Below are 94,932 nucleotides of genomic sequence, written 5' to 3'. Positions count from 1 at the left end.
AGACTTCCTGCACACCTACAACCACCACCGGTGCCACACCGCCCTCGGCGGCCAGCCACCCATCACCCGCGTCAACAACCCCGCGGGTCAATACATCTAGCGGCCAGGTCGGCGTCATCGAGGAAGAACCCTAGCCCGGGGATTGCCGCCAGGCGCACGTCCGGGTCGGGGTCGCGGGCAAGCCCGACGAACGCGGCACCCCGCTCGCGCAGGAATCCCATCGCCTGCGCGTAGCCCGTCGGCGGGTAGTAATCGATCTCGGTGCCATCGTCCTCGAAGCCCCGCTCGAGTGACTCCCGGCCGATGCTGACCAGCAGCGTGATGACCGCGGCCCGGTCAGGCGTCGCACGGTCGGCGGCCAACTCGAGCAGGAAGGGCAGGCTGGCAGCCGTGGGCGGATAGACGCTGCCCTGGTGGTGGACCGCACCGTAGAACCGGTCGAAGGCTGCGTCGCGCTCCGCGGCGTCCGGTGAGGCCAGCGCCGCCAGCAGCGCCGGTATCTCCTCGGCCGAGCCGTACGCATGCTCCATCGACGCCCAGTCGATGTCATGAAGTCCGTCGAACATGATCACAACCATGCCAGGAGGCACTGACAACGGTCCCGCCCTCGGACGGGACCGTTGGACACCACCGACGAGGGCAGACGGTTGTCGGGTGAGGCGAGGCCACAAGTCGGTCGGCTCGACGCCTGCTCGACTGGGAGTCTCTTACAGGTTGCCCGGCGTCCAAGACGTGACTGGCGGCAGCCAACGACCACGGCCCAGGCCTAGGTTGGCCTCATTGCCGGTGCGCTCCCGCGTCGTGGGAACGCCCTGGGCTGTGAGGGCGCTCCGCCAACCGCCGCTTTCCTGCGTCAGTACGTCAGTACATCAGGCTTGACCGGCGCCACCGGGGCCGTATGACGCCGTCCCGTCACGCTGCCGAGCCAGCCGAGCAGGAACGCGACCGGCAGCGACACCAGGGCGACTGTCTGGAGCGGGAACCAGTCGATGTGCCACTCGGGCACCAGTGCCATCGGGTTGCCCGAGAAGACGGGGCTGCACACCTGGAGTCCGATCGCGGAACCGAGGCCGCCGTACAGGGTCCACAGCAGCCCCCGGCGGGTGAAGCCGTTCCAGAACAACGCGTACACCAGCGCCGGGAGCAGGCAGGAGGCCGCCACGGCCAGGGAGAGCGTGGACAGGAAGCCCATGTTCCAGCCCTGGACCCGCACCGCACAGCAGATGCTCAGCACCCCGACCAGGGCGGACGCGATACGAGCCGCGGCCACCTCGCGGCCCTCGGTGGTGCGCCCGCGGCGCACGACGTTGGTGACGAGATCGTGGGCGATCGCGCCCGCCGCCGCGAGGGTCACGCTCGCGACGACCGCAAGCGTCGTGAGGAACACCGCGCAGGCGACCAGCACGACGAGCCATGCCTCGCCCGTCTTCGCCGACGATCCTCCCGCCAGATCGCCGGTGAGCATCAGCAGGCTGCTGGTGGCTCCGGGGTCGGCGGCGAGAATCTTCGGGGCACCGATCATCGCCGCGGCACCGAAGCCCATCACCGTGGTGACGAGGCAGACGGCGCCGACGATGCCGATGGTGTGGCGGACCGTACGTCGGGCGGCGGCCGGGTCGGGCGCGGTGTTGAGCTGGGTGGCGACATGTGGCAGGCACGCCACGCCCAGCACCACGGTGATCATCAGGCCGATGAAGTCCAGCGTGCTCTCGACCGGGCCGCCGGCAGCGAAGCGCAGACCCGGACGCAGATAGCCCTCGGGTCGGCCGCTGCCCTGAGCGGCGGCGTCGATGAGGGAGTCGGCGCTCCAGTGGAAGCGGTGGAGCAGCACCGCGGCCACGGCGAGCGCCATGGCAAGCAGGAACACTGCCTTGATCATCTGGAGCGCGATCATGCCTCGCATCCCGCCGAAGGCCGTGGCGCAGACGACGAGCGTGCCGATCATGACGATGACGGTCTGTTCGGCGCCCGGCCCGGAAAGGCCGAGCAGCATGGCGGTGGTCCGGCCCGCGCCGGAGAGCTGGACGATCAGATACGGGATACAGGCGCTCAGCGTGACGATGGCCGCCGCGATCCGCACGGCGGGCCCCGGGGCGCGCAGGGCGAAGGTGTCGCCGAGGGTGTAGCTGCCGCGCTCGCGCAGCGGGCCGGACAGCAGGAGCAGGACGCCGAGCGACAGCACGGTGCACAGGGCGACGAACAGGCCGTCGAAGCCGAAGACCGCGACGGTTCCCGTCGTACCGAGCACGGTCGCGGCCGAGAGATAGACGCCGGAGAGGACGATGGCGCCCTGCACGGGGCGCAGCCTGCGGCCCGCGGTGTAGAAGTCGTTGACCCGGTCGCGCTCGGGGCCGTTGAGCACACAGATGAGCAGCATCGGGACGATGAACGTCAGAAAGCCGACGAGGACCCAGGAGCGGGTGTCCGCGTCCAGGTCGAGGGAGCCGGGTGTCCCTGCGGCGAGCAGCATCTGAGGAAGCATCAGCGCTCCCCCTGCGGCTCGTACTCGGCCTCGCCGTAGGAAGCCTCGTCGTGGACGTCGCCGTAGGGGGCGCGGTCGTAGCGCGCCGCCGTCCACAGCAGGAGCGAACCCTGCGCGAGGAGTGCGACGACGCCGAGGGTGATCTGTCCGGCGACTCGCGTGGCCAGCAGGTCCTCGGCGGTGCAGGCGAGCAGGAGGTGGACCGCGAAGGTCAGTCCGTTGACGAGTGCGAAGGATCTGCCGGGCGGGTGGGGCCGGGGTCTTAGATGCGGCTGGGGGGTGTGCGGATGGACGTGCTGATGGGCCATGGAGCTCTCCTGGCGGGCAGGCAAGCGCGCATCGCCTGGCTCGGGCGATGCCTTGCGCGGGCATTGCCCCTTACGGCAGTGCCCCTGATGAGGGCTCACGAGAGCACGTACCGACCAGTCAGTCCATGAGCTTCGGGCGCGCCGTTGTCCGCTCCCAACGGCGGGGGGTGGTGACTGTGCTGATGCCCATTCAGCCACCCGCGGGAAGGGAAACCGGCCAATGCGGTGCGCCCGCCGGCAGAGCCGAGGGGTATGCGCGGCGGCCCCTGCCGGGCACGCATCGCGTGTTCGCAGCGTGCCTACGTCGCTGTCTGCGGCCTCAGCCGTCCACGTCGCGATCCCAGGCGTCCGCGCTACCGAGGACGGCCGCCGGCCCGAGCAATTGGAGTGCGTCGAACGCGAGCGTGAGCCGTACGAGGTCGCGGGGACGGGACAGTTCCAGCCCTGTGATCTGCTCGAAACGGCGCAGCCGGTTCAGCACCGTGTTGCGGTGGCACAGCATGCGCCGGGCCGCCTGGACCGCCGAGCCGCCCTTCTCGATCCACACCCCGAGCGTGTCGATCAGCGTTTGGCGGTCGGCGGGCTCCAGTTCGTACAGCGGCCGGAGCACCCGCAGTGCGAGGTCGGCGGACAGGTCGGGCCGTGCGACGAGCAGACCGTCGGGCAGACGGGCGTCGAGCCGGGCGACCTCGCCGTCTCCCCGGCAGGTGCGCAGGGCGAGTGCGGCCATGTCCCGCGCCCGGGGCAGGTTCTCCAGCCCCTGGACGACCGGGCTGACGCCGATGCGCATGCCGGGACCGGCGTCGAGGGCGGAGACAAGCGCGTCGAGCGTGCGGTCGCCGAGATGGGCGACGAGCACATCGCGCCGACCCCCGGTATGGCGCAGTACGCGCATGCCGCGGATCTCCGGGACGGCGTCGGGCGTGCGGCCGACGGGCGGCGTGGCCCGTATCTCCGCGACCGCGAAGCGTCCGTCGGGCGGCAGGTTGAGGATCGATGCCGCGTCCCGGATGAACGCAGGGTCGTTGCGGCTCTCCAGGACTGCGGCGAGGATCAGGCGTACGCGCTCGTTGTGGCGGCTGGCCACACCCTTGGCGACCTGGCGGTAGGCGTCGGCCAGCAGGACGCAGTCGCGGTCGTTGCTCTTCCACACCAGCTCGGCCACGTGCACGAGGTGACGCTGGTCGCCGAGGCCGTCCCGCTGCACTGCGCCGATGATCCCGTTCCAGACCTCCGAGCCGGCCACCCGGAAGGCGTGCAGCACCTCGTCGAGGGGGCGGCTCTCTTCGGCCCGGCGGATGCCGAGCTCACGGGTGTAGCGCTCGACGTCCGCCATCCGGCCCGGGTCGAGGGCGGCTTCCAGGGTGATGCGTACGCCCTTGTACACGGACTGCGGCAGGTCGAGGGGTGCGAGCACAGGGTCCGCGTAGTACGGCACCTCGGTGCGGATCTGGTCCACCACGGTGTCGCTGAATGCCTGGCCGCGCCCGAGCAGGCGCCGACAGGCGTGGTCGAAGAGCTGGTGCGGCGAGGGCTCGTCGGCGGGCTCCGGCAGGGGCAGCGGCGAGCCTGCGGTGGTGGCGCCGGAGGGTGGACCGACGGCGGCAACACCAGGCCGCGGACCGGCGGTGGTGGGGGCGGTGGTGACGCGGGGGCGGACCGCGCCACGGGCGGAACTGGTGTGCATGGACCCTCCAGACGGATGGGGCGTGCGAGAACACCACGGCGGGTCGCCATGTCTTGCGCTGCGCGGGTCGCAGGTGGGTGGCTCCACCGGTCGGCGATCGGCGTGTGCCGATGGAGCGCACTCCAAGGAATCCACATGCTAAGCAGTCGGTCACCCCTTGGGGCGAAACGTCCGTCAAATCGTGACGAGCCACGCGCAGCAGGAGGTACGGATTGTGCCCCCTCACAAGCGGATCACGCCCCGGCTGGGAGCTTGCAGCGGCTCGCTCCCAGTCCATGGACGCCCTGCTACCACCGTGTTCTCGTAGCGCTCCAGCCCGGCGTCGGCACACGCCCGCTCGACGATGAGCAAGGAGAACGCCCTGATGAGCCCACCAGAGACCGAGGTCGAGACCGCGGTCGATTCCGAGGCCGGGACCGAGACAGGAACCGAGGCCGGGACCCTTCGGGTCAGCGATCTGCACGTCAGCTACGGACGGTCCGTGCAGGCGCTCCACGGGGTGTCGCTGACCGTTCCGCAGGGTCGGATCGTGGCCGTACTCGGCTCCAACGGAGCGGGAAAGTCCACGCTCCTCCGTGCGGTCTCCGGGACCCTCGCCCTGCACCGCGGCACGGTCGAGCGCGGCACGGTGCACTTCGACGGCGCACGGCTGAGCGGCGACGCCGCGCGGTCCGTGGCCGCCGGCGTGGTGCAGGTGCCCGAAGGCCGGCGGATCTTCGGCGCCCTTTCGGTGGAGGACAACCTCCGGGCCGGGTTCCTCGGCTCGGCGTCCCGCTCCCGCGCCGAGCTTCGGGCGGCCCGCGAGCGCGTTTTTGCGCAGTTCCCGGTGTTGGCCGAGCGGCGACGGCAGGCCGCCGGGCTGATGTCCGGCGGTGAGCAGCAGATGCTCGCGATGGGCCGCGCGCTGATGGCGGCGCCGCGGCTGCTGCTCCTCGACGAGCCCTCGCTGGGGCTCGCACCGCTGATGGTCCAGCGCATCGCGGAGATCATCCGTGAGATCAACGCCCAGGGGACCTCGATCCTCCTCGTCGAGCAGAACGCCGCGATGGCCCTGGAGCTGTCCGACCGCGCGTCGGTGCTGGACGTCGGCCAGGTGCGGTTGGAGGGGGCGTCGGCCGACCTCGCCGCGGCGGACGAGGTGCGACGGCTGTACCTGGGCGAGACGTACGAGACCGGCTGCGGCGCGCCCGACGCGGACGGCGACGCCGCGTACGCGACCGCCGCGAGCGCTCCGTCCGTGACGGGACCGGGACTGACCGAGCTTGGCAGGTGGAACGGATGAGCATAGGCACGACGCCCACGACCTCGGAAGCCGTCACGGCCACCCGACCGGACAGCGGGCCTGACCCGGTCCCGGCCCTCGCGGTCGAGAACCTGACCGTGCGTTTCTCCGGCCTGGTCGCCCTCGACGACCTGTCCTTCACGGTCGCGCCCGGCACGATCCACGCACTCATCGGCCCCAACGGCGCGGGCAAGTCGACCTGCTTCAACGTCATCTCGGGCGTCTACCGCGCCACCGCCGGAGCCGTCCGGTACGCGGACGAGGACCTCACCCGCCTCGCACCGCACCGCATCGCTCGGCTCGGCGTGGCCCGCACCTTCCAGAACATCGTGCTCACCCACGGGACCGTCGCCGACAACCTCATGCTCGGCCGGCACCGGCTGACCCGGGCAGGCTTCGCGGCGAGCGCGCTGCGGCTGCCCCACACGGTGCGCGAGCAACGTCGCCACCGGGAACGCGCGGCCGAGATCGCCGACTTCCTGGGCCTCGGCCCGGCGTTCGACAAGCCGGTCGGCGGGCTCGCGTACGGCGACCGCAAGCGGGTGGAGATGGCGCGTGCGCTCTGCATGGAGCCCAGACTGCTGCTGCTCGACGAGCCAGTGGCCGGCATGCACACCACCGAGCGCTCGGCTATGGCCGAGACGATCGCCCGGGTGCGTGACGCCCTGAACATCTCGATCCTCATCGTCGAGCACGACATGGGGTTGATCATGCGGATCGCCGACTCGGTGACCGTGCTCGACTTCGGCCGCCTCATCGCGAACGGGCCGCCCGAGCACATCCAGAACCACCCGACGGTCATCAGCGCCTATCTCGGCACCCCGGTCCAGGCCACCGAGCCGAAACCGAATGCCGAGCCGAAACCGGAAACAGCCGCGGACACGGATACGGACGCGGATACGGACGCGGGCACCGGCACGGACACCGCCGAGGCCCCTGCCTCGGACACCGCTCCGGACACCGAGCGCGACTCGGAGGAAGCATCATGATCAAGCTCACCGAAACCGTCCTCAACGGCCTGGCGCTCGGCTCCGTCTACGCGCTGATAGCCCTGGGGTTCGTCGTGATCTTCAAGGCGTCCGGCGTCATGAACTTCGCACACGGCTCCCTGCTGCTCTTCGGCGGCTACGTCACGGCCCGCCTCCACGACGCCATCGGCTTCGTCCCCGCCGTCCTCGTCGGCGCCGCGCTCGCCGCGGTTCTCGCCGGACTTGTCCAACTGCTGGCCACCCGCGGCCTGCGCGGTACGGAGATCCACACGCTGACCATCCTCACCATCGGCGTGGACGTTCTGCTCAGCACCGAACTCAACCGGCAGGTCGGCGCCGACTACCTCACCATGGGCGACCCCTGGGGCGCCCAGGTGACCCGGCTGGGCAGCATCACCGTCGCCGACGCGCGGATCGCGAGCATCGTCGTCGCGGTCGTCGTCATCGGCTCGTTCTTCGCCGCCTTCCGCTGGTCCCGGTGGGGCCTGTCCATGCGGTCCGCCGCCGCCGACCCGGAGGCCGCGGCCCTGATGGGGATACGGCTGGACCGCGTACGGCTCATCGCCTGGTGCGTCGCCGGGGCGCTGGCCGCGCTCGCCGCCGTGTTCCTCGCCGCGTTCCCCGCGCCGGGACTCGACCGTACGACCAGTCAGATCGCCCTGAGCGCCTTCCCCGCGGCGATCCTCGGCGGCATGGACTCGGCCGTCGGCGCGCTCATCGGAAGTCTGGTGATCGGCCTGACCGCGGCCATGGCCGCCGGCTACCAGAACGAACTGAGCGTCCTCGGCGCCGGCTTCTCCGATGTGGCCCCCTACCTCGTGATGGTGCTCGTGCTTCTGGTCCGCCCCACCGGTCTCTTCGGATCGAAGGAGCTCACCCGTGTCTGACACCCGCGACACCACTGGCTCCTCTGACACCACTGACACCGTGGCGGCTCCCGCCCCCACGCCCGCCGATTCCCCGTCCGTCCAGGCCCGGTGGTCCGGCAGGCTCGCCCCCCGCGGGCGGCGCGCGGCCACTCTGACCACCGGCGTACTGGTCCTGCTCGCCCTCCCCTTCTACGTCACCTCGTTCTGGCTCCAGACGGGCCTGTTCGCGATGGCCGCCGTCATCGGCGCCATCGGGCTGAACCTGCTCTCCGGGACGACGGGACAGCTCTCCCTCGGCCACGCCTTCTTCCTCGCCGTCGGCGCGTACGGCTATGTGTGGCTGGCTGCCGAGCCGTCCGGCACCGGTTCCAGCAGCCTGTACGGCCTCGGGCTCCCGCCGGTCCTCGCCTTCGTGCTTGCGAGCGTGCTCGCCGGCGCGGCGGGCGGCCTGTTCAGCCCCATCTCGGGCCGGCTGCGCGGCATGTACCTGGGCATCGCCACCCTCGCCCTGGTCTTCCTCGGCCATCACATGATGCTCAACGCCCCGCACGTGACCGGCGGCTTCAACGGCCGTTCCGTACCACCGCTGGACATCCTCGGTTTCTCCTTCACCGACACCGCCCCCGACGGGCTCGCCGTCCTCGGCGTCCCCTTCGGCGGACTGGAGCGTCTGTGGTACGTCGGCCTGGCCCTGGTGGCCGTGGCCTGGCTCGCCGCCCGAAACATCCTGCGTGGACGGCCCGGCCGCGCCCTCGGCGCCGTACGCGACAGCGAGGTCGCCGCCGCCGTGATGGGAGTCCATCTCACCCGCTACCGCGCCTCCGCTTTCATCGTCTCCTCGATGTACGCGGGTGCCGCGGGCGCCCTGCTGGCCCTGGTGTTCAAGCGTGTCGTTCCCGATCACTTCGGCCTGCTGCTGTCCATCGACTACCTCGCGATGATCGTCATCGGCGGCCTCGGCTCGGTGGGCGGCGCGGCCTGCGGCGCGGTCTTCGTCGCCCTGATCCCCCACCTGCTCACCAAGTACGCCGGCGACCTGCCCCTGCTCACCGCTCCCGGCACCACGGGATCCGGCGTGTCCCCGGGCGACGCGGCCCGCTACCTCTACGGCACCGCGATCGTCCTCGTTCTGATCTTCGCCCCCGCCGGCCTGGCCGGACTGGCTCACAGACGGCCGCGCCGCAAGGACGACGGCTCCCCCCGCACCCGGCGTTTCCCTCTGCGCACCCGCACCGCCCCGAAGGAGCACACCCTGTGAGAAGCACCCGACTTGCCCCGGCAGCAGCCGTCATCACCGCACTCGCCCTGAGCGCCACGGGCTGCAGCACCAAGAGCGGCACCGACGCGAACGGCGCCGGCAGCGACGGCGTCAAGACCGGTTCCGGAGTGACGGAGAAGACCATCACCCTGGGCGCGCTGACCGACCTCACCGGCCCGTACGCCTCACTCGGCAAGAGCATCGTCAACGCCCAGCAGCTGTACGCCGACCAGCTCAACGCCTCCGGCGGCATCTGCGGCCGGACCGTCAGGATCACCGTCAAGGACCACGGCTACGACGTCCAGAAGGCGGTGTCCGCGTTCACCGAGACCGAGCCGAACGTGGCTGCCGTGTCCCAGATGGTCGGCTCCCCGGTGGTGTCCTCGCTGTCGCAGGAGCTCGAGTCCAAGCACCTGCTCACGTTCCCGATGGCCTGGGCCTCCACCCTGCTGGGCCGCGAATACGTCCAGGTGGTCGGCTCCACCTACGACATCGACATGATCAACGGCGTCGACCACCTCGTCCGTACGGCCAAGTTGAAAGCGCGCGACAAGATCGGCCACGTCTACTTCGAGGGTGAGTACGGCGAGAACGCGCTCGCCGGTGCCACCTACGCGGCGAAGAAGGCGAAGCTGACCGTCGTCGGGCAGAAGATCAAGCCCACCGACCAGGACTTGACCGCCCAGGTCACCGCGCTCAAGCAGGCCCGCGTCAAGGCGATCCTGATCAGCGCCGGACCGCGTCAGACGGCCGCCCTGGTCGGCACCGCCGCGGCCGCGGGCTTCAACGTCCCGGTTCTCACCAGCTCGCCGGGCTTCGCCCCGCAGCTGCTGGCGACCCCGGTCGGACCCGCCCTGGAGAAGATGCTCCAGGTGGTGAGCCCCGCCCCCGCGTTCAGCTCCGACAACTCCGCGATGCAGAAGCTCGCCAAGGACTACAAGGCGAAGTACCCGAAGGACCCGCTCGACCCGGGTGTGGTCAGCGGCTGGAACGCGATCAGCGTCCTCGGCGAGGACCTCAAGGCGGCCTGCAAGGCGAAGGACCTGACACGCGAGGGCATAGCCGCCGCCCACCGTAAGCAGTCCCGGCTCACCGTGCTCGGCGTGCCGCTGAACTTCTCGGACCGCACCAAGCCGGCGACGTACCAGAGCTTCATCCACAAGCCGGCGAAGACGGCCACCGGCGGCCTCGCGAACGTCGAACCGGCCCACGAGGTGCCCGCGGCGCGGACCTACACCCTGCCCAAGGCCTGAACGGCCCGACCCAAGAGCACGGCCACGCAATGCTGCTGGTGCCACACCGGGAGCAAGGCATGGTCGAGAAGGCTCTGCCCGGGGCGGGCTCGGAGTTCATCGCGTCTGTGCTCGGCGGCCTGCAGGTCGACCTCCGTGCGTTCCATGACGTCTTGCGGGTCGGCAAGTTCTGATGGCAAGGACCGGATCTCGATCTGTGCTCTCCGGCGGGCCTGTTCGTCGTGAACGGGCCCGCCGCGATTCCGTTGCCTCGCGCAGCGCAAGGGCGCGCGAGGCCACGGATCCACATCGTCCCGGACGACGGCCTCCCGCCGGCCGCCGGCGTCTGACCGCAACGGCGGACCGACCGCGTGAAGACCGCCCGGGTGCCCCGGGCGGTCTTCGGCATGCTCGTCTAGGGGTGCTGGGCTATCTGGGCGGCGAAGCGTTCCAGGGCGGTCATGAACGGTGCCGGCTGCGCTCGGTCCAGGGCCGCCGCCGGGGGCGAGACCGGGATGCTGCGCCGTGCCCACCTCCGGGTCCGCATCCGGACGTCTCCCCCACTTGCCTCTTGCCACGGCATCCGCCAGGCGAGCCCGTCCTGAGCCGCGCCCGCCGGACCGTTCACTGATACTGAGAAAATGGGGACGTATGGGCGAAATGCCGCGGCGAGCCAACGGGACGACCGAGCGCCGCCGAAGGCCGGGCCGCCGGAAGCCGGACCGGAGGCCCGTCAGCATTCGTCCGGCCGACGTGTGCTGTCGTTGATGAAGCCACGCAGCGTCGCCGGTCAGGTCTTCCTGCTGCAACTGGTGGTCGTCCTGCTGCTCATCGCCACGGCCGTGGTGGCGCTCGTGATCCAGGACCGCAACCGCGCGATCGAGGAGGCCGGTGATCGGTCACTCGTGGCGGCCGAGTCGTTCGCGAACGCCGCAGGCACCGCGGAGGCGATGACAAGCGATGACCCGACGGCGGCACTCCAGCCACATGCCGAGGCGGTGCGCAAGACGACCGGCGTCGACTACGTCGTGGCGCTGAGCCCCTACGGCTTCCGGTGGACCCACCCGGACCCGGACCAGATCGGGAAGCACGTCTCTACTTCCTACGGCCAGGCACTCGAAGGCGAGCCCCACCAGACCACGTTCGACAGCAGCCTCGGCAAGGCGGTCGACTCGACGGTGGCCGTCTTCGACGACAAGGGCACCGCGGTCGGGCTCGTCACCGTGGGGGTCACGGTGGACAAGGTGACCAGTGTGGTGCAACACCAACTGCCGGTGATCATCGCCGCCGGCGGTGTCGCGCTGCTGCTGGCCGCAGGTGGGTCGGCACTGGTCAGCGGGCGCTTGCGGCGCCAGACCCGGGGCCTTGGGCCAGTGGAGATGACCCGGATGTACGAGCACCACGACGCGGTGCTGCACGCGGTCCGCGAAGGCGTGATCATTCTGGACGGCGACGAAAGGCTGCTGCTGGTCAACGACGAGGCGCGCCGACTGCTCGCCCTGCCGCCGAAGGCCGAAGGCAGACCGGTCACCGGACTCGGGCTGAGCCCGGCCCTGGCCGGACTGCTGGGATCGGGCCGGGCGGCCACGGACAAGGTCTTCATGGCCGGAGACATCCTCCTGGCTGTCAACGTGCGGCCCGTGGGCCCGAAGGGCGGCAGCGTGGCCACCCTGCGGGACACCACGGAGCTGCGCGCCCTCGCGGGCCGAGCAGACGTGGCCCGCGGGCGCCTGCAACTGCTCTACGAGGCCAGCACCCGGATCGGCACCACCCTCGATATGAAGCGCACCGCCGAAGAGCTGGCCGAGGTGGCGGTCCCACGCTTCGCCGACTTCGCCACCGTCGAGCTGGTCGAGCCCGTGCTGCTCGGTGATGAACCGACGGGGTCGCATTCGGAAATGCGCCGCATCGCAACCGCGGGCATCCGGAAAGAGGCGCCGCTCCACCCTGCCGGGACGCTCATGCGGTACGCATCCGACAACCCCGTGGCCATCAGTATGACCACCGGCCGGCCGGTCCTGGTGGAGCACCTCGCCATGGCCGACGGATGGCGTGCCCAGGACCCCGAGCGGGCCCAGAAAGTCATCGCCTACGGTATCCACTCCATGATCTCGGTGCCGCTCCAAGCCCGAGGCCAATGGCTCGGGGTCGTGGAGTTCTGGCGTTCGGAGCAGGACCCCTTCGAGTCGGACGACCTGTCCCCCGCCGAGGAGCTTGCCGCCCGGGCGGCCGTGTGCATCGACAACGCGCGCCGCTACACCCGCGAGCACACCACGGCCGTCACCCTCCAGCGCAGCCTGCTGCCCGGCGCACTCCCCGAGCTGTCCGCCTTGGAGGTCGGGCACCGCTACCTGCCGGCCCAAGCGGGGGTGGGCGGCGACTGGTACGACGTCATCCCGCTGCCGGGGGCCCGGGTGGCCCTGGTGGTCGGAGACGTCGTCGGACACGGTCTGCATGCCGCCGCGACGATGGGTCGTCTGAGGACCGCGGTGCACAACTTCGCCGCCCTGGACCTACCTCCGGACGAGGTTCTCGTGCACCTGGACGGCCTGATCACTCGAATCGACGAGGACGCGACAGCCCAGGGCAAGACCGAGGCCGTCACCGGCGCCACCTGCCTGTATGCGGTCTACGATCCGGTCTCCGGGCGGTGTGTTCTCGCCCGGGCCGGTCATCCCGGTCCGGCTCTGATCTCGCCCGACGGCTCCGTGACCTTCCCCGACGTCCCCGTCGCCCCGCCACTCGGCGTGGGAGGAGGTCTGCCGGTCGAGACGGCCGAACTCCGACTCGCCGCCGACAGTCGACTGGTCCTCTACACCGACGGCCTGATCGAGGCCCGAGGCCGTGACATCGACATCGGGCTCGCCATGCTGAAGGAGGCGCTCGCCAATACGTACGGCGCCACCCCGGACGACACCTGCCGGGCGGTGCTCGAGGCCATGCTGCGCACCAGGGCGAATGACGATGTCGCCCTGCTCGTCGCACGCACCCGGCTGCTCGACCCGGAGCAGGTCGGGGAGTGGGAGGTGCCCGACGACCCCGCGGCCGTCCCCCGAATCCGCGCCGAGGCTACCCGCAGGCTGGAAACCTGGGGGGTCGGCGAGTCCGCGTTCACGACCGAGCTGATCCTCAGTGAACTGGTCACGAACGCCATCCGGTACGGAGCGAGCCCCATCAGTCTGCGGCTGCTGCGCGACCGCGACAGCCTGATCTGCGAGGTCGGCGACGGTACCAGCACCTCCCCGCACCTGCGCCGTGCAACCTTCACCGACGAGGGGGGCCGTGGTCTGTTTCTCGTCGCGCAGTTGTCCCGCCGCTGGGGAACCCGGTACACCGACCGAGGCAAGATCATCTGGGCTGAGCAGGCGCTGGACGCCGAAGCCGTCGGGGACCTGAGCGGTCTGCTGATGACGGACCTCTGAAGCGGGACGGAAACCGGGCCGTCGTCCGCCCCGGGGTGTGCGCACGCCCCGAGCGTTCAGGAGCCGTCATCGACCGTGAGGTACGGGATCTTGGCAGGGTCCTGGCCGAAAGCGGCCCCGAGATAGACGGCCGACAGTTTGGCGAGCGTCCCGTCGTCGATCAGCTGCCTGATGATCCGGTCCAGTTCGTCCTTGTCGGGTGACCCCTTCGGGTACAGGGCGCCGTAACCCTGGTCGGTCCTGTACTGCCCCACGAGGCGCACCCTGCTCTCCTTCTTCTGGGGATAAGCCAGCAGAATGGTCGTGTCATGGACGACCGCGTCGATCCGTCCCTCCTCCAGCGCCGTGACCATCTCCGGATCGTTGGCGAAGGCGGTGACGGGCCTGGCCGGCTTGAGGCGGTTCTCGACGAACTCCTCGCCCGTGGTGCCCTCGGCCACTCCGATGCGGACGTCAGGGATGTTGTCTTCGTTGATCTTCTCACCGTCCCTGATCAGCACTCCCAGGGTCGAGGAGAGGTAGGGCGGGGAGAAGTCGGCCACCTTGCTCCGTTCCGGGGTGATCGTGATCTGCGCCAGGGCCAGGTCGAAGTCCTTGGTCCGGCCGGACACGACCTCCGGGAAGGGGGCGTTCTCCACCTTCACCCGGTCGAGTCCGGACCGGTAGGCGATGTTGGCGGCCATGCAGTACTCGTAGCCGCTCTTGACGGATTTCGGGGTGTCGCCGTTCCACCAGCCGGGCGCGGGCAGCGTCGTTTTTACTGTGAGAGCGCCCGCTGTGTGCGGTGAAAGGCGAAACTCCCCGTAATGGCCCGAGACCGGGCAGTCGCCGTAGTGGGCGTTCGGTGACTCCGACCCGCCCTGGTCACAAGCCGCTGTCGCGACGATGAGCGTCACGCTGACAGCCAGAGAGACGATCGCTGCCGCGGCGCGCATCATTGCACCTCCGGTAGGGACACACTCCTTGAGTCACCATAAATCACCCGGAACCATACGACTGCCGGAACCATGCAGGAGGCTCCGAGGTGCGGGTCCGGTCACCCGCAGTCCGGCTGTGTCGCCGAGCCCGGCCACAATCAGAAGCCGTCCATCGGTCCCGGTGTCGGCGCATACCGCGGGAGGCACTCGCGGCCAGATCCTCAGCATCAGCGCGGAGAACACCCGGCACCCCACCACGAGCGACTCATCCGGCACCACCTGGACCAGCACAACCTCGGACACGCCCCCGCACCCTCGGCCTGGCAAGCTCCGCCTGCCCCACCTGGCGAAGACCATCGACGGGGCGGACGCCCCCTCTCGCAGTCGCAGCCTCAACTCGACTGGGCCCCGCGACACCTACGCCTAAACAGGTGGTGGGTCACCCCGCTCGGGCTGGGCACGACCTCCAGGTGAAACCGGTCGAGCAGCTCATCAGGGCACTCCCAGAGTTGCAGCCCGGACCTGAGCTTCACCGGCGAGACCGCCACACTCATGCTGTCGACGAGGCCGCTATCAAGGAACTGCCGGATGACAGCGACCCCGCCGCCCAGTCGAACATCGTTGCCCTACGCCGCCTCCCGCGCCCGGGCGAGGATCTTGGCCGAGCTGCCGTCGACGAAGTGGAACGTGGTGCCGGAGAGCGTGAACGACGGACGCGGGTGGTGGGTCATGACGAACACCGGAGTACGGAACGGGGGCTCCTCACCCCACCAGCCGCGCCACTCATGGTCCCGCCAGGGCCCGCACTGAGGCCCGAACCGTTGCGGCCCATGCTCTCGGCACCGATGTTGCGCGCGAAGTCCCGCATGCCTGACGAGTAAACAGGTGGATCAACTGTTGAGAGTCATGAACTTCAACGTCTCGAGTGACGGAATCGGTGCCAGTTCTGTCGCGTCATCGTGCGGCGAGGTGCCGCAGGTCATGACATCGAACGTGACGTAACCGAATCGGCAGCGGACCACGTTCTTTCTTTGAAGCGGGTCGGGGAGCAAGCTGGTCTTTTCTCAGCCTTCGGCGATGATCCGCGCGAGCAGTTCCTGGGCGCGTAAGCCTCCGGGCGGTCGCTCGTCCCGGTGTGCGCGACCGCACGGACCACTCCGACCTCGACTGCGAGCCGTGCGCCCGGGCCGGAGCCCATGCGCTGACAGCAGGATGGCCCGCCTCCCTCAGATCTCGGGTGAAAACTCTCAACACGCCTATAACACACGGCAGTTGGGCATGACCGCAAATCTTGCGAAAGCTACACGCGGCGGGACCGCGTTCCCTACCGTGAGTATCCGGCACGTCATGCTGCGTGCTCGACTTTCACGGGGGGAGAAGAGCCGGCTCATGGACCCTGTCACTTTGATCACCACCGCACTCGTGGCGGGTGGGGTCGCAGGCATCTCAGGTGCGGCATCCAGCGCGGTCCAGGACTCCTACCAGGCGCTCTGCGATGCGGTGCGCCGGAAACTCTCGGGCGGGCAGGGTGAGATGGAGGAGCAACAGGCCCGCGTGGACGTGCTGGACGCTTACCTCACCGACCCGGTCGGCCACCATGATGACCTTGTGCGCACGCTCGCCACGACGCACGCCGACCGCGACGCCGACCTGGCCGACGCCGCGCGGGCGGTTCTCGTGCTGACCCACCCCGGGACACGGAGCGACCAGCGGACCTACACCGTCGACGCACGCCACGTCCAGGGTCTCGTGGTGGGCGACGGCGGCCAACAGACCAATCACTTCTCCGGGTGACGGCACCATGAGCGGCCGGATCACCGGCGACCGGGGCCTCAGGCCGGACCCGGAAGACCAGAGGCCCCTCGATCTGCGAGGTGCCCAAGGCGTGATGATCGGCTCCGGCCGTCAGCGCAACATCTTCATCAAGTACCTCGTCGAGCTGCCGCGCAGCATCAAGGTGGTACTGCTCCTGCTGCTCTGCCTGGCCGCCATCGCCGGCGGGGGGTGGATCGCCTCCCGGTGGATCATCCCGCAGATCGCCCCCACCTACCGCACCCAGTTCCTCGTTGACACGGCGAAAGGCACGGACCCCCGCGGAGCATCCGACGTCGCCGCCTCCGTACGGACGACGGTGGGCAACTCCGGGGACGGCGACGCGCTCGCCCTGCGCACCTTCGGCGGTGCGTGCGGGGCGAGCGACAACACTCGGCGCCTGGTCGACTTCACGACTGACGACCGGCGCGAACTCGCACAGGCCACCGAGAGCATCCAGGCCGCCGGGGAACCCACCCTGGTACGCGGGATTGTGGAGGCGGTGCAGGACTTCTCCCGACCGTTCGACCTCGCCGCCACCCAGATGAACCGCGTCATCGCGATCACCCGTCACGGCGCGGACGCCTGCGACGACGACATCGCCTTCGTGGAGAACGAGATCCGGGACCGGATCCGCGCGGCAGGGCTACGCCTCGAGTTCCGGGTGGTCGGCTATCAGGTACCGAAGGCAGAGCGTGACCGGCTGCGCCGGATCGCCGCGGGCGCAGGAGCCCCGGATCCGCTGCTCGTCGACACACTTCCCGAGCTGGAGGCCGCCGTGGACTGGTATGCCAACGACGAGCCGGTCCTACGCGGGGCCCGAAAGGTCGTCGACGCACTCAATCCCGCCGTCGAACAAGTCGACGCGGCCGTGCGGGCGATCGACGAAGGCCGATTCGAAGCCGCCGAGGGCCACCTGCGCACGGCACGCGGGGCGGACCCCCGGGTCAGGGCGGTCCTCGAGGACCTGGCGGGCCGCACCAAGAACCCGACCGAACGCGACATCAACGCCCGCGCCACACAGCTACGTGACCGGCAGCGACGCGTCATCGAGGCCGCCGACGAACTCTTGGACTCCGAACGGTCCCGAACCGCCGGCGGCCCTGACCCGCGGACGGCCTACCGGAGGGCCGCCGACGCCTACAACACGGAGGCCGAAGCCTTGAACAAGACACTCGCCAAGCTGCGCGCCGAGTCCCCGGTTGCCGCATGACAGGCCAGCAACCGGCCGAGGACGCCGCGGCCGACAGGACCAGGGAACCAGCCGCTTCCGGCAGTGTCGGGACGCCCTCAGAGTCAGCCACGGCACCTCGGAGGTCCCGGCGCGGCAAGGTGATCACCGCCCTGATGACAGTGATCGTACTGCTCCTGGGCGCCGCCGCGTTCTACGTGTACCGCTCCGTACCGGACCACCGCACCGCGTTCCTCGTGGACGCGTCCGTCCCCGTGCCGGCCGCATCGACACGCCGTGGTGCCGACTTCGCCGCCGTGGCCCGTGCCGTCGGCTCGGCGGCCCAGAACGCGGGGGAAGATGACGCCCTGTCCCTGCGCAGGTTCGGCGGTGACTGCGGCAAGCCCGGGAACACGTCGCAGGTCGTCGGGAGCGGAACCAGCCAGGGACGCAAGATCGCTGACTCCGTCCGCCAGGTGACGCCCGGCGGACAGGCGACGCTGGGCAGCGGAATCGCCGCGGCGATCGACGACTTCGAAGGTCTCTACCCGTTCCGCGGGGAGAAGAGCAACCGCATCATCGTGATCACGAGCAACGGCAGGGACGCCTGCACGTCCGATCAACGCGCACTGCTCAAGGACGCCCATGACAAGGCGAAGGCCGCCGGGCTGGAGCTGGAATTCAGGTTCGTCGGCTACAAGGTACCCGCCGGCGAACGGGCCGACCTCGGCCGGCTCGCGACCGCCGTGAACGCGCCCGCGCCACGTTTTGCGGACACAGCCGACACACTCACCCCCGAGCTCCAAAAGCTGATGCCGCCAAAGGAGCACGAAGCCCGGAACGTGACGGTTCCCAGCAGCCCCGGTGCGCCGGAGACATCAGCGCGCCCCGAACACCCCTTCGTTGTAGGGCTCTTCACCGGCTGGGCGGTCAACGTGACGGGCACGCCGGTGCGCTGCGCCGCGACGACCAATGCGACCACCGACCGGGAGTGCCGGTTCAGGATGCGCGAGGGCGACAGCATCACCTTGACGGCCGCCGTCAGCGGCCCCAATCCCAACCCGTTGGGTGATCTGGCCGAGCAGAACAACCCGCATTACGAGCCACGCAAAACTCCCTACTGGTACGGATGCGACGAAGGCCCCAGGTCACGTACGTGCACGGTCACGATGACCAAAGAACGGGTTCAGACCAGCAAGCGCTGGGCGGACAGCGCCTCGTCACCCACGGGCATGGCGGCCACCCGGCTGCTGGCCTGTGTGACAACCGAGGAGACATCGGTCCTGACCCTCGCACGCACCTGCGCCGCGCTGACCGGCTCCGAGGCACCGCCCGACCCTCAGGTCACCTATGCCGACGGTTCGATTGGATGAGCGAGCCAGGACGCGAAGGCATCGTCCGTGCACCACAGGGCCCGCAGCGTCGGCGGCGTGGCGGACTCGTCCGATCGGCCGTCGTCTCCCGCGGAAGCCATCCGGGTGTGCCACAGCTCGGTCCGCCCCGCGTGGGTCACCACACCGGTGGCGTTGACCCAGCGGGTGTCGCCCGGCGGGCTCAGTACCGTCCGCCCAGGGCACTTCCAGTCCGGTCTGCAAGGGGGTCGGCGCGTCGATCGGCAGCGGACCGGCCGGTGCGGCTCCACGCGGCAGAGCGGCGGGAGACACGCTCAACGCAAGCTCGCCCCAGGCCAGGAGGGACTCCTCGGTCAGCGGGATGCTGTGCACATCGTCCGGCAGTTGGAACACCAGGCGGCTGACTCCGGCTCGCAGGGTGTCGACGGGCCAGTTCCGTGGCCCGTCTTGTCGCCGCACCTGTTCCGCGAGGTGCTGGGAGGGGAACCGTACGGCGAGACAGCAGGGTTGCTCTCCGGTGCGCCGGAGGCAGGGCCGGTGGGGCTCGCTCAGGTCGGGGACCAGGTTGCCGGCGTCGATGTCGAGCCAGAGCTGGTCCTCGCGCCGACGAATGCGCAACGGCGTCCAGATCGCCGCCCTGTTGTCGCCCATGTAAGTAATCGGAATCACCGTTCGTCATGTTTCCCCCATCAGGACCCTGATCAGAGCAACAATCCGCAACCTCCGTCACGCGGGCGGATCATGTGCCGGGCCCGGAACGGCCCTCAGTATCCCGCCCGTGCGTCTGGCCGAAGCCCGCTTTGTTCAGCTCGCTCGACCGGGCGGGAGAAGTCGGCCATGTCCGCGGACCTACTGCGGCGGCACTGCTGCTTCGGCGGAGGACCGTGGTGGGGCAGTGGCGGCCGCCGACGCAGCCGAGGGGCAGTTGGGGGTTGGGCGGCGGCTGCGTTCGAGCTCGGATCCGCAAAAGACGGCGCGCCGGTGACGCTGCCTCCGCTCGGCACGAGCCTCGCTCACTAAACTCATCCGCCATCCTGCCCGACGGCCGCGGGGGAAGCGGTCGACGGTCCGCCCGTTTCCGGAAGCCGCAGGACACCGACAGGCGGTCGAGGCCACGGTTTCCGGCGCGGTACTCGGCCCGCAGGGCTCGACGTGGGAGGTGCCCGGCATGCCCGGTTGGTACATCCACATGGAAGCGGCACGACTGGCCGCGGAGCGGCTGCAAGCCGGAGCGGTGCCGGCCGATCACGGCCTGGACCCCGCGGAGGCACGGCGGCTCGGAGCGTTGGCGCACAAATGGCGCAACTATCTGGCGCTCGGCTCGCTCGGCCCCGATCTGTTCTATTTGCTCCCCGACTTCAAGGCCCCGTACGGCGGGCCGCTGTTCAGCGTCGCCGAGTGGGTCTTCGACGTGTGGGGCACCGTGGAGGAGCAGTTCCTCGGGCCCTGGGAGAAGTGGATGGGGCCGGTCGGCGCGAACGACCGGCAACTGGCCTCGCAACTGACCGGGGGGCTCTCACAGCAGATCGCCCAGGGGCTCGACGCGCTCACCGGGACGATCGCCCGGGCGGTGATGACCCTTCCGACACGCACCGTCGACGTGTTCGGGCAGTTGACCTCGGGCCCGCCCCAGGGCCTCGCCGAGTCCGCCTTCTACTGGTCGGACATACTGCACTACCGGCGTACCTACGACGTTCCGCTGGCCCTCTACCGGCGCGGCAGGCGCGCCGAGCAGGTGGCACAGACGGATGATGAGCGAGCCGAAGCAGAGGCCGCGCAGGCTTTCGCCCTCGGCTGGGCGAGCCACTGTGCGACCGACGTCGTGGGCCACGCCTTCACAAATGCCAAGTCCGGCGGACCGTTCCGGCTGCACTGGCAGCGCCACCATCTGGTGGAGAACCACTTCGACTCGCTCGCCTACGACAGCCGCCACGGAGCCGGTACGCATCACCGGACACTGGGCACCTCCGCCCTCCACTTCCGCATCGCCTGGCGGCAGCGCAACGACCCGCCATACAACGGCCGCCGGGACGCGCCCGCCTACGACTACTTCGCCGGCTTCCCCGCCTATCCGCTGGGATCGTCCGCCGCCGACGAGCAGGCGCGACGCCGGCACTTCTCAATGGACGCGGCCGAACTGCCGCCGAATCTCTTGCGGTTGCTCAGCGAGACGCTGCGCGAGGTCTACGCCGACGCCCTCCCGGACATCACACCCGAGGTGCTCAACACCTCGGAGTCGGCGCACGTGTACAGCGACGACGGACGCCCCAACGACCGGGCGATGCAGGTGATGTGGCAAGTCGTCTACCGCTACCTCGCCCACATGGGCACGGCAGGACTGTCGCTGGCGTCGCCCGACCCACCGCCCATCGTCAACGACCACCCATTCCCGGTACCGCCCGGCAGCCTGGCCCCCGGCGGCGCCGACCGGGGCATCGACCTGTCCGACGACGAGGTGACGGTACTCGACCTGTTCCTCGCCCTGATCGCCTGGATCCTGTTCGTCGGACAGATCGTGGTCTGGCTCGTCACCGTGCTTCCCGGTCTCATCGTGGATGTGGCGACGTACCCTGCCCGCGTGGTGCTGCACTATGCCGTGGTCGCCCCACTGCACGCACTGTACGTGGCGTCCCGGCGGCTGCTCGTCATGAGCGGCTTCCTCGCACCGGAGACCTTCGAGATCGATCCCGGCCTGGTGGCACTGGGCCGCAGCAGCACGTTCTGGCGCGGCTCCCTACGCGCTGACCTTGCCGATCCCGCGGGATTCGCTCCCCTGCCCACCGGTGCCGACGAGCGCAGCGGCCGCCCCACGTCGACGTCCCGGTGGCACGCCGACCCGGCGTATCCGCGTGACACCCCGCGTGACCCGGTGCCCGTGCTGTCCCAGATCCTGTCCGCAGCCGGAGCCCCGCCGCTCGTCCCCGGCAACGGTGTGGACGACCCGTACAGCGAGTGGGTGTTCCCTTGGCGCTATCCCGAACGCGACGTCCAGGGCCACCGCCTGGGCTGGGAGGCCGACTTGGTGCACGCCGGGCCCTTCGTGACCGGGGACGACGCCACCATTCTGCTCACCCCGCGGCCCACCGACGTGGCGATCGCCCACGAGTACGAAACGGCGCCCACCCCCCACCGCACCGAAGAGATCAGCGGGAAATGGCTGCCGGAAGACCGCCACCTGGGCCACCCTGTGGACTACTCGCTGTACCTGATCTCACGCCTCGCCCGTGACGAACGGGTGCCGAGTTTCAACCTCGACTCCGACCGGGCCTACGCCTGGCAGTGCTGGGACTGGACCCGCCACCGCCCGACCGTGGACCCTGCCACCGGGACCGCGTGGTGGGACTGCCGCCCCTTCAGCACCCCGGAATACGACACAAAGCAACCCTGCACCCCGCCCGCCCAGTTCGACCCGTACAGCGTCCACGAGCATCAGCCCGGCCGGCCCGCCAAGCCGCTCGACGAACACCGCTTCCATCCGGAGCACCGGCGGCTGTCGCGCTACCTGGACCCCCAGGCGGTCCCGATCCAGTGCGACGACCATGTCAAGGGGACATGTATCCCGGACGAGCAGCGTGCACAGGCCGAGGGTCTGCCACCGGAAGGAGAAGGCTGATGGCTCAGCGGCCCCGGAAGCGGAACACGGACGCCGGGCACGACCGGCCAGCCGGCTGCGACGTGGATCCCGAGCGGGGCGCTCCGCCGGGCGGCGGGCCGGACCCCCTCGCTCCCCCCGCGACGGAGCTCCCTCCCGAGGACCCCGGCTGGCGCCCCTCAGACCTGCTCGGTGACCTCCAGCAGAAGTTCGGCGGGCAGCTACGCGAACGCGACCGCAGCCGTCTCTGGTTCCCCCACCTGATGATCCGCGGGGCACCGGGCGACACAGGGCGCCGCCCTCTTTGGCCTCCGCAGCCCTGCTGGCTGAGCCCGGACATCCATCTCTTCCCGGCCGGGTCCTCGGTCGACCTCTCGCGGGCAGTGCAGTCGCCGGTGGTGGGCCGCGAGTACACCGTGGGCGTACACGTCTGGAACCTGGGGCGCTTTCCCGCGTACGGCGTGAGTGTGCGTGCCTGGTGGGTCGAGCCCGGTTTCTTCAGCGGCACGCAGGACCCTCGCTATCGCCCTCACTTCATCGGCGGGACCTTCACCGAACTGGGTGACCGGGACTCCGGACAGGCACACCGGATCGTCACCCTGCCGCAGCCCTGGCGCGTGACGGACCAGAACGAGGCGCACGAGTGTCTGATAGCCGTCGCGGAGGCCTTCGCGGACCCTTGGACCGGTGCGTTCAGCCCCAATGGCGACCGGCACGTCGGCCAGCGGAACCTGACGCTCGTTCGGGGCGCCACGGATACCTCCTCCGTCCTGGACCGCCTGGGCGCCAAAGTGGTTCCGCTGGACCGCCTCGAGGTCCATCTCGGCAGCATGCGCCCAACACCGCTCAAGGGGGCGGTCGCCCGCGGAACGGCCCGCGACGACGATCCGGGAAGGGGCTTCGGCCCGCTGGAGCCAGGGCCGCCGCGGCGTATCGCCGAGCTGGTCCTCTCCGACGACGGCTGGCTCACCGATCGGTCCGGCGCGGGCGACGGGCGGCGGGCGGGCGGCAGCCTTCGCCGCCTGGATACCCACCGCCTTGCCGAAGCGATCGCCCGGCTGCTCGGGGCCGTAGGCACCACCGCATCCGACCTGCTGGCTTCCCCACCCCTCAACGGGGCCCGGTCCGCAGCACTTCATCTCAGCACTTCCGGCACCGGGTACACGGTCGTGCTCACTTCTTGACGACGGTCTCCTGCATCCGAGGCGTACCGGGGTGAGGGGTATTGAGACGCACACGCTCAGGACCGGATCACAGCGGGAGTATGCCTTCCTTGGTTGCCTGCACTGCTGCTGCGACGAGGAGATGAAGCGCTCCGGGCCCCCGCAGGTCCGACGAGGGGTCGCAGCCTTGGACGTCGGCGAGTGCGGCTGCATGCTCGTCGACGCCCGCCTCAAAGCGGTGACTGCCCACTGCGCCGCCGCGGACTGCTCGGTGAGTCCGTCACCAAGCGCCGCGGTTGAAGAGCTCTCTGTCCCGGCGACGGTTCTACTGCAGCCACTCTGAACCGAAAGGCGCGGCGAGGGCCAGGACCTCAACACCGACCCGCTGACCCAGGGCAAGGGCGTACAGCGCACGCTGCACCGGTGGTACGCGCGGTACTCCGCGGGTCCTGGCTGCCCCCGGAGCGGCTGCAGATCCTGCACCAGACGCCGGCTTGGCAACTTGTGCGGGTGGCCACAGCATTTAGTGGACACAGGAGCATCAGAAGGCTGGACCGGCCATCTGCGGAGAGCCGTACAGCGGGGAGCAGAGGCCCCCCGCTGTACGCGCCAGCTGCTCAGAACTTGCCACTGACGGAGATACGGGCTCCGGTGTTCTTGACGAAGTCGACGACATCGTCCGCCAGGTCGAAGGCAAACAGGACCGCCACTGTCTCGATCAGCAGGGTGCCCGCGACGGGGTTGAAGACGAATGTCTGCAGGACGTTGAATCCGGTCGGAGCGCCGAAGTTGAACGCTGTGCCCGCGAGGCTGGTGGCCGTGGTGGTCGCGCCTTGGCCGACGGCGGCACCCACGCCGGCCCCGGAGTTCCCCACCTGCCCGGCGGCCTTGGCGCCTTCGGCGAGCGCGCTTTCGACCTCCTTGCCGGTCGGCAGCCGGGGACTGATGTTGCCGGTGCCGAACCAGCCCTGGGCGAAGCCATAGCTCGCCAGCCCGAATACCAGGCCGGTGACGAACCCCGCCAGCGCCCCTTGCCAGGTCTTCTCCCAGATCTCCCCGAGCGTGCCCGTGCCCCCGGCGAATCCGGCCGCGAACCCGGTGGCGGCGCCCAACAGCGCACCGCTGACCGCTCCCGACAGCAGGAAGGCCGCGAGGGACTTGGCGCCGAACGCAGCGGCGAAACCGGCCCCTGCCAGCGCGCCGCCCAGCGCTGCGGCCCCTGCCAGCGCTGCTCCGAGCAGGATGCCCAACAGCACATCGCCGCCTGCCTGGGCTGCGGCGATGCCGCCGACTGTGCCCCCGACCGCCATCGCGGCGAACACTCCGATCATGGCGCCCAGGCTGATCAGACCGACCCCGAAAGTGACCACCGTCAGCACGACGACGGCCACGACCGCCACGATCGCCAGCGCGATGTGCCACCAGGCCCGGCCCGACGGATCCCTCAGTGTGACGGGGTCGTTGGCGGCGTAGGCGTAGCGGTTGAGGCCCACCGGATGCCACAGGTCCGCGGCAACGGTGTCAGGGACGAGGTAGCGGCCCAGAACGGGGTCGTAGGGCCGCTTCGGCGACAGGTAGAGGGCCACCTGTTCCAGCAACTCGTAGCCGTCGTAGGTGTCCCGTGGCCGGTCTCCTGGCTGGATGGCGAGGATCCGGCCGAACGGGTCGTACGCGATGCGCTGGACGACGGTGCCCGTGCCGGTGGTCATGAGGCGGACGGAGCCCCGGTGGTCGGTGTGCCACCGGCGGAGGGTTCCGCCTGGGATGAACTGTCCGATCCGGGCTCGGCCGTCGGTGACGATGCACAGCAGTTGCCCGTCGTGCAGTTCGACCAGTTCGTCGAGCAACACGATCCGCCGGGTTCGCCCGCCGGCCGTGATCTCCCGTACGGCCCGTTCGTCGAACGCCCCGTAGGACACCTGGGCGTTGGCCTGCCCGGTGATCCCGGTGAGACGGTCACGTCCGTCATAGGTGAGCGTTCCGGCGGGGCCCCCGGTCTGACGTCCGGCCGCGTCGTAGTCGTACCGCTCCGCTCCGGCCATGGTGACGCACACCGGTGGTGCGCCGCGTTCGCCGTAGCGGAAGTCGCCCACGTCGCTGCGGGAGAGGATGTTGCCCGCGGGGTCGTAATGGAAGTCGAGGGCGGGCCCGGTCCCGGGCTCGGCGCGGGTCAGCTGGTACAGGTCGTCGCGCTGGTACGTCCATGCGTCAGCCGGCGTCGGTCCGGCCACCGTCAGGACGTGCCCGGCGCGGTCGCGGGTGAGCCTCTCCTGGTCCAGAAGCAACCCGGCCGCGTCGGTCACCTCGGTCTGCGAGAGCCTGGACAGCGTGTCGTACTGCTGGGTGACATGGACTCCGCCGGTGTACACGGTCCTCAGCGGCTGGCCGGCCTCGTCGTAGTCGATCGAGTCGATCACGCCGGGAAGCGCCGTCAGCAGCCCACGCGGGCCGTATTCGTACGTCAGGACCGGGCCGGGGGTGTCGGGCACGCCGTTCGGATAGGTGAGCGATACCGTGCGGCCCAGCCGGTCGGTGCGGCGCCGGATGTCGTGGACGCTCCCGTCGGTCAGCGACACACGGCGCCGTTCGACCTCGCCGCGCACGTCGTAGTCGAAGGTGAGAGTGCCGCGAACGTCGTCGACCGCAGCGAGCCGGCCGATGCGGCGGCCCGGAGCACTGCCGCTGCCGACGTCGGCCCGGTCCAGGTAGTGGTAGGCCACGTCGGGCTGTCCGTCCTGGCTGCTGCGGACCATCCGGTTGAGTTCGTCGAACCGGTAGCCGGCGCGCTGGCCGGCGGCGTTGCGCCGCTCCACCAGGTTGCCCGTCGCGTCGTGGACGAACAGGACCGTGCCGGTCGCCGGATCGTCCACTCGGATCCGCTGCCCCAGCAGGTCGTACGTGACCGTGGTGCGCCGGCCATTGGCGTCGGTGATCTCCACTGGCTGATCGCGCAGGTCGTACCGGTAGCGCGTCACGGTCTCGGTGCCGCCGGTCCGGGACACGACCCGGCCGACCCTGCCGGCCGCGTCCAAGTGGTAACTGGTCGGTGTGCCCTCGTGGGCACCGCCGGCCAGCGTGTCCTCCTCGTCCCACATGTCGGACCGGCCAGGGACATGTACACCGAGCCGGAGGGCGCCGTCGGGCAGATTCACCCGCAGTGGTCGGCCGAGCACGTCGAAGCGGGTGGCGAGGTGGGGGCGAGTCTCGTCCGGGCCCTGCGGGTCGGGCCCCACGGGGGTACGGAACGGCAGGTACTGGCGCGCCACCAGGCCGCGGGAGTTGCGCCACACCGCGTCGGTCATCAGCCACGACCCATCGCCGTCGAGGCGTGCCTTGCCGACTTCCCGGCCGTCGGAGTCGACGAGGCGGCGGGTCGTGACCCGCTCGTCGCGGTCGGCACCGGGGTACTCGACGGTCTCGACGGCCGGCCCGGCCGGATCGAGCAGGTACCGGTAAGTGACCGTGGGCGCGTACGGCTCGTCGCCAGGGCGGTACTCGGCCGCCAGCCGGGCGAGGGCGTCGTAGTTGTTGCGGCGGACACCGCCGTTGCCGTCCGTGAGGGTGGCGGGCCGCAGAGCGTACCCGTCCAGCGTCGCCTCGATGACGTTGCCGCGGGCGTCGGTACGGCGCACCGGGAAGAGCCGGTCGGCGTCGAGGCCCAGGGTCACCGGTGTGCCGCGCGGGTCGCGGCTGACCAAGACCCCGGCAGTGGAGCGGTCGTAGCGACGGACGTACACCCACCAGCCGTCCTCGCCCGTGCGGCGGTGGTAGCCGAGCGCGGCGAGGTCGGGCGGATCAGCGCCGTACACGGCAGCCACCTGGGCATCTCGCAGCGCGAGCCGTTCCTCGGACGTGACGAGACCGAGCGTCACCGAACCCTCCGGAAGGCCGGTGAAGGGCTGACCGTCGTAGCGCAGCACTCGGGCGTCGACGACCGTACCGGTGCCGTCGGTCTGGGTGGTTCGGGCCGGCCGATCCGTGATCCACCGGCCCCGATCCGTGGCGTATGCCGTGACCGTGCGCAGTTCCTGCGTGGCCGACGGGTCGGCGGCAAGGATGCTTCGCTGCAACTGCTCGGTGATGTTGCCGAAGTCGTCCCAGCCGACGGTGGCGGTGACGGTGCTGCGCCAGGGCTCGGCGGCACCGTCGAAGTGGTCTTCCCGACGCTCTGTCAGCCGTGGCGAGGCGACGGTTGCGCCGGCCACGTTGGCGACGTGTGCCTGCCAGGTCTGGCGTACGTCGAACAGTGGGGCGTCGGAGTCCGGGTCGGCAGTGGCTGGATAGCCGGCGGAGCGGGTCACCCGGCCGCGCAGTACCTGCGTGGCCAGCCGCTCGGCCGGGGTGGGCGCGCGGTCGGTGCGTTCGGGGGTGCGACCGAGGTGGAATTCGGTGCGCTTGAGCAGGGCCTCGACCGTGTCGTCGCCCTCCTCCACCTCGTCGACCCGGGCGAAGCCGAGGAACCGGCGCAGCGCCGGATCCCAGTGCCCGTCGTGATAGGCGAACCGGCTGACGCGCTCGGCCGCCGCCGGTGCCGTCTGCCGTACGCGGCTCACCACGGGCAGGGGGAATGGCAGCGACGTCGACCAGGGCCTGCCCAGTTCAGCATCCCGCCGTGCCTCGGCCGGTGATGTGCTGTAGACGATCTCGGTGACATGGCCGAGGCCGTCGTCGACCCGGTTCAGCAGATAGGGCTTGGTACCCAGGTCCACCAGGCAGGCGGTCGGCCGGGTCCGATGCCGGGTGGTCAGCAGCAACCCGGCACAGCCGGTGCCACGCAGGTCCACCGGCTCCACCCGCTCGGCCGTCACGCCTGGCACCGGGGCGACGGTGATCTCGGCGCCGAACGCGGCACCGCCGAGGTTGGGCCAGATACGGACCGCGGCGGTGTCCACGTAGACCAGGTCGGCGCAACCGTCTCCGTCGACGTCGGCGAGCAGCAGCCGGTCAGGCCGGTATCCGGGCGGCAGCACTGGACTTCCGGTCATGGTTCGGGGCGGCCCCCAGCGGCCGTTGCCCAGATTGGGCCAGTACCGCACCCGTCCGCTGCGCACCTCCACCAGATCGGTCAGCCCGTCGCCGGTCATCGGCGCGACATGGACATCGGGGGAGCTCAGGTCGAGACCGGTGAGCGGATGGCTGTCGCCCACCGCCCGCCGGTCCACGCGCCGCCAGTCGTCTGCCCCGCCGTCCGTGGACACAGTGGCCAGCACCCCGTCGGCGAGCCGGAGCAGGTCGGCCGCGCCGTCACCGTCGAGGTCGAGCAGACGCACATCGTCGTCCCAGGGCGCGAACGTGGGCGAGTAGACGCTGACCACGGGCGCACCGAGGACGCCCTGACCGTCGACCGGGTAACGGTGCCTCAGGCCCCGGCCGACCGTGACCAGATCGACCCGGCCGCGTCCGGTGAGGTCAGCGGCGAAGGTGAGCGTGTCGGGCGGGGCACCGGGCAGCCCGGTACGGGCCAGGCGGCGTGGCGGGGCGAAGGCCAGTGCGCCCCGGTTGCAGGCCACAGTCGGCACCGCGCCGAGGGTGACCGCATCCGGCAGCCCGTCCCCGCTCAGGTCGGCGACAGTGCCGCCCGGTTCGGCCAGTGCCCTGGCCACAGCCGGCTCGACTGCCCCTACGGCGAACCCGCCGCCGGTCGTGTACCCGAACGCGAGCCGGGGGAAAGCCGTTGTACCGCCGTCAGCGGCGTGCCCCGAGAGGGTCACCCCGGCGAGCAGGCTGTGCCCGGTGGGCCAGCCTGCCGCGTAGTCGAAGGCGTAGCCGCGCAGCAGGCTCGGAGTCCGCGCCGGGGCGTGTACCTCGATGGACTTGCAGCGCCGCGTGGTGATCAGGGGGAATCCGGGGCGGCCGTCGAAGACCGGATCGGGCCGGACCTCGTAGCGCAGTTCCAACCGGTAGGCCGCCCAGGTCACCGACTCCAACAGGCCGTCGTCGGCCCAGGCGTACACGATCTCGTCGCCGGCCGGGCGAATCGAGCGCTCCAGAAGCCAGGCGTAGACCCGGGACGGATCGGCCGGGTCGGCGATCCGGGCAGTCGTCGTGGTTCCGACCACGTGGCGCACCCCGGCCCGGTCTGTCAACGCGAAGCCGGCACCCTGCCGGAGGATGCGCCAGCCCAGCCCGTCGGTCTCCGGCACGAGCCGCCCCGGCTCCCCAGGCGCCTCCACCAAATGCCCGGCGCCAGGCAGGACCAGCGGATCCGTGCCGTCGTAGCGAGGCAGCCGCCCGTCGCAGGACCGCTCGATCCGCACCACGGGCAGGCACCAGCCGAATCCGAACGGCCCGTCGCCGAAGCCCGTCGCGTACTGCAACGTCAGCTGCGGGGTGTGCCCATCGACGCCCTGTGGCAGGTCGAGCGGGATCGCGTAACCGCCGCCGCCGGTGTTGAGGTCGGGTGTGAAGCTCCCGCCCAGTCCACCGACACTACCGCCGCCCTTCGGCAGGCTGAGTACGTCCGGAGTCGTACCGTTCACGCTTCACCTCGCCGGGTGTAGCTGTACTCGACGAAGAGCAGGACGTCGTACACGGCCGAACTGTCGGCGGGGTCGGCCGCGGTGGCCAGTCCCCACTCTCCCAGGACGTCAGCGCCGTGCAGTGCGGCCAGGGCCGAAGTCGTCGACGGCACTCGTCCGTTCGCGTCCGGGATGACGTCGGCGTTGGCGCCGCCGGGAGCCGTCAGGGTGAGAGGGATGGGGGGAGTCGAGCCGTCACGGCCGAGCAGCTGAAGCGACACCGTCCGCACGACCGGGTCCACATGGTGGTGCGGAAGGTACTCGGGCCCGATCGGCAGGGTCGCCGCGCTTTGGCTGCGCCACAGGAAGAACCGGTCCGGGAAGTCGTTCCCCAGGCTGAACGACGTGTTGGCGCGCAGCGCCTCCGGGGGCAGCGGGGCCGCAGTGATCTGCGCGGCGAGCGCACGATCGAACTGGGCCTCGAAGTGGAAGGTCACCTGGACGTCGACGATGAACCGGTAGTCGACGTCGTTGACGTCCGGCGGGTACCGCAGTGTCCAGCCGGAGGCCATGCCGACCCCCTCGAACACGTTGAGCAGTTCGGGCCGCGGCCGGAACAGCACGCTGTCGTCCCGCCCATAGGAGCTGAGGAGCATCGTGTCGACGTTCTGCAGCCGCCACTTGACGGTCCCATCGAGCGCCCGGTACTGGGAGACACCGCTGTTGACCAGTGTGCCGCGCAGCCCGCCGTCCGGGACCAGTCCGACCACCGCGACCTCGACGGCCTGGACCCGGTGGTTGTACGACCCGGGGTACTCCCGCTCCAGGTCGAACAACAGCGTGTCGAACGAGATGCGCCCGGTTCGGCGAAACCCGGCGAAGGCGAAGGGGAACTTCTCCGCGAGGGAGACGACCCAGCCCGCCCGCAGCGTCTTGTGTCCGGTGCGGGTGATCCGGTCGTAGGTGAAGTAGTCGAGGTCGGCGAGGAGCTGATCGGAACCCAGCATCCCGTTCACGGCACTGGCCGCGTAGTCCGCGCGGATCCGGTCCACGGCGGTGTCGTAGTCGAACTCGTACGCCCGCTCCGCAAGCCGGGCGACGCGGGTCGCCCAGTACAGGTACCGAAGGGCCTGCTGGTGCATGAAGTCGGCCAGCCGCCGCCACACTTCCGGTGTGAAAAAGCCCTGTTCGAACCCGCTGAGCAGTTGCTGGGCCTGCTGTCGGCGCAGCCGCGCCGCCTGTGCCGAGAGGTCCGCGGCCCGCGCCCTGGCCTGGGACAGCGCGACTTGGTCGCTCGCCTGCTGGGTGGCGAGGGCGAGTTCGTTGATGTTCTGCTGCATCCGCAGCAGCTCGTAGTCGCGACTGATCACCCCGAGCCGGTGCCGATTCGCGGCGATGACCTCGTGGATTCGCCGCCCGTCGCCGGGAATGGGGTGGCTGAGCTCCCAGCTGTTCTGGGAGCTGTACCAGGCGATCTGCCGCTCCAGCCCGATCTGTTCGCCGGACATCGACGCGTAGGCCTGACGCGCCGCCTGCGCGTCGGACCGGCGCAGACCGGCGAGCTGCTGCGCGGTCTGCGCCAGGTCGATCTCGTCCCGCGCGGCAACAGCCTGCTGCTCTGCCACAGCCACGTCGGCGCTCGCCGCCGACACCGCCTGCTGGAGTTGAAGCCGGGTCAGCTTCCCGCTCTCGTAGCGGTCCATGAACTGGATGAAGTCCCGCTCGGAGGCCTGCGCCTGCTGAGCCAGGAACCGGGCGGCGCTCTGCAGGTAGTCGAAGGTGAACGGCGGCACGAAGTCGGCCGGGACGCCGAACCAGTCCAGACTCTCGCCGAGTTGGGCCACCTTGGCGGCGATATCCAGCACAACCGCGCCAAGACCGGCGTCAAGGTCGCCGGGCAGCGTCTCGGGGTCGGTCAGCAGGCCGTCGACAAGGGTGCCGACGGCGGCGAGTGCGGGCAGCGTGTACAGCGAGCCGTCGCCGCGGGTGCCGTCGGCTGCCACGACCCTGCCGTAGGCGGCCAGCGCTCCAGCGAGGTCGTCCCGTCGGTACAGCGTGTCGCCCTCGCCGAGGTAGGTCTGCGCGAGGCGCAGCCACAGCACCGGAGCTTCGAGGGCCGGGTTCAGATACGGGTACTCGGCGGCACGGTAGAGCCACAGCCGGGCGTTGGCCCAGTCGCCGAGTCCTGTGTACGCCTCACCGAGGCCCACCGGAATCACGTAGAAGAAGAGGTGGGCCAGTTGTACGGACACGTCGACCGCACTCAGCACGGACCAGCGCAGCTCCAGATGGGTCTTGGCCTTGGTCCGGGATTCGTAGGCGGCCGATACGAGGCCTGCGACCGAAGGTGCTGCGGCCTTCCGCCAGTTGACCGTCCTGATCTCGGAGCCCAGTACGAACCCCGCCGTGTACCGCACCTCGCGGTCGTCGCGTTCCAGACCGTCCGCAAGGGGATCGCTGCGCCATGCCGTGGCGATCAGTGGATCGCGCACGACGAGCCTGATGCCCCGGCCGAGCGCCGCCTGCACGTCGGCGCTGACCACCCGCAGGCCGCCGTCCCGCCCGCCCGTCAGCAGCCCGCCGACGCCATTGCCGACGCGGGCACCTGTGACGACGAGGTCCGCGGTGTCGCCGATGTCCGTGTCGTGCGTCGGAGTGCCTGTGCCTAGCCGGCCGAGCGACCTCATCACGCCCAGGGCGCTTCCCACGCTGCCCGCCGCTTTGCCGGACTGCTCATCGGTCTGCTTGAGTACTTCCTCGGTCCTCGCGACCTCACCGGTCGCCGCCGTGACGACCGCCAGGTTGTGCATGGCCTGGGCGGTGCCGAGCGCGTTCTCGGCTTCGCGGAACCCGTCGGCTGCGGAGTTCAGGAGTGTGACGGCCTGATCGCTCCGGCCCGCCTGGGCGGCCGCGGCCCCCGCGTTGAGCAGCAGGCCGGCCCGGGCGACCTTGTCGTCCTTCGCCTGGTCGGCTGCCGTCGTCAGCTGCTTCACCGCGACGTCGTATTCGCCGTTGTCGAAGGCCACCATGCCGAGCCTGGCCTGCTCCGCGAACGGCACAGCCCTCCCCGTACCCGGCCGGGGCAGGGCCTTGGCGGCTTCCCCGTAGCCACCCAGCCTGGTCCGGTCGATGCTCGCGTCAATGACGGGGGTGTCGGGGGTACGCGGTACCAGATCGCCGAGCAGCACGGCACCGGCGCGGACGACGTCCTTCAGGTGCGCCACGTCGTGCGGCGCGCCGAAGTGCGGGTCGACCGCCGCCGCCCGCGCCGAACCGCCGTCGGCGAGCAGCCTGAAGATCCGATTGCGCAGCGATTGGTAGGCCTGCGTGGCTCCCAGGTAGTCCCCGGCCAGCACCAGGCCGTGCGCCTTGTCCAGTTCGGCCTTGATCTCGTCGAGCACCGCGGTGCGGGGCGACCTTGAGGCCATCGCCTCCTCGCCTGCGGAGGCGGCCCGCACAGGGTGAGCGGAGTACAGCAGGACAGCCGTGTCTGGGCTCATGGTTTCTCCTTGCGCCGATGCGGTGGGGCGCTCGGTGGAGCGGTGTGGATGGATGACGGCAGCCCGGGTACCGGGAACCTCCCGCCTGCCGGGGGGATGTGTCAATGCGACGTCGCAGACATAACGCGCGAATGGACCCGAACGTCTAGCACGGGTTCCGCCACGCCGCGTACCTTCCGTGCACCGCCAACACGTATGCCTGAAAGGGGAGTTACTCGTAGCGCGGGAGAGGTTCGGCCGCCCTGCCGTCCGGCCGAGGCGCCCGGGTATGGCGGGCCTCGCGACCATCACGGAATCAGATCGGTCGGCAGCGACGGTGGCGAGGTGCAGGAGGCAGGCCGGAGGCGGCCGGCGCAGGCACGTCAGCTAAGGGCATGCGCAGGTGATGGCCACCCGGGGGCTTGTGAAGGACTTTCTTGAGGCACCGCGAGTGGTGCCACGGACCAGTGCCGGACTGTTGATCGCGGGAATGGCGCTGGGGGGGACTGAGTTGTTTTGGGGAGTCCACCGGTTTCTGCGATGAGCACGGGCTCTGGCTCAACATCGCACCCACCATCACTGGCTTCTGCTTCGCTCTTCCTGCGGCGCCTTTCCTGTTCGGAAGGCTGGCGGGTCAGCAGGCCCAGGCGGCCGAGCAGCGCAAGTCCGCCGCCGGGTCGAGCGGGATGTTGCCGACTTCCGGGACGAGCTGCTGGGCCCGTTCTCGGCGACCGATCTCCGGCAACTCTTACAGAGCGTTCACACTCTGCGGCAACAGATCCTGGCGGCGTCCGGCGGCAAGGGCAATCAGCGCAGTCCCTGCACATCGACTTCGCGCCCTTGTTCAAAGCGCAACACCAGCAGGTATGGAGGCTTTTCCAACCTGATCCAGAGTGCGGCAGGTTGGCCGTGACGGCTGCGCTTCCCTAGTTCATGCTCCTTCGGTATCCAGCCGTTCTGCGGACTTGAGCAAGTACTCGGGCAGTTTTGAGCTGGCCGCCAGAACCTCGATGCCGATGAGGCGGCCCTCCTCGTCGAAGTCGAGGTTGATCATGCCGTCGACGTCCACCGGATCGCACGGATACATGTACGCGGAGCGCACGCGAGCCTGCGGCTCGGTGAAGTACACGTACGCTGCGTTCACCGTCTTGTCGTAGGTGACCCTGACGTCCGCCACGATGGGCTGGCTCCCTTGGTTTAGTTGATGTCGGTGCTGTCTCTGTCCATGCTGCCGGATTCGCCTGCTTCATACCGACGCTGCGGGTTGCAAGGCCAGGACAGCCTTGACGATGTCGGTTGTGCGGGTGGTGCTGCAACCGAGTTTGCGCAGGAGACGCCAGCCTTGGGAGTGACGTTGGTCTGCTCGCCGACGGCTCGGATCCTGGCGTGAGAGGAGTTGACCGCGCGCCTTCCGGGCCGGAAGCGTGCTCCAGCGGCCCCGGTAGGGCACCCAGATCGTTCCTCGGCCACGCTGACAGCCATTGTCGGCCCAAGTCCGACGTCAGCTGCGGAGAGCGCTTCGATGATGCTGTGGTTTCGTGCGGCCCTGATGTCGTGGACGGCGCCAGGCAGGGCAGGTGCGGCACACAGCAGGCGTCCGAACGGAGCGGCGATGACTTGGACGTTCATGCCATGGCACTTGTGCTTGCCAGAGTAGTACAGGCGGTCGGCGGCAACGCGGTCGATGGACAGCAGGATGCCGTCCAGGATGACGAACGCCTTCGTCTTCGCGTCCGCACGCGTACTCAGACTGCCCATGCATCCCGGTCGCGCCCTCTGGGACCACTCACACGACCCCCGCTCGGGCTACCACTGAACGGGCATCACCCGCAATGAGCCGAGCGCCACCAGTGCAGGAAAGGAACAGGTCGAACGCATCCCCGGCGACCCAGTGTTTCCCGCTGTCGCAGCCGGGCAATGGCCGGCCTCGGCGAGCTGACCGGTTCGGCGCGCGGCGCCCCTGGGCCGGACCGGGGTTGGGGTGGGGTCCGGCCCTGCCGGACCCGTCCGCGCCGAGGGGAGGCGGAAGCGGGTTGCGCCCTGGAGGTCAGCGTGGGTGATTCGCTTGGTTCTGCCAGTAAGCCAGGTCGGCTTGGGTCGAGCGGGTCAGGGGATGGTCGGTGCCCAGCACGCGGATCCGGTCCTGCAGGAGTTCGGAGAAGTCGGTCACGGCGCCTTGTGGGTCTCCCGCCCTACCCTTCCAGTGCGCCAGGTTGTGTCGGGTCGCGAACGTATGAGGGCTGTCGGGCCCGAGGACGCGTATCCGGTCCGGTACGAGTTCGGTGAATGCAGCCACGGCCGCGTCCAGCTCTCCCGCCTCCGCCAGCCAGTAGGCGTGATTGTGCCGGACTGCAAGGGTTTGAGGGTCGTCGTGTCCCAGCGCGCGCGTCAGATCCCGCGCCAGTTCGGCGAAACTGGGCACGGCCTTGCCGGGCTCTCCCATCCGGCCTTGCCAGTACGCCAGGTTGTGCCGCGCGGCGCGGGTGTGGGAATGGCCGGGTCCCAGGAGGCGCAGTAGGTCCGGCAGCAGTGTGGCGAAACCCTCCGCGGCAGCCGCGGGGTCTCCTGCTTCTCCGTGCCACCGGTGCTGGTTGAGGCGGGTCATGAGGGTGTCCGGGTCGTCGCGCCCGAGGACGCGGATGCGATCGGGCACCAGTGCGGCGAAGCCGTGCGCGGCACCCGCCGGATCCCCGGCTTCCCCCCGCCACCGGGCCAAGTGGTGCCGGGCGTCGAGGGTGTCGGGATGGTCGGGACCGAAGCAGCGCGTCGTGGTGGCCACGAGGTGGTCGAAGTAGGCGCGGGCGGCGGTGGCTTGGCCGGATTCTCCGATGCTGCGGCCGTTGCGGTACAGCACTTCGTGTGCGTCGGGGTGATACAGGGCTTCGCCGGCGCCGGCGCCGGCGGCGAGGGCAGCGGTGTTGGCACGCAGAGCCTGCGCGAGGGCGGTGTCCCGCTCCATGTCGGGCCAGGCGGCTGTCAGAGCATCGGCCGCGCTCTGGGAGGTCTGCCGGTGCTGATCGGGGGTGAGGGCGTCACTGGTGGCGCGCTGGACGAGCTGATGGACACGCACGGCTTGGTACGGGGTGGCCGGGACGTAGTCGATGAGGCTGAGTCGGTGCAACACCGTCAGGGCGAGCTCGGCTTCGTCTGCCTGAACCGGGGAGGGCTCTTCGGGTGCCTGTGCGCCGGGAGTGCGGTGTCGGTGAGGTAGTCCAGGGCGGGCTGGTTGGTCAGCACCGTGTGCGGGATGCCGTCCGGGGCCAGGAGGGCGCTGAGCTGGAGGACGGGGCGGGCCAAACCGGCGGGGCGGAGGGCATCGGCGCGGTCGATGGACAGCGACCATGCCGCGGCCAGCGGCTCGGGCTGGTCGTCGGGCAAGGCGTCATGCTCCGGGACAGCCGTGGCCAGGGTGCGGGTGCGGTCGGCCAGGAGGGCGCGGTAGGCGGTGACGCTCTTGCGGGTGTCGTTGATGTAGGTGGCGGCCTGGGACAGGGCGAGCGGCAGGTGTCCGAGGTCTGAGGCGAGTGCTGCCAGTTCGCCCGCGGGCTGGCGGGCGTCGGGTTCGGTGAGGGCGGTGGTGAGGTAGGCGACAGCTTCGGCTTCGTCGAACAGGCCGACGGGGATGGTGTGGCGGCCGTCCGTGCCGAGGGCGTCGTCGCGGCAGCGTGTGGTGATCAGGGTGCGGCCGGTGGGGCTGGGCGGTGGCCGCAGGCCGCGTAGGTCGGCCGGGTTGGTGAGGTCGTCGAGGACGATCAGCCACCGGCAGGGCGGGGCAGCGGCTTTGGGGGTGAGCCAGGCCAGGAACCGCTGGGCGGCCTCTTCAAGGTCGTGGCGGTCGGCCCGGCACAGTTCGACGGCGGCCTGGGCGTAGGCCGAGATCAGCGCGTCGCGGGTGCCGGCGTTGGCCCACACCAGCACGTCCAGGCCGCCGGCGTCGCTGGTGTTGTTCCAGGCGGTGCGGGCGTAGTCGGCGGCGAGCTGGGTCTTGCCGACGCCGCCCATTCCGGTCAGCACCTGGCACAGCACCGCCTGGCCCCCGCCGCCGTCGATCGCGGCCCTGAGGCGGTCCGCTTCGGCGCGCGGCCGAAATGATCGGGCGGGTGGCGGGATGACACCGATCTGGTGCGGCCAGGGCGCCGGCTCCTGCGGGCCGTGCTGCTGCACCGTGACCGTACCGATCTCCAGATAGCCGGTGTTGGCGATCCCGCCGCTGCCGGCGCTCGCATCCCCCGTATCGCGCACCTCCGCGGCCCGCTCTGCACCCACGTGCCGGCGCCTGCGCCAGAACATCCCACCTCACCCGCGGTGTTGGTCAGTTCTCGCCGTAGTCGATGCCGGAACTGGCCTTGCTGCCAGGGCCTTTGGCGGTGGAGTTCCCGGTCTTCTTCACCTTGGCCGACCACCGTCCGCGACCACCGGGCCGCTTGATGCCGGTGGAGGCCGTGCCGCCGTCCTCCGCCAACGCCGCACCGGTGTCGACGGCCTCGTCACGGGGGCGTTCAGCCGGATGCTGGAACAGCGCCCACACGAACGCCGAGATCCCGGCCGCCGCCTGCACCGCTGCCCCGACCAACTGCCCGGCATCGGGACCGTTGGTCAGCCACACCAGTGGCGTCGACACGACGGCAGCCAGCGCCACCAAGATGATCGTGATCTTCCACCCCTGCGTCATCACAGCGCTCCCCTCCGTGCTGACGAACCGGTTCGGCCACTGTCCCGCATCCGCTCCGCGCATGCCCCCGAATCCGGGAAAGACGTCCGGGCAGGCGGACGGGGCTCCTGTTCGAGACTCGTTCTCGACGCCCTGCTCGCCGACATGGTCTGAGCACATATCTGGCACGAAGAGGTGACTGGCACGCCAGTATGTCGGGATGGCCGGGTTATGAAGGCACGCATGACCTGAAGGAGGGGCATGGCGCGGTGGTGGAAGATCACGCACATCGTCCTCGGAGTCGTCGCAGCCCTACGCGGCGAGCGGTATCCGCTGCATCGGAAGGCCCTCACATATGAGCGGACGCGGCAGAGGAGGGTCCGTGCAGTGGCGTAGCAAGCGATACCAACAGGGGCGTGACAACGCCGACGAGGCGATGGCCGTGATCGGCAGCGGCAATGCGTACGCCTCTCACGGAGGTGTGGCCGTCAGCGGAATCATGCACGCCGACGAGTTCACGGTCGTGCAGCACCGCCTACCGCGAGAGCCTGCGGACTGGCCGCACCAGGTGGGTGTCGTCCCCTCTGGTGCGCAGGCCTTTCAGGACCGTTCGGAAGGGCGCGAGCTGCGCACGGCGCTTGAGCACGGCGGCGCCGTGGGCGGAGCCGGTAAGACGCAGCTCGCTGCCTCGTACGCGCGCACCGCATGGCACGACGAGGGAATCGACATCCTGATCTGGGTGACCGCGAGCGACCGATCAGCGATCGTGTCCAGATATGCGCAGGCCGGCGTGGAACTGTGCCGGGCCGATGTGGATGACCCCGAACGGGCCGCGGAGACCTTTCTCGCCTGGCTCGCCACACCGAAGGGAACACCCTGCAAGTGGCTGGTCGTCTTGGACGATGTCGGAGATTCCGATGATCTGCGTGGTCTGTGGCCGCCACCGAATCCGTGCGGTCGTACGGTCGTCACCACGCGCCGTCGCGATGCCGCCCTGACTGCCGCGGCCCGACAGACGATCGAAGTCGGCGTCTTCAGTCCGGCTCAAGCCGCCGCGTACCTGACCGAATGCCTTTCCATCCATCGTCGGGAAGAGCCCGGGGAACAGCTCGCGGGTCTCGCCGCTGACCTTGGGCATCTGCCTCTCGCCGTCGCTCAGGCGGCCGCCTATCTCATCGACTCGGGGGTCGCCGCCCGTGCCTACCGCGACCTCCTGGCGGACCGGGCCTCGACCTTGGGCGGCAGCGCACCGGGTCGGCTCCCCGATGACCAGCTCACCCCAGTGGCTGCCGCCTGGTCGCTGTCGATCGACCGCGCCGATCGGGCAAGCCCCGTCGGTCTTGCCCGACCCATGCTCTATCTGGCAGCCGCGTTGGACCCGAACGAAATCCCGGCGGACGTCCTCACCAGCACACCAGCTCTGATCTTCCTTTCGATTCGCCGGGCAGCGGGGAAAGAACGGCCACGGTGGAAATGGTGGCCCCCCTTACGGTTCCCGGTCGTAACCCCTGATGAGGCCATCGGTGCTCTGCGCGTCCTGCATCGACTGAGTCTCATCGACTATCCCGTGGCCGACACCCCGGCAAGTATCCGGATCCACCAACTGATCCAGCGCGCTACGTGGGACACGCTCACCTACGGCCAACGCTCCGTGGTGGCCCGCGCCACGGCTGATGCGCTTCTGGCGGTCTGGCCCGACCATGACATCGAAGGCGATACCGTCCGGGCGCAGGTGCTTCGAGCGAATACCGCGGCTGTCGTGGAGCTCGCCGGCGACGCGTTGTACCGACCGCGCCTGCACAGGGTGCTCCATCACCTGGGCGAGAGCCTGGCCCAGGCCGGTGATGTGGCGGCCGTCGTCCGCCACTACCGTCACGTTGCGACTGCGGCCGCCGACCACCATGGCCGGTACGCCCGTGACACGCTCATGGCAGAACACAGCCTCGCCATGTGGCGGGGAGCAGCGGGGGACGCCACCGGATCGGTTGCCGCACTCGAAGATGTGTTGAAGCGGGTGGTGAAGGTGCGTGGGCGGTACCACCCTGATGCCCTGACCCTCCGGCACGACCTGGCCATCCGGCGCGGGGAAGCCGCGAACCCGACTGCCGCAGTCACAGGCCTCACCAAGGCGTTGGCCGAACATGTGCGGTTCCTGGGGGAGGAACACCCGAACACCCTCATCGCCCGGGGCAACTTGGCCAGCTGGCGAGGAGAGGCCGGAGACGCAGCCGGTGCGGTGGCCGAACTTTCGGACCTCGTGGAGCGCATGTCGCGGGTTCGAGGCCAACACCATCCCCACACCTTCATCGCACGCAGCCGACTCGCCTGGTGGCTGGGGAAGGCCGGAGATCCGGCAGCGGCGGTCGCCGCCTTACGAGATCTACTCGATGATCATGTACAAGTGTTCGGCCGCGAACACCGCGAGACCCTTCGGGTGAGGCAAGATCTGGCTTCGTGGCGCGGAGAGGCCGACGATACGAGCGGAGCCGTTGCGGCGTTCCTGGAGCTGCACCATGACCGGCGTCGGATCCTCGGTCCGCAGGACAGCGAGACTTCCGGGACTCTGGGGCACTTGGCTCACTGGCAGGGCAGGTCGGGCGATGTGGCGGCAGCGGTCCAAACCCTGACCGATCTGTTGGACGAACGTCTGCGGATCCTGGGCGTTGATCACCCCGACACTCTCAACACGCGGCAGTCTTTGGAGTTTTGGCAGGGCGAACTGGCCAAGCCCGGTGGTGACTGACGTTTCAGTCGAACTGCCGCTGCGGGACGGCCGTGAAGCTCGTCGTCCTCCCGCCTCTGCAGCTCGGCGTGAGGAATAAGGGTGCCGGAGGCCACGGTCACGAACATGCAGCCGTTCCGCAGGTGTTCGTAGAGCTTGGCGCCGCAGGCGATGGCGAGCACCGCCGCGTGGCCGTCCGTCGAGAGCGGCCTTTCGACGAGCGCCAATGCCGCTGCGGCGGCCACGATGGGCTCCAGGGCGGCGGGGAGCACCCTTCGGGCGGCGGCGTCGGGCGCGTCGGTGGCGTCCACCAACTGGCTGCGTATGTGGGCGGTCGATGGGACGAGGGAGCGGGTGTACACCGCGCTCATGGTCCACACGGACGCTGCCGAGGATCTGAACTGGGTTGTCTCGGTCGACTCCACGAGCGTGCGCGCTCACCAGCACGCGGCCGGGGCTCGCAAAAACGGGCACCGCCCGGGGAGCCCGGCGACCATGCCATCGGCCGGTCTCGCGGCGGGCTGACCACAATGATTCACCTCGCCGCCGACGGCGATTGTCGTCCCGCGGCCTTCGTGCTCACCGCCGCACAGGCTGGTGACGCACCGTCCTTCGCGGACGTGATGGGCCGCCTGCGTGTCCCGCGACGGCGCGGACGACCTCCGCACTGGGCCGGATGTGGGCCTGGCCGATGGGAACTGGCGGACATCTGACCGCAAGGCAGCCCCGGCCGATTTGCTCGACCGGGGCTCCTTGGCCTCCACATGCGTGACTTCTGCTCTGGATCGAGTCGGCCGTGTCCGGGGGAACGGATCAGCGCATCGCGTGCGCCCCTGGCCCGGAGGGTGCCCTGCGCGTGGACACGGCTGCGCATAGACCGCCGCGGGCGTCCTGGCCGTCCGTGATCCTGGCCTGGTTCCCGATGCTGCCGCCTCAGTCACCGGTTCGTATCGCCCCGGGACGGGAGGCCGGCAGTCCCCTGTCAACCCGTGAGGAGACGGCCGGGTGAGGGGCAGGGATCGGGATCGTGTCTACCGCCGTCCCACGGCGCCGGCGGGCAGGGCCCGGCCCTGTGGCGGCGGGCCGGGGTCCACCTGCCACGCGGGCCGGCTGCCGCTGGGCCGGTGTGGGGGTCAGTGGTGCTTCCTGTCGACGGCCCGGAAGCTGCCGACGAGCGCGAACGGCACCACGCTGCCGTCGAAAACCACCGTTCCGGGGATTGCGCTGCTGGAGTCTCCGCGCCCGATGGTCGCAATTGCGGCACCGTTGTCGCAGGTAATTCCGGTGAAGAATTCGATTCTCTTGTCAGTTTCGTTCCGGACGTTGAAGCTGGTCGCCGGACTACTGATTACAGCGATGCACTCACCCCCCTTGACCGAGTACGTCCGCTCGTTGACGTAGACGCGTTCGCGGTCGTCATCGTCATCCCTCCAGTCGCCGTGATTCGACCGCCCGTCCCCGCCCGTACGCCCGTCCCCGCCCGTCTGCCCGTTGCCGCCCGTCTGGCCGTCTCCGCCCATGTCCCCTCCCTGGGGCAAGGAGGCAGCGGCCTCCTGCACCGACGCGGCGGACTCCGGAACGGAATTCGAAGCCGACGCATAGTTCACGGTGGTTGCAGCGACTACGGTGATACCCACCGACAATGCGATCCCGACCACGGTACGCGTACGCATTCCGCTTCTCCCTCTCGCAGGCATAATACTTTCTCCATCTCTCAGGGATGCCAGCCGACCCGGCCGCCTACGAAAGAACCTGACTCACACCGAAATCTGTCGCCACTTCAGAAATCCGCGACAGACACCAGAACGGGGCCGAACGGGCGTTCAAGAACCCGGAACGACGCATGTGACGAACCATCAAAAAGTCACAGCAGAAGCGACTTGGCCACAGCACTGGGCCGTACGGGGGACTCACTGACACCCCGTCACACTTCTGCGCGCGTGTCGGGCATTGACAACACTCCGCACGACGACTACGACGCCACCCTCGGACTCCTGCATCTGCCCTGATCAGCGCCTCACAGCAGGAACTGTAGCGGGCGCACACAGCCGCCACGGACAGACTTGCCGACGCCGACGCAGGAAGGTCGGATCGCCCGCGGTCCAGTCCCAGTCGCCGCAGCCACGCAAGGGGAGCTGCCAGAGACCAGTACATTGACACCCCAGCTAGCCGACGGCGAGTCAAAAACCCGCGGACAGCACCGGAGCGGAGCGCCATCACCCCAGGCCCGACAATCCGCACCGCCGAAACCCCGGGCCCAGTCATGAGCCAGAAACAGCCCAGCGCACGACTCAGCGCACGAGACCTACCCCCTGGCGTGGCGAGGCCGTGGACGCCAGCATGAGTGAGGTCTTGGCCGCGAGTGCACCGGATGCCCGCGGCGCTGGGTTGAATCCAGGTATTGCCGCCCTCGCCGGTCGCACCGCAGCCTTCGCAGCCGGCAGTGGCCTTCGCGCCAGTCACCGGCTCCGAGCCGCGGCCGTGGTCACCCAGCCCCAGCCGTGGTGGCGGCCCACCCGTCTTCGCTCCACCCGCAGCCACCATCGAGGACGGCACTGCCCGCGCTGCCGCGGGTCGCATCCCAGCCGCCACCACCCGTGATGCCGGTCGTGACGGTGTTGAACCTGATGGCGTTGGCGCCATCACCGACTTGGCCGCCACCTCAGCAGCAACGGGTGCTGCTGCAGGAACGGGCACCCGCCGGTGGCGCCGGCGGGTACTCGTGCTTCCAGATCACCGACTTGGCCGCCACCTCAGCAGCAACGGGTGCTGCTGCAGGAACGGGCACCCGCCGGTGGCGCCGGCGGGTACTCGTGCTTCCAGCCCCAGCCCCAGCCCCAGCCGCGCGGACGCAGCCAGTGTCGGCCTGGCAGGCGGCCTGAGGAGCTCGGCCAACAGCCGACCGGTGACCGCCGGGGCCGATTTCAAGAGGGCCCGCCGAGCAGAAGATCATCCGCCTGCCGCCGGGCTCGCGCAGGAACACGGTGCCGCCCCCGGTCCCCCATAGGTTCGGCGATGGCCGGATACGTCGGCCTTGCGCTGACCGGAGGGCGAGCACGTCCCCGAACGCAAGGCTCCGGCGCTACGACAAGGTCAGGCTGCGGGCCGATGGCCACCCTCTGAGGTGATCAGGTCGTCCGTCCAGGCGATGACGTTCTCGCGGCGGTCGGCCAGGGGGGTGGTGCAATGCCGGGGACGAATAGCTGAACCCCGGGCAGACGGAGGCTGAGTGGGTGCGGTGGCTCTCAGCCCCGGGCCTCGGTGCAGTCCTCACCACGCAGGCGTGGGTCCTGGGGCACTCCCCATCGCGCGGCGGTGGCCGGCTGGTGCCACAGCCGATTCCCCGACACCCCGCCAGACCGCCGCGGCTGCGCAGGGGCGTGGCTTCGGCACGGCGGCCGGCACTCCGGTTGCAGCGCCACAAGTGCGCCGGTCAGGGGCGTTCCGGCGAGAGTACCTGGGCCGGCGAAGATGGCGGTGAACATCCAAGGTCTGCCTCGGGCCGTGGAGAGTCGGTTCGTCGGTATGACGCCTGAACGCAGGTGCTGAACACCCTGCACGGTTGTGCCGACGTACGGCAGTTGCCACCCCGCCCCGGGGCAGCGTCGACCTGCGCGTGCCGTGGCCGAGGCACCGTAGCTGTCACTGGCGAAGCACGTCACTCCTCACAAGCCGACGCGAAGAGGCAGAAAGCTGTCGCCTGCCACCCTCGCAAAGCGCCGCGCCGACCACCCCAGACGGCGCCAGGTTCGTGTCAAGGACCCTTGAGCGGTACCGCTGAAGTCCGGGCGGCGCATCAGCTGGTCACAGCATCCGTGCCTCGGTTGTTGGGAGCTTCGCCCACCAGTGGTGGTAGCGGCTGTAGACCTCCGTCTCGCGCTCGCCCAGGAGCGTCTTCAGGGATTGGGCCTCGGTGGCCAGTCCGTCCCAGGTGGCGGGCGACAGGGAGTGGAAAGCGGTGGCCTCGATGCCGCCTTGCAACGGGCGCCATACACCGGCGACGTAGCCGTCGACCAGCAAGGCGGGCAGTACGTCTCCGTTGCTGCGGATCACCAGGGGACGGTAGGCCGGGGGTATCACCCGGCTGCGGTCGGCGTAGGCAAGCAGGATGCTGTCCCACATCGCCATGAGCCGGGGCGGCGCGGGAGTATCGGCGGGCGGGCGGGGGGCGGCCGGGAGGTCGAACAGCGTGTTGCCGTCCGGCCCCTGGACCTGCTCGATGGTGCCGTCCCGAGCGGACAGCGCCTGGCGGACGGGTGCCCGCTGCACCATGGCGAATTGCGCCACGTCGGCGACCGACGCGGGCCCGAAACCTGCCAGATAGCGCAGTATCAGGGTCTGCAGTGCCTGTTGGTCCACCACGCGCCCCGCAGGGACGGGCTCGGTACCCGCCGCGACGAAGGACGGCCGGAGGCCGAATGACCACGGCCCGCCTGTTGGGGCATGGTGCAGCGGCGCGTAAGCCTTCAGCCCCCACCACGCGCCGTCCTTCTTCTCGGCGCCGAGCCGCTCCTCGACCCACGCCTGCAACTGTGCCGAAGTCCGCGGCCGGCAGGCGAAGGCCAGCAGCTCCGGTACCAGTTCGTTGGCGTCCGCCGGAGTCAGCCCCGCGTCGGCGAAGCGGAAGCCGAGCCGGGAGGCGTACAAGGTGGGCTGCATCGCCGCGCGGAAGACCGGATAGTCACCGACATGCACGGCGTGCAGGGTGATCCTCATCAGGGTCGCCTTGACCACCGCACGCCCGCTGAAGGCGGTATCGAGTTCGGCCGGAGCGAAACCGGCGACCCGGTTCCACAGCGCGAGATACGGCGAGGCCGGATGCTGCGCCTGGAGCGCGACCACGCGCCGCACCGCGTCGACGGCGGTCAACGGCTCGCGCTCCAGCAGCAGCTGACGGCTGAGGGTCGCCCGGTTGAGCTCGCGCGCGGTGATCACAACGGGGCAGGCTACCGTCCCGCCCCGGACCTGCCACAGCCCCAGTCCCAGTCCCAGTCCCAGTCCCAGTCCCCAGCCAGGTGACAGGAATCCGCGTACGTCAAGCATCGAGGGCACACGCTCGTAGCGCGCTGCCACCGGCCACCGGGAAGGAGGGCCGGGTACTGGCCTACGGCCTTGGGAGCGGTGTCAGGTCCCGGATCTGTCTGGCGGCCCTGGGCTCTGCGCGATCAGGACAACGCCGAGGAGGGAGTGACGCCGGGTCAGGCGGATCGTGGCCGCCGCAGCCTTGCCCCTCGCGTCCTGGTCAGGGAGTGGACCGCAGCGGCGGTGCCTGCCACGTCATCCCCGGTGGCTGGAGTAGGGGTGAGGGCTCGGGGCCGGGGTCATCGGTGTCGACGACTCCGGCGGCCGCGTGGTCGAAGTCGGCGGGCCAGCGTGTGTACGTGCTGGCCAGGGCGCCGGTCAGGCGAGCTTCGACAAGGTCGGCGGTGCTCAAGTCGGTGCCGCGCAAGTCGGCCCAGCGGAGGTCGGCGCGGTGGAAGACCGCGCCCTGGGCGTCGGCCTTGCGCAGGTTCGCCTCGCGCAGGTCGGTCTCGGTGAAGTCGGCGTCACGCAAGTCGGTCTCGACCAGCTTCGCGGCCCGTAGGTCGGCCAGAATGCAGCGAGACCGACGGAGAATCGCAGTCGTGAGGTCGGCGTGCCGTAGGTTGACCGAGACCAGGGACGCCTGGGTCAGATTGGCGTGGTACAGGCCCGCCGCCTCCATGCAAGCGCGGTCGAAGTTGACCTCGGGGAACCACAGTCCGTCGCAGTCGGCCCGGCGCAGGTCGGTGATGCTGAGGTTGACCCAGGAGTGCTCCCGGTGGCGGCAAAGCACGCCGAGCGCGGTCAGTGCCACCTGAGCGTCGGCGGCGCGGGTCTCCAGGGGTGCGATGTCGTTGATGGGCAGGTCTGCCGCCGGTGATTCGGGCCCGGCGGGCGGCCAGGGCAGGTGGGTCCGTAGATACGCGGCCTGGATGGAGATGATGGCCTCCCGGTCGCGGGCGGACTGCTCCGCGATCCGCCACAGCGCGTGCAACCCGCCGATGCGCACATCCAGCTTGTCGCTGCCGAGCTGGTCGACGGCCCGGCTGAATCGGTCGGTGACGTAGCCCTCCTGGGTGGCGCGCAAACCGTCCTGACTCACCCGCAGTTGCCGCCAGGTGGCGTACGCACCGAAGAGCACGATCAGGCCGCCGATTACCTGCAGAAGCGTCGTGCGGACATCGTTCACCGCCTTCAGCCGATCCTGCGCGGCGACGCTCGCCCCGGCGAGATCGTGGTCGACCACCACACCCGGCAGGACGACGAACACCGTGCCCACAATGACCAGCCCCGCCGCGGCCAGCAGACCTGCAGCCACACGACGTCCGACCCGAGCGTCGTGCCATGCCCGCCGCCCGCGGTCCGGTTCCCCCATCTCCATGGGCATGGGAGCCTAGGCGCCGCCCAGAAGACGATCAAGAGTGCTGTGCCGCTGGCCGGGACATGAAAACGGCCTTACTGGTTGGGTGAGTTGTGAGGCTGGCCCACCTGGGCCCGTGCGGCCTGTTGCCATCGTGCCCGCTCCGGCATTTCGCGCGCATACTTCGGCGAGTTACTCGAAAGGACTCGCGCCCTGGTAGCGCAGGCCGGGCAGGAGTCGGCACTGCACGAGCGCGTGACGGAGACCGGAGGCACGCGGCCGGCGCCAGTCCCAAGCAGCGCCTGGTCCTCGCTGCTGCCGACGATGCAGCGCGATACACCGCAGAGGCTCAGCGTATGGCCGCGCTGCGGGAGGACCCAAGAGTCCAGATCGCAACATTCGTCCGCTGCGCCAGGGAAATAGGCTCACACCGTCAGCCCGGTCACCGATTGGACTTCGACCTCGACGGACGTGCGGGACAGGCGTGCGTCGAGTCCGCCGAGGTCGCGGGCGGCATCGGTCAGCGAGGCGGGCATCCCCGGTGGGGGCCGGCATCGGCCCGCCCGCCCGCCGCCTGGGACGGCCGGGCCCGTGCCCTGACCGCCCTGCTTACAGGCGCCGACTACAGGGCCGTGCGCCCGGCCGACTTGCAGGAGGCCTTGTTCTTCGTCGGGCTGCCCGGCACCGTACGGCCGGGCCTCGTACGGGAGCTCACCCAGCATCAGGTCTCGGAGGACGGGGGCCTGGGCGGCTCCTACCACCTGCTAGGTCGGCGACCCGAACGGGATGCTCGTCGGGATCGACCTGGCCTGCGGGACGCTGCCCCACCAGCTCCGGGACTCTGCCGAGTCTGTAGACCTCGCAGGCATTCGGAGACACTCGTCTAGGATCCGGTGCATGGCGCTGACGACGCACGACGTGGACCGGTTCCAGGCGACGAGGCCCCGTCTGGAGGCGATCGCCTATCGTCTCCTCGGCTCGGCGAGCGAGGCGGAGGACACCGTGCAGGAGACGTTCCTACGGTGGCAGGCCGCCGACGTCGACCGGATCGAGGTGCCCAACGCCTGGCTGACGAAGGTGCTCACCAACCTGTGCCTCAACCAGCTCGCCTCGGCCCGCGCACGCCGGGAGACCTATGTGGGCCAGTGGCTGCCCGAGCCGCTGCTCGCCGGCGATCCGATGCTCGGCCCGGCCGACACTGCCGAACAGCGCGAATCCGTCTCGTACGCGGTCCTCACCCTGCTGGAGCGGCTCACCCCCAACGAGCGGGCGGTGTACGTGCTGAAGGAGGCCTTCGACTACCCGCACCGGGAGATCGCCGACATCCTCGACATCAGCGAGGCCGCCTGCCAGCAGATCTTCCACCGCGCGAAGAAGCACGTGGCGGCGGGCAAGGCCCGTACGGAGATCGACGAGGCGGCGGCCCGGCGGATCGTCGAGGAATTCCTCGCGGCAGCCACCAGCGGGAAGACCGAGCCGCTGGTCAAGCTGCTCACCTCGGATGCCATCGCGGTCGGTGACGGCGGCGGAAAGGTCCCGGCCCGCGCCAAGGCGTTCGAGGGCGCCCTCGCGGTCGCGAAGTTCATGCGGGGCCTGTTCAAGCCGGCCCCGGTCAAGCGGGCCATGGTCGGCGGCTCACCCGAGATCCACATCTCGACGGCCAACGGCGGCCCCGCGATCCTGGCGGTCGTCGACGGCCGGGTCGTTGGGATCATCTGCCTGGAGCTCGGCGCGGACGGCATCGTGGCGTTCCGCAGCCAGGCCAACCCCGACAAGCTGGAACGCGCGACCGAGGTGTGGGCCGCCACCGAGCACGGGCAGCCCCTGTTCCACGCCTTCTGACGAATGCCGCGCAAGGGCTGTCCGACGCACTTCCACGAGCCGGGTCACACCGCCCAACGAGGGTGTGACCTGCTTCACATCCTGTTCCTGTCAGGAAAGCGTGGGCTGCCCGGTTCAAGGGGCGTGACCGAGCAAAAGCGAGCGTCGCACCCGCGCAGACAGGAGCAGGAAATGCAGCACCGCATCATCGTCCTCGGAGCCGGCTACACCGGGGCCACCGCCGCCGGGCGCCTCGCCAAGCGGTTGCACCGCGAAGACGTCGCCATCACCCTCGTCAACGCCGAGCCGGACTTCGTCGAACGCGTCCGGATGCACCAGCTCGCGGTCGGCCAGGAGCTCAAGCCCCGCCCCTTCGCCGAGATGTTCGCGGGCACCGGCGTCGAGGTGAAACTCGCCGAGGTCACCGGTATCGACGCCGACCGCAGGGCCGTCACCGTCGTCGAAGCGCACAGCGCCGGGCAGCAGGAACTGGAGTACGACACCCTCGTCTACGCCCTCGGCAGCGGCTGGAACCCCCAGAGCGTTCCCGGCACCGCCGAGCACGCCCACGAGATCTCCAGCCGCCCCGGAGCGCTCCGGCTGCGCGAGCGGCTGGCCCGGCTGGACGCGGGACAGCCCGTGGTGGTCGTCGGCGGTGGACTCACCGGCCTGGAGGCCGCGACCGAGATCGCCGAGAGCCGCCCGGACCTTGACGTCGCCCTCGTGGCCCGCGGCGGCTTCGGCGACTGGCTCTCCGACAGGGGCCGAGGACATCTGCGAAAGGTCTTCGCCGGGCTCGGCATCACCGTGCACGAGCACACCGCCGTCACCGCCGTCGAGGCCGACCGCGTCCTTACCGACGGCACGTCCGTCCCGGCCGCGGTCACCGTGTGGGCCACCGGCTTCGCCGTCCACCCGATCGCCGAGGCCAGCACGCTGGAAGTCTCCCGCACGGGCCAGATCGTGGTCGACGAAACCATGCGCTCGCTCTCACACCCCGAGGTGTACGCCGTCGGCGACGCGGCCCTCGTGACGGGCCCGGGCGACAAGCCGCTGCGGATGTCGTGCGCCTCTGGCGTCCCCACCGCGTGGCAGGCCGCCGACGCAATCGCGGCCCGCCTGACCGGCGACAAGCTCCCGAAGGTTCCGATCCGCTACTTCCAGCAGTGCGTCTCGCTCGGCCGCAAGGAGGGCCTGATCCAGTTCGTCACCGCGGACGACCACGCCGTCCCCAAGGCACTCACCGGCCGCCTCGCCGCCTTCTACAAGGAAATCATCTGCAAGGGCGCGGCCTGGGCCGTCGCCCACCCCACCGTGGGCATGCCGGTCCGCCGCCGCCGAACGGTACAGCCGACGCCGGAGCCGCCAATGTCGCACGCACACTCTCTGTCGACGCGCTGAGGACAGCACTGCACGGCAGCTGAGGCAGAACCTGGTCCAACTCCACACTCCCACGCACCGGATGGACGCTCGGTCCGGGTCGCCCCCAGACGCCATCGCGGCGCGGGCCGGCCCGGACCTTTCTCCCTTCGTGTCGAAGCCATGGTGCGGGGCCCGCTCCCGCAGGAGCTGGGGGATGAAGGTGTCCTCGTGGTCGGCGTGTTCGCGTATGCGTGAACAGTCGCGCGCGCTGCCTCAGGTGAAGCGACGCAGTGGCGGAGTCGACGGATAGGCTGGCCGACATGCCAGATACCGCGCTCCTCATCGTCGACCTGCAGGGCGCCCTGGTGGCAGGCGCCCACGATGCCGAGGCCTGTCTTGCTCGCGTCGCCGAACTCGCCGAGCGTGCCCACGCAACAGGCGCACCCGTTGTCTACTTGCGGCAGCGGGTCGACCTCCCCGGCGTGCCGGCCGAACTGCTGGACATCCATCCCGCGGTGGCCCCGCAGCCGGACGACACCGTGTTGGACAAGGACAGCGCCGACTCCTTCCTGGACACGCCGCTCGACGGGCTCCTGCGCGAACACGGGGTCCGTCGGGTGGTCGTCACCGGCTTCGCAACCGAGTACTGCGTCGACTCCACCAGCCGCAGTGCGCTCTCGCACGGTTACGACCTCGTCCTCGTCGCCGACGGCCATACGACGCCAGAGCGCCCCGTCGACAGTCAGCTGCCGAGCGCGGCCCAGGTGGTCGTCCACCACAACGCAGTCTTCGCAACGATTGCCTACGCCGGCCGCACGATCCAGGTGCTCCCGGCTGTGCAGGTGGGCTTCGCCGCCGAACCAGCCGCCGGATAAGGGACCGCGCCGCCAGGGTTTCCGCGCGCCGCATCGGTCGAGCCGTCGGCTGTACGCCAGTTGCGTAGGAGGTGGAGCACTACGGAGGAGTCCGGTTGGTGCTCAATGTAGCTGAAGAACTAACAGGTGCCCGTCGGCGGGAAGTTCGATGTCGAGGACATCTCGTCGAACGTAAATGGCCCCCCGCCGGCAGCGGTGACAGCGACCGTGCCGCCAGAACCTGGGGACTCACAAGCAGGCCAGCCATGAGCCAACTCCACACAATCCGCAGCCGAGCGCGCACCGCCATGGTGAGCGTCGTTCCGCTTAGGATCGTCTTCAAGCCTCTCCCCAACACGGCGGGGTCTTCGTGCCCGTGCCATGTCTCGCATGGCGTTCCCGGCCCGTCCTGACCGCCGTCGCGCTGCTCGGACCGAACCGTCAGGACGAGAACCGGCACTGGGGCGAGCCGGACCGGCTCGACGAACCGGACGATCCGCGTGCGAGCGAGCCGTGTACGCCCTCGCCCTGGGGAGGGAACGTCCGCGTATGGTCAGGATGTCGAGCTCCCGGCCGTGAATGGCGCAGGCGAGCAGACCGATGACGTACTCCAGGAGCGCCGGACGCGGTCGCACGGTGGCGCCTGCGGCAACTTGCTCCGCGGGCAGTGGGAACATGTGATCGTTCTCGTCGGCCAGTTGCCAGCCGTTGAGGTCGACGGATTGAGGTGAGGCGTTGATGAGGGTCACCGTCTCCCGCTCGGGTGCCGGGCCATCGGGGTTGACCATGGCGGCCAGGATGCGCACTTCGGCTTCGCGCTGGACGGGCCGGGCAGGCGCCGTCTCGATGGGGTGGCCGGTTTGTTCGTCGGTGTGCCAGGCCTGGGACTGGAAGGCCAGGAAAACGGCCACCCAGCGAGATTCGGCGGGGAAATGGAGTATCAGCGCGCCGTCCTGCCAGACTCCGTTACTGGAACGGAAGCGCCCTACGCTGCCCTGGTTCATGTGGATGTCGTGCACACCATTGCCGGGCTCGAAGTCGAACACCTTGTCGCGCTTGTTGCGTTCCGGTCCCCATCGCTCGCCGAAGAGGTACAGGGCGGCCGTTGGATCGCCGATGGCGCGCTCGATGTAGTGGTCCAGCCTGTCGGACAGGTCGTTGTCGGGGCCGATCACATCGGGGGGCAGCTCGCGCATCGATTCCGGGGTGAAGAGATTCCCGCGGATGAAGTCCAGGCTCGCCGTGCCCGGTCGGGACTGCAGCTCCGTCCATCCACTCCCTGCCGGGGGAAGCTGTGCGGTCACGGGGTGCCGGAAATCGTCGATGGCCAGGAACAGCAGCTCGGAGGGAGACTCCTGGGACAGGACATTGATCGCACCGCGGTAGTGCGTGCCCCTGCCGTCGGTGAGATGGAGCTGGTAGTGCGGGGTGTCGTCGGGCGCCCCTTCACGGCGCCGGTCGATGACCCTGCACGCCAGCACTCCGTAGTTCTTCAAAGGCATGAGTCTTCCCTCCGCCAGTGGTCAAGCCGGAACAAAGCCGGTATGGAAAAAGGGGAAAGGCTAGAGATCGAGAACCACCCAGGCGGGATCGTGATCCGATCCGTCACCGCCATGCCTGGTACGTCGGTCGATGTGAGAGCTCTTGTGCCGCGTCGTGAGGCTCTTGCTGAGCCAGATCTGGTCGAACAGCTCGTACTTGGCGGGCCGGCCGTTCTCCTTGAATCGATGGGTCCACGACCCAGAGGCGGGCGGCGGCGGATCATCAGGCTTCGGTGCCCGGGTCTCCTCCGGATGCGCGAGCGCCTCCGTCAGGCTCAACTGACCTGCAGACTCGGTCAGTTCGCTGAGTGTCGGTGCGTCAGGCGTGTCGTTCATGTCGCCCAGCACGATGTAGCGACCGTCGGGGCGGGTCCGTTCGCCGATGATCCTTACGATGGTCTCCGCCTGGCGGGTGCGTCGCTCGTCGGCGCGGCGCTTGCCCTCTTCGGGGTCGGTGCCCCGGTCGACGAACTGGCTCTTGAGATGGTTGTTGAAGACGGTCAGCAGATGCTTGTCGGGGTCACGGGGATCCAGTATGTGCACTTCCAGCAGGTCCCGGCTGAATACACGTTCACCAGGTACGTCCGGATGGACCGCGTGCTGCCAGGAAGTCACCGCCCCCACCGGGAACTTGGACAGAACGGCGATGTCAATCAGGCGGGGATCATTGCCCTCGATCAGTGAAAGGTGCGGATAGGCACCGCCAAGATGTTGAGCAACGAAGAAGCGCAGGGTGTCGATGTCCTCGACTTCCTGCACCGCCAGTACGTCCAGGTCCATGTCACTGATCCGCCGGGCGAGCACCTTCTGTTCCTCGGGGTCTATGCCCTTGACCAGCTTGCCTTTGTACCTACGGATCCGCACGCTCTTGGGGTCGTCGAAGACATAGCTCGAGGTGAGCCGTCCCTCGTCATCAACCGGATGGACAGCCGATATCTCTGCCCGGAAGTTGAACCGTGAAAAGAGATTGTTGAGGTTGAATGTTCCTACGGCGACATCCATGGTGAACTCCGAGATCGACCCTCATTCCCCTATCGCCTCGAACATGTCGAGCGTAACCCGATTGGCCGACAGGCGAAAACGGAGCCGATGCCTTTGCCGGGAGGCGACCCGCCCGGTTCCGGATGGCACATCTGTCACTGGCCGACCGAATGTGAGCCAGACGGTGTGCCGATCACGGAAACGGTCTCGTTCGGCTGGCGTGGAAAGGAAGCTTCGGGATCGGTGATCTGGGAGTGCGGGGCTGCTCGGCCCGGGCTACGAAGCGAGGTCCGCGACCCCGGTGGACGGTTTCCGCCCGCCGGGTGAGCGGTGGGAGAGAGCCGGAGCCGTTGCCCTGTGGTGGATCGGTGTCCCCGAGCCGGTCAGCGGCAGACCCGTCCCGCCTCTGCGGGCCGCGACGATCTCCGCGGCGATCGACAAGGCGGTCTCCTCGGGCGTACGGCCTCCGAGGTCGAGCCCGATGGGTGACTTCAGCCGCGCCAACTCCGCCTCACTCAGGCCCACTTCACGCAACCGACGGTCCCGGTCGATGTGGGTACGGCGCGAGCCCATCGCGCCCACGAACGCGACCGGCAGCCGCAGCGCGACATCCAGCAGGGGGACGTCGAACTTGGCGTCGTGCGTGAGGACGCACAGCACGGTCCGGCTGTCGGTCCGGGTGCCCCGCAGATAGCGGTGCGGCCAGTCCACGACGACGTCGTCCGCCTCGGGGAAGCGTGCCGGCGTGGTGAAGACCGGCCGGGCGTCGCACACGGTGACGTGATAGCCCAGGAACTTGCCGACCCGCACGAGCGCCGCGGCGAAGTCGACCGCACCGAAGACGATCATCCGCGGCGCAGGCGTGCTGGACTCCACGAGCAGGGTGAGGCCGTCCGGGCAGTGCGAGCCGTCCGGCGACAGCTCCACCGTGCCCGTGCGTCCGGCATCGAGCGCGGCCAGGGCCTGTGCCGCGGCCGTGCGGTCGAGGTCCTCGTGGATCCCGAGGCCGCCCTCCGTGGAGCCGTCGCCGTGGACGAGCAGGGTGGCACCGAGGTGCGCGGCCGGGCCCTCGACGACTCGGGCCATGGCCACCGGCTCGCCCTTGGCCACCATCTCCACAGCGGAGCACAGCAGCGCCCTGACGGGAGTGTCCACGAGCACGGGCGTGACCATCACGTCGAGGACACCGCCGCAGGTCAGACCTACGGCAAACGCATCCTCGTCGCTGTACCCGAAGCGCTCCAGCACGCTCTGCCCGGTCTCCAGCGCCTGCGCACACAGGTCGTAGACCGCGCCCTCGACGCATCCGCCCGACACCGAGCCGATGACCGTGCCGGTCCTGTCGACGGCGAGTGTGGCGCCGGGGCCCCGTGGGGCGCTGCCGCCGACGGACACGACGGTGGCGACGGCGACATCGTGCCCCTCGGCCAGCCAGTTCTTCAGCTCCGGCAGAAGGTCAAGCATCGCGGCCCGCCGTCAGGACGCGGTCCGGGCGGATGGGCAGACTGCGGTGCCGTACGCCGGTGGCGTGCCAGACCGCGTTGGCGATGGCGGCCGCGGCGCCGACGATGCCCACCTCGCCGATGCCCTTGATGTCGACCGGGTCGTCGGGGTCGGTGTCGTCCACCCAGTCCGCCTCGATGCGCGGGACGTCGGCGTGGGTGGCCACGTGATAGCCGGCCAGGTCGGCGCCGACGGGCCCGCCGAAGGCCGGGTCGCGCACGGCTTCCTCGTGCAGGGCCATGGAGATGCCCCAGATCATGCCGCCGGTGAACTGGCCGCGTGCGGTCAGCGGATTCACGATGCGGCCGGCGGCGAAGATGCCGAGCATGCGTCGTACGCGCACCTCACCCGTGGCCGGGTCCACGGCCACCTCGGCGAACTGGGCGCCGTAGGAGTGTCGTTCCATGTTCGCGAGCGCGGCGATCTGCGCGGTGGTGTCCGAGCGTACGGTGATTCCTCCGGCGGGGATGACCATGCCGGGGACGAGTCGTTCCCGCAGTTCGCGGGCGGCCGCGACGATGGCCATGGACCAGGAGCGGGTGCCCATCGAACCGCCCGCGATCATCGCGAAGCCGAACTCGCTGTCTCCGATCCGCACGGTCACCTGCTCCGGTACGACGTCGAGGGCGTCGGCCGCGACGAGAGTGAGCGCGGTCCGCGCGCCGGTGCCGATGTCGGCCGCCGATATCCGGACGGTGAAGCGGCCGTCGGCCTCGGCGGTGATGGCGGCGGTGGAGGGGGCGGCGCCCGCGGGGAAGGACGCGGCGGCGGTGCCGGTGCCCAGCAGCCATCGGCCTTCGCGGCGCACACCCGGCCGGGGATCGCGCTCGGTCCAGCCGAAACGGCGAGCGCCCTTCTCGAAGCAGGCGCGCAGGTTGCGCTGGGCGAAGGGCAGGCCGGAGACGGGGCCCTTGTCCGGTTCGTTGCGCAGTCGCAGTTCGATCGGGTCGATCCCGCACTTCTCGGCGAGTTCGTCGAGAGCGGACTCCAGCGCGAAGGCTCCCGGAGCCTCACCGGGCGCGCGCATGAAGGTGGGGCTGGGAACGTCGAGGCGTACGACGCGGTTCTCGGTGTGGTGGGCGTCGGCGTCGTACATCACCCGCGCCACGCCTGCGCTCGGCTCGACGAACTCGTACACGGTGGCGGTGCGGCTCACCGAGCGGTGGTCCAGGGCACGCAGCCGCCCGTCGGCGTCGGCGCCGAGCCTGACCCGCTGGACGGTGGGGCTGCGGTGCCCGGCCAGCGAGAACATCTGGGGCCGGGTCAGAGCGACGCGCACCGGACGCTGGAGGATCGTCGCGGCCATCACGGCCGCCACCTGGTGGGCGCGTACGCCCTTGCTGCCGAAGCCACCGCCGACGTGTTCCGAACGCACCCGCACCGAGGCGGGATCCAGCGAGAACAGGTTCGCCAGCTCGCCGACGACCCAGGTGGCGCCCTGGTTGGAGTCGACCACCTCCAGTCGGCCGTCGTCCCAGCGGGCGGTCGCCGCGTGGGGCTCCATGGGGTGGTGGTGTTCCTCCGGAGTGGTGTACTCCTCGTCCACGACGGCTGCCGACGTGGCCAGTTCGGCTTCCAGGTCGCCCTTGTCCGTCACTCCCGGCATGTGGCCGTCCACCGGATAGGAGTCCGGGTGCTCGCCGGTGAACTCGATGTCGTGCGGCAGCGGTTCGTAGTCGACGATCAGGGCCTCGGCCGCCTCCCGCGCCTGCTCGGGTGTCTCCGCGACGACCAGGGCCACCGGCCAGCCCAGGTGGGGCACGGTGTCGTTCTGGAAGACGGCGCAGGTGGGGTCGGGCCTGATGCCCAGCAGGCCGACGTAGTCGGTCTCCAGGCGCGGGGTGCTGCGGTGGTCCAGGACTGCGACGACGCCGGGCATCTCGAGGACGGAAGCGCTGGCGATGTCGCGGATGCGGCCCCGCGCCACGGTGGACAACACCAGCCATCCGTAGGCGAGTTCGGTGAACGGTATGTCGCCCGCATAGCGTGCCGCGCCGGTGACCTTGTCCCGGCCCTCCACCCGGACGTGACCGGTGCCGACCGCACGTACGGCGGCTGATTGCGCGGTGGTGGTCATCGAGCGGCCTCCTCGGCGAGTTCGCTCAGCACGGCCACGGTCAGGTTACGCATCAGGGTCACCTTGTATCCGTTGTGCGGCAGCGGCCGGGCCGCCGCGAGTTCGGCTTCGGCGGCGGCCGCGTACGTCTCGGCCGTGGCGGGCGCCCCGATCAGGACCCGCTCTGCGGCGCGTGCGCGCCATGGCCGCGAGGCGACCGCGCCGAACGCCAGGCGGGCGTCGTGCACGACCCCGTCGCGGATGTCGAGCGCGGCCGCGACGGAGCCGATGGCGAAGGCGTAGGAGGCGCGCTCGCGCACCTTCCGGTACCGGGAGCGGGCCGCGACCGGCACCCGGGGCAGGGAGACGCCGGTGATCAGCGCACCCGTCGGCAGGGCCGTCTCGCGGTGCGGGGTCTCGGCAACGGGAAGATACAGCTGACCGACCGGCAACTCGCCCTGCCCGTCGGCGGTTTCGTAATGCAGAACTGCGTCGAGGGCGGTCAGGGCAACGGCCATGTCCGAGGGGTGTACGGCCACACATGTCTCGGACGCGCCGAGGATGGCGTGGTTGTGGTGCTCGCCGCTGATGGCCGGGCAGCCGCTGCCGGGTTCGCGCTTGTTGCACGGCTTGGTCGTGTCGGTGAAGTAGGCGCAGCGGGTGCGCTGGAGGAGGTTGCCGCCGACCGTGGCCATGTTGCGCAGCTGGCCGGAGGCACCGGCGAGCACCGCCTGGGCCAGCATCGGGTAGTGGCTGCGGACTACGGGGTGGGCAGCGAGGTCGCTGTTGGTGACCGTCGCGCCGACGCGCAGTCCGCCGTCGGCGGCCGGCTCGATGCGGTCCAGGGGCAGTTCCCGTACATCGACGAGGCGGGCGGGGCGTTCTACTCCGCTCTTCATCAGGTCGACCAGGTTGGTGCCGCCGGCGAGGTAGCGGGCGTCCGGATCGTCGTCGAGGAGGGCGACGGCACCCGACACGTCGGGGGCCCTGCGGTAGTCGAACTCCCTCATGCGGCAGCCTCCCTGGACTGGGCCGGCACGTCCGCGGCTGACGAGGCGTCGGCCTCGGCCGCTCGTGCGACGGCCTCGACGATCGACGTGTAGGCGCTGCAGCGACACAGGTTGCCGCTCATCCGCTCACGGATCTCGTCCGGGGTCAGCGGTGGCGGCCCGGCCGCCGGACGTACGTCGTCGGAGGCGGCGCTCGGCCATCCCGCCGCGTGCTCCGCGAGCATGCCGATCGCCGAACAGATCTGTCCGGGGGTGCAGTAACCGCACTGGTATCCGTCGAGTTCGAGGAACGCCTGCTGCACCGGATGCAGGTGGTCGCCGTCCGCGACGCCTTCGATGGTGGTGATCTCACGTCCTTCGGCCGCGACCGCGAGTTGCAGACAGGCGACCGTCCTGCGGCCGTCGACCAGAACGGTGCAGGCACCGCACTGCCCCTGGTCGCAGCCCTTCTTGGTGCCGGTGAGATCGAGTCGCTCGCGCAGGGCGTCGAGCAGGGTGGTGCGGTGGTCGACGGGCAGCGTGTGCTTCTCGCCGTTGATGTGCAGGGTGATGACGCTGGACGTCGATAAGGCCATGAGCAACTTCCTTCAGGCATGCGGTACTTGAGGGGCTCCGAGCCTCGGGCGTGCGTGAACCTGGAAGGCGCCGTCTCGGCTACCTGGGGTGCGCGTCGCCGTGAGGGTGTGCCGGTGGTGCGCGGCCTCGCTGGTGATCGGGTGCGCTGGTAATGAGTTGGGGGGTGATGGTGAGCGTTTGGGACAGTGGGGGCGTGACGATGGTGCGCTTGAGCTCGTGGGAGCGCATGGAGTGCACGAGGTACACGGCGGAAGATGAACAGCGCTGAACGGTGGCAGAGGACTGACGTGCCTGTCGTGTCCGAAGCTAGAGTGGACCCCAACCGGACATCTGTCCGCTACCGGGAAACGTAACGGACAGCTGTCCGCTTGGCAAGGGTGCGCTCCTGCCACGTGCCTCAAGGAGTGACGGTGCAGCACAAAAAAGACACCCCTCTGCGCTCGGACGCGCAACGCAACCGTGAACGCATCCTGTGCGTCGCCCTGACCGAACTGACGCAGTGTCCGGACGCGCCCCTCAGCACCATCGCCAAGAAGGCGGGGGTCGGCCAGGGCACGTTCTACCGCAACTTCCCCAACCGCGAGACCCTCGTCCTGGAGATCTACCGCCACGAGATGCAGCAGGTCGCCGACAGCGCGACGCAACTGCTCCAGGAGCTGCCGCCGCAGCAGGCCCTGCGCACCTGGATGGACCGCCTGGCCGAGTTCGCCATGACCAAGGCGGGCCTGGCCGACGCGATCCGCCTCGCCACCGGTGCGCCAGGAGGCCCGGCTAAACCCTCCCCCACACCCGTCGCCGAGGCAGCCGAACTCCTGCTCCGCACAGCCGAGGAGGCAGGCACCATCCGCCCCGGGGTCACGGCCGACGACTTCGTCCTCGCCATCGCGGGCCTGTGGCAGATGACCCCGACGGAGGACTGGCGACCGCGCGCGGCACGGCTTCTCGACCTGGTCATGGACGGGTTGCGGGCGGGTGCGGAGAGGCCGTGAAGGTCAGCGTCGTGTGACCGCACGCGACCGCGTCCGGTCTCGATCAGGCCCGGCATCTGCAGCTTGGCGCGCAGGGACGCGGCAGTCACGTCCAGCAAGCGTCCGGTTCGCTCCCGATGGGCGTGCGAGACCTCGCTGATGATCTGCTGCCGGTGGACAGCGGAGCCAGTGCGCTCGGCGAGCAGGCTGAGCAGATCGAACTCCTTGCGGGTGAGTTGGACGGTCGAACCGCCTCCGCTCCCTTGCCGGGTGGACACTTCGATGTGCACGGGGCCAAGGCGCAGGATCGTCTTGCCGCTACGGCTGTCCGGGTCCTGCGACTCCAGGAGGCCCTCGGTGTCTTGCCCCGGGTCGCCCCAGGCCCGTGCCGGTAGTTCACGTAACGGCTGGACGACTCCCGTGTTGCGCGCGAGCAGGTCGAACACGCGGAATTCCGTGGGCGTCAGCTTCAGCGGCGCATCGGCCACGCCGGTCTCGAAGTGACCGGCATCACAGTAGGCAGGGAGTTCATCCTCAGGTCATCATATGACCTGAGCACCGTACGACCGGGCGAGCGACCAGGGTCGCGCGCGGTACGAGACCGAGCCGCGCCCGGTGAGAGAGCCGCACAGCAGGACGAGGATGGGCATGAACGACCAGCAGACGCCAGACAGGTCGGCACGGCCGCGCGTGGGCGTGGTGGGGCTCGGGGCCATGGGTCTCGGCATGGCACGCAGCCTGCGCGGCGCGGGCCACGAGGTGGGGGTCCACGACCTCCGACCGCAGGTGGCCGCGGACTTCGCCCGGAACGGCGGCAGCGCTTACGCCTCCCCCGCCGCCCTCGCCGCCGAGACGGACGTCCTCGTCGGCGTCGTGGTCAACGCCGCGCAGGTCGACGCCGTGCTGTTCGGCCCCGAAGGCGCCGCCGACCGACTCCGCCCGGGTGCCGTCTACGTGATGTGCTCAACGGTCGACCCGGGCTGGTCCGCCGAGCTGGAGGGGCGGCTGGCCGAGAAGGGCGTGCTGTACCTGGACGCCCCCATCTCCGGCGGCGCCGTCCGCGCGGCCGCCGGTGAGCTCACGATGATGACCTCCGGCTCCCCCGCCGCGTACGCACTCGCCGACCCGGTCCTGGAGGCCATGAGCAGCACGGTCTACCGGCTGGGCGAGCGGGCCGGGCTCGGCTCCCAGGTCAAGATCGTGAACCAGCTGCTCGCGGGCGTGCACATCGCGGCGGCGGCCGAGGCCATGGCCCTCGGCATCAAGGCCGGGGTCTCGGCCGAAGCCCTGTACGAGGTCATCACGCACAGCGCGGGCAACTCCTGGATGTTCGAGAACCGCATGGCGCATGTGCTCGCCGGGGACTACACGCCGCTGTCCGCAGTCGACATCTTCGTCAAGGACCTCGGGCTGGTGCTCGACGCCGCGCGACCCGACAGGTTCCCGCTCCCCCTCGCCTCCACCGCGCACCAGATGTTCCTGCACGCCTCGGCTTCCGGGCTCGGCGGCGAGGACGACAGCGCGGTGATCAAGATCTTCCCGGGCGTGGACCTGCCGAAGCCGGCCGACCTCCCGGATCCGACGGACCTGCCCAAGGCGGAGGGCTGACATGGGAGTCCGACTCGGCTGCCTCGCCGACGACTTCACCGGCGCCACCGACCTCGCGAACAACCTCGTGCGTGCGGGCATGCGCGTCGTCCAGCTGATCGACGTACCGGAGGACCGGACCGACGCGCAGGCCATCGACGCCGACGCCGTCGTCATCGCCCTCAAGTCGCGGACGACCCCCGCAACCGAAGCCGTCGACGCCTCACTCCGGGCCCTCGCCTGGCTGCGGTCCGCCGGCGCCGAGCAGATCTACTTCAAGTACTGCTCCACCTTCGACTCCACCCCCGCGGGCAACATCGGCCCGGTCACCGAAGCACTGATGGACGCCCTGGGCGCGGACTTCACGATCGCGACTCCGGCGTTCCCCGACAACGGCCGCACCGTCTTCAAGGGCCACCTCTTCGTCGGTGACGTGCTGCTCAGCGACAGCGGGATGCGGCACCATCCGCTCACGCCGATGACCGACCCGAACCTCGTCTCCGTACTGCAGGCCCAGACCGGGCGGCCCGTCGGTCTCGTCGACCACACCGTCGTCGCCGGCGGCGGCGATGCCGTCCGGACCCGGTTCGACGAGCTGCGCAAGGAGGGTGTCGGGGTCGCGATCGTCGACTCCGTGTCCAACCGCGACCTCGTACGGTTGGGCGAGGCCGTACGGGACCTGCCGCTGGTGACCGCCGGTTCCGGACTCGCGATCGGGCTGCCCGCGAACTGGGGCTTCGAGCCGTCCGCCGCGGCCGCGCAACTGCCGCCGGCCGACGGGCATGCCGCCGTCGTCTCAGGCTCGGTGTCCGACGCCACGAACGGGCAGGTGCTGGAGTTCCTGCGCACCGGACGGCCCGCGTTCAGCGTGGACCCGCTGCGGATCGCGGCCGGTGAGGACGTGGCCGGGCAGGCGCTCGCCTTCGCCGAGGCGCACCTCGCCGACGGGCCGGTCCTCGTCTACTCCACCGAGGCACCCGATGCCGTACGGGCCGTCCAGGGCCGGCTCGGTGCCGCCGAAGCCGGTGAGCTCGTGGAGCGGACACTGGCCCGGGTGACACGGGGACTCGTGGACCGCGGGGTCCGCCGGCTCGTCGTCGCGGGCGGCGAGACCTCGGGCGCCGTCGTCCAGGCGCTCGGCATCACCCGCCTCCGTATCGGACCGCAGATCGCGCCCGGGGTGCCCTGGTGCGCGGCGACGCTGCCCGGCGGCGACACCCTCCACATCACCCTCAAGTCCGGCAACTTCGGCGGCCCCGACTTCTTCACGGACTCGCTGGCCCTCCTGGACGGGGAAGCATCGTGACCACCGACGTGACCACGGACACCACACCGGACACCCTCGTGGACGCCGCGCGCCGCGAGATCGTCCGGGTCGGCACCAGCCTGTTCGCCCGGGGATACGTGCACGCCAGCGCCGGAAACATCAGCGCGCGGGTCGGCGACAGCCACCTGATCACGCCCACCGACGCCGCCCTCGGCTTCCTCGACCCCGACCGGCTCGCGCTGGTCGACGCCTCCGGTGAGCAGGTGGCGGGCGACCGCGCCAGCAAGACCCTCGCGCTGCACCGGCGCATCTACGAGGCCGACCCCACGGCCCGGTTCATCATCCACACCCACTCCACGCACCTGGTCGGGCTCACCCTGGCCGGTGTGTGGCACCAGGACGACGTGCTCCCGCCCATCACCCCGTACTACGTGATGAAGGTGGGGCACGTTCCACTCGTCCCTTACCACCGGCCCGGTGATCCGCGCGTGGCCGACCTGGTGACCGCCCGGATCGCCGACCGGGCGGCGGGCGGCACCCCGATCAGGGCCGTGCTGCTGGAACGTCTGGGCCCCGTCGTCTGGGGTCCCGACCCGGCCACCGCCCTCGCCGTCCTCGAGGAACTCGAGGAGACGGCACGTCTCTGGCTCCTGACCGATCGTCGCCCTGAGCCACTCCCCCGTCACGCGATCGACGAACTGAGGTCCACGTTCCGAGCAGCGTGGTGACCAGCCCCCCACCCCGTCAGAGAATCCCCTGAGCCGCTTACGAAGGATTGCTCCATGTCCCTGTCTGCGACGACGGACGAGGCCACCCCCGACCTCGCCCGTGAGAACGCCGTCTTCCGCAAGGTCGTACGACGCATCGTCCCCTTCCTGATCCTCTGCTACGTCTTCTCGTACCTGGACCGCGTCAACGTCGGCTTCGCCAAGCTGCAGATGTCGGACGACCTCGGGTTCAGCGAGGCCGCGTACGGCCTGGGCGCCGGTCTGTTCTTCATCGGCTACTTCCTCTTCGAGGTGCCGTCGAACCTGATGCTGCAGCGCATCGGCGCCCGTACCTGGATCGCCCGGATCATGATCACCTGGGGCGTGGTCTCGGCGTCGTTCATGTTCGTCAACAGCGAGACCACGTTCTACGTGCTCCGGTTCCTCCTCGGTGCCGCGGAGGCCGGCTTCTACCCGGGCGTGATCCTCTACTGCACCTACTGGTTCCCCTCTCACCGGCGGGCCCGGGTGATCGCGCTGTTCATGTCCGCGATCCCGGTCGCCGGCATCTTCGGCAACCCGCTCTCCGGCTGGATCATGGAACGTTTCCAAGGCGTGAACGGCTGGCAGGGCTGGCAGTGGATGTTCCTGCTGGAGGCCATCCCGGCGCTGATCATCGGTGTGGCGACGTTGTTCTACCTCGACAACGGAGTGCGCGACGCGAAGTGGCTCAGCGACGAGGAGAAGGACATCGTCGAGCGGGCGATCGCAGAGGACACCGCGCACCGGACCGTGCACGGCAAGACGTGGGACGCCTTCCGCGAGCCCAAGGTGTGGCTGATGTGCCTCATCTACTTCTGCTTCGTGATGGGCCAGTACGCCCTGACCTTCTGGATGCCCACCTTCGTCCAGTCCACCGGCATCGAGGGCAGCCTCGCGATCGGTGTGCTGAGCGCCGTGCCGTTCCTTGCCGCGCTCGTCGCGATGAACGTGTTCGGGCGGTCCGCGGACAAGCGCCGTGAGCGCCGCTGGCACCTGGTGATTCCGTCTCTGATGGGCGCCGTCGGCTTCTCGCTCGCGGCGAGCTGGTCCGGGTCGACCGCACTGTCCCTGGCCGCGCTGTCCTGCGCCGCGGCCGGTGTGCTGACCTGTGCCCCGCTGTTCTGGTCGCTGCCGACCGCGTTCCTGGGCGGCACCGCCGCGGCCGCCGGTCTCGCCGTCATCAACTCGGTGGGCAACCTGGCCGGCTTCGTCAGCCCGTACATGATCGGCGCGCTCAAGGACGCGACCGGTTCGACCGAGCTCCCGATGTACGTGCTGGCGCTCAGCCTCGTCGTCGGCGCGGGCGCGGTCCTCACCACGAAGAAGCAGATCGTCAACCGCTAGCCGGATCGTCCACCGTCAACCGCTAGCCGGGCCGGATGGTCGCCGGCCCGACCGAGGAGCCACACCATGCCGAGGTTCGCCGCGAACCTGTCGATGATGTACACCGAACACGATTTCCCCGACCGTTTCGCCGCGGCCTCGGCGGACGGCTTCGAGGCCGTCGAGTACCTCTTCCCGTACGCCTACGAGGCCGTCGAACTGCGCCGCCTGCTCGACGAGAACGGCCTGCGCCAGGTCCTCTTCAACGCACCGCCCGGCGCGTGGGACTCCGGCGAGCGCGGTACCGCGGCGCTGCCCGGGCGCGAGGTCGAGACCCGCTCCGGGATCGAACGGGCCCTGGAGTACGCTGCGGCTCTCGGCAGCCCCCGGGTACACGTGATGGCCGGACTGGTCGGGCCCGACGCCGTGCCCGCGGCCCGGGACACGTACCTGGCCAATCTCACTTGGGCCGCCGAGAAGGCCGCCGCGGTCGGCGTCGACATCCTGATCGAGCCGATCAACGGCCGTGACATGCCCGGCTACTTCCTGAGCCGGCAGGCCGAGGCACACGCCGTGGTCCAGTCGGTGGGCGCGCCGAATCTCAAGGTGCAGCTCGACCTCTACCACTGCCAGATCGTCGAGGGTGACCTCACCACGACCCTGCGCCGGGACCTGCCGACCGGCCGGGTCGGCCATCTGCAGATCGCGGGCGTCCCCGACCGCCATGAGCCCGACCAGGGCGAACTCGCCATCGGCCATCTGTTCACCGTCATCGACGAGCTGGGCTTCGACGGCTGGATCGGCTGCGAGTACTGCCCCCGCGCCGGTACGAGCCAAGGGCTCGGCTGGCTGAAGAACAACCTGCACGTCCGAGGATTCCGAGGAGAAGAAACCGCATGAGGATCGTCATCACAGGTGGCTTCGGCTTCCTGGGCCGCCGGGTCGCCGCGGCACTGCTGGAGCGCCGGACGTTCCGCGGCGCGCCCGTCGACCGGCTCGTCCTCGCCGACCGGTTCGTACCGCCTGCGGCACCCGAAGCGGCCGATCCGCTGGTCGACATCGTGCAGGGCGATCTGGCCGACCGGATCGGCGAGGTGTTCGCGGAGCCGGTGGACGTGCTGATCCATCTCGCCTCCGCGGTCTCGGCCGAGTGCGAGGCCGACTTCGACCTCGGGATGGGCGCCAACCTGGACACGACCAGGGCGCTGCTCGACGCCGCACGGACGCAGTCGGCCGCCGGCGGGCCGACGGTACGCGTCGTGTTCTCCAGCAGCGTCGCGGTGTACGGCTCCGACCCGACGCTGCCGCTGCCGCCGGTGGTCAGCGAGGCGACGCTGCCGACCCCACGGTCGAGCTACGGGACGCAGAAGCTGGTCTGCGAGCAACTCCTCGCCGAGTACACGCGACGCGGTTTCCTCGACGGGCGTGTGACCCGGCTGATGACCGTGTCGGTGCGGCCGGGCAAGCCGAACGCGGCCGCCTCCGGCTTCCTCTCCGGGATCGTCCGCGAACCGCTCGCGGGCCTGCCGGCGACCTGCCCGGTCGATCCCGCCCTGCGGGTGGCCCTGGCCTCGCCGCAGCGCACCGTCGAGGGCATCCTGCGTATCGCCGAGGCCGAGCGGGGCTCCGGTCCGGGCCGGATCGACGGCGTGCTGCCGGTCAACCTGCCGGCGCTCACGGTGTCCGTCGCCGACATACTGGCCACACTGCGGCGGATCGCCGGGGACTCCGTCGCCGACCTGGTGACGATCTCACCCGACCCGGCCGTCGAAGCCATCGTGGGCTCATGGCCCGCCGCGTTCGACAACGCGCGCGCCTCCGCCCTCGGCCTGGAGCCCGACCCGAGCTTCGAGTCGGTGGTACGCGACTACATCAAGGCGCACCCGGAGGCGGTCGTCGAGCCGCTCGCGGCGAGTCCGACGGGGTCCGCGCCGATAGACTGAACACCATGTTTTCCAAGGTGAGCGGTCCCGTCCGGCTCGCGGATCAGGTCGCCGCGATCCTCGCGGAGGAAATCGAGTCCGGACGGCTGGCCGAGGGCGACAAGCTGCCGACGGAAGTCGAGCTGGTCAAGCAGCTCGGCGTCAGCCGTACGGTGGTGCGCGAGGCCGTGTCCCGGCTCCGCAACGCGGGCCTGGTCGAGCCGCGCCAGGGCCGCGGCGTGTTCGTCCTGCCGCGCCGCACCCGGCCGCTCGACCTGGAGGCCGAGGCCGCCGACACCAAGTCCAAGGTCCTGCAGATCGTGGAAGTGCGGCGCGCGATGGAGGGCGAGGCCGCGTCCCTCGCGGCCTCCCGCGCCACGGCCGCCGACCTCTCCCGTATGCGGGCGGCCCTGGACGCGATCGACGCGGCGGTCGCGGCCGGCGGTGACGGTGTGGAGGAGGACCTGGCCTTCCACCGATCCATCGCCGAGTCCACCGGCAACGCGGTCATGGTCTCGACCATGCGGTACCTGGGCGAGGTCATGCGCAGCGGTATCCGCGTCACCCGCGCCAACGAGGCCCGCCGCGGCGACTTCATCGAACAGGTCCGCAAGGAACACCACGCCATCTTCGCGGCAATCGGCACGGGCGACCCGGACGCGGCCCGCGCCGCCGCGCTCACCCACATGAAGCACGCGGCCTCCCGGCTCCAGGACGCGGACGAACGGTTCTGGACGGAGACCGAGGACCTGGCCGTGGACCTGGACGCTGCTCGCTGATCGGGTCAACGGCCGCTTGCCAGCGCGTCATACGGCTCCAAGTAGTCCTCGGACGGGGCCCGCACTCACGGCCGGAGGTTCATACTGCGCGTGCACTTCACATCCGACGACTCGCTCTCGCGGAGCGTGCCGAACCGTCTGCGTTCAGCTTCACCCGGGCCGTTGGGCCGGCCCTCGAAACTGAGCTTCGCGGACCGGATGTAGCTCCAGTCCAAGCCGACTGCCGCCTCACAGTCTTCAGCCCCGTCGACGACGAGACCGCCGAGAAATGGGAGCGTCTGCATGCCCTCTTGGCCTGACCTCGCCGAACGACCGCGATCACGCCGAGAGGAACGGCTCCGTCAAATGCGGCGTCGCCAGATGGAGCGTGGAGGCGGCTGCGCGGCCGAGCATGCGCTGCCTTGAGCGCCTGGCCGCCTCAGGGTTGGCCTCGTGCGCGTAGGCGAGCTCGGGGTGGAGCAGTTGCAGCGCGTGCACCAGGAGGTCGCCGGTGACGAGCGCCAGCTCGCGCCCCTCGGCGACCAGCACGCTCTGGTGTCCGGGCGTGTGACCGGGCGTGGCGACCACGCGCCCTGCGCGCAGCGGTGTGTCCCCGTCGAGGAGCCGGAGCCGACCGGCGGCCGCGAGCGGGTCGGTGAGGGTCTCACGAAGCTGCGGGTTGAGCGCGTCGAGGGCGTCGAACTCGGCCCGCTGGAGAAGGTATTCGGCGTTCGGAAAATAAGGGCGGCGGCCGCTGGTCGCACCGCCGGTCGAAGCGTTGCCGTCCACCGCGCCGCCCGCTGATGGGACGGCCGCCTCGGTCACGACCGCCCACCCGACGTGGTCGGTGTGCAGATGCGTGAGCACCACGGTGTCGACTTCAGCCGGATCGATGCCCGCGGCGGCGAGCGACTCGGGGAGCGCACCGGGCACGGGCGCCCACGAGGCGGCCGGGCTGTCCGCCGGACCGATCCCGGCGTCCACGACGGTGAGGCCTTTATCACCGCGTATCGCGTACGCGCGGAACTGGAGCCGCCAGCGGCCCTCGGCGTCGACCGCGCCCGGGTCGTAGCGGTCGGCCTCGGCCCACTGAGCGGCCGTGGCCTCGGGGAAGGCATCGGCGCGCGGGGAGAAGAACGGGCCCTCCCCGTCGGCGAGGGCGATGATCTCGGTCGAGCCGATCCAGAGGCGGGGAACGAGGAGGGACATGGCCGTGATCCTGCCACGCCTTCCACGTGAGTGGTGGCTCGCCCCGTGCCGTGATGATCTCGATGTGGGGCGAGGTGATCTCTCAGATGAACAGGGTGAAGTGCAGGGGTCGTTGCTGCCTGTGGCGCTGTTGGGTCGGCCGTCGGTGTGCCAAGGCGCGCCTACCGCTCCCTGATCGCCGACCGTCTCGACATCACCAGCGGGCGGGCGGATGGGTCACGGCGGGCCGGGGCACGGATGAAGGAACCGGGTCCGTTGATCTCGGGGGAGGCGGCGAGTCCACGACGTGACCCCCGGGCGCCGGGCCGAGAGGAGATGTGACTGGATGGGGCCACGAAGGACAAGCCGGCCTGGAGGGCTGTTCGTCGGCCTGTGCACACTGGATGTCATCCAGCTCGTCGATCGCGTCCCGGCGCCCGACGAGAAACTCACCGCCCGCGAACAGACCGTGGCCGCCGGCGGCCCGGCCGCGAACGCGGCCGTGACCTTCACGCACCTGGGCGGCGCGGCCAGGCTGCTCACCGCGATCGGCTCCCACCCGCTGGGGCTCGCGATCAAGGCCGACCTGGAGCAGGCCAGAGTGACCGTGTCGGACCTGGCGGTTCAGTCGACCGACCCGCCCGCTGTGTCCTCCATCATGGTCACCGCCTCCAGCGGACAACGCGCCGTCGCCTCGACCAACGCAACCGGACGCAGGCTCGCCCCACCCGACGATCTGGACGCGCTGGTGGCAGCCTGCGACATCGTCCAACTCGACGGCCATCACATGGAACTGGCCACTGCCACCGCCCGAGCCGCGCGAGTCGCCGGCCGCCGCACCGTCCTCGACGCAGGCAGCTGGAAGCCGGGGACGCAGAACCTCTTGCCGTGGATCGACGTAGCCGTCTGCTCCGCCGATTTCCACCCGCCTGGCGCCCACACCCCCACCGACACTCTGCAGTTTCTCGCACGCCACGGGGTCGCCTGGGCGGCGGTCACGCGGGGAGGCGGGCCCATCGTGTGGGCAGGCCCCGACAACAGCGGGACCATCGCGGTGCCCACCGTGCCGGTGGTGGACACTCTCGGCGCGGGAGACGTCCTGCACGGAGCCCTCACCCATCACCTTGCCGACAAGCGGCACCTGACCTCACAGAGCTTCGTGCAAAGCCTGCACGCCGCCGCCCTCATCGCCTCACGGGCATGCACCTCGTTCGGCACCCGAGCTTGGATGCACTGACCAACATTGGGTCCCAGTTTCGCTGTTGCAAGATGCCGGCCACCCGCTGCCCAGCGGAACCGTTACGCCGCATCGTTCGGCATCTGACCATCGGCATCTGACCATCGGCATCTGACTATCGGCATCTGACCAACCGCGGCGTACGGGGCGCGGTCCCACGCCTCGTACCCGCCAGGCTCCGCGGCTCGTCCTCGGCTACCGCCGCAACGGCCCACACCTGCCTGCGCACCTCATCCTGCCCACGCTCCCGACAACGTCAGCACCACGCTCACCCCCGCGACGAGAACCATGCACAGGCGCAGCCACCTCGCGAAGTTGTCGCCGTCCTCCCACCACTGCTCCGCTTCAGGCGAGGCACCCTCTGCCGGGTATGCGGCCAGAAGACAGGCGCAGTACGGGCAGCCCGCGGGGTCGGCCGGGGTCTGGTGCGCGTCGTCCAGCGCTGCGAACCGATCGTCCATGCGCCGTTCAACCGACGATCGGCCGGGCGGGCAACGTCCTCAGCGGTGTTCGAGGCCGGACCGCAACCTCGGATAGCCGCACGGCACATTCCGCCGACCACTGCCGCCCAAGCGGACTCCGTCGCCATGCATGTTCGCCGGGTTCAGGCGCGTCGACACGGAACCCGCAGCCGGAAGAGCGCCCCTCCCCCGGGCGCGTGCTCGGCTGCCAGCTCGGCGTCGTGTGCGTGGGCGATCTGGCGGGCCATGGCCAGCCCGAGGCCGGAGCCGGGCAGGGCACGGGCGGTGCGGGCCCGGTAGAAGCGGTCGAACACGTAGGGGAGGTCGTCGTCGGAGATGCCGGGGCCGTGATCGCGGATGGTCAGTTCCAGCGTCCCCGTGGCGGTGGTGAGCGTGACCTCGACGGGACGGCCGGGCGGGCTGAACTTGGCGGCGTTGTCCAGCAGGCTCGACAGCAGCCGGGAGAGCCTGGCCGGCACACCGGCGACCGTGGCGGTACGCACGTCGGGGTCGGCCGAGAGCTCGAAGAGCACGGCCGGCCAGTGGTCACGGGCTGCGTCGACGGCATGCGCCACGACGTCAGCCAGACGTACGTCCTCGATCAGCGGGTCCGGTTCCTCGTCCCGGGCCAGTTCGATCAAGTCGTTGACCAGGAGGGTCACCTCTCGTAGCTGGCGGGCGAGCGCGTTCGCCGCGCGGTCGCGCTGGGCGTCGTTGAGGCGGGAGGCCTTGGTGAGCAGTTCGGCGTTGGTGCGCAGAGCGGTCAGCGGGGTGCGCAGTTCATGGGAGGCGTCGGCAACCAGGCGGCGTTGAGCGGTGACGGACTTCTCCAACTCGTCCAGCATGGTGTTGAAAGAGGACGCGAGGCGGGTGATCTCGTCGTCCCGTCCAGGGCCTTTCGGCGGCAGCTCGATGCGGTGCCGGGCGTCGCGCGTGGAGGCGATGCGCTCGGCAGTGGCCGTGAGCCGGCTGACCGGTGCCAGACCCGTGCGGGAAACCCAGGATCCGAGCACTCCGGCCAGGACCACGCCGGCTCCGCCCATGACAGTGAGCAGTACCGCGGCCTGCCGGACGCCTCGGTCGACGGTGTCGGCACGCACGGCGACCTGGATGGCTCGGCCTTCGTCGAGTGGTGTGGTGAGCATCCTGGCGCTGTGGCCCGCCAGTCGCACCTCGCTGTAGTAGGGCCCGTGGGCGTCGGAGGCGACCTCGCGGGTGGTGTCGGTGACGGGCAGCAGGTACGGCTGTTCCGGGTCGTCAGCTGGCTGCGCGGGGACCAGCTGGGCGCAGGCCGGAGCGGCGAGGAAGCGGCACTGGCCCTGCACGACGCCGGGCGGCTCGTGCCGGTACTGCTGGGCGGCGAGTCGCGCCGACTGGGTCAGGTGCAGGTCGAGCTGGTGGACCAGTTGGTGACGGATGACCAGGAAGGCTGCGGCGCACAGGCCTACGGCGACGGCCGCCACCGCCAGGGACGCGGTCACGGTCAGGCGGGTGCGCAGGGGGCGGCGACGCAGCCATCGGGCGTGCCGGCGTCGAGCGTTGCGTTGCGGCTCGGGCTGCGAGCGGTGGCGTCGTGGTGCGGTCATGGCAGGTCCAGCCGGTAGCCGACTCCGTGCACGGTGTGGACGAGCCGGGGTTCGCCGCCCGACTCCAGCTTTCGGCGCAGATAGCCGACGTAGACGGCGAGGGAGTTGGACTCGGGGCCGAAGTCGCGGCCCCAGACCCGTTCCAGGATCGTCTCCCGGGGCAGCACCTGTCCGGGGTGCCGCAGCAGCAGCTCCAGCAGGGAGAACTCGGTGCGGCTGAACTCGATCGCGCGCCCTGCCCGGCGTCCGGTCCGCGTTGCCGGGTCGACCACTAGGTCGGCAAAGCCCAGCTCGCCACCCGCGTCCGGCTCGGCCACGGCGGTACGGCGCAGCAGGGCCCTGATCCGTGCCACCAGCTCGTCCAGCGCGAACGGCTTCACCAGGTAGTCGTCGGCCCCTGCCTCCAGACCGTCCACCCGCTCACTGACGGAGCCGAGCGCCGTGAGCACCAGCACCGGCGTACGGTCGCCGAGGGCACGCAGGCAACGGCAGACCGCGAGGCCGTCCAGGCCGGGGAGCATGACGTCGAGCACCACGGCGTCGGGCTCCCAGTCGGCGATGGCGGTCAGCGCCGCCATGCCGTCCTCCGCACCGCGCACCTGATAGCCCTCGACGGCGAGCCCGTCCTCCACGGCGTACCGCACCTCCGGCTCGTCGTCGACCACCAGGACCTTCGGTGCGCTCGGGCACCCTCCATCACCACTCATGGCAGACAGCCTGCCAAAACGCGCTCTTAGGAACTTCTTAGAGGCGGTCAGCAGCGTGATCGCCATGAGGACACCGCACATATCCCAGGCCCGGCTGTCGGTGGTGATCGGCGCGGGCGGCACGGGTGGGCACATCTATCCCGGTCTGGCCCTGGCGGACGCGCTGCGGCGAACCGCGCCCGACGCCGTGATCTCCTTCGTGGGCACCGAACGCGGGCTGGAGACCCGGCTCATCCCCGAGGCCGGCTACCGCCTTCACACCGTCGACATGATCCCGTTCGATCCGTCGCTCGGCGCCAGACGCTTCCTGCTGCCCGCGGCGCTGATCAAGTCCGGCACCCAGGCCAAGACGGTGCTGCGCGCGCAGGGCGCGCAGGTCGCGGTCGGCATGGGCGGCTACCCGAGTGCCCCGGTGATCGTCGGGGCCCGGATGGCCGGGCTGCCCAGCGTCATCCACGAATCGAACGCGGTACCCGGACGCGCCAACCGGTTCGCCGCACTGCTCACCGACCAGATCACCCTGGCCTTCGAGGAGAGCCGGGGACACCTGACCGGCAGTCGGCACGCCGACGTCGTGGGCATGCCGATCGCCGCGGACCTGGCGGCGCTGGACCGGACCGGTCAGCGCGCAGGGGCCCGGCGGGCGCTCGGGGTTCCGGTCGAGGGCCGACTGCTGATGGTGAACGGCGGCAGCCTGGGAGCAACCCGGCTCACCGCAGCGGCCACCGGCCTCGCCCAGCGCTGGCGACACCGGACCGACGTACACCTGCTGATCAAAACCGGGCCGGCCGCCCTGGAGGAGACCCGTCGGCAGCTCGCCGTGACCGGCGGTGACCGGGTGGCGAGCGCCGTGCCCTATCTCGACCGCATGGACCTGGCGTACGCCGCCGCCGACCTGGCTGTCTGCAGGGCAGGGTCAGCGACCGTCGCCGAACTCGCGACGACTCGTACACCGGCCGTCCTGGTGCCCTACCCGTACGCCCCGGGCGACCACCAGACCCACAACGCCAGGGTCCTGACCGACGCGGGCGCCGGGCTGCTGCTGCCCGACGCCGAAACGGACACCGACCGCCTGGCCGGCCTCACCGAGCCACTGCTGGCCGAGCCGTCCCGGCTGGCCGCCATGTCCGCCGCCGCGCATCCCGGCCGACACGCACAGGCGGCCGACCTGCTGGCCGCCCATGTGCTGCGTCTCGCAGGCCGCCCCTCCCGCCATCCCATCCTTCCCACGACGACCGAGACGGAGATCGCCCGATGACCACCCCCACTCCCCAGCCCACGCCCACCGACTTCGACTGGACCGGACGCAACGTGCTGGTCACCGGCGCCGAGGGTTTCATCGGCTCCACACTCGTCGACCTCCTCGTCTCCCGCGGTGCCCGCGTCCGCGCCTTCGTCCACTACAAGCCCTACGCCGACAAGGGCCACCTCGCCGCCTACCTCGCCGACCCGCACAGCCCCGTCGAAATGCTCGCCGGCGACGTCCGGGACGCGGGGCGGGTCATGGACGCGGTCGAGGGCTGCGACACCGTCTTCCATCTCGCCGCGCTGATCGGCATCCCCTACAGCTACGACTCCCCCGGCGCCTACGTCCAGACCAACATGGTCGGCACCGAGAACGTGGCCGAAGCCTGCCGCCGGCACCAGGTGCGCCGCCTGGTGCACACCTCCACCAGCGAGGTCTACGGCACCGCACGCACCGTGCCGATCAGCGAGGACCATCCGCTGCAGCCGCAGTCCCCCTACTCCGCGTCCAAGATCGGCGCGGACATGATGGCGCTGTCGCACTGGCACGCCTTCGAGCTGCCGGTGACGGTCGTACGCCCCTTCAACACCTACGGCCCCCGGCAGTCCGCCCGTGCGGTGATCCCCACCATCCTGTCCCAACTGCACGCCGGAGCACGTCAGATCAGGCTCGGCTCACTCACGCCCACCCGCGACTTCACCTACGTCACGGACACCGCCCACGGCTTCCTGGCCCTGGCCGCCTGCGACCGCGCCCTCGGCCACGCCGTCAACCTCGGCACCGGGCAGGAGATCTCCGTCGGCGACCTCGCCAAGGCGCTCATCAACGCCTCCGGCCGCGACGCCGAGATCGTCGTCGACCCGGGGCGGCTGCGGCCGACGGGCAGTGAGGTCCACCGGCTGCTCTCCGACAACTCCCGCGCCCGGGAGTGGGCCGACTGGGAGCCGCGGGTCCCGCTCGACGAAGGACTGCGGCTCACCTCCGACTGGGTCGCCGACAACCTCCACCTCTTCGCCGCCGACCGCTACCAGGTCTGATCAAGCCGCGGTCCGCAGCATGTCTTCAGCGTCGGCGGCACTCGCAGGCCATGCGGGCCGCCGACGCCCGGACCACGATCCTCCTTTCCCGTGACGTCGCCACACGGCAGCGTCCCGCCCGGGACGACCATCCGGCACAACACACCCCCGTCCGCCCTTCCCTTCACGTCTCCGCCATCGGCGCGTACACCTGCTCCTCGAGCCCGAAGGTCCACGCAACGCCCGCTCGCGCTGTCCGCGTCGAGGGCGGCACCCGTAGCCAGTAGGTCCGCCGTGTCCCGTCCGGCTCGGGGGTGGAGTTGAGGACCTCCACCATGACCACCGGTTCGTCGTCCACCAGGTCGATGCGCCACAAGGTGCCTGTCTCGTCCTGGTGGAGGGGGCGGGCACCCGAGTCGGCCAGGTAGCGGTCGTAGCCGTAGTACTCCAGCATCACGCGCCGAAGCTCGGCGTTCTCCTCGGCTCGGATGCGCTCCGGTGTGAGGGTGGACAGTTCGGCGAGGAAGGTGGCGGGGACGGGCATGCCGCGCCAGGCGTGCAGGGCGAAGCCGTCCGGGTAGGCGAGGGCCGGGCCGTCGCCGTGGTCGAGTCGGCCGGCCTCGTCGCGGTGCAGGGCCACGGGCCGCTCGGAGAGGACCGCAACTCGGGCGTAGGGCCACCACCAGCCGGCGTTGCGGCAGACCGCCGTCAGCGCGTCGAGCGGGCCGTCGACGGCGGGGAACGCGGCGAGCCACGGCGCGTCGTGCTGTCCGAGCACGGCGTCCAGGAGGAGCAGCCGGATCTCGGCGGCTTCCTTGCCGGTGTCCCGGCCGACGAGTTCCTCGATGACGCCCGTGCGGATCCGGTCCACGAGGGCTTGGGTGGAGTCCCACAGCCTTCCACCCGTCGCCGCCCAGTGCGCGGACCAGCCCTCGGCACCCAACTCAACGTGCAGGGAGCGTCTTTGCTGTGCCCAGGGGGCACTGCGCACCGCGTCCCGCACGCTCGGGCCGCGGTCCGAGAGGTCGTCCCGGATCAGCGTGACCGCCGCTCGCGGCGAACCCACCCACACCACGCGCTCCGGTTCGGCGAGTCCCGCCAGCCGGTAGGCCCGGCGAACGCCGTCCTCGGCGGCCGCACGATCGGCTGGGCCGGTCGCCGAGGCCCGCGCTCGCCATGGCCCCAGTTCGCCGGAGGCGATGTTCTCCACCCCCTGAGTCCCCTCAATGTCGGTCTCGGACTCGACGTTCGTTGTGCTCATTTGCTCCCCCTCCACCCTGGTTCTCTCCATCCTTTGCCTCTGCGCCCTTTGCCGCTTGTCCCTCCCGGCGTTCGCCGTTCAGTCCGCCACGATCCGCACGGAGCCGGGCACGTACTCCCGTTGCCGGATCACCCGGTACCAGCCCTTGGGCAGCGCGATCACCGCGTGCTCCTCGTGGACGACTCGGCCGCCCTGGGGCAGACGCAGCAGCAAAGGGCCGAACGGACCCGGCTCACGTATCAGTTCACCCGGACCGACAATCGCGTGAGCGTGGCCGGTGACCTCGCCCAGCGCCAGCACGAGCCGCCCCCGCCCGTCGCGCTGCTCCCTGGGCGCGTGTGCCACATGCGCCGGTACCGCCGCCTCCGTCACCGGCACGATCAGCACGTCTCCCTGTCGGTACATGGCTGTCCCCTCACCGCCGGGTGCACCGCGCACCGGCCTCATGACCACGACCGTAGGCGGCACCACTGACAACGCCCCGAACCCCGCCCCGCCGCACGCTGTTGTCAGTGGCTGTTGGTAGAACTGCCGACATCACAGACCGCACACTCTTCCTCCTCGGGAGCGGCGCATGACCATCGGTGACCACCTCGACCTGTTCCACGGAATGCCCGCGCACAACTTTCCGGGCCCGGACGCGACGACGGACGACCTGCCCGAGCCGGACTCCGTCGCCTGGCGGATAACCAGCGACGTGTACGACGCCGACGAGGAGTGGCAGAAGGCGTTCTCCCGGTTCTGCGCCGCCGTCGACACCACTCGGGTGCGGGCGCTGATAGTGGGGGCCTGGCAGGAGGCGTACGACTCCGACCCCTCCCCCGTCATCGAGGCACTGTTGGCCGCCCGGGACCGGTTCCCCGCGCTGCGTGCGCTGTTCCTCGGGGACATGGTGATGGAGGAGTGCGAGATCTCCTGGATCAACCAGACCGACGTGTCTCCGCTTCTCGCCGGGTTCCAGGCGTTGGAGGAGTTCGGTGTGCGGGGTGGGTCGGGGCTGGAGTTCACGGCACTGAGTCACAGCGCGCTGCGTACGCTCGTCGTGGAGACTGGTGGTCTGCCCGCCGAGGTGGTGCGCGGCATCGGCGCGAGTGACCTGCCCGCCCTGGAGTTCCTCGACCTGTGGCTCGGCACGCCCGACTACGGCGGCGACAGTGAGGCTTCCGACCTGGAGCCGATCCTGTCGGGCGCGCGGCTGCCGCGCCTGCGTCATCTTGCGCTGCGCAACAGTGAGATGCAGGACGCGGTGGCCGCGGCTGTGGCTTCCGCTCCCGTGGTGGAGCGCCTGGAAGTGCTGGATCTGTCCATGGGGGTGCTGACCGACGAGGGAGCCACCGCGCTGCTGAGCGGTCAGCCTCTGACTCACCTGAGAAAGCTCGACCTGCACCATCACTACCTCAGCCAGGCGGTCGAGGAGCGGGTGCGCCAGACGCTCGAGGCCGCGGGCGTTCAGGTCGACCTCGATCGCGACGACGCTGAGGAGGACACGGAGGACGACGGCACGGTCTGGCGTTACGTCGCGGTGGGCGAGTGAGTACACCTTCCGTGGCCCCGCTGGTTTCCCGTCCCGCCGCGTCGCGTTTCGCCGTGGTCGGCAATCCCGAGAACCGGCGGGTGTCCCTCTTCGCGGACGCGGTGCGCGCGGTCGGCCTGCCCGGCCCGCGCGTCGTCGCCTGGAGGGACGTCCTGCGTGACGGCGGAGCCGACTTCGCCTCGGACGAGATCGTGCGGGTCGACTCCCCCGGCGAGAATCTCGAGGTCGACCGGATGTTGCGGGGCACCACGGATCCCACCCGGGTCGAGGGCTCGGCCCGCTGGTACGCCCGCTTCACCGCCGCGCTGCGCACCCTGCGCGGCGGCGTCCGCCTCGACGACCCCGACGATCTCGCCGCGCTGTTCGACAAGCGCGCCTGCCACGGCCTGCTCGACGCGGCAGGTGTGCCGGTACCCGCTTCGCCCACCTCGGGCCCGGGCGGGGCGCCGGTGCGCGGCTGGGACGACGTACGGTCGCTGATGCGCGAGCACCGAATGCCGCGGCTGTTCGTCAAGCTCGCTCACGGGTCGTCGGCGTCAGGAGTACTCGCCGTCGAGACGGGCGGCGGCGGCCGGATCAGGGCCACCACATCCGTCGAGCTCGCCCCGGACGGCACGCTCCACAACTCCCTCCGGGTGCGTCGCTACGACAGTGAGCGGGACATCGCCACCATCGTCGACGCGCTCGCGCCCGACGGGCTGCACCTGGAGCGCTGGGTTCCCAAGGCCTCCCAGCAGGGCCGGGCCGCCGACCTGCGCGTGGTCGTGGTGGCCGGCCGGGCCACCCACGCCGTGGTCCGCACCAGCCGTACACCCCTGACCAATCTGCACCTCGGCGGCAGGCGGGGCGATCTAGCCACCGCCCGGCAATCCGTCGGCGGGGCGGGCGGCCGCTGGACCGACGTACTGGAGGTGTGCGAGCGGGCCGCGGCCTGCTTCCCGCGCACCCTGTGTGTCGGTGTGGACCTGCTGCCGGCGATCGGCTGGCGCAGGGCCTTCGTCGGCGAGGTCAACGCCTTCGGGGACCTGCTGCCCCGGCTGACCGGACTCCCCGGCAGCGGCGCGGAAGGCCTGGACACGTATGCCGCCCAGGTGAAGGCCGCCCTGCGCGAACCGGCCCCACCCGGCCCGCTCCACCAGTACAGAACAGGAACATCCCATGCCTGAGCCCGACGTGCAGGAACTTCCCGCGCCTGCGCCCTACTTGCGGGAAGGCTCCATGCCTGAGCCCGACATGAACGAGGTCGTCGGCCACCACGACATCCTGCTGGTCACCCTCGACACGCTGCGCCATGACGTGGCCGTCGAGCTGGCGGCCGAGGGGCGTATCCCGAACCTCGCACGCCACCTGCCCGGCGGCCGCTGGGAGAAGCGTCACGCGCCGGGCAGCTTCACCTACGCCTCGCACCAGGCGATCTTCGCGGGTTTCCTGCCGACTCCGGCCGAACCGGGGCCACACCCGCGGCTGTTCGCGGCGAGCTTCGCGGGCAGTGAGACCACCGCTGACGGCACCTTCGTCTACGACACCCCGGAGTTCGTCTCCGGACTCGCCCAGCAGGGCTACCGGACCGTCTGCATCGGAGGCGTCGGCTTCTTCAACAAGCAGGGCCCGCTCGGGGCCGTACTGCCCGGGCTGTTCCAGGAGGCGTACTGGGAGCGGGAGTTCGGCGTGACCTCGCCGCACTCCTTCGAGAACCAGGTCGCCCGCGCCGAGCAGGTCGTCGCCGGCCTCCCCGCAGAGCAGCGGCTGTTCCTCTTCGTCAACGTCTCCGCGCTGCACCAGCCCAACTGGTTCCACCTGCCCGGCGCGACCCGCGAGGCAGGTGACACGCGCGAGACGCACGCCGCCGCGCTGGAGTACGTCGACGGGCACATCGGCCGGCTCTTCGCCGCCGCGAGTTCCCGGCGCCGCTGCTTCGCGATCGTCTGCTCCGATCACGGCACCGCCTACGGCGACGACGGCTACACCGGTCACCGCCTCGGCCACGAGTCCGTGTGGACCGTGCCGTACGCCCACTTCTTCCTCGACCCCGTCAAGGCCCCGCGATGACCACCGACCAGCTCACCAGCCCGTACCAGCACTACGTGTACGCCTACCCGCACAAGACGGCCTACCGCCGGCTGTCCGACCCGCCAGATCTACGGTCTCTGTGGGCGGCGCAGGACAAGAGCGCCCTGGCCCTCTACCTGCACATACCGTTCTGCGAGGTGCGCTGCGGCTTCTGCAACCTCTTCACCCGCATCGGCGCCCCCGACGGCCTGACATGCGCGTACCTCGACGCCCTTCAGCGGCAGGCCGACGCAGTACGCGAAGCACTGGGCGACGGCGAGCCGGTGCGGTTCGCCACCGCCGCCTTCGGCGGGGGCACCCCCACCTTCCTCACCGCGGCCGAGCTGGAACGCCTCTGCGACATCGCCGAGCAGGGCATGGGCGCCGACCTCCGTGCGATCCCGCTGTCCGTCGAGGCCTCCCCCGCCACGGCCACCGCGGACCGTCTCGCGGTCCTGGCCGAGCGCGGCACCACCCGGCTCAGCCTCGGCATCCAGAGCTTCATCGACTCCGAAGCGAGGGCCGCCGTACGGCCGCAGCGCCGCGCCGACGTCGACGCGGCGCTCGCCCGGATCCGCGACACGGCCATCCCGGTCCTGAACATCGACCTCATCTACGGCATCGACGGCCAGACCGAGCAGACCTGGCTACGGTCCCTGGACGCCGCCCTGGCCTGGCAGCCGGAGGAGCTGTACCTCTACCCGCTCTACGTCAGGCCCCTGACCGGACTCGACCGCCACCGCGCCGCGGACGGCCCCGACCCGGACTGGGACACCCAGCGGCTGCGCCTGTACCGCGCAGGCCGCGACCACCTCCTCGCCCACGGCTACACCCAGCAGTCGATGCGGATGTTCCGCCGTACCGACGGTCCGCAGCAGGGCGCCGACGACTACGCCTGCCAGAGCGACGGCATGATCGGTCTGGGTTGCGGCGCCCGCTCGTACACGTCCGACCTGCACTACTCCTTCGACTACGCGGTCGGCATGCACGAGGTCCGCGGGATCATCGACGACTACGTCGCCACCACCGACTTCGCCCGCGCCGAGGTCGGCTACCGCATGGACCCGCACGAGGCGCGCCGCCGCCACCTGTTGCAGTCCCTCCTCCAGGCCGAAGGCTTGCCCGTCGAGGACTACCAGGCCCGCTTCGGCACCGCACCACTCGACGACTTCGGCACGGAACTGCATCGCCTGGCCGACCGGGGCTGGCTGGCCGAGGCCGCCTCCGCGCACCTGCGGCTCACCCCGGAGGGACTCGCCCACTCCGACGCCGTGGGACCCGAGCTGTTCTCCCCCGCCGTCCGGGCCGCCATGGCCGCCTACGAAAGGAAGTGACCGGTCCGCCATGGATCTGACCGTCCTCTACCGCGGCCCGCTCGCTTCCTGCGACTACGACTGTCCCTACTGCCCGTTCGCCAAGCGACGGGACTCCACCGCACAACTGCGCGCCGACCGGGCCGCCCTGGAACGCTTCGCCCGCTGGGCGGCCGACAGCGACGACCGGTTGTCCCTGCTGTTCACACCGTGGGGCGAGGGCCTGGTCCGCTCCTGGTACCGGCGCACCCTCGCCGAGTTGTCTCACCTGCCGCACATCCGCCGCGTCGCCATCCAGACGAACCTCAGCTGCCGCACCGACTGGCTCGCTGACGCCGACCCGGAAACCCTTGCCCTGTGGTGCACCTACCACCCGGGCCAGACCCCCTACGACCGCTTCCTGGCCAAGTGCCACGACCTCACCGACCGCGGGATCCGCTTCAGCGTCGGCATCGTCGGCCTGCCCGACCACCTGGAGGCGGCCCGCCGCCTGCGCGCCGAGCTACCCGCACACGTATACCTGTGGATCAACGCAGCCGAGGGCCACACCTACCAGGACGCCGAGGCCGACGACTGGACCGCCCTCGATCCCCTCTTCCCCTACAGCCGCCACCCGCACGCCAGCGCCGGCCTGCCCTGCCGCACCGGGGAGTCCGTGATCTCGGTCGACGGTGACGGCACCGTCCGCCGCTGCCACTTCGTCCGAGCCGAACTGGGCAACCTCTACGACGGCTCCTACCGCGCCGCCCTGCGCCCCCGTCCCTGCCCACTGACGGTCTGCGACTGCCACATCGGTTACGTCCACCTCGAAACCCTGCCGCTCTACGACGTCTTCGCCGGCGGGGTCCTGGAACGCATCCCGGCCCACCCAGGCGAACCACAGCCCGCCCGGGCCGTGACCATCACTCCCCGGAGCAGCCGCGACGTCCGCAGAGCAATTTGATCGCGGGGGGACCTGCTGGGGGCGTGTTCGGCTTGTTCCGTAGGATCACTGCATGCCCACCGCCGAACGCGTGACCCGGTCCGCGCTTTCCCGCCGCCTCAAGCCGATATCCGCCCCTCAGCCGATGCCGCAACTGCCGCAGCGGGTCTGGTCGGATGAGGACTGGGAGCAGATCCAGCGCGGCTACGCGGCGCGGGGCATGGACGAGAAGTGGTACGTCTTCGCGGAAGACGAGGTTGTCTTCCTGCACCGAAGCTGGACCGGTCGCGGAGTTTTCGAAGCGACCTTCGCGCCGACGGACGACGGTGGTTGGCGGATCGCCAGTGCGGTCGTGGAACGCGACCCCAAGCGCTACCGAGGCACGGACGACGAGTACGACTGCCTCATGCTCGAGCTGGTGATCAGCGCCATCGTGCTGGGCGAACCGGCGCAGGACCTCCGCTCGATGTTGGTCGAGTTGACGGGCCGGGGGTCCGGGGCGGCCGATGCGCCCGCCGGGGTGATTCAGCACAGCGCTCTGGGGCTGCGCTCGGATTCCTAGCCGGCAGTTCATGACGGTCGGGTAGCCGTCCGGCAGGCCGTTCCCTACTACAACTTCCCTCCTGCCTACGTCCGTTCAGCGCGAACGCGCGGGCGGTTCACCACTGCATCCTTTGGTGCGCTACCCCTGGACAGGTCTCTTCGGGCGTGCTGTCATGCCAACGGTCGGGAATTTCTAACGTTGCAGAGGCGCGTTGCTCGTGCACCTGAGGGTGAGACAACGTTGTCCCCGCTCATCGTCGGCTCCCTTCCCGAAAGCAGGTCGTCCACATGTCCATCAGCAGACGGGCGTTACTAGGCGCGGGCTCGTTCTCGCTGGGAGCCGCCGCTCTCGGCACCTCGTTCGCCGGAGTCGCGGCGGCGGCGCCCGCTCCGTCGGCCGAGACCCGCGTACCCGACAAGTTCCACAGGCTTCGGCCGGGCAGCGTCACCGCCCGTGGATGGCTCGCCGGGCAACTCCGGTTGCAACTCGACGGTCTGTGCGGTCGCTTCGAGGCCGGCTCCCACTTCCTCGACTTCTCGGCCACCGGCTGGGTGCACCCCGAGCGCAATGCCTGGGAAGAGGTCCCCTACTGGTTGCGCGGCTACATTCCGCTGGCGATCGCCACGCGCGACGCCGGTGCGCTGGCCAGGTCGCGCGAGTGGGTGGACGCCATCCTCGCCACGCAGCAGAGCGACGGTTTCTTCGGGCCGCGCGCGCTGCGCTCCTCCCTCAACGGCGGCCCCGACTTCTGGCCCTTCCTGCCGCTGATGCAAGCCCTGCGAAGCCATGAGGAGTACACCGGCGATCAGCGCGTGGTGCCCTTCCTGGTCCGCTTCCTGCGCTTCATGAACGATCAGGGGCCCGGCGCCTTCAACACCAGCTGGGTGTCCTATCGCTGGGGCGACGGACTCGACATCGCCGTATGGCTCCACCGCCGTACCGGTGAGTCGTTCCTGCTCGACCTCGCGGCCAAGATGCACACCCACGGAGCCGACTGGACCGGCGTCACCCCGAGCCGGCACAACGTCAACATCGCCCAGGGATTCCGTGAGCCCGCCCAGTACGCGCAGGTCATCGACTCGGCCGACCTCACCCGGGCGACCTACCGTGCCTACGACGCCGTCATGGCCGAGTACGGCAGGTTCCCCGGTGGAGGGATGGCGGGGGACGAGAACTACCGGCCCGGTTTCACGGATCCCCGCCAGGGCTTCGAAACCTGCGGCATCGTCGAGTTCATGGCCAGCCACGAGCTGCTTACGCGGATCACCGGTGATCCCGTGTGGGCGGACCGCTGCGAGGACCTGGCGTTCAACATGCTCCCCGCGTCCCTGGACCCGGACGGTACATCCATCCACTACATCACCAGCGCCAACAGCATCGACCTCGACAACGGGACCAAGACGCAGGGCCAGTTCCAGAACGGCTTCGCCATGCAGGCCTTCCAGGCCGGCGTCGACCAGTACCGCTGCTGCCCTCACAACTACGGCATGGGCTGGCCGTACTTCACCGAGGAACTCTGGCTCGCCACCCCTGACGGCGGCCTCGCCGCCGCGCTCTACGCACCCAACTCGGTCCGTACCCAGGTCGCCGGCGGCACGACCGTGACCGTCACCGAGACCACCGACTACCCCTTCGGGGACACGGTCACCCTCACCGTCTCCACGCCCCGCCCGGTGCGGTTCCCCCTGCACCTGCGCATCCCCGGCTGGTGCCACAGCCCCGAGCTCCGCGTGAACGGCACCGCGGTCGCGGCCTCGGACGGCCCCTCCTGGGCACGCGTGGAACGCACCTGGCGCGAGGGAGACGTCGTCCGCGTCCGCTTCCCCCAGCAGGCCCGGCTGCGCGGCTGGCCCGATCAGCACGGCGCCGTGAGCGTCGAGCGAGGCCCGCTCACGTACTCCCTGAACCTCGGGGAACGCTATGAGCGCATTGGTGGAACCGACACCTTCCCTGCTTACGAGGTTCACGCCACGACCCCGTGGAACTACGGCCTGGTCCCGGACACGCAGCTCACCGTCACTCAGACCGGTTCCGCCGTGCCGGACCAGCCCTTCACTCCCCAGGCCTCGCCCGTGCGGATCTCAGCGCAGGCCCGGCGCATACCGGAATGGATCGCGGACGACGAACACGTCGTCACCCCGCTCCAGGACAGCCCGGCCCGCAGTTCCGCCCCCGTGGAAGCCGTCACCCTCATCCCCTCGGGTGCGGCCCGCCTGCGCATTGCCTCCCTCCCCACGGCAGCCCCCGACGGCAGGCTGTGGACCCCGGAACCGCCCTTCCGCCGTCTGACGAACAGGAACAGCGGCAAAGTCCTCGCCGTGGACGGGATGTCCACGGAGAACAGCGCCCGTGTCGTGCAGTTCGCCAACACCGGTACCGGCGACCACGCCTGGCAGCTCATCGACAAGGGCGACGGCTGGTGCCTGATCCGCAACGGCCACAGCGGCAAGGTCCTCGGCGTCGACCACATGTCGACGGAGAACAGCGCCGTCGTCGTGCAGTTCGAGGACAACGGAACAGTCGATCATCTCTGGAGGCTGATCGACAACGGCGACGGCTGGTACCGCGTCCTCAACAAGCACAGCAACAAGGTGCTGGGCGTGGACGGCATGTCGACCGCCGACAGCGCGCAAGTGGTCCAGTTCGACGACAACGGCACGGCCGATCACCTCTGGCGCTTTCTGTGAGAGCGCGAGCGCGCTTGTTGCTTGCGGCGGAAGCTTGTTCAGCCGTCCGGGCGCACGTGGCCCGCCTCCGCGTCATACCAGGGCTTGCCTGACGCCCAATGCCTCACCCAACCGGCAAATCCCGGCAAAGCCGTCGTGAATCCGAACTGCGCTCCAAAGGGGACAGCCCCGACGTCAGTGACCTGCCAGACGTGCCCGCGATGAGCGCCCGTCACAATCAGGTGCCAGGTCATAGCGCACCCGTCCGTGCCCAGGACGATCGAGCCGTGGTCGTCCACCTGCTCAAGACGCTCGTCCGTATCCAGATCCGGATCTGCGTCGTCCTCCCACAGCCAGGCTTCTGTCAGCGGGAACGGCTTGCTCAGATCGCGGTCCCGCTGATCGCCATCCCAGTCAGCGGGCAGCTTCGCCAACGGCAGGAGCCCGTATTCCGGCGGTCCGGAGGCGGAGCCGTCCGCTATCTCGGCCACGAAGGTCCGGTACGGCTCGGGCAGCTCGATCCCATGCTCTGCCTCGAAGGCTGCCACGGAGTCCCAGCCGAGGGCCGGCTCTGCTCCGTCGTCGCCGGAGAAGGTCGCGCGTAGTAGGGCCAGTTCGGCGACGTCGACACGATCAATGGTCATGCGGCAGGAATACCATCCCGCTGTGACAACGCCCCCCGCGGCGGGGACGCTGATCAGATCGACCATCTACACGGACGTGCAGGTCGTCCAGCAGCAGCGCCCCAGTCACCGGTGACATTCGCGAGTCGGTGGCGGCTCGGTAGCGGACCTCCTCGCTCGGATCGCGGCTGAGCCGCTCCACCGGTTCGGGCGTGGACGCCGGGTCGTCGAGAACGAGTCTGCGCATGTGCGGGTTCGGGTCGCTTCATGTCCCGCCATCACTCACCAGTGGGCGGCACATGAGGATGTGTGCGACAGACAGGGCAAGTACGACGGCCGCGACGACGACGAGCGCCCGCCCTGTTCCCCAGGGCACCATGAGCGTACCCGCCACTCCACCGAGGACCAATCCGCCCACGGTCGCGGCGAGGGGAGTACGTGCGACCCGTTGCCCTACCGCGTCTGTGCCTCGGAGCGCGCGCGGTCTCCCGACAAACTCTGCGATCAGTTTCACCATGGACATCTGGGCAAGCAGGGTCGGCATCTCCGCTACGCCGAACAGCAGAATGGTCACGGCCCGCATGCCCATCGCGAAGGAGACGATGGCAATGGCCACCAAGTCCGGGTCGTTCGTCAGCGACCCTGTTCCGTGACGCCACAGGACCAGCGCCCCCGCAGCTCCGAGAAGGACAGACTCGGAGATCAGGGCGACGGAAAACCACCCACGTCCGCGGCTGTCGATCTGTCGAGACGCCCAAGTGGTCGCTGCAGCACCGCAGGCGAACGCGATCAGTGCCGCAGCAGGCCGGGCGACTGGCACCTGGCCCTCTCCAACCAGGGCGAAGGACAGGAACAGCAGGTTGCCCGTCGTGAGCGCAGCGAACAGGTGCCCCATGGTCAGGAAGGTGATCGCATCCACCGCACCCGCAACCACGGTGAGGGCAGCCGTGATCGCGAGTTCCACTGGTGGTGCGGAGGGCATTTCTGCGGGCATGGGGCAGTGTGAGCAAACAATCGACCGACCGACTCGGCGACACGCTGGCATGCAACGCTGCAGGCCGGATCATTCGCAAGGGCGCCGGGTCGGTCGTGGCTTGGCGGCTCGCGCAGATGCCGCTGCTATCCGTGCAGGGCAGGAGCAGGGCGAACGCCGCCTGACCTAGTCGTCGTCGCGGCACAGACAGAAAGGGTGGCCGGCCGGGTCAAACAGCACGCGGACGTTTTCCTGCGGCTGGAACTCCGCCACGGTGGCCCCCAGGGCGACCGCCTCGGCGACCGCTGAGTCCAGTTCGCCGACCTGGAAGTCGAAGTGCATCATCGGGCGTTGGTCGCCGTCACCAGGTGGCCACACCGGAGCCCGATAACCCTCCGCCTGCTGGAACACGAAGAACGGTCCTTGCGGGGAGGCTGCCACGATGGCCGTTCCCGGCTCTTCGTGCCCGATGTGCCAACCGAGAAGTTCAGCGTAGAACTTTGCCAAGCCACCAGGGTCCGGCGCTTCGATCGTGGTCCCCCACCACATGCCGCCTGTCCGAGATCGCATGCTTGAGCCTATCTGAGGCCCCCTACACGCGCTGAAACCACCCATCAGCTCTGGAGCGACTCAGCTCGCGCAACGCGACCGGGCGAACTTGCGCTGATGCGGCACGGGCCGGCGACGGTCTTGATCCGTGGCTCCTGGCCCGGAGACCGAGGCCGACTGCACCTAGGCAGTCGACCACTCCGCGGGATCGGCCGGTCCTGGGTCTGTGGCCAGGCGGGCGTGCAAGTGCTCATCGTGGTACGCGCCATCACCGAAGCGATGTGAGTCGCGCAGCGTGCCCTCTGGGAGGTAGCCGCAGCGGTGGGCCACCCGGCAGGAGGCTTTGTTGCCGACGGCGTGGGCGATCTCGATCCGGCGGGCATCAGCTGTACGGAAGGCCCAGGTCGTTACCGCCCTCGTTGCCCGGGTGGCCACGCCCCGTCCGCGGGCAGTCGGCAAGGTCCAGTATCCGATCATCGCTAGACCGTCCGCGCGGTCGACCCACCGAACGGTAACTCCGCCCAGCAGGACGCCGTCCGCAGCGTTCCGCGCAGCAAAGGACGCACTCACACCGGAGTCCCAACCACCCTCTCGAACTTCCAGCCATCCAAGGGCGTCATCGCGGTCCGATATCGCGAGAGGGTTCCACAGGGCGATCAGCGGATCCGCCGCAGCGACGATCAGGCCGTCCACCAGCGTGTCCGGCTCGGCGCTTGCCCGCCCCCACGGGCGCAGCAGAATATCGCCCAGGTCCAGCGTGGTGCGGTAAAACGTCCGCGGGTCGGGATCGGCTGAGTGGTGGTGGCCGGAGGTACTCATGGCGCCCTTCCTACACGTCCAACGACGCCTTCCGCCAGCCATTTCAGCCGGTCACAAACCCGTGGTCGACCAGGATGCCGGACGCCGACAGGACGTCCTCCCTCGGGATTGGCCTGGTCCCACAAGGAGAGTCAGGACGGTGCGGCGGAGCGGGAGAGTGAGGCGGCGAAGCTGGCCAAGGCGGTGAAGTCGTCCGGCCGCAAGCCGATGCGTGGGTTGACGTGATGGAGCAGCGCCGGGGCCGGGTGGATGGTGGAGATGTAGGCGTGGTCGGCATCGGTCTGCTCGTCGTCCACCCAGGCGAAGGGCCGACCATCGGCGTAGGCCACCACAGGCGCGGACTTCCAGTGGACTCCGTCCGGCCGCTCGCGCATCAGGCTGTCGCCGAAGTCGACGAACGGCAGTGACGGGAGGCCGAGGAGCGGGCCGATCCACTGGTTGGCATCGCTCATCCAGGCGCTCGCCCAGCACAGCTCGAAGCCCAGGGTCAGCAGGGCCTCGCCGTGTCCGGGGTTGAGCCACATCGTCGCCGGCCGCCTGTACGACCGCGGGCTTCCCACTGCCGAAGAACCTTGTACCTCGGCCGGGAGCTGGACGTTGGTGTAGCCAGAGGCCCGTCGATGTCCAGAAACAGCAGTGGTCTCCGGCTCACAGTCCCCACCTTGTGTAGGTGGCCGTTTGCCCGCAGCGTAGCCCGGCGGACGGAGCACACGGGACTTCAGACGCAGGCTCCACGGCCGCTCTTGCGCATCGATCCGGACCCCGCACCGCAAAGCGGCGATCAGCTTGCTGAACTGACAAAGGCTTAGAACTCCTAACGAAATGAGTGTTGGAGAACGGTAGGCTCGGTGGCCATGAGTCAGAGCGGTTCGCAATCGGCGGCATTCTTCCGAGACGTCCGCCAAAGCAGCGTGGTCTGGCTTGTCCGGGATGACGACGGAAGCCCGACTCACCTCTCTGCGGACGGCACGCGAAGTCTTCCCTTCTGGTCGACCTCGCCCCGCGCCCAGAGGGCAGCAAAGATCTGGGGGCATGGGCTCCGCGTTGAGTCCGTGCCCTTGGACACCTGGTGCGATCGCGTACTGCCCGATGCCGCCCGGGATGGACTCGTGATCGGCATCAACTGGAGCGGGCCGCGCCTGGTCGGCTGGAGCTTCACTCCCAACGAAGTTCTTAACCGGCTATCGGCGGCTCACATAAGGACCTGAGTTGTCGGTGGGTGATCAGGCAGCAGGCGAGCTTGAGGAAGGCTTCGTGGATGTCAGCTCGTCTTTCCCAGCGGATGCGGAGCCGGCGGAAGCCATGTAGACAGGCGATGGTTCGCTCGACCACCCACCGGTAGGTGCCCAGGCCGATCCCGTGCAGAGCTCCGCGTCGGGCGATGGCGGGAACGATGCCGCGGGCGCGGACCTGGTCGCGGTAGACGTCGTGGTCGTAGCCGCGGTCGGCGAACAGGGAGTCGGGCCTGCGGCGGGGATGTCCGATCCTGCCGCGCACCGGCGGGACGGCGTCGAGCAGCGGCAGGAGCTGGGTGACGTCGTTGCGGTTGCCGCCGGTCAACAGGACGGCGAGCGGGGTGCCGTGGCCGTCGGTGATCACGTGGTGTTTCGAGCCGGCCCGCCCTCGGTCGACCGGCGACGGTCCCGTGTGGATCCCCCTTTTAACGCCCGAACGTGCGAGGAGTCGACCACGCACCTCGACCAGTCCAGTCGCGCGGCCGCGTTCAGCTCGGCTAGGAGCACTTCGTGCAGCCGCTGCCACACGCCCGCCTCGTTCCAGTCGCGGAGCCGGCGCCAGCACGTTATCCCCGAGCCGAACCCGAGTTCCTGAGGGAGGTGTTCCCACTGGATGCCGGTGTGCAGGACGTACAAGATCCCGCACAAGACCTCCCGGTCCGGCAACGGCTTCCGCCCCGGATACCTGAACCGCCTCGGCCGCTTCGGTAGCAGCGGCTCCAAGCTGTCCCACAACTCATCCGGCACGATCCAAGGCGACGCCCCCATACCGGGCGGAACGCTCAACTCCCCACATGGACACGGCCAGCAGGACCGAACCAGCTCATTGTGTTAGCCACTGTTAGCGCGGAGAACAGGACCAACCGGGAGTAACCGCTCTCTGTCATATGTAGTTGAGGACAGTGACAGCTCCTACTCCGCAGCTGCCCGGAAGTGCTCGATGAGCCGCTGCTGGATGTCCTGAAGTGTCCTGCTGGTTACTTTGAGGCTGGACAAACGAGAGGCTGCCGCGCGAGCGAACTCGGCACTCTGGCCGGTGTCACTCCACAGGCCCGTGGTGAAGAGATATCCGCTCAGGGCATCCACGGCTGAGTCCTCAGCGGCGCCATGCCCGGTGGGGAGTAGGTAGCGGTCGAAGGGGACCTCATCGCTGGCCACCACATTGGCCACCACAGAAGGATGCCAGGCGTGGGCGTTGTCCAGCGTTTCATGGGTGTCGAACCGTACGGTCACAACGTCTCCTGCGGGAATCGCCAGGTCGTACCGCCCCTCAGTATCGGTAAAGGTGTGTTCGACGAGAGTCAGGTCGCGATAGACACTGACCTTGATCATGGCGATCGGCTGCTGAGTGGTGATTGCATTTACTTGACCGAACATGAGTGTCTCCTGCATCTGCGGTCCGCTTGATTTCTGTGCCGGATGGCTCCCGTCGTCCCTTGGGTCGGGCTGCCCGACCGGTACACGGTTCGTATGCGGTCACACGACGCTGACCGGCGCTTCCAGCTCCTCAGCAAACTCTGTCCGGACCGGTATCGCTTGAGTGCTGAGCAGGTCGCCGGTTTCTACGATTCCACTCCCCGACCGGTCGATGTGGACGCGCAGTCCGTAGGAGGCGGAGGGGTCGAGGCCGGGCACGTTCACACTGAAGGGAACCCGGCCTCCCGGAGACAGCTGGATGTCCGTCTGGACCTGTGCCCCGACCACTGTGGACGGGGCGTCGGCCAGCGAAACGTCCCGTACCTCCACCAGAAGAGACGCGGCCGTTCCCGTCGGCGTGTCGGGTGGCAGGGCCACCAGACCGGTGATGGTGCCCGTCATGGCGTTCCACCTCGCAAAGACCCTGACACTGAGGCCGTGGCGGGCTCACGTCCGTCGAGATGAGCCAGGAGTGCGGCGACCTCCGCCGTGATGGGCAGACCGGTCCGTTCTTCCACGAACAACCACTGACCCGCCGGGTTCACCTCCAGAAAAACGTACTCCCCGCTGGAACGCCGCCGAAGATCGATGGCCCCGTATACCAGGCCCAGGTTGCGCATGAGACGCAGGAGGCCATCGCTGACGGCTGAAGGGAGGGTTACCGGTCGTACTCGAGCTTCGTGAACGACCATGCGCATGTCCACCGGATAGCCGGTCTGCGAGGCATCGATCTCGGCAGCGAAGACACGATCGCCCACAACAGTGACCCGCAGATCGGTTCCCGGCACGTACTCCTGAAAGATCACGGGGGCGTACCGCACCGCGTCCAGTGCCGCAAGATCCTCCGTGCGGACGAGCCGGGTCTCCCGCCACGCGTCGGCGGAGGCGATGAAGCCCTTGAAAACCGTACGGCCGAGGCCTGTCTCCTGGATGAAACGGCGAGCCCGCCCCGACTCGTTGGTGACCAGCGTACGAGGCAGGGTGAGCCCCACGCGGCGTGCCACTTCCCACTGGTAGGGCTTGTGATGGGCGACCCCGTCCAGGGCGGGTGGATTGATCCAGGTGCAGTTGAGCGAGTGGAACAGGCCGTGCAGCGCCTGGCCGGTCTCGTTCATCGCGAAGTGCTGGTCCCGGAGGGTGCGCAGTCCGCGGTCGACGGTGAAGGGGCGCACGCGCCGCCACCATGCGACGTGGCACCGGTCGAGCCGGACGTGGGCCGTCGGCGTTCGGACCGTGTAGACCGGTTCCCCGGCCGCGGCGTAGTCGAGAGTGATTTCGCCGCGGGCGGGGAAGTCGGCCAGGTCGAGGCGGACCACCTCACGCCCGTCCGCCTCCAATCGGCGCACTACCGCGCGCGCGTGGTCCTCGTCGTGCGAGACGACCAGGATCATCGAGGCTGCCCAGGGGCACCGACAGGTTGAGCTCCCGCCTGAGCCAGAAGCAGGTTGTAACTCGCCTGGACTGCGGACAGCCCTTGCTGCAGAACGGTGACCATCAGGCCCAACTGACGTACCTGTTCGGCCACTCCATCCGGCTGACCGGCCATCGCCGGTGACTGATGGGGCGTGGCCAGCACGAACGGACTGGACGGCGTCGCCGGGCTCATGAGGTCGAACCCTGGAGTCTTGGGAGGCAGCCCGTCGAATACGGGGTCCTTGGTTGCCTCCTTGAAGGTCGTGTCGACGACGGGATCCTTGGCCACTTCCTTGATCGTGGGCGTCACAGCGGCCGGATACATCATGTGGATTCCGTCGATGTCGCCCTGCGACAGCCCCGTGCGCTGCCCCATCGTCACACCCGGCGGGAGCGGCACGCGCGGAATGATGGTCGGCTGGTTCGGGTCGATCGCGAAGGCCGTCGCCGGATAGTGCATGAGCGAGCCGAAGTCGTACGGTCCCAGGTCGTCGCCGTCCGCGATGTGCTGTAGGAAGTTGTGCTGCATGTCCGGCTGGATGTTCGCGAACACGATCGTGACGTGCTGATCCCGGTCCTCACGGCTCTGCTCGTGCCACAGGCCCACGGCATGCCCGATCTCGTGGATGGTGTTGCCCGTGGAGCAGTTGGGACCCAGCGTGATGTTCTGCTGGCCGCCCCGTCGACCTACGTGCGAGGAGCACCCGCTGCCCGGCACGAAACGCACGAAGTCCGGGAACTGAGCCGCATTGGCAGACGTCCGCTCGACGAACCGCAATCGGGTACGCGAATGCCAGTGTGCGATGGCATCCGTGACACGCTCCTGCTTGGGCAGACCGGGATCGATCTCGAACGGGACCGTCGCGTTCGGCCAGCGACGCTGCTGATCCGGCCCGGCCGAGATACCGACGGACGCGAGCGGCCTGCTGTCGGCCGCTGCGGTCAGCTCTTCGACCGTGCCGAGCACGATGTCCCCTTCGAACATCGCCAGCCCCTCCACCTCGGCGTAGCGGAGGGCCTTGGGGCCAAACGTCGCACCGCTCACCAGCGTGGTTCCCGCGATGGGTCCTGACCGAAGCTCGCCGCTGCCCTCACGTCTGCGGGAGGGGGAGGATTTGCCGGCTGCCTGCTTTTTGGACGGTGTGGTCTTCTTGGCCGAAGGTGTGCTTCGGGCCGGGGTTTTCCTTGTGCGGCGGGAGGGTTCCGAGGCGTCGGGGCTCATGGATCACCTTCGTTACGGCGCGGGCTGGCAGTCTCGGGACGAAGACTGCGCTGCCAGCCTCTACGCTTCACACGACACATGGCTCGCCAAGCCCGCCCATGCGGGTGATGGCAGGCGTCTTCAGTCGGGTGCAGGGCTCCTGGAAGCTCTGGTGGGGCCTGCGCGGTGGCTGCCTGATCGCCTCATGGTTGGCGGTCAGCCGGGGCTGATCGGGCACGGCGGGCAAGGGCATGAGCGGCCGGCGCCTGTTTGCGGGGTTGGAACCCAAGCGCCCCGGCATTTGATTTCTTCCAAAGGACTGCGCCTTTTAAAGAGCACGCTTTAGGAGAGCCCTTGCCGGACGGCCTCCGGGCTGCAGGTCGCGTGTGGCCTGGATACCCTGAAGATGAGTCGGCATGACGAGCACTGCCGCACTTGCCGGGCCCGGATCGGAGTCACCATTCACGGGCCTTGCTTCGGAAGTCCCGCAGTGTCGGCACGAACGTAGGCGACGACGTCTGGGAACCGTGCGGGAGCTACGCCATGGACCTGTTGCCGGTCGAGATCAAGGTGAACATCGAAGGCGACGTCGCGGAGGCCCTATCGGCCCTCGGCACGTCGGGCCGCGCGATGACCAAACGTCGAATCTGGTTCGCTGAGGACCGCGACGGCATCGCCGAGGGACGAGTGCCCCTGCTGGACGCCGGCGTGATCGTGCGTTTCAGGATCGGGGGCGGTCCGGACGACCTGACCGTCAAGTTGCGTCCGTGCCTGCGGGAGCAGCTCGTCGGCCGGTTCTCCGCTCCGTTCAAGACGGAGCCGCTCACCTACAAGATCGAGGAGGACTGGTCGGGGAGCAAACGTGTACTGGCCGCCTCTCTGGTGCAGGATCACAGGCCCGGAAAGCTGTCGACCGCGCTGAAGCCCGGGGGCGATCCGGCCGCGGCGATCGACGCCCTGCAGGATCAGTTCCTGCACGCTTGCACTCCCGACCTCCGGCGCGATGGCCTGGTCGCGCTGGGGCCGGTTCACTCGATGAAGTTCGACGACGTCCCGCTCGGTGACCTGGACGTGGACCTGGAAGCATGGTCGGTCGCCGGCCTCGACTTCCTGGAGGCGTCGATCCGGGTGAAGCCCAAAGACGAGGACGATGCAGAGAAGCTGACGGCGCGGGCCGAACGCCGTCAGGAAAAGCTGAACGACGCGGTGCGGAAACGCGGTGTGACGCCCTCCGAACATCCCGACAGCAAGACCCAACGCATCCTCACCGCCTTGGCGGCGGCCCACGCCTAGGGCGTTTCGTTTAGATCATCGGATCGTTGGTCCGGGTGTGTCGTTGACTGACGCGCAGTGGGCGCGGATCGAGCCGTTACTCCCGGACCGGACGCCGATGCGTGGTGGCCGTTGGAGGGATCACCGGGAGGTGATCGACGCGATTGCCTTCAAGTTCCAGACCGGAACGCAGTG

General features: G+C 69.8%; 74 protein-coding genes and 6 pseudogenes. 40 read left to right on the top strand and 40 right to left on the bottom strand.

Going from position 1 to position 94,932, the window contains the following annotated elements:
- A pseudogene (locus ACWGDB_RS34025) lies at positions 1-100 on the top strand (IS481 family transposase); the annotation flags it as partial.
- Here ACWGDB_RS34025 and ACWGDB_RS34020 read toward each other — a convergent pair.
- The 4 genes from ACWGDB_RS34020 to ACWGDB_RS34005 form a co-directional block, all read right to left on the bottom strand.
- On the bottom strand, positions 72-566 hold the full coding sequence (locus ACWGDB_RS34020; protein WP_453825989.1) for a hypothetical protein: 495 nt from the start codon (positions 564-566) through the stop codon (positions 72-74). The pseudogene ACWGDB_RS34025 and the gene ACWGDB_RS34020 sit on opposite strands and share 29 nt — an antisense overlap.
- A gap of 287 nt (positions 567-853) precedes the next feature.
- On the bottom strand, positions 854-2,482 hold the full coding sequence (locus tag ACWGDB_RS34015; protein WP_453825988.1) for a sodium/solute symporter: 1,629 nt from the start codon (positions 2,480-2,482) through the stop codon (positions 854-856).
- Positions 2,482-2,790: a hypothetical protein gene (locus tag ACWGDB_RS34010; RefSeq protein WP_453825987.1), complete on the bottom strand. Its 309-nt coding sequence runs from the start codon at positions 2,788-2,790 to the stop codon at positions 2,482-2,484. The genes ACWGDB_RS34015 and ACWGDB_RS34010 overlap by 1 nt, the downstream gene beginning before the upstream one ends.
- 319 nt (positions 2,791-3,109) lie before the next feature.
- The gene (locus tag ACWGDB_RS34005) at positions 3,110-4,477 is read right to left on the bottom strand and encodes a PucR family transcriptional regulator (protein WP_453825986.1); all 1,368 of its coding nucleotides are present in this window, start codon (positions 4,475-4,477) and stop codon (positions 3,110-3,112) included.
- 364 nt (positions 4,478-4,841) lie between these two features.
- On the opposite strand from ACWGDB_RS34005, the gene ACWGDB_RS34000 reads away from it, so the two are divergent.
- From ACWGDB_RS34000 to ACWGDB_RS33980, 5 genes are read left to right on the top strand one after another with little or no spacing between them, the layout of a single operon-like run.
- Positions 4,842-5,759, top strand: a complete 918-nt coding sequence (locus ACWGDB_RS34000; RefSeq protein WP_453825985.1) for an ABC transporter ATP-binding protein — start codon at positions 4,842-4,844, stop codon at positions 5,757-5,759.
- On the top strand, positions 5,756-6,748 hold the full coding sequence (locus ACWGDB_RS33995) for an ABC transporter ATP-binding protein (RefSeq protein ID WP_453825984.1): 993 nt from the start codon (positions 5,756-5,758) through the stop codon (positions 6,746-6,748). Before ACWGDB_RS34000 ends, ACWGDB_RS33995 begins: the two co-directional genes overlap by 4 nt.
- Positions 6,745-7,635, top strand: coding sequence for a branched-chain amino acid ABC transporter permease (locus ACWGDB_RS33990; protein WP_453825983.1), 891 nt, complete (start codon positions 6,745-6,747; stop codon positions 7,633-7,635). The genes ACWGDB_RS33995 and ACWGDB_RS33990 overlap by 4 nt, the downstream gene beginning before the upstream one ends.
- Complete coding sequence (locus tag ACWGDB_RS33985) at positions 7,628-8,875, top strand: branched-chain amino acid ABC transporter permease (protein WP_453825982.1); 1,248 nt, start codon at positions 7,628-7,630, stop codon at positions 8,873-8,875. Before ACWGDB_RS33990 ends, ACWGDB_RS33985 begins: the two co-directional genes overlap by 8 nt.
- A complete protein-coding gene (locus tag ACWGDB_RS33980) occupies positions 8,872-10,128 on the top strand; it encodes an ABC transporter substrate-binding protein (protein WP_453825981.1) in 1,257 nt (418 codons plus the stop codon). Before ACWGDB_RS33985 ends, ACWGDB_RS33980 begins: the two co-directional genes overlap by 4 nt.
- 394 nt (positions 10,129-10,522) lie before the next feature.
- On the opposite strand, the gene ACWGDB_RS33975 is transcribed toward ACWGDB_RS33980, so the two are convergent.
- Complete coding sequence (locus ACWGDB_RS33975; protein WP_453825980.1) at positions 10,523-10,654, bottom strand: hypothetical protein; 132 nt, start codon at positions 10,652-10,654, stop codon at positions 10,523-10,525.
- Positions 10,655-10,874: 220 nt separating this feature from the next.
- Here ACWGDB_RS33975 and ACWGDB_RS33970 point away from each other — a divergent pair, with 220 nt between their 5' ends.
- A complete protein-coding gene (locus tag ACWGDB_RS33970) occupies positions 10,875-13,529 on the top strand; it encodes a SpoIIE family protein phosphatase (RefSeq protein WP_453825979.1) in 2,655 nt (884 codons plus the stop codon).
- 56 nt (positions 13,530-13,585) lie between these two features.
- Here ACWGDB_RS33970 and ACWGDB_RS33965 read toward each other — a convergent pair whose 3' ends face one another.
- Both ACWGDB_RS33965 and ACWGDB_RS33960 read right to left on the bottom strand, forming a co-directional pair.
- Positions 13,586-14,464: an ABC transporter substrate-binding protein gene (locus tag ACWGDB_RS33965; protein WP_453825978.1), complete on the bottom strand. Its 879-nt coding sequence runs from the start codon at positions 14,462-14,464 to the stop codon at positions 13,586-13,588.
- Positions 14,465-14,838: 374 nt separating this feature from the next.
- A pseudogene (locus ACWGDB_RS33960) lies at positions 14,839-15,311 on the bottom strand (dihydrofolate reductase family protein); the annotation flags it as partial.
- 524 nt (positions 15,312-15,835) lie between these two features.
- Between ACWGDB_RS33960 and ACWGDB_RS33955 the strand changes: the two are divergent.
- The 5 genes from ACWGDB_RS33955 to ACWGDB_RS33935 all read left to right on the top strand — a co-directional run bounded on the left by ACWGDB_RS33955 (position 15,836) and on the right by ACWGDB_RS33935 (position 23,557).
- The gene (locus tag ACWGDB_RS33955; RefSeq protein ID WP_453825977.1) at positions 15,836-16,240 is read left to right on the top strand and encodes a hypothetical protein; all 405 of its coding nucleotides are present in this window, start codon (positions 15,836-15,838) and stop codon (positions 16,238-16,240) included.
- A gap of 7 nt (positions 16,241-16,247) precedes the next feature.
- Complete coding sequence (locus ACWGDB_RS33950; protein WP_453825976.1) at positions 16,248-17,471, top strand: hypothetical protein; 1,224 nt, start codon at positions 16,248-16,250, stop codon at positions 17,469-17,471.
- Between the two features lie 134 nt (positions 17,472-17,605).
- On the top strand, positions 17,606-18,802 hold the full coding sequence (locus ACWGDB_RS33945) for a hypothetical protein (protein WP_453825975.1): 1,197 nt from the start codon (positions 17,606-17,608) through the stop codon (positions 18,800-18,802).
- Positions 18,803-19,949: 1,147 nt separating this feature from the next.
- Positions 19,950-22,394: a zinc dependent phospholipase C family protein gene (locus ACWGDB_RS33940; RefSeq protein WP_453825974.1), complete on the top strand. Its 2,445-nt coding sequence runs from the start codon at positions 19,950-19,952 to the stop codon at positions 22,392-22,394.
- On the top strand, positions 22,394-23,557 hold the full coding sequence (locus tag ACWGDB_RS33935; protein WP_453825973.1) for a hypothetical protein: 1,164 nt from the start codon (positions 22,394-22,396) through the stop codon (positions 23,555-23,557). Before ACWGDB_RS33940 ends, ACWGDB_RS33935 begins: the two co-directional genes overlap by 1 nt.
- A 596-nt stretch (positions 23,558-24,153) precedes the next feature.
- On the opposite strand, the gene ACWGDB_RS33930 is transcribed toward ACWGDB_RS33935, so the two are convergent.
- The 7 genes from ACWGDB_RS33930 to ACWGDB_RS33900 all read right to left on the bottom strand — a co-directional run bounded on the left by ACWGDB_RS33930 (position 24,154) and on the right by ACWGDB_RS33900 (position 38,145).
- Complete coding sequence (locus ACWGDB_RS33930; protein ID WP_453825972.1) at positions 24,154-30,015, bottom strand: toxin TcdB middle/N-terminal domain-containing protein; 5,862 nt, start codon at positions 30,013-30,015, stop codon at positions 24,154-24,156.
- On the bottom strand, positions 30,012-33,494 hold the full coding sequence (locus ACWGDB_RS33925) for a Tc toxin subunit A-related protein (protein ID WP_453825971.1): 3,483 nt from the start codon (positions 33,492-33,494) through the stop codon (positions 30,012-30,014). Before ACWGDB_RS33925 ends, ACWGDB_RS33930 begins: the two co-directional genes overlap by 4 nt.
- A 910-nt stretch (positions 33,495-34,404) precedes the next feature.
- Positions 34,405-34,650 (bottom strand): DUF2283 domain-containing protein, encoded by a 246-nt coding sequence (locus ACWGDB_RS33920; RefSeq protein ID WP_453825970.1) that lies wholly within the window; start codon positions 34,648-34,650, stop codon positions 34,405-34,407.
- Positions 34,651-34,670: 20 nt separating this feature from the next.
- Positions 34,671-35,231: a transposase family protein gene (locus ACWGDB_RS33915; protein ID WP_453825969.1), complete on the bottom strand. Its 561-nt coding sequence runs from the start codon at positions 35,229-35,231 to the stop codon at positions 34,671-34,673.
- 289 nt (positions 35,232-35,520) lie between these two features.
- Positions 35,521-36,594 (bottom strand): tetratricopeptide repeat protein, encoded by a 1,074-nt coding sequence (locus ACWGDB_RS33910; RefSeq protein WP_453825968.1) that lies wholly within the window; start codon positions 36,592-36,594, stop codon positions 35,521-35,523.
- Positions 36,595-36,599: 5 nt separating this feature from the next.
- A complete protein-coding gene (locus ACWGDB_RS33905; RefSeq protein ID WP_453825967.1) occupies positions 36,600-37,739 on the bottom strand; it encodes an NB-ARC domain-containing protein in 1,140 nt (379 codons plus the stop codon).
- 46 nt (positions 37,740-37,785) lie between these two features.
- Positions 37,786-38,145, bottom strand: coding sequence for a hypothetical protein (locus ACWGDB_RS33900; RefSeq protein ID WP_453825966.1), 360 nt, complete (start codon positions 38,143-38,145; stop codon positions 37,786-37,788).
- 361 nt (positions 38,146-38,506) lie between these two features.
- Between ACWGDB_RS33900 and ACWGDB_RS33895 the strand changes: the two genes are divergently transcribed.
- From ACWGDB_RS33895 to ACWGDB_RS33885, 3 genes and pseudogenes are all read left to right on the top strand, one after another.
- Positions 38,507-40,867 carry a tetratricopeptide repeat protein gene (locus tag ACWGDB_RS33895; protein ID WP_453825965.1) on the top strand — a complete coding sequence of 787 codons (2,361 nt, stop codon included), beginning with the start codon at positions 38,507-38,509 and terminating at the stop codon, positions 40,865-40,867.
- A 135-nt stretch (positions 40,868-41,002) separates the two neighbouring features.
- Positions 41,003-41,371, top strand: a complete 369-nt coding sequence (locus ACWGDB_RS33890) for a hypothetical protein (protein WP_453825996.1) — start codon at positions 41,003-41,005, stop codon at positions 41,369-41,371.
- Positions 41,347-41,508 (top strand): annotated as a pseudogene (locus tag ACWGDB_RS33885) (IS5/IS1182 family transposase); the annotation flags it as partial. The gene ACWGDB_RS33890 and the pseudogene ACWGDB_RS33885, both read left to right, overlap by 25 nt.
- A 471-nt stretch (positions 41,509-41,979) precedes the next feature.
- Here the strand turns inward: ACWGDB_RS33885 and ACWGDB_RS33880 are convergent.
- The 3 genes from ACWGDB_RS33880 to ACWGDB_RS33870 form a co-directional block, all read right to left on the bottom strand.
- The gene (locus ACWGDB_RS33880; RefSeq protein WP_453825964.1) at positions 41,980-42,519 is read right to left on the bottom strand and encodes a hypothetical protein; all 540 of its coding nucleotides are present in this window, start codon (positions 42,517-42,519) and stop codon (positions 41,980-41,982) included.
- Between the two features lie 2,131 nt (positions 42,520-44,650).
- Positions 44,651-45,781 carry a winged helix DNA-binding domain-containing protein gene (locus ACWGDB_RS33875; protein WP_453825963.1) on the bottom strand — a complete coding sequence of 377 codons (1,131 nt, stop codon included), beginning with the start codon at positions 45,779-45,781 and terminating at the stop codon, positions 44,651-44,653.
- Between the two features lie 307 nt (positions 45,782-46,088).
- Complete coding sequence (locus ACWGDB_RS33870; RefSeq protein WP_453825995.1) at positions 46,089-47,243, bottom strand: pentapeptide repeat-containing protein; 1,155 nt, start codon at positions 47,241-47,243, stop codon at positions 46,089-46,091.
- Positions 47,244-47,803: 560 nt separating this feature from the next.
- Between ACWGDB_RS33870 and ACWGDB_RS33865 the strand changes: the two are divergent.
- The 4 genes and pseudogenes from ACWGDB_RS33865 to ACWGDB_RS33850 all read left to right on the top strand — a co-directional run.
- Positions 47,804-48,047: pseudogene (locus ACWGDB_RS33865) on the top strand (hypothetical protein); the annotation flags it as partial.
- 78 nt (positions 48,048-48,125) lie between these two features.
- Positions 48,126-49,070 (top strand): RNA polymerase sigma-70 factor, encoded by a 945-nt coding sequence (locus ACWGDB_RS33860; RefSeq protein ID WP_453825994.1) that lies wholly within the window; start codon positions 48,126-48,128, stop codon positions 49,068-49,070.
- A gap of 171 nt (positions 49,071-49,241) precedes the next feature.
- A complete protein-coding gene (locus ACWGDB_RS33855) occupies positions 49,242-50,450 on the top strand; it encodes an NAD(P)/FAD-dependent oxidoreductase (RefSeq protein ID WP_453825962.1) in 1,209 nt (402 codons plus the stop codon).
- A 281-nt stretch (positions 50,451-50,731) separates the two neighbouring features.
- Positions 50,732-51,286: an isochorismatase family protein gene (locus ACWGDB_RS33850; RefSeq protein WP_453825961.1), complete on the top strand. Its 555-nt coding sequence runs from the start codon at positions 50,732-50,734 to the stop codon at positions 51,284-51,286.
- Between the two features lie 119 nt (positions 51,287-51,405).
- Here the strand turns inward: ACWGDB_RS33850 and ACWGDB_RS33845 are convergent, their stop codons facing one another.
- The 6 genes from ACWGDB_RS33845 to ACWGDB_RS33820 all read right to left on the bottom strand — a co-directional run bounded on the left by ACWGDB_RS33845 (position 51,406) and on the right by ACWGDB_RS33820 (position 58,931).
- Complete coding sequence (locus ACWGDB_RS33845; protein WP_453825960.1) at positions 51,406-52,767, bottom strand: DUF2278 family protein; 1,362 nt, start codon at positions 52,765-52,767, stop codon at positions 51,406-51,408.
- Positions 52,768-52,827: 60 nt separating this feature from the next.
- Entirely contained in the window at positions 52,828-53,808 is a 981-nt protein-coding gene (locus ACWGDB_RS33840) for an endonuclease/exonuclease/phosphatase family protein (protein WP_453825959.1), read from the bottom strand.
- A gap of 255 nt (positions 53,809-54,063) precedes the next feature.
- Positions 54,064-55,251 carry an XdhC family protein gene (locus ACWGDB_RS33835; RefSeq protein WP_453825958.1) on the bottom strand — a complete coding sequence of 396 codons (1,188 nt, stop codon included), beginning with the start codon at positions 55,249-55,251 and terminating at the stop codon, positions 54,064-54,066.
- Positions 55,244-57,367, bottom strand: a complete 2,124-nt coding sequence (locus ACWGDB_RS33830) for a xanthine dehydrogenase family protein molybdopterin-binding subunit (RefSeq protein WP_453825957.1) — start codon at positions 57,365-57,367, stop codon at positions 55,244-55,246. The genes ACWGDB_RS33835 and ACWGDB_RS33830 overlap by 8 nt, the downstream gene beginning before the upstream one ends.
- Complete coding sequence (locus tag ACWGDB_RS33825) at positions 57,364-58,356, bottom strand: FAD binding domain-containing protein (RefSeq protein ID WP_453825956.1); 993 nt, start codon at positions 58,354-58,356, stop codon at positions 57,364-57,366. The genes ACWGDB_RS33830 and ACWGDB_RS33825 overlap by 4 nt, the downstream gene beginning before the upstream one ends.
- Complete coding sequence (locus ACWGDB_RS33820) at positions 58,353-58,931, bottom strand: (2Fe-2S)-binding protein (protein ID WP_453825955.1); 579 nt, start codon at positions 58,929-58,931, stop codon at positions 58,353-58,355. The genes ACWGDB_RS33825 and ACWGDB_RS33820 overlap by 4 nt, the downstream gene beginning before the upstream one ends.
- Positions 58,932-59,342: 411 nt before the next feature.
- Between ACWGDB_RS33820 and ACWGDB_RS33815 the strand changes: the two genes are divergently transcribed.
- Positions 59,343-59,921, top strand: a complete 579-nt coding sequence (locus tag ACWGDB_RS33815; protein ID WP_453825954.1) for a TetR/AcrR family transcriptional regulator — start codon at positions 59,343-59,345, stop codon at positions 59,919-59,921.
- A 26-nt stretch (positions 59,922-59,947) separates the two neighbouring features.
- Here ACWGDB_RS33815 and ACWGDB_RS33810 read toward each other — a convergent pair.
- Positions 59,948-60,217, bottom strand: a pseudogene (locus ACWGDB_RS33810) (winged helix-turn-helix domain-containing protein); the annotation flags it as partial.
- Positions 60,218-60,548: 331 nt separating this feature from the next.
- On the opposite strand from ACWGDB_RS33810, the gene ltnD reads away from it, so the two are divergent.
- The 7 genes from ltnD to ACWGDB_RS33775 all read left to right on the top strand — a co-directional run bounded on the left by ltnD (position 60,549) and on the right by ACWGDB_RS33775 (position 67,527).
- Entirely contained in the window at positions 60,549-61,508 is a 960-nt protein-coding gene (ltnD, locus tag ACWGDB_RS33805; RefSeq protein WP_453825953.1) for an L-threonate dehydrogenase, read from the top strand.
- 1 nt (position 61,509) lies between these two features.
- Positions 61,510-62,793, top strand: a complete 1,284-nt coding sequence (otnK, locus tag ACWGDB_RS33800) for a 3-oxo-tetronate kinase (protein ID WP_453825952.1) — start codon at positions 61,510-61,512, stop codon at positions 62,791-62,793.
- Positions 62,790-63,482 carry a class II aldolase/adducin family protein gene (locus ACWGDB_RS33795; RefSeq protein WP_453825951.1) on the top strand — a complete coding sequence of 231 codons (693 nt, stop codon included), beginning with the start codon at positions 62,790-62,792 and terminating at the stop codon, positions 63,480-63,482. Before otnK ends, ACWGDB_RS33795 begins: the two co-directional genes overlap by 4 nt.
- A gap of 54 nt (positions 63,483-63,536) precedes the next feature.
- The gene (locus ACWGDB_RS33790) at positions 63,537-64,847 is read left to right on the top strand and encodes an MFS transporter (RefSeq protein WP_453825950.1); all 1,311 of its coding nucleotides are present in this window, start codon (positions 63,537-63,539) and stop codon (positions 64,845-64,847) included.
- A gap of 66 nt (positions 64,848-64,913) precedes the next feature.
- Complete coding sequence (otnI, locus tag ACWGDB_RS33785; RefSeq protein WP_453825949.1) at positions 64,914-65,726, top strand: 2-oxo-tetronate isomerase; 813 nt, start codon at positions 64,914-64,916, stop codon at positions 65,724-65,726.
- Complete coding sequence (gene denD / locus ACWGDB_RS33780) at positions 65,723-66,769, top strand: D-erythronate dehydrogenase (RefSeq protein ID WP_453825948.1); 1,047 nt, start codon at positions 65,723-65,725, stop codon at positions 66,767-66,769. Before otnI ends, denD begins: the two co-directional genes overlap by 4 nt.
- 5 nt (positions 66,770-66,774) lie before the next feature.
- Positions 66,775-67,527: a FadR/GntR family transcriptional regulator gene (locus ACWGDB_RS33775; protein ID WP_453825947.1), complete on the top strand. Its 753-nt coding sequence runs from the start codon at positions 66,775-66,777 to the stop codon at positions 67,525-67,527.
- Between the two features lie 318 nt (positions 67,528-67,845).
- Here ACWGDB_RS33775 and ACWGDB_RS33770 read toward each other — a convergent pair whose 3' ends face one another.
- Entirely contained in the window at positions 67,846-68,715 is an 870-nt protein-coding gene (locus ACWGDB_RS33770; RefSeq protein ID WP_453825946.1) for an MBL fold metallo-hydrolase, read from the bottom strand.
- A gap of 325 nt (positions 68,716-69,040) precedes the next feature.
- Between ACWGDB_RS33770 and ACWGDB_RS33765 the strand changes: the two genes are divergently transcribed.
- On the top strand, positions 69,041-69,931 hold the full coding sequence (locus ACWGDB_RS33765) for a PfkB family carbohydrate kinase (protein WP_453825945.1): 891 nt from the start codon (positions 69,041-69,043) through the stop codon (positions 69,929-69,931).
- Positions 69,932-70,161: 230 nt separating this feature from the next.
- Here the strand turns inward: ACWGDB_RS33765 and ACWGDB_RS33760 are convergent, their stop codons facing one another.
- The 3 genes from ACWGDB_RS33760 to ACWGDB_RS33750 all read right to left on the bottom strand — a co-directional run bounded on the left by ACWGDB_RS33760 (position 70,162) and on the right by ACWGDB_RS33750 (position 72,685).
- Entirely contained in the window at positions 70,162-70,392 is a 231-nt protein-coding gene (locus ACWGDB_RS33760) for a hypothetical protein (RefSeq protein WP_453825944.1), read from the bottom strand.
- Positions 70,393-70,535: 143 nt separating this feature from the next.
- A complete protein-coding gene (locus tag ACWGDB_RS33755) occupies positions 70,536-71,978 on the bottom strand; it encodes a sensor histidine kinase (protein ID WP_453825943.1) in 1,443 nt (480 codons plus the stop codon).
- Positions 71,975-72,685: a response regulator transcription factor gene (locus ACWGDB_RS33750; RefSeq protein ID WP_453825942.1), complete on the bottom strand. Its 711-nt coding sequence runs from the start codon at positions 72,683-72,685 to the stop codon at positions 71,975-71,977. The genes ACWGDB_RS33755 and ACWGDB_RS33750 overlap by 4 nt, the downstream gene beginning before the upstream one ends.
- Before the next feature lie 64 nt (positions 72,686-72,749).
- Between ACWGDB_RS33750 and ACWGDB_RS33745 the strand changes: the two genes are divergently transcribed.
- Together ACWGDB_RS33745 and ACWGDB_RS33740 are read left to right on the top strand one after the other, a co-directional pair.
- Positions 72,750-73,943, top strand: a complete 1,194-nt coding sequence (locus ACWGDB_RS33745; protein ID WP_453825941.1) for a UDP-N-acetylglucosamine--N-acetylmuramyl-(pentapeptide) pyrophosphoryl-undecaprenol N-acetylglucosamine transferase — start codon at positions 72,750-72,752, stop codon at positions 73,941-73,943.
- A complete protein-coding gene (locus ACWGDB_RS33740; protein ID WP_453825940.1) occupies positions 73,940-74,968 on the top strand; it encodes a GDP-mannose 4,6-dehydratase in 1,029 nt (342 codons plus the stop codon). The genes ACWGDB_RS33745 and ACWGDB_RS33740 overlap by 4 nt, the downstream gene beginning before the upstream one ends.
- A gap of 163 nt (positions 74,969-75,131) precedes the next feature.
- On the opposite strand, the gene ACWGDB_RS33735 is transcribed toward ACWGDB_RS33740, so the two are convergent.
- On the bottom strand, positions 75,132-76,208 hold the full coding sequence (locus ACWGDB_RS33735; protein WP_453825939.1) for a DUF6745 domain-containing protein: 1,077 nt from the start codon (positions 76,206-76,208) through the stop codon (positions 75,132-75,134).
- A gap of 78 nt (positions 76,209-76,286) precedes the next feature.
- Positions 76,287-76,613 (bottom strand): hypothetical protein, encoded by a 327-nt coding sequence (locus ACWGDB_RS33730; protein ID WP_453825938.1) that lies wholly within the window; start codon positions 76,611-76,613, stop codon positions 76,287-76,289.
- A gap of 169 nt (positions 76,614-76,782) precedes the next feature.
- On the opposite strand from ACWGDB_RS33730, the gene ACWGDB_RS33725 reads away from it, so the two are divergent.
- From ACWGDB_RS33725 to ACWGDB_RS33695, 7 genes are all read left to right on the top strand, one after another.
- Entirely contained in the window at positions 76,783-77,742 is a 960-nt protein-coding gene (locus tag ACWGDB_RS33725; RefSeq protein WP_453825937.1) for an STM4015 family protein, read from the top strand.
- Positions 77,739-78,908 carry an STM4014 family protein gene (locus ACWGDB_RS33720; protein ID WP_453825936.1) on the top strand — a complete coding sequence of 390 codons (1,170 nt, stop codon included), beginning with the start codon at positions 77,739-77,741 and terminating at the stop codon, positions 78,906-78,908. The genes ACWGDB_RS33725 and ACWGDB_RS33720 overlap by 4 nt, the downstream gene beginning before the upstream one ends.
- 67 nt (positions 78,909-78,975) lie before the next feature.
- On the top strand, positions 78,976-79,791 hold the full coding sequence (locus ACWGDB_RS33715; RefSeq protein ID WP_453825993.1) for an STM4013/SEN3800 family hydrolase: 816 nt from the start codon (positions 78,976-78,978) through the stop codon (positions 79,789-79,791).
- Positions 79,788-81,125, top strand: a complete 1,338-nt coding sequence (locus ACWGDB_RS33710; RefSeq protein WP_453825935.1) for an STM4012 family radical SAM protein — start codon at positions 79,788-79,790, stop codon at positions 81,123-81,125. Before ACWGDB_RS33715 ends, ACWGDB_RS33710 begins: the two co-directional genes overlap by 4 nt.
- 10 nt (positions 81,126-81,135) lie before the next feature.
- Complete coding sequence (locus ACWGDB_RS33705; protein WP_453825934.1) at positions 81,136-82,047, top strand: STM4011 family radical SAM protein; 912 nt, start codon at positions 81,136-81,138, stop codon at positions 82,045-82,047.
- Positions 82,048-82,171: 124 nt separating this feature from the next.
- Positions 82,172-82,588 carry a hypothetical protein gene (locus tag ACWGDB_RS33700; RefSeq protein WP_453825992.1) on the top strand — a complete coding sequence of 139 codons (417 nt, stop codon included), beginning with the start codon at positions 82,172-82,174 and terminating at the stop codon, positions 82,586-82,588.
- Between the two features lie 269 nt (positions 82,589-82,857).
- Positions 82,858-85,257 (top strand): RICIN domain-containing protein, encoded by a 2,400-nt coding sequence (locus tag ACWGDB_RS33695; protein ID WP_453825933.1) that lies wholly within the window; start codon positions 82,858-82,860, stop codon positions 85,255-85,257.
- A gap of 38 nt (positions 85,258-85,295) precedes the next feature.
- Here the strand turns inward: ACWGDB_RS33695 and ACWGDB_RS33690 are convergent, their stop codons facing one another.
- From ACWGDB_RS33690 to ACWGDB_RS33670, 5 genes and pseudogenes are all read right to left on the bottom strand, one after another.
- The gene (locus ACWGDB_RS33690) at positions 85,296-85,880 is read right to left on the bottom strand and encodes an SMI1/KNR4 family protein (protein ID WP_453825932.1); all 585 of its coding nucleotides are present in this window, start codon (positions 85,878-85,880) and stop codon (positions 85,296-85,298) included.
- 244 nt (positions 85,881-86,124) lie between these two features.
- Entirely contained in the window at positions 86,125-86,823 is a 699-nt protein-coding gene (locus ACWGDB_RS33685) for a YoaK family protein (RefSeq protein ID WP_453825931.1), read from the bottom strand.
- 195 nt (positions 86,824-87,018) lie between these two features.
- A complete protein-coding gene (locus ACWGDB_RS33680) occupies positions 87,019-87,381 on the bottom strand; it encodes a VOC family protein (RefSeq protein ID WP_453825930.1) in 363 nt (120 codons plus the stop codon).
- 183 nt (positions 87,382-87,564) lie between these two features.
- On the bottom strand, positions 87,565-88,200 hold the full coding sequence (locus ACWGDB_RS33675; RefSeq protein WP_453825929.1) for a GNAT family N-acetyltransferase: 636 nt from the start codon (positions 88,198-88,200) through the stop codon (positions 87,565-87,567).
- 131 nt (positions 88,201-88,331) lie between these two features.
- Positions 88,332-88,852: pseudogene (locus ACWGDB_RS33670) on the bottom strand (hypothetical protein).
- A gap of 202 nt (positions 88,853-89,054) precedes the next feature.
- Here ACWGDB_RS33670 and ACWGDB_RS33665 point away from each other — a divergent pair.
- Positions 89,055-89,408, top strand: coding sequence for a DUF2750 domain-containing protein (locus ACWGDB_RS33665; protein WP_453825928.1), 354 nt, complete (start codon positions 89,055-89,057; stop codon positions 89,406-89,408).
- Here the strand turns inward: ACWGDB_RS33665 and ACWGDB_RS33660 are convergent.
- The 5 genes from ACWGDB_RS33660 to legP all read right to left on the bottom strand — a co-directional run bounded on the left by ACWGDB_RS33660 (position 89,374) and on the right by legP (position 93,486).
- A protein-coding gene (locus tag ACWGDB_RS33660) for an IS5 family transposase (RefSeq protein ID WP_453825991.1) occupies positions 89,374-90,203 on the bottom strand; the annotation gives its coding sequence in 2 pieces (ribosomal slippage) (positions 89,374-89,877 and positions 89,880-90,203; 828 coding nt in all). The two genes, ACWGDB_RS33665 and ACWGDB_RS33660, sit on opposite strands and share 35 nt — an antisense overlap.
- A gap of 144 nt (positions 90,204-90,347) precedes the next feature.
- Positions 90,348-90,812 (bottom strand): carboxypeptidase regulatory-like domain-containing protein, encoded by a 465-nt coding sequence (locus ACWGDB_RS33655; RefSeq protein ID WP_453825927.1) that lies wholly within the window; start codon positions 90,810-90,812, stop codon positions 90,348-90,350.
- Positions 90,813-90,911: 99 nt separating this feature from the next.
- The gene (locus ACWGDB_RS33650; protein ID WP_453825926.1) at positions 90,912-91,253 is read right to left on the bottom strand and encodes a YbaY family lipoprotein; all 342 of its coding nucleotides are present in this window, start codon (positions 91,251-91,253) and stop codon (positions 90,912-90,914) included.
- Positions 91,250-92,242, bottom strand: coding sequence for an MvdC/MvdD family ATP grasp protein (locus ACWGDB_RS33645; RefSeq protein WP_453825925.1), 993 nt, complete (start codon positions 92,240-92,242; stop codon positions 91,250-91,252). The genes ACWGDB_RS33650 and ACWGDB_RS33645 overlap by 4 nt, the downstream gene beginning before the upstream one ends.
- Positions 92,239-93,486, bottom strand: a complete 1,248-nt coding sequence (gene legP / locus ACWGDB_RS33640; protein WP_453825924.1) for a Dot/Icm T4SS effector Zinc-dependent metalloprotease LegP — start codon at positions 93,484-93,486, stop codon at positions 92,239-92,241. Before legP ends, ACWGDB_RS33645 begins: the two co-directional genes overlap by 4 nt.
- A gap of 522 nt (positions 93,487-94,008) precedes the next feature.
- Between legP and ACWGDB_RS33635 the strand changes: the two genes are divergently transcribed.
- On the top strand, positions 94,009-94,758 hold the full coding sequence (locus tag ACWGDB_RS33635; protein ID WP_453825923.1) for a hypothetical protein: 750 nt from the start codon (positions 94,009-94,011) through the stop codon (positions 94,756-94,758).
- Positions 94,759-94,795: 37 nt separating this feature from the next.
- A partial coding sequence (locus ACWGDB_RS33630) for a transposase (protein ID WP_453825990.1) occupies positions 94,796-94,932 on the top strand: 137 nt, incomplete at its 3' end.

It is taken from the genome of Streptomyces sp. NPDC055013 (assembly GCF_053608645.1).
This window is presented reverse-complemented; position numbering and strand designations above follow the sequence as displayed.

What these genes read in the sequence shown, in the direction of transcription:
- ACWGDB_RS34020 (WP_453825989.1), bottom strand. Translation starts at nt 566, where the DNA reads ATGTTCGACGGACTTCATGACATCGACTGGGCGTCGATGGAGCATGCG.
- ACWGDB_RS34015 (WP_453825988.1), bottom strand. Translation starts at nt 2,482, where the DNA reads ATGCTTCCTCAGATGCTGCTCGCCGCAGGGACACCCGGCTCCCTCGAC.
- ACWGDB_RS34010 (WP_453825987.1), bottom strand. Translation starts at nt 2,790, where the DNA reads ATGGCCCATCAGCACGTCCATCCGCACACCCCCCAGCCGCATCTAAGA.
- ACWGDB_RS34005 (WP_453825986.1), bottom strand. Translation starts at nt 4,477, where the DNA reads ATGCACACCAGTTCCGCCCGTGGCGCGGTCCGCCCCCGCGTCACCACC.
- ACWGDB_RS34000 (WP_453825985.1), top strand. Translation starts at nt 4,842, where the DNA reads ATGAGCCCACCAGAGACCGAGGTCGAGACCGCGGTCGATTCCGAGGCC.
- ACWGDB_RS33995 (WP_453825984.1), top strand. Translation starts at nt 5,756, where the DNA reads ATGAGCATAGGCACGACGCCCACGACCTCGGAAGCCGTCACGGCCACC.
- ACWGDB_RS33990 (WP_453825983.1), top strand. Translation starts at nt 6,745, where the DNA reads ATGATCAAGCTCACCGAAACCGTCCTCAACGGCCTGGCGCTCGGCTCC.
- ACWGDB_RS33975 (WP_453825980.1), bottom strand. Translation starts at nt 10,654, where the DNA reads ATGCGGACCCGGAGGTGGGCACGGCGCAGCATCCCGGTCTCGCCCCCG.
- ACWGDB_RS33970 (WP_453825979.1), top strand. Translation starts at nt 10,875, where the DNA reads ATGAAGCCACGCAGCGTCGCCGGTCAGGTCTTCCTGCTGCAACTGGTG.
- ACWGDB_RS33965 (WP_453825978.1), bottom strand. Translation starts at nt 14,464, where the DNA reads ATGCGCGCCGCGGCAGCGATCGTCTCTCTGGCTGTCAGCGTGACGCTC.
- ACWGDB_RS33955 (WP_453825977.1), top strand. Translation starts at nt 15,836, where the DNA reads ATGGACCCTGTCACTTTGATCACCACCGCACTCGTGGCGGGTGGGGTC.
- ACWGDB_RS33950 (WP_453825976.1), top strand. Translation starts at nt 16,248, where the DNA reads ATGAGCGGCCGGATCACCGGCGACCGGGGCCTCAGGCCGGACCCGGAA.
- ACWGDB_RS33945 (WP_453825975.1), top strand. Translation starts at nt 17,606, where the DNA reads ATGACAGTGATCGTACTGCTCCTGGGCGCCGCCGCGTTCTACGTGTAC.
- ACWGDB_RS33940 (WP_453825974.1), top strand. Translation starts at nt 19,950, where the DNA reads ATGCCCGGTTGGTACATCCACATGGAAGCGGCACGACTGGCCGCGGAG.
- ACWGDB_RS33935 (WP_453825973.1), top strand. Translation starts at nt 22,394, where the DNA reads ATGGCTCAGCGGCCCCGGAAGCGGAACACGGACGCCGGGCACGACCGG.
- ACWGDB_RS33925 (WP_453825971.1), bottom strand. Translation starts at nt 33,494, where the DNA reads ATGAGCCCAGACACGGCTGTCCTGCTGTACTCCGCTCACCCTGTGCGG.
- ACWGDB_RS33915 (WP_453825969.1), bottom strand. Translation starts at nt 35,231, where the DNA reads ATGGGCAGTCTGAGTACGCGTGCGGACGCGAAGACGAAGGCGTTCGTC.
- ACWGDB_RS33900 (WP_453825966.1), bottom strand. Translation starts at nt 38,145, where the DNA reads ATGACGCAGGGGTGGAAGATCACGATCATCTTGGTGGCGCTGGCTGCC.
- ACWGDB_RS33880 (WP_453825964.1), bottom strand. Translation starts at nt 42,519, where the DNA reads ATGCGTACGCGTACCGTGGTCGGGATCGCATTGTCGGTGGGTATCACC.
- ACWGDB_RS33870 (WP_453825995.1), bottom strand. Translation starts at nt 47,243, where the DNA reads ATGGGGGAACCGGACCGCGGGCGGCGGGCATGGCACGACGCTCGGGTC.
- ACWGDB_RS33860 (WP_453825994.1), top strand. Translation starts at nt 48,126, where the DNA reads ATGGCGCTGACGACGCACGACGTGGACCGGTTCCAGGCGACGAGGCCC.
- ACWGDB_RS33855 (WP_453825962.1), top strand. Translation starts at nt 49,242, where the DNA reads ATGCAGCACCGCATCATCGTCCTCGGAGCCGGCTACACCGGGGCCACC.
- ACWGDB_RS33850 (WP_453825961.1), top strand. Translation starts at nt 50,732, where the DNA reads ATGCCAGATACCGCGCTCCTCATCGTCGACCTGCAGGGCGCCCTGGTG.
- ACWGDB_RS33845 (WP_453825960.1), bottom strand. Translation starts at nt 52,767, where the DNA reads ATGCCTTTGAAGAACTACGGAGTGCTGGCGTGCAGGGTCATCGACCGG.
- ACWGDB_RS33840 (WP_453825959.1), bottom strand. Translation starts at nt 53,808, where the DNA reads ATGGATGTCGCCGTAGGAACATTCAACCTCAACAATCTCTTTTCACGG.
- ACWGDB_RS33835 (WP_453825958.1), bottom strand. Translation starts at nt 55,251, where the DNA reads ATGCTTGACCTTCTGCCGGAGCTGAAGAACTGGCTGGCCGAGGGGCAC.
- ACWGDB_RS33830 (WP_453825957.1), bottom strand. Translation starts at nt 57,367, where the DNA reads ATGACCACCACCGCGCAATCAGCCGCCGTACGTGCGGTCGGCACCGGT.
- ACWGDB_RS33825 (WP_453825956.1), bottom strand. Translation starts at nt 58,356, where the DNA reads ATGAGGGAGTTCGACTACCGCAGGGCCCCCGACGTGTCGGGTGCCGTC.
- ACWGDB_RS33820 (WP_453825955.1), bottom strand. Translation starts at nt 58,931, where the DNA reads ATGGCCTTATCGACGTCCAGCGTCATCACCCTGCACATCAACGGCGAG.
- ltnD (WP_453825953.1), top strand. Translation starts at nt 60,549, where the DNA reads ATGAACGACCAGCAGACGCCAGACAGGTCGGCACGGCCGCGCGTGGGC.
- otnK (WP_453825952.1), top strand. Translation starts at nt 61,510, where the DNA reads ATGGGAGTCCGACTCGGCTGCCTCGCCGACGACTTCACCGGCGCCACC.
- ACWGDB_RS33790 (WP_453825950.1), top strand. Translation starts at nt 63,537, where the DNA reads ATGTCCCTGTCTGCGACGACGGACGAGGCCACCCCCGACCTCGCCCGT.
- otnI (WP_453825949.1), top strand. Translation starts at nt 64,914, where the DNA reads ATGCCGAGGTTCGCCGCGAACCTGTCGATGATGTACACCGAACACGAT.
- denD (WP_453825948.1), top strand. Translation starts at nt 65,723, where the DNA reads ATGAGGATCGTCATCACAGGTGGCTTCGGCTTCCTGGGCCGCCGGGTC.
- ACWGDB_RS33775 (WP_453825947.1), top strand. Translation starts at nt 66,775, where the DNA reads ATGTTTTCCAAGGTGAGCGGTCCCGTCCGGCTCGCGGATCAGGTCGCC.
- ACWGDB_RS33770 (WP_453825946.1), bottom strand. Translation starts at nt 68,715, where the DNA reads ATGTCCCTCCTCGTTCCCCGCCTCTGGATCGGCTCGACCGAGATCATC.
- ACWGDB_RS33765 (WP_453825945.1), top strand. Translation starts at nt 69,041, where the DNA reads ATGGGGCCACGAAGGACAAGCCGGCCTGGAGGGCTGTTCGTCGGCCTG.
- ACWGDB_RS33760 (WP_453825944.1), bottom strand. Translation starts at nt 70,392, where the DNA reads ATGGACGATCGGTTCGCAGCGCTGGACGACGCGCACCAGACCCCGGCC.
- ACWGDB_RS33755 (WP_453825943.1), bottom strand. Translation starts at nt 71,978, where the DNA reads ATGACCGCACCACGACGCCACCGCTCGCAGCCCGAGCCGCAACGCAAC.
- ACWGDB_RS33750 (WP_453825942.1), bottom strand. Translation starts at nt 72,685, where the DNA reads ATGAGTGGTGATGGAGGGTGCCCGAGCGCACCGAAGGTCCTGGTGGTC.
- ACWGDB_RS33745 (WP_453825941.1), top strand. Translation starts at nt 72,750, where the DNA reads ATGAGGACACCGCACATATCCCAGGCCCGGCTGTCGGTGGTGATCGGC.
- ACWGDB_RS33740 (WP_453825940.1), top strand. Translation starts at nt 73,940, where the DNA reads ATGACCACCCCCACTCCCCAGCCCACGCCCACCGACTTCGACTGGACC.
- ACWGDB_RS33735 (WP_453825939.1), bottom strand. Translation starts at nt 76,208, where the DNA reads ATGAGCACAACGAACGTCGAGTCCGAGACCGACATTGAGGGGACTCAG.
- ACWGDB_RS33730 (WP_453825938.1), bottom strand. Translation starts at nt 76,613, where the DNA reads ATGTACCGACAGGGAGACGTGCTGATCGTGCCGGTGACGGAGGCGGCG.
- ACWGDB_RS33725 (WP_453825937.1), top strand. Translation starts at nt 76,783, where the DNA reads ATGACCATCGGTGACCACCTCGACCTGTTCCACGGAATGCCCGCGCAC.
- ACWGDB_RS33715 (WP_453825993.1), top strand. Translation starts at nt 78,976, where the DNA reads ATGAACGAGGTCGTCGGCCACCACGACATCCTGCTGGTCACCCTCGAC.
- ACWGDB_RS33710 (WP_453825935.1), top strand. Translation starts at nt 79,788, where the DNA reads ATGACCACCGACCAGCTCACCAGCCCGTACCAGCACTACGTGTACGCC.
- ACWGDB_RS33705 (WP_453825934.1), top strand. Translation starts at nt 81,136, where the DNA reads ATGGATCTGACCGTCCTCTACCGCGGCCCGCTCGCTTCCTGCGACTAC.
- ACWGDB_RS33700 (WP_453825992.1), top strand. Translation starts at nt 82,172, where the DNA reads ATGCCGCAACTGCCGCAGCGGGTCTGGTCGGATGAGGACTGGGAGCAG.
- ACWGDB_RS33695 (WP_453825933.1), top strand. Translation starts at nt 82,858, where the DNA reads ATGTCCATCAGCAGACGGGCGTTACTAGGCGCGGGCTCGTTCTCGCTG.
- ACWGDB_RS33690 (WP_453825932.1), bottom strand. Translation starts at nt 85,880, where the DNA reads ATGACCATTGATCGTGTCGACGTCGCCGAACTGGCCCTACTACGCGCG.
- ACWGDB_RS33680 (WP_453825930.1), bottom strand. Translation starts at nt 87,381, where the DNA reads ATGTGGTGGGGGACCACGATCGAAGCGCCGGACCCTGGTGGCTTGGCA.
- ACWGDB_RS33675 (WP_453825929.1), bottom strand. Translation starts at nt 88,200, where the DNA reads ATGAGTACCTCCGGCCACCACCACTCAGCCGATCCCGACCCGCGGACG.
- ACWGDB_RS33665 (WP_453825928.1), top strand. Translation starts at nt 89,055, where the DNA reads ATGAGTCAGAGCGGTTCGCAATCGGCGGCATTCTTCCGAGACGTCCGC.
- ACWGDB_RS33655 (WP_453825927.1), bottom strand. Translation starts at nt 90,812, where the DNA reads ATGTTCGGTCAAGTAAATGCAATCACCACTCAGCAGCCGATCGCCATG.
- ACWGDB_RS33650 (WP_453825926.1), bottom strand. Translation starts at nt 91,253, where the DNA reads ATGACGGGCACCATCACCGGTCTGGTGGCCCTGCCACCCGACACGCCG.
- ACWGDB_RS33645 (WP_453825925.1), bottom strand. Translation starts at nt 92,242, where the DNA reads ATGATCCTGGTCGTCTCGCACGACGAGGACCACGCGCGCGCGGTAGTG.
- legP (WP_453825924.1), bottom strand. Translation starts at nt 93,486, where the DNA reads ATGAGCCCCGACGCCTCGGAACCCTCCCGCCGCACAAGGAAAACCCCG.
- ACWGDB_RS33635 (WP_453825923.1), top strand. Translation starts at nt 94,009, where the DNA reads ATGGACCTGTTGCCGGTCGAGATCAAGGTGAACATCGAAGGCGACGTC.